Here is a 115,343-nt window from a genome sequence, read left to right as displayed (position 1 = left end):
TGGTTAAGCAGCAATAAGGACAGTACGCATGGCAAAGATGACCGAATCCGATATTGAAGTAATGGCGATTGAGTACCTGCAAGGGCTGGGTTATGAATACGTTTACGGCCCGGACATTGAACCCAGTGGAATCAATCCGTTACGTAGCTATCAGCAGGTTATCCTTGAAGATAAAGTGCGTACAGCATTGCAACGAATTAACCCGCACCTTAGTGAGCATAAGTGTGAGGAAGCGCTAAAACAGGTGATGCAGATAAGCACACCTGATCTGATGGCAAACAATCTGGCCTTTCATCGCCTGTTGACCGAAGGAATCAATATCGAAGTCAGCAAGGATGGTAATACACAAGGAGAGCTGGCCTGCCTGATCGACTTTAACGATCCCACGAATAATGAATTTTTGGTTGTGAACCAGATAACCATTAAAGAAGGCAATCATACCCGCCGACCAGACCTTATTTTATTCATCAACGGTCTGCCGTTAGTCGTTATCGAACTTAAAAATGCCGCTGACGAAAATGCAACGGTTGCAGGTGCTTATAACCAGATAAAAACGTATCAGAACCAAATCCCCAGCCTGTTTACCTACAATGCCTTTAATGTTGTTTCAGACGGACTGGAAGCCAAAACGGGAACGGTTTCCGCCGATTTCAGTCGTTATATGACATGGAAAACCGCTAATGGTAAAACACAAGCTACCAGTACCCAACCACAGCTCGAAGTTTTATTACAGGGGTTGCTTAATCCTGTAACGCTGTTGGATGTGATCCGCCACTTTATCGTGTTTGAAGCCAGCAAACATGAAGACAGCAAAGGGATTATCAGTATCCGTACCGTTAAAAAAATGGCTGCTTATCACCAGTACTACGCGGTTAATGCAGCAGTACTTTCCACTATTCGTGCCTCAGGTGTAAATGCAGATTCCCCCTCTGCCGAAGTAGCACTGCGCCAGCAGGGACGTAACAGTAAAGTTCTTGTTAATGCGCAAAAAACCGGAGATCGTAAAGCGGGGGTCGTGTGGCATACCCAGGGTTCCGGTAAATCGCTTTCGATGGTGTTTTATACCGGGAAGATTGTACTGGCGCTGAATAATCCAACAGTGGTAGTGATCACTGACCGTAACGATTTGGATGATCAGCTATTCGGTACGTTTTCTTCTGCCACTCAGCTACTTCGTCAGACACCAAAACAGGCCAACAACCGGGAAGAACTCAAAGAATATTTGCGTGTCGCCTCTGGCGGTGTGGTGTTTACTACTATTCAAAAATTCCAGCCTGATGGTGGCAGCAATATCTATGAGTTGCTGTCCGACAGAACTAATATTGTCGTTATCGCTGATGAAGCACACCGTTCCCAGTACGGTTTCAGCGCCAAAGAAGTTGACGTGAAAGACAGCGAAGGCAACGTAACAGGTAAACGCACCGTTTACGGCTTTGCCAAATATATGCGTGATGCCTTGCCCAATGCTACCTATCTTGGCTTTACCGGAACCCCCATAGAAAAAACGGACGTAAACACACCTGCTGTTTTTGGTAACTACGTTGATATCTACGATATCTCACAGGCCGTAGAAGACGGTGCAACCGTGCGTATCTTCTATGAAAGCCGTCTTGCCAAAATTGCCATCAGTGACGAAGGTCGCCAGCTAATTGAAGACTTCGACGATGAGTTTAACGAAGACGAGCTGACGCTTACCCAGAAAGAACGGTCTAAATGGGCCAGAATCGAAGGTTTGATTGGCAGTTCAAAACGTATTAAAGCTATTGCGGCGGATATGGTTCAGCACTTTGAACAGCGCTTAAAATCTAATGCCGATCATGGCAAGGGCATGATTGTCACCATGTCCCGTCGTATTGCTGCTGAACTTTATAAAGAAATCATAGAGTTAAAACCTGAATGGCACAGCGATAATCTAAATGATGGCGTGATTAAAGTCGTCATGACCTCTTCTGCTGCTGACGGACCAGAAATCGCTAAACACCACACCACAAAAAAAGAACGTCAGGTTTTGGCTAATCGTATGAAGGATGACGACGACAAGCTGAAACTGGTGATAGTGCGTGATATGTGGTTAACCGGCTTCGACGCTCCCAGCATGCATACGCTGTATATCGACAAACCAATGAAAGGCCACAACCTCATGCAGGCAATTGCCCGTGTGAACCGTGTGTATAAAGATAAGATAGGCGGTCTGGTTGTTGACTATCTGGGCATTGCCTCTGATTTAAAAGAAGCCCTCTCCTTTTACTCTGATGCAGGTGGACGTGGAGATCCTGCTGAGGTTCAGGAAGAAGCTGTAACGCTCATGCAGGAAAAGCTGGAAATCCTGGAAGGCATGATGCATGGCTACGATTACAAAGCTTACTTTGCCGCAACTACTTCACAACGCCTGACAATTATTCTTGAATCAGAAAACCATATTTTAGGGCTGGATAACGGTAAAGGTAAAATGCGTTTCCTGGCTGCGGTTGCAGCCTTGTCGCAGGCATTTGCATTGGCGACACCGCACGATAAAGCAATGGAAGCGGCACCCGAAGTAGCATTCTTCCAGGCAGTAAAAGCCAGACTGAATAAATTTACTGAAAACTCAGACGGATCAGAAGAAGAACACAATGACAGTCTGGAAGTTCGGGTAAAACAGACTATCGATCAGGCTCTGGTTACCGATAAAGTTGTTGATATTTTTGACGCTGCTGGGATACAAAAGCCAGATATTTCCGTTCTTTCTGAAGAATTCCTTCAGGAAATGAAGGATTACCAACACAGAAATATTGCTTTGGAAACGCTTAAAAAACTGCTTTCTGACGAGATTAAGGTTCGCTCGAATCAAAGTATCACCCAAGGCAAAAAACTGATTGATATGCTGACCTCTGCAATCAATGGCTACCAGAACAAGGTACTGACCGCAGCGGAGGTAATTGATGAGCTAATCAAGCTTGCCAAGACTATCCAGGAATCTGACAGCCTTGCCACCCAGTTAAACCTCAGCGCTTATGAATATGCCTTCTATTCTGCTGTTGCAGATAACGACAGTGCTCGCGAGTTAATGGAAAAGGAAAAACTACGAGAACTGGCAGTCGTACTTACGGAGGCTATCCGCAACAATGTCAGTCTTGACTGGACAGTGAAAGAAGCAGCAAGAGCAAAAATTCGCGTGGTGGTAAAACGTCTGCTCAAAAAATATGGTTATCCGCCTGATATGTCATTGCTCGCCACAGAGACAGTTTTGAAGCAGGCTGAACTTTTAGCTGGAGAATTAGGAAAATGATTCCCTAAATTTTTAGCATATAAACTATTTGGTAATGGCCCCAACTTATTGATAGTGTTTTATGTTCAGATAATGCCCGATGACTTTGTCATGCAGTTCCACCGATTTTGAGAACGACAGCGACTTCCGTCCCAGCCGTGCCAGATGCTGCCTCAGATTCAGGTTATGCCGCTCAATTCGCTGCGTATATCGCTTGCTGATTACATGCAGCTTTCCCTTCAGGTGGGATTCATACAGCGGCCAGCCATCCGTCATCCATACCACGACCTCAAAGGCCGACAGCAGGCTCAGAAGACGCTCCAGTGTGGCCAGAGTGCGTTCACCGAATACGTGCGCCACAACCGTTCTCCGGAGCCTGTCATACGCGTAAAACAGCCAGCGCTGACGTGATTTAGCACCGACGTAGCCCCACTGTTCGTCCATTTCAGCGCAGACAATCACATCACTGCCCGGCTGTATGCGCGAGGTTACCGACTGCGGCCTGAGTTTTTTAAGTGACGTAAAATCGTGTTGAGGCCAACGCCCATAATGCGGGCGGTTGCCCGGCATCCAACACCATTCATGGCCATATCAATGATTTTCTGGTGTGTACCGGGTTGAGAAGCGGTGTAAGTGAACTGCAGTTGCCATGTTTTACGGCAGTGAGAGCAGAGATAGCGCTGATGTCCGGCAGTACTTTTACCGTTACGCACCACCCCGTCAGTAGCTGAACAGGAGGGACAGCTGATATAAACAGAAGCCACTGGAGCACCTCAAAAACACCATCATACACTAAATCAGTAAGTTGGCAGCATCACCCCTTCCTGGCTGTTGAAAAAGACTACGCTGCTTAAATTTTAAATGAGCATCCTCAAGCCGAATAACTTAAAGGATGCTCTTCAAATTTTAATAAGAATTATCAACAGCAAAAAACCTCATAAAAAACACTACTCATTTAATTTCCAAAATTAAGATGAACATTAATAACCACCATTATATTACATGATCTTTTCCATATCCTATAGCATTACTCTCTATAGTATTAATATCTGAGCCTCTAATTATCTCCTTTATACAGATTAGCTCCAATATGGATAAATATTCTTGTGAAAATGGTTAATCCACATCACATAGGATAACCTTAACGCCCCTATGTTCCATTAAGTTAAGAATAACCTTAAGCAAACCAAATCAGATACCCCCTAATAAAACAAAAATAAATTTGAATACCGTAAAATCTGGTGTCATTAATATCTTGAAAACAACAAAAAAGGAGATAAACAATGATATCAAGAGAAAATAATAAAAATAACCTATTCCGTGTAAAGTCTAAAAATGGTGTCCTTCGTTGCCTTAAGGCTGGCATGGATATAAATATGTGCAATAGTAAAGGTCAAACTGCTCTTTTTACCTGTAATGTACCTGAAGCTATACAGGCAATGATTGACGCTGACATTGACATTCACCACTTGGATAATGACGGTAATAATGCATTATTCTATGCTCAAAATGTTGAAACAGTGGAACTTCTTGTCAGCAATGGTATTAATGTTAACCACCGGAATAAGTCAGGCACCCTTGCGATTCAACATATTGATGTTTCACCAGGGTTAGTAAAATATCTTATCAAAGCAGGACTAGATATCCATACCAAAGATAGCTATGGCAATTCCTTTCTTTTCATTCCATTTGAAGGATATGTGTACGATGCACTAATTGAGGCAGGTTGCGACATTAATCATAAAAATATAAGTGGACAGACAGCATTCGATCACTGGCAGTCAGAAAATAATAGCATAGTTGGTAAATATACGCACTGGGAATCTAAAAATGATAACTACATGCGCTTCCTTATCCGTAATATTCACCTTACAAATAGTTCAAAAATTGTATTCAAGAACATTACATTTAAATCAATTGAGCTGTTGTCATTGCTTATAAAACAAAAAAATGAATTTGAGATAAGTGATAAATGTATCATAACACCAACAAATGCCGACGCTAAAAAATTAATTTTACAACTAAAGAAGCTGACAGACATTAGTCATGTTTGGTTTTACATAAGCAGTACATATCTACTGACGCACTATGCAGGAAGACTGCTAAGGAAGGTGCGAATAAGCGGGGAAATTCTTCTCGGCTGACTCAGTCATTTCATTTCTTCATGTTTGAGCCGATTTTTTCTCCCGTAAATGCCTTGAATCAGCCTATTTAGACCGTTTCTTCGCCATTTAAGGCGTTATCCCCAGTTTTTAGTGAGATCTCTCCCACTGACGTATCATTTGGTCCGCCCGAAACAGGTTGGCCAGCGTGAATAACATCGCCAGTTGGTTATCGTTTTTCAGCAACCCCTTGTATCTGGCTTTCACGAAGCCGAACTGTCGCTTGATGATGCGAAATGGGTGCTCCACCTTGGCCCGGATGCTGGCTTTCATGTATTCGATGTTGATGGCCGTTTTGTTCTTGCGTGGATGCTGTTTCAAGGTTCTTACCTTGCCGGGGCGCTCGGCGATCAGCCAGTCCACATCCACCTCGGCCAGCTCCTCGCGCTGTGGCGCCCCTTGGTAGCCGGCATCGGCTGAGACAAATTGCTCCTCTCCATGCAGCAGATTACCCAGCTGATTGAGGTCATGCTCGTTGGCCGCGGTGGTGACTAGGCTGTGGGTCAGGCCACTCTTGGCATCGACACCAATGTGGGCCTTCATGCCAAAGTGCCACTGATTGCCTTTCTTGGTCTGATGCATCTCCGGATCGCGTTGCTGCTCTTTGTTCTTGGTCGAGCTGGGTGCCTCAATGATGGTGGCATCGACCAAGGTGCCTTGAGTCATCATGACGCCTGCTTCGGCCAGCCAGCGATTGATGGTCTTGAACAATTGGCGGGCCAGTTGATGCTGCTCCAGCAGGTGGCGGAAATTCATGATGGTGGTGCGGTCAGGCAAGGCGCTATCCAGGGATAACCGGGCAAACCGACGCATGGAGGCGATTTCGTACAGAGCATCTTCCATCGCGCCATCGCTCAGGTTGTACCAATGCTGCATGCAGTGAATGCGTAGCATGGTTTCCAGCGGATAAGGTCGCCGGCCATTACCAGCCTTGGGGTAAAACGGCTCGATGACTTCCACCATGTTTTGCCATGGCAGAATCTGCTCCATACGGGACAAGAAAATCTCTTTTCTGGTCTGACGGCGCTTACTGCTGAATTCACTGTCGGCGAAGGTAAGTTGATGACTCATGATGAACCCTGTTCCATGGCTCCAGATGACAAACATGATCTCATATCAGGGACTTGTTCGCACCTTCCCTAATTAAATGGTTAATACGTAATGATATAAAAGTTGATATAGAATCGCTAAAAGAACGCTACTTTTATGAAGAAATCCTCCAGGACAAATTACAGAGAGAGCAAAAGGTTTTACGAACAACGCTTCAACCAGTTACCTGTAAAGCAATTACAAAAAAAAGATTATGAATTGAATCTGCCTGAACACTCTCCCCTTGGCTTTAACCTTTAGTTAGATAGCCAAGGGGCGCGAACATCATTAATTTAATACAAAGCCCCACATTGCACCTTTGCACTTTGATAAATTTATTTTTTAAAACACCCTCATCGCCAATTCATACTATATCAATCACTACTCTCAAACCAAATCAATCAAATAAAACACAGCACTTTTTGATAAAAATAAAATAACAATAAAAAACAACACCTTATATGAAATATAATAAAAATATAACTATTTAATTAAATAAATATAAAAATATATTTGCATTTTGTTTATTTAATAATATATATTTCCTTTGTTAATTAAATAAAGGAGAACTAAAATGAATAAAACAAAATATCCAAGCCTGACTAACTATCTCGCCAAAACAAAAAAGAACGCAGATCTTTATAGATTATATAATCCACAATTTTCTTTTTTCTGCAAAAGTGACACTCAGGAGCAAAGATTTTATTTCGATTATTTCTCAAGACATATGGTCTCGAAGAGAAATATTTTAACCGTATTCTCTATCTATACATTCACCTCTTATAACATGAACAAAAAAGAGACAATAAAAAATTTCATTCGATTTCTCAAAACGACGAATGAAAGTACATTCCATAATGCTTTTTCATTTCGCGGTGGTAACATTTTGTATGTAAGCAACAAAAACATGTTGAAAGAGATCTCATGGTTTTCACTCGCTCGAATTTACGAAGACATTAAAAAAATAGAGGAATATAAAACCAACCATGACAACTATATCAGATTAGTCGCTTAACAGAGGAGAAAAATTATGAATAACAACGCAATAAATACATTACTCTCTTGTAAAACTCCAAAAGACATTCAGGCTTGCATTAATGCAGGCTCCGATATTAATACACTGGATTCGTTTGGAAGAAATTTACTGTTTTACTGTAAAAACCCAAGAATGATTGACACTCTGGTTAAAGCAGGAATAGATTTTAACCATGCTGACAACTATGGTCACAATGTTTTGTTTAACCAGCGAAATCCTCACATACTGAAAAAATTGATTGATTCCGGCGTAGATATACACCATAAAAATGGTCTCGGCCAAACCTGTTTATGCTCGTTAGCTGATAATATATCCTGTTGCAAAACCCTGATCAATGCTGGAATTAATGTCAACAATGTGGATAAATGCGGAAGAACAATACTTTTTTACGTAAAAAATCACTCTATCTTTGATTTGATGGTACAGGCCGGTTGCGATATAAACCACAGAGATAACCAGGGTCACGGTATTTTTGAAATTTGCTATTCATTAGGCGATTTCAAAGCCAAAATGCTCATTCGTCATATTAGTATGAAGGATAGCAGTCCAGTAATTTTCAACTACCTCAACAGCGAAAGTCTGCAGATAATGGATTTGCTTCAGAAGAAAAACCTTAACTTTACTATCTCTGATAACTGCCAGGTTTATCTAAGTGCCAATGAAAATGAAATGAGCTCTTTCTTCAGTGAACTAAAGAAGAAGACAGATATCAGCAACACACATTTTCGCCATATTGTACTGCGAGGTTATGATTTACGCGGGGACATTGAAACCATTAAATGGTTTATCCGCAATGACATCAAAATGGATAAAAAACAACTGGAACAGCATATTCGACATGATGAGATTTGTAAATATATAGCAGAACATGAGAAAAAGAAACTTAGCGAAATTATGAAACAAACAATCTCTTTAATGCCAGTAAAACGTAGATTGTAACCTCCGCCCCTCCTCACTGTCATAATGAATTTAATATGAACCCTATTTTTACCCAGAGCAGATTACCTAATTAGCAATCTGCTCCACCTATCTTATTTATAAATTTCGACACTGCCTTGACTTATTTTACCAATGCGCTAACTGTAGATCATGAACACATTTTAAAAAAGGTTAGATATGCATAAAAATGAAAGTAAAGAAGATCTATCAAGAAGCTCAAGAAGAGGTAAATTCCATACAGCAAAATATTCACCTAATGAAGTTCGAACTCACTGCGTCAGCGTTCGGTTAAACGAAGAAGAATTATCTATTCTCGATAGTAAAAGAGGCCCTTATAAAAAAGGGGAATGGCTAAGAATGGCATCCCTCAACAAACTCCCACCGGTATTACCTGAAATCAATCGTGAAGCATGGATTAAACTCGGCAACCTTTCACAGGATTTAAACCGCCTGCTGAATCATCTCGACAGCAAAAGCCCTGACAGCGAACTGACCCGTACAGAACTCTTCGCCCTGCGCAGACAAATCAAAACTCTCAGGGATCACCTTATTCCATCAACCTTTCTGGAGCCAACTCAATGAAAGGTATGCAGAAAATAAAGCGGGGTAAACAGTTCGCAGGTGTTGTTCTCTATAGCCTTAAGTCAGGATCTCACCACAAAATCACGCCTTATATTATCGGTGGCAACATGACGGGAAGCACTGCTGCTGAACTTATCAGTGAATTTGAAGGCACAAGACTACTGCGCCCCGGTGTCGCCAAACCTGTCTGGCATAATTCGCTTCGCCTGCCAAAGGGAGAAACACTGTCAGTCAGACAATGGGCGGCATTCGCTGACGATTATATGACCCGGATGGGATTCACTGAAACCCATCTTCGCTGCTATATCATGCACGATGATTCGGACGGGCAGCATATCCATATAATAGCTAACAGAATTAACATGGTCGGTGGGAAGCTGTACCTTGGGAAAAATGAAAATCTTATCAGTACCCGGATTATCAGCGAGCTGGAGAAAGTCCACAAACTCACTCAAACCACATCTGCAATCAGTAGTCATAGTCAGGAGAAAAGAAAACCCTCCCGCAACGAGCTGATGATGGCTGAAAGAACGACAACTCCCTGCCCCAGGTCCACTCTGCAGAGCCTGATTGATAATGCGTTAACCGGCCGCCCTGATTTGCTGACTTTTATCACTATGCTGGAAAAGGAAGGCGTGAACTGTAAACCTAATATCGCCTCAACGGGAAAAATGAACGGCTTTTCATTTCAGTACCAGGGCATTGCCTTTAAAGCGTCTCAGCTTGGAAAAAAGTATGGCTGGTCTTCTCTGCAAACACAGATTGATTTTACACCAGAGCACCTGGCTTTACTGAAAAAAGAGCAACAGCAGACTGTGCCAGTGCCAGTGCCAGTGCCAGTGCCATCATGCGAGCCTGAAGAACAGGCTGCAAACCGGGAAACGATTCTGGAGAAAATCCTTCAGCTTGAAGAAAAAATTCGTCTGGAAAGACAACAGGAAACAGTGGGTGTCATTCAGCTCAGGAGCAAGCTGCACAATACAACCCGTCAGATACCCCGCCAGCGTCGCCTGAAGGCGTGGCTTTTACTACTCAGCCAAATTGTTGTACTTCTAAGGCGCAAGGGACTGTCACTGCTGCATGCCACAATACATCATTTCCGCAAGATTCTTCATCTGCACCTATTAGAACCCATTCCTTTCACAGCTGGTCATTCCCTTCAGGAACAATCAGTTAGTAATAACCAGCACCTCACACCATAAGAATCCTTAGTTTATAATGTAATGATAGTCAATAAATTATTGATCGTTTATATAGATCGATAATTTGATTACGATAGCTAAAATCTATCGCAAAGCAATCATCGATCGGTACAAGCAATTTTACTAAAGCGGGTCATTCATCGAAAATGTTCAAAAATACATCACCTTAAATCAGGCCATGGAGTCATGATGGATAATAAAACGATTAGCTGCCCCTTCTGCTTTACACAAAGCCCGCACGGCGTGCGGATTTGCAAAGGCTGCCATGCAAAAGTGGCCTATGGTGAAAGTCCGCTCAGTGTGGCATTCCTTTTTCAATTCGTGGCATTAGCTCTCGCCTGGTTAGTATTTTCATTGACTGGCAGCACTCCTGTCTCAGTCATTACGTTTTTTGCCAGCGTCATTATTCTTATCTGCATTATTAAACAGAAATATGCAGACAGAGTTGTTTTTATACGGTGATATTAATTTCATACCACCGCAAACATAAAAAATTAATATAAGAGAACTTATGAACAGATTCATGATTTCTGTGTTTTTTATTTCTTCTTTACTTATTTCTGGCTGTTCAACATCAGGCAACCAGCATCTAAAAAAAGAAACATCACAAAGTCTGCTGTCGAAAATCATCAAAAATAAAACAACGAAATCAGAAATCATTACCGCATTCGGTCAGCCCGAAACCAAAACTACACTTGATAGTGGCAATGAAGAATGGACTTACTCGATGGACAACAATCAGTTTGATGCCACCACATTCATTCCCGTGATTGGACTGCTGACAGGGGGTTCACAGACGCAGGCCAAAACGCTGGAAATCGAATTTAAAGGCGAAACGGTCAGCAATTGGACGTTCTCTGAAAACAACAGCAAGATGAAAACCGGTCTTATTCAATAATGTACTCTACAGTCTGGGATTATTTTATGAAAACATATGCATTTACCACACTCATTGCGTCCATTTTTTTGCTGAGTGGCTGTACCGGTGAACCGTCTGAGCAGGATATTTACACTGCGATGAATAAGGTCGTGGAGCAGACGAATGCCATCGTTAAATCCATAGCAGGTAAAGATGTCCCGAAAGACGCACTGCGGGAATTAAAATCTGTCAAAAAGCATGACTGCGTGAAAGTATCGGATAAAAGCTATAAATGCAATGTAACAGCTGTTGTCGATAACGAAAAACGCACAGCGGCTGTCACGCTGGTCAAAACGGATGATGGCTGGCAGGTCGTTGATAAGTAAACCCACCTTAAAGCCATCACGACAGGCGGGACGCCAACTGGGTGGCTCCTGCCTTTTTAATACTCGATTATGACCTGCCGGAAACGCCAGCTCCATTTCTCTCCACCATTCAGCATCCCATTCCTTGTACACGCTGCTGCCGCTATCAAAGTCTTTTCCTGATCACTGAGCCTGGCGGAGTATAAGCCAGAGAGCCTGCAATGCGTTTCTTTTCATACTGAGCCAGCAAATCAGCATAAATATGCTCTGCTTCGTCCAGATTGCCTGAAATATAATTCACAAGTGAATTCAGGCAATGCAGCAATGTATTGCTGTTTGCAAGCTTCCTGAGCAGAGTTGTGTTCAGGGTTGAAACGACTCCTGTAAACATCTGCATAATATTATCAACGTGATAACATGAATTGCGATACTGCGCCCGTGAATAAAAATACTTCAGATGATACCCGGCGAAGAGAACATAAAGTTTTTTGTAAAAGACATTGTTATTAACGCTGTTGTGATGATGGGTTATAAATTTATCAACAACATGTATAAACTTTTCCTCCTGAGATAAAACATCAATAGCACTCATAATTTTCTCCATTTTTTGTTTTTATAATTAAGTACTATCATCTTCAAAAATAAAATCAATAGTAATTTAAAAATATTTTTATAAAGCAATATTTATTCTATTCTCACTTAAAACAGCTTTCACTGTGGAGATATTGAGTCCTCCAGATTACATTACTATTTCATATTTCAATTATCTGAGTCATTTCCATATTTCAGATAAAAAAACCACAGGAATTTTTTTGAGAGCGTGCTACGCACTGGCTTACGCCCCGACTACCGATAAATGTTAATTATTTTTACCAAACCGGTGAAAACCATAATTTTGTTTCCCTGGCAGCGCCGCTGAGTGCCCACAGCACTCACTCGCTGAAGCAGAAAGGGTTTTTCCGAAGGGTCCCGGCGTGAGCCGTACTCAGCAAATGGGCAAATCATGTATCTGTGTTCGCTTTCCCGATCAACTCAGCCTCCTGATTTTTTGCGCGAAGCGTATTTGTAATGACAGTTAACCTCAGGTCTATGAACTCGTGCGCGAAGCGTATTTATACTTACAGAAAATACTGTAGTAATGTTCTGAAGCCCAATGGCGCAACACACAGTTGCGCAGGCTTCACTTAAGAAATGATATTATGTAAGAAAAACAATAATAAAAGTGTTTTCATCAGGTACACCAAGGCCTTGAGTATCGTTCTAATGCAAAACTGTGGTTTCTTATTTCTTTATCACTCTTTTATCTTGCAGAACACAATTGAAAATTAACCAATAAAATCAAATAATTAAACAAACCCTGCCGTTATTAATTTCAGAACCAAAAATCATTAATTACATAACAGGTGATGGTGAAATTTAGCACCCCTTGTTTTAAATTTGATAACCAACCATCTCCCACTAAATAACAACCGTAAAATCTCAAAAGTAAATACAATTAAATAATGCTACCAATCAAGTTGACAAATAAATTAAATGTGCCATATATGTAATCACAACAATAAAAAAGGAGCCATCATGTCAATCACAAGCGTTGTATTAACTAAAGAACAAAAGTCCATTATTGCAGAAGCATTAGAGGTTATGCCCGAAGATCTGGAAGAAATAAAAATTAAAGCAAATAGCTATAAAAAAACGTCATTCAGAGACGATTTCTCAATGATATTCAAAGGCAATATGGCCACACTCGCCAGGATGGATTTGACGCCCACAGCGTTTAGAATTGTGCTTTATCTCTTCTCAGTAATTGATTATGGAAATATTATCCCTGATTTTTCACAGTCACGTATAGCCAAAGATCTTGGGCTGAATAAATCAAATGTCTCACGCGCATTCAAAGAGTTATTTGAGAGAAAAATACTTATTCGTGACGCCATAGATAACCAAGTATACCTTAATTCAAACTTGTGTGTTAAAGGAATCCCTCGTCGTTTCAATGAAGATCTGATGGATAAATTTAGAAAGTCCAGACTGGAGACAGAAGACTTTGCCAATTCGTTTAACTTTTATCGTGCAGGGAGTAAAACAAAGCCGGTTAAAAATCCCAAAAGAAGATATCCTACAGACGGCATTCCATTTGATTAAAATAATAAATAATGCTGTTGAACAATTTATACTTCCGCAAATGACTATTTCCCAACATAAATTCAATTTTATATTGGGAATGAAATTAATCATAAAATATCATTAAGTATATGACGTTCTTGTTCAATTTCACATGATTTAACCATCCCACTTAGTACACTAACAAAAACGTCATTCCATTTCTGGCGCTCTCTCGAAGCATGCCAGTTCTCAAACAACACTTTCTCAAGAGAGATCCAAATAACTTCTGCGCGAGAGGTATTTAATAGCTCCTTGAATACTTCGTCAGATACAGTAAGGGCATGAGAATAAATTTTATTATCAATAGTCCAGAAAGGCTCTGGCTTGGTAAAATCAGCCAAAGAAGCAAAAGCCAACCCACGGACCTGTGCTGCTTCCATTGTGCTGTTCACTTTATGATTATCCCGCCAGGTTTTTAAATCACCCAACAGATAATTTACGCGTTGATTTCTTGCTTTGCTATCTTCAGCTTGGTATTGGATATAAGCAGGGCCATTACCAGTCTGGCGATAACGAGCCAATGTTTTGACACTTACACCAAGGTAAAGGGCCGAAACTTCAGCACTCAGGGTTGCATCATCTGGCATACTACCAAATAGCCGCCATACTTCAGCATATTCTCTTAAAGTATCGATTGCACTCATTCCCTGTCCCCCTAATTTGTTGGCAATGGTTGATATTTCGCCGAAGCCAAAAGTGTATTATACAACTCAGGTACTGTCATCAGCATATGAAGCTCAATCCGTTGAAGTGCCTCAAAAACTCGCTCGTTATCAGGCTCAGCATATCTTTCAGTAGGGTCCGTGGTATTACGGTGGTTAAGCAATCTTTTCACCACTGCATACGAAGTTAGTTCTTCTGCAACACGGCCAAAAGTTCTTCGCAGATCGTGCATTCCCAGCTTCATTATTCCAGCTTCCTGACAGATATACTCGCGCAAGCTTTTACTGTCAGAATAATGTCCAACCTTGCTTCGTGATGAACGAGCCGGAAAAACCCATTTGCGTTTATCTGCCCGTATTTCGGTATCGTTGACGATATCTCGTCGGTCTTCCAGAATTCGCTTTGTAGCATCACAGATTGGAAGCTCATGGTCGTTACGATTTTTCGTGTCGTAAAAGCGAATAACCCGGTTTTCGAGATCGACATAGCTTGTCGTTCTGACTTCCTCTTCTGTCAGGGCCTCTCGCCAGCACAGTGTTGCTGTCTCTTCTTTCCTGGCTCCTGTCAAAATGGTCAGCAACAGATAATCACAACCCAAACGATTAAAACCTCTCTTATTGTGTAATGCAGCTAGAAACCGTCCCAAAGTATCTTTGGGGGACAATGGATTTCGTACGCCCTTGGCACGATAGCTATCTTCCAGCTCAGATCGTGTTCTGAACTTCTTCTGTACCTTTAAAATTGAAAAAGGATTATAGGACAACGAAGGTTGTCGTTGCTGGGTCTGAGCATTCCCAGCTTCAATCTCGATTGCGTGTTTTACAGCAACATTGGCCCACCTAAAAGTCTGTTCTGCTGCTGTTCTGGCTCTTGAAGCAATCTCGTCAAACTTTCGAAGGATTTCATTACCAGTAAGATCCTTGATTCGAAGGTTTTGCCATTCTTTCAACCGATTCTCAGCTTTGTCTAACACATTGAGAGTGTTTGGTTTAGCAGGTTTGGTTCTGCCAAGTAAGTGACTCCTGTATTGGGCAAAAGCTTCACTCACGGTCAATTCAGCCAGATCGAGTTCCCTTTTAATCTTGTTGGGATTTCTCTTTGTTGCAATCATTGTCTGAACCAACTGCCGAGCTGCCTCACGGGCTTGATCGATACTCGGAAAATCGGACACATTCCCAACCTTTACTTTCAAGACAGAGCTTGGCTTCTTACCCTCACTGACATTACGATCTGAAGAGGCTACTCTTCGCTGGATTACATAGGTTTTTTTCGTCAAACTGACCTTCACACCGAAGCCAACGGGTGAATCTCGATGATCGTCAAAAACTATGTAAGGTTTTTGGTCAGGGTTGGCTTCGAAAACGACTTTTCCAGAGCTACTGAGCTCAGGCTTAACATTAATACTTAACTTGTTGATAATAAAAGCCTGATTGAGAGTTGTTTTCAAAGTATCACCACCATTTGTAACCCAAAGAAGGAGTACAACCAATCTATCACGCTTTGGGCTACAAGTGAGCTACAAATTTATGGGTTTATGTGGGTTTAAAGGGGTTTTACCTGGGGCCATATGAGCACTTGAAAGAATTAAAAAATGAGTAAAATCAATATGAATGAAGACATTGATAAGGACTTCTCTAGCCATACCCCCATGATGCAGCAGTATCTCAAGCTGAAGGCTCAGCACCCGGAAATACTGCTGTTTTACCGCATGGGCGACTTTTACGAACTGTTTTATGACGATGCGAAACGCGCGTCTCAGTTGCTTGATATCTCCCTGACCAAACGCGGCGCATCTGCGGGCGAGCCAATCCCGATGGCAGGCATTCCTCATCATGCGGTAGAAAACTACCTCGCCAAGCTGGTCAATCAGGGTGAGTCCGTTGCTATTTGTGAACAGATTGGCGATCCGGCGACCAGCAAAGGCCCGGTTGAGCGCAAAGTGGTACGTATTGTCACACCAGGCACCATCAGTGATGAAGCGTTGTTGCAGGAACGCCAGGACAACCTGCTGGCCGCCATCTGGCAAGACAGTAAAGTGTACGGCTACGCTACGCTGGATATCAGCTCCGGGCGTTTTCGTGTCAGTGAACCCGCTGACCGCGAAACCATGGCCGCGGAATTGCAGCGCACCAACCCTGCTGAATTGCTGTATGCCGAGGATTTTGCCGAAACCTCGCTGATAGAGGGACGTCGCGGCCTGCGTCGTCGTCCGCTGTGGGAATTTGAAATTGATACCGCCCGTCAGCAGTTAAATCTGCAGTTCGGCACGCGGGATCTGATTGGCTTTGGCGTGGAAAACGCCCCACGCGGGTTATGCGCTGCCGGCTGTCTGCTGCAATACGTAAAAGATACCCAACGCACCTCGCTGCCGCATATTCGTTCCATCACCATGGAGCGTCAGCAGGACAGCATCATTATGGACGCCGCCACACGCCGCAATCTGGAAATCACCCAGAACCTGGCGGGCGGGGTGGAAAACACGCTGGCTTCAGTACTCGACTGCACCGTGACACCGATGGGTAGCCGTATGCTCAAGCGCTGGCTGCATATGCCGGTCCGCGACACCAAAATCCTCACCGAGCGCCAACAGACTATCGGCGCGCTGCAGGATACCACCAGCGAATTACAACCCGTGCTGCGTCAGGTAGGCGATCTGGAACGTATTCTGGCGCGTCTGGCCCTGCGTACTGCGCGCCCGCGCGATCTGGCTCGTATGCGTCATGCCTTCCAGCAATTACCCGAACTGCGCGCACAACTGGAAAACGTAGACAGTGCCCCCGTGCAGATGCTGCGCGAGAAAATGGGTGAGTTTACTGAGCTGCGTGAACTGTTGGAGCGTGCCGTCGTGGAAGCTCCGCCAGTGCTCGTACGTGACGGCGGCGTCATTGCCCCAGGCTACAATGAAGAGCTTGATGAATGGCGAGCGCTGGCTGATGGCGCCACGGACTACCTCGACAGACTGGAAATCCGCGAACGCGAACGCACCGGTCTGGACACGCTGAAAGTAGGATTTAACGCCGTGCACGGCTACTACATTCAGATCAGCCGTGGGCAAAGTCATCTGGCGCCAATTAACTACGTACGTCGCCAGACATTGAAAAACGCCGAACGCTACATTATTCCGGAACTGAAAGAGTACGAAGACAAAGTTCTGACCTCAAAAGGCAAAGCGCTGGCGCTGGAAAAACAGCTGTATGACGAACTGTTCGACATGCTGCTGCCACACCTGGCTGATTTGCAACAGAGCGCCAGCGCGCTGGCGGAGTTGGACGTGCTGGTCAACCTCGCGGAGCGTGCTTATACCCTGAATTACACCTGCCCGATCTTCACCGATAAACCCGGCATTCGTATTACCGAGGGCCGTCATCCGGTGGTTGAACAGGTGCTGACCGAGCCGTTTATCGCCAACCCGCTTAACCTCTCGCCTCAGCGACGGATGCTGATCATCACCGGCCCAAACATGGGGGGTAAAAGTACCTATATGCGCCAGACTGCGTTGATTGCGCTACTGGCCTATATCGGCAGCTACGTTCCGGCACAGAAAGTCGAGATCGGGCCTATCGATCGTATCTTTACCCGCGTGGGCGCGGCGGATGATCTGGCATCAGGTCGTTCCACATTCATGGTAGAAATGACCGAAACCGCCAACATTCTGCATAACGCCACCGAGAACAGTCTGGTGCTGATGGATGAGATTGGACGCGGCACCTCCACCTACGACGGCCTGTCGCTGGCATGGGCATGCGCAGAAAATCTGGCGAATAAAATCAAAGCATTAACTTTATTTGCGACCCACTACTTCGAACTGACGCAGTTACCGGAGAAGATGGAGGGCGTCGCTAATGTGCATCTGGATGCGTTAGAGCACGGCGATACCATCGCCTTCATGCACAGCGTGCAGGATGGCGCGGCGAGCAAGAGCTATGGTCTGGCAGTCGCTGCCCTGGCTGGCGTACCGAAAGAGGTGATCAAACGCGCGCGGCAAAAACTGCGCGAACTGGAAAGCATCGCGCCAAATGTTGCCGCAACCCAGGTCGACGGTACGCAAATGTCGCTGCTGTCAGTACCGGAAGAAACGTCACCCGCCGTTGATGCGCTGGAAAACCTCGACCCGGATTCGCTAACGCCTCGCCAGGCGCTGGAGTGGATCTACCGGTTGAAAAGTCTGGTGTAGTAAAAAGAGCCCGATAGCGTTAGCCCTAAAGAAAAAGGCCAGTCTCAATGAGACTGGCCTTTCTTGATAGAACTTGTGCTTACTCGCGGAAAAGCGCTTCGATATTCAGTCCCTGAGTCTGCAGAATTTCACGCAGACGACGCAGACCTTCAACCTGAATCTGGCGAACACGTTCACGAGTGAGACCAATTTCACGGCCCACATCTTCCAGTGTCGCAGCTTCGTACCCCAGCAGACCAAAACGACGTGCCAGCACTTCACGCTGTTTGGCGTTCAGTTCGAACAGCCATTTGACGATGCTCTGTTTCATATCATCGTCTTGCGTGGTGTCTTCCGGACCGTTTTCCTTTTCATCGGCCAGAATATCCAGCAACGCTTTTTCGGAATCGCCACCCAGCGGGGTGTCTACCGAGGTAATACGCTCGTTGAGTCGGAGCATACGGCTGACGTCATCAACCGGTTTATCCAGTTGTTCAGCAATCTCTTCTGCACTCGGTTCGTGGTCCAGTTTATGCGACAACTCACGCGCGGTACGCAGATAGACGTTCAGCTCTTTTACAATGTGAATCGGCAGCCGGATCGTACGGGTTTGGTTCATAATCGCCCGTTCGATCGTCTGGCGGATCCACCAGGTTGCGTATGTTGAGAAGCGGAACCCACGTTCCGGGTCAAACTTCTCGACGGCACGGATAAGCCCTAAATTGCCCTCTTCAATCAGGTCCAGCAATGCCAGACCACGATTGCCATAACGACGAGCAATTTTCACCACCAGACGCAGGTTACTTTCAATCATGCGACGGCGAGATGCGACATCTCCACGCAGTGCGCGACGCGCAAAATAAACTTCTTCTTCGGCTGTTAACAGTGGTGAATAACCAATCTCACCAAGGTAAAGCTGAGTCGCGTCCAACACACGCTGTGTGGCCCCCTGCGATAACAGCTCTTCTTCAGCCAGGTCGTTATCACTGGGTTCCTCTTCACTCAAGGCTTTTTCATCAAAAGCCTCTACTCCGTTCTCATCAAATTCCGCATCTTCATTTAAATCATGAACTTTCAGCGTATTCTGACTCATAAAGGTGGCTCCTACCCGTGATCCCTAACGGAACTAGCACGTGAAAGCCTGGTTCCGCCTAATTATCGCTGCGGTAAATAGCGCAGCGGGTTTACGGATTTCCCCTTGTAACGAATTTCAAAATGCAAGCGTGTTGAACTGGTTCCGGTGCTACCCATGGTAGCTATTTTCTGCCCCGCCTTGATTTCTTGTTGTTCCCGGACCAGCATTGTATCGTTATGGGCGTAGGCGCTCAGGTAATCATCGTTATGTTTGATGATAATAAGATTACCGTAACCACGCAGCGCATTACCGGCATAGACGACGCGTCCATCTGCGGTCGCGACAATAGCCTGTCCTTTGCTGCCTGCAATGTCGATCCCTTTATTGCCACCTTCGGTAGCCGCAAAGTTTTCGATCACTTTGCCGTCAGTCGGCCAGCGCCAGGTAGAGATTGGCGAGCTAGTCGACGTTGAGCTTGCAGTTGATTCGGTTGTGCTAACTGCTGGAGCCGTTACAGGCGCTGTGACCACAGTCCCAGCAGGCTTGTTGTTCGGCAACATTTTGTTAGCACTTTGTTCACCTGAATCCTCAGAATACGTAATTGTTGGTTTCGAAGCAACAGCAACGGTGGAATTTTGTGCAGGGTTGGTCACAACTCCTTGCTGTGCTGCATCCGCCTGGGTGATGGCATTGCCACCGGTAATCGGTGCGCCAGACGCGTTGCCCACTTGCAGAGTTTGACCGACATTCAGGCCATACGGGGCCGGAACGTTATTGCGTTGTGCGAGGTCACGGAAATCGTTCCCGGTGATCCAGGCAATATAGAAAAGGGTATCGCCTTTCTTAACAGTATAGGTACTGCCGCCCGTGTAGCTACCTTTCGGAATATTCCCATACTTACGATTGTATACAATACGACCGTTTTCCATCTGCACAGGCTGTTGAGCAACAGGCTGGATTTGCGTTGGCTGTGTGGTTGGTTGCTGCACCGACTGGATCTGTGGCGTCTGCTGTACGGTCGACGTCGAGCCCATTTTGGGTGGAGGCGTAATCAGCATGCCAGAACTGGTGTTCGTTGATGCACTACCGTTAACCGAGCTGACCGGCGCTGGTGGATTCGAGGTGTTTGAACAACCTGCCAGCCATAGTGAAACCAGTGACAATGCCGCAATGCGGCGAACGGTAAATTTGTGGCTTCCCGCGCTCATTTATCCCCCAGGAAAATTGGTTAAAACCAGTGACGTAATCACCGTGCAAGGCCCCGTCACAATACGCTTACTCTTTCGAGAATAACCAGGAAAACTCCAGGTATTCAGCAGCGCTATCTACGCAAGCTCCCCTTTCACTAAGGGAACGAAACGTACGGCCTCCACGGTATCGATAATAAATTCGCCTCCCCGACGACGCACCCGCTTCAGAAACTGGTGCTCATCGCCCACGGGTAAGACGAGAATGCCGCCCTCATCCAGCTGCATCATCAATGCGGTTGGGATCTCGGGCGGCGCTGCCGTTACAATGATAGCGTCAAACGGAGCTCGCGCCTGCCAGCCTTGCCATCCATCACCATGACGGGTCGAAACATTATGTAAATCAAGCTGCTTCAGGCGGCGACGCGCCTGCCATTGCAAACCTTTAATGCGCTCAACGGAGCACACATGATGCACCAGGTGCGCCAGAATCGCCGTCTGGTAGCCAGAGCCAGTACCAATTTCCAGCACCCGAGACTGCGGCGTTAGCTCAAGCAGTTCGGTCATTCGCGCAACCATATAAGGCTGCGAAATCGTCTGCCCCTGACCAATAGGCAGGGCAATATTGTCCCAGGCCTTATGTTCAAACGCCTCATCAATGAATTTTTCACGCGGCACGGCGGCGAGCGCATCGAGGACAAGCTCATCTCTGATGCCCTGCGCACGTAATTGTTCAAGAAGAGTGTGTACGCGTCTGCTTACCATTGCGTGTCGACTCCCACGCTGTCTAACCAGTCAGAAACCACTTCATGCGCGCCGTATGCGGTTAAATCGACATGCAGCGGCGTGATAGAAACATAGCCTTCATCGACGGCGGCAAAATCCGTATCCGGCCCGGCGTCGCACTTTTCACCCGGTGGCCCGATCCAGTACAGCGTATTACCGCGTGGGTCCTGCTGTGGAATAACCTGATCCGCCGGATGGCGACTGCCGCAGCGCGTGACGCGAATACCTTTAATCTGATCCAGTGGTAAATCCGGCACGTTGATATTCAAAATGCGACCGGTGCGCAGCGGTTCACGACTCAGCGCCCGTAAGATACGACAGGTTACTGCGGCAGCAGTCTCGTAGTGTTTATGGCCATCAAGTGAGACAGCCAGCGCCGGGAACCCCAGATGACGACCTTCCATTGCCGCCGCAACGGTACCGGAATAGATAACATCATCACCCAGATTAGGACCCGCATTAATACCAGAAACGACAATGTCCGGACGCGGACGCATTAATGCGTTCACGCCCAGATAAACGCAGTCGGTGGGCGTACCCATTTGTACGGCGATATCGCCGTTATCATAGGTAAAGGTGCGAAGTGAGGATTCCAGCGTCAGCGAGTTAGACGCGCCACTGCGGTTACGATCCGGGGCAACCACCTGTACGTCAGCAAACTCACGCAGCGCTTTCGCCAGCGTTTGTATACCGGGTGCGTGGACCCCATCATCGTTACTCAGCAATATACGCATAATCACCCATTGTGTTAATAAGTTCCCTTACAACACTGGTGGCGAAGCTACCTGCCGGTAGCCAGAAGCGTAACTCGACGGTTACGTCATCCCACCAGTTCCAGCTTAATTGTTGTGGATACAGCAACATAGCGCGACGCGACGCGTCGACTTTCTCGCGCAATAACAGAGACTGCAGCGCGGTTTCATCAGCAACAGCGGCTTTTTCAAACGCCAGTGCGTCGCGCTGAGTTCCCCACTCACCGCTGCCCGGTAATGCCGCTGTGATCATCAATTCTTTCTCATCGACGCGACGCTGTAATTCAGTGTGTTCTTCCTGTGTGGCGACAAACCAGCTTCCGCGTCCGGATAATTGTAGCGCATCGCCGTCAACAACTTGATTAAAGTCTGTTTTTTTCAAGCGTTCACTGACTATCTGATTAAACAACGCGCTACGGGCCGCCGACAACCAAAAACTGCGTTTATTGCGATCGCGCACCGGCGCATCGCTTTGCGCCCAGCGCAGCGCCCCTTGCAGGTTGCTACCGCCGATACCAAAACGCTGAGCGCCAAAATAGTTCGGTACGCCGCGTTCGCTAATCGCCTGCAAACGCGCTTCAACGTCATTTCGCTCGCTCACTTCACGCAACACCAGCGTAAATTCGTTGCCTTTCAGCGCCCCTAAACGCAGCTTACGCTTGTGGCGCGCGTACTCCAGAACTTTACAGCCTTCGAGCTCAAATTTGCTTAGATCAGGCATTGCATTGCCCGGTACGCGCGCGCACAGCCACTGTTCCGTGACCGCATGCTTATCTTTCTGCCCGGCAAAGCTCACTTCACGGGCGTGAATTTTCAGGAATTTCGCCAGCGCGTCAGCCACAAAACGGGTGTTACAACCGTTCTTCAGGATGCGCACCAAAACATGCTCGCCTTCGCCATCCGGTTCGAAGCCTAAATCTTCGACGACAACAAAGTCTTCCGGATTCGCTTTCAGGACGCCATGGCCCAGTGGTTTGCCATGGAGATACGTCAGATCGTCAAACACAGTCATTTCGGTGCCTTAATGAGTAACGCCACCGCTTCACAGGCAATCCCTTCCCCACGCCCGGTAAAACCGAGTTTTTCCGTGGTGGTCGCTTTCACGTTAACATCATCCATATGGCAGCCGAGATCTTCGGCAATAAACACGCGCATTTGCGGAATGTGCGGCAGCATCTTCGGCGCCTGAGCAATAATTGTCACATCCACATTACCAAGCGTATAGCCTTTGGCCTGAATACGCCGCCAGGCTTCTCGCAATAATTCACGACTATCGGCACCTTTAAAGGTCGGGTCGGTGTCAGGGAAGAGTTTACCGATATCCCCCAGCGCAGCCGCGCCCAGCAGAGCATCGGTTAGCGCGTGTAACGCCACATCGCCATCAGAATGCGCCAGCAATCCTTTTTCATACGGGATGCGCACACCACCAATGATAATTGGGCCTTCTCCGCCAAAAGCGTGTACGTCGAAACCGTGTCCAATTCGCATTATGTCTTCTCCTGGTGGGTAGTCCGGGTCAGATAAAATTCGGCCAACGCCAAATCCTCTGGACGCGTTACTTTAATATTATCAGCCCGTCCTTCAACGAGCTGAGGGTGTAAGCCGCAATATTCCAGCGCCGAGGCCTCATCCGTAATGGTTGCGCCTTCGTGGAGCGCACGGGTCAGGCAGTCGTGCAACAGCTCGCGAGGGAAAAACTGCGGCGTCAACGCGTGCCATAAATCGGTGCGATCGACCGTATGGGCAATGTCTGTTCGGCCCGGCTCCGCGCGCTTCATCGTGTCGCGTACTGGTGCCGCCAGGATCCCGCCGGTGCGGCTGGTCTCACTGATTGCCAGCAAACGGGCTAAATCATCCTGGTGCAGACACGGACGCGCGGCGTCATGCACCAGAACCCAACTGGCCTCACCTGCGGCTTGCAAACCGGCAAGGACAGAATCGGCACGCTCGTTGCCGCCATCCACTACGGTAATTTGCGGATGCGCGGCGAGTGGCAGTTGGGCAAAGCGGCTGTCGCCTGGGCTGATAGCGATAACGACTCGCGTCACCCGGGGATGAGCCAGCAACGCATCAACCGAGTGTTCAAGAATGGTTTTATTGCCAATAGAGAGGTACTGCTTAGGACACTCTGTTTGCATTCGGCGGCCAAACCCGGCAGCCGGCACCACGGCGCAAACGTCCAATAAAGTGGCTGCCATGTTAAATCCCTGGACGGTTTATCGATTATTTTGCCCTGCAGTCTGAGCGCGTTTAGACGCGTCAGGCACCAGACGATAAAAGGTTTCGCCCGGCTTAGTCATGCTGAGTTCGTTGCGCGCGCGCTCCTCAATAGCCTCCTGTCCGCCATTGAGATCGTCAATTTCGGCAAAGAGCTGATCGTTACGTGCTTTAAGTTTCGCGTTCGTAGCTTGCTGCGCAGCAACATCATCGTTGACGCGACTATAGTCATGTATGCCGTTCTTACCGAACCACAGCGAATACTGCAGCCAGACCAATAAAGCCAGCAACAGCAGCGTTAGTTTACCCATCCTGCCCCCTGAAAAACGGCATTAACATCCCATAACTTCCGCAGACAACTTTACATCAACGGTCGGGAATGCCGCGACAACGCGGGCAAATGTACCACATTTACCCGTTGTTACGTATACCCCGTGTAAGGAGAACATAATCTCATTGTTGGTTACGGTTTGAATTATGACCAGAGAGTGAACAACATCAGCGATTGTTAAAAAAAGGCGTTTGCCTAACCCAACAACCACAGAAATAGCGCGCCAAACATCGCCCCAACCACCAGCAGGGTGCAGGTAATGCTCAACAGCAACAGCCCCTTCAATAGGGAGTGCAGCGCAATACCCGCGACAATCGCCACGGGCAGCAATGCGAGGAAAAAGGGCCAGGTATAAATGAAGAAAAAGAGTGTGTTAGGGCCATAAATCAGAAACGGAATCCCAAGCGCCAACAGCCACGCGATAAAACCGACCACGGCACCCGGTAGTGACCAGGTGGTTTCATCGTCGGCGGCGAAGGTATCTGACTCTGTAATAGTAATGTTATGGCTGTTACGCATATCTAATCCTGTGACCGTGACTGACCGGGCATACAAGCTCGGGTGTCTCAGGATCTGATAATATCTTCCTGCCTCAGCAGGTCTAATAATTGGGGTACCAAATTTGTTACCAATTGTTCACCATCAAGGTGAATCTCTGGCGATTCAGGCGCTTCGTATACCGAATCAATTCCGGTGAAATTGCGCAACTCACCCGCCCGCGCTTTTTTATACAGCCCTTTTGGATCGCGTAATTCGCACGTTGCCAGCGGCGTGTCGACAAAAACCTCAATAAAACGCCCTTCGCCAACGCGTTCACGGACCATTTTGCGTTCGGCGCGATGTGGAGAGATAAAGGCGGTCAACACCACAAGACCCGCATCCACCATCAGGTTAGCCACCTCGCCAACCCGACGAATATTCTCCTTACGATCGGCATCGCTAAACCCAAGATCGCTGCACAGGCCGTGGCGCACGTTATCGCCATCCAACAAATAGGTACTCACTCCCAGCTTGTGCAACGCCTCTTCCAGCGCCCCCGCTACCGTGGATTTACCGGAACCAGACAGCCCGGTAAACCACAGCACAACACCACGATGACCGTGGCGTTGTTCCCGCTGTTGCGGTGTAACAGGATGGGCATGCCAGACGACGTTTTCGTCATGCTGCGCCATTATTTTCCTCCCAGCAGATCGCGCGCGCCCCAGTGCGGGAAATGGCGACGCACTAACGCATTAAGCTCCAGCTCAAACGCGCTGAACTGAGAAGCCGCGGCGTGATCCTGGACGATTGGCTCACGTACCAGCCCCGCGCCAACGGTAACGTTGGTCAGGCGGTCAATGATAATCAGCCCGCCCGTAACCGGATTCTGCTGATAGGTATCCAGCACCAGCGGCTCATCAAAGGTCAGATTAACCAGACCGATGCCGTTTAGCGGCAACGCTTCAACATCACGTTGGGTCAGGTTATTAATATCAATCTGGTACTGCACGTTATCAACGCGTGCGCGGGTCTTCTTACCGGCGACTTTGATGTCGTAGCTCTGCCCAGGCGACAACGGTTGTTCCGCCATCCACACCACATCAACGGCAGCGCTTTGTACCGCAGGTAACGCTTCACCGGCATCAAGTAGCAGGTCGCCCCGGCTGATATCGATCTCATCTTTCAATACCAGGGTGATCGCTTCACCCGCATGCGCTTCCTGTAAATCGCCATCAAAGGTTACGATCCGCGCCACGCTCGACTCAACGCCGGATGGCAGCACTTTGACGCGTTGCCCTACCTTCACACTACCGGAGGCCAGCGTCCCGGCATAACCACGAAAATCCAGATTCGGTCGGTTCACATACTGCACCGGGAAGCGCATCGGCTGAGTATCAACTATGCGTTGGATCTCAACGGTTTCCAGCACTTCCAGTAGCGTCGGACCGCTGTACCACGACATGCTGGCGCTTTGTGAAGCCACGTTGTCGCCTTCCAGCGCAGAGAGCGGCACAAACCGGATATCCAGGTTGCCCGGCAACTGTTCAGCAAAAGTAAGATAGTCTTCGCGAATGCGGTTAAATGTCTCTTCGCTAAAGTTCACCAGATCCATTTTGTTGATCGCCACCACCAGGTGTTTGATCCCAAGTAGCGTGGAGATAAAGCTGTGACGACGGGTCTGATCCAGCACGCCTTTACGCGCATCGATCAGCAGGATCGCCAGGTCGCAGGTCGACGCACCGGTCGCCATGTTGCGAGTGTACTGCTCATGGCCGGGAGTATCCGCAATAATAAATTTACGCTTCTCGGTAGAGAAATAACGGTAAGCCACGTCGATGGTGATGCCCTGCTCGCGCTCGGCTTGCAAGCCGTCAACCAATAACGCCAAATCGAGCTTTTCGCCCTGAGTACCGTGACGTTTACTGTCGTTGTGCAGCGATGAAAGCTGGTCTTCATAAATCTGACGCGTGTCGTGCAGCAGGCGACCAATCAGGGTGCTTTTCCCGTCATCCACGCTACCGCAGGTTAAAAAACGCAGCAGGCTTTTGTGTTGCTGGGCGACCATCCAGGCTTCAACGCCGCCTTCATTAGCAATTTGTTGTGCAAGTGTCGTGTTCATGGCGGCTCCTTAGAAATACCCCTGACGTTTCTTCAGCTCCATGGAGCCCGCCTGGTCGCGGTCAATCACGCGGCCCTGACGTTCACTGGTGGTTGAGACCAGCATCTCTTCGATGATTTCCGGCAGCGTCTGCGCATTCGACTCCACCGCGCCTGTTAACGGCCAGCAGCCGAGCGTACGGAAACGCACCATGCGTTTTTTAATCACTTCACCCGGTTGCAGATCGATTCTGTCGTCATCAATCATCATCAGCATGCCGTCGCGTTCCAGCACCGGACGCTCCGCCGCCAGGTACAGCGGCACGATGTCGATATTTTCCAGCCAGATGTACTGCCAGATATCCTGTTCAGTCCAGTTGGAGAGCGGGAAAACGCGAATGCTTTCGCCTTTGTTAATCTGTCCGTTGTAGTTATGCCACAGTTCCGGACGCTGATTTTTAGGGTCCCAGCGATGAAAACGATCGCGGAAAGAATAAATGCGCTCCTTGGCACGCGATTTCTCTTCGTCACGACGAGCGCCACCGAACGCGGCGTCGAAACCGTATTTGTTCAACGCCTGCTTCAACCCTTCGGTTTTCATAATATCGGTATGCTTGGCGCTACCGTGAACAAACGGGTTGATGCCCATCGCCACCCCTTCCGGGTTTTTATGCACCAGCAGTTCACAACCGTAGGCTTTCGCCGTGCGGTCACGAAACTCGTACATCTCGCTGAATTTCCAGCCGGTATCAACGTGCAGCAGAGGGAACGGCAACGTGCCAGGATAAAACGCTTTACGCGCCAGATGCAGCATTACGCTGGAATCTTTGCCGATGGAATACATCATCACCGGATTCGAAAACTCGGCGGCCACCTCACGAATAATATGGATGCTTTCCGCTTCCAGTTGCCGCAGGTGGGTAAGTCGTTTTTGATCCATAACCGTTCCTATGTAATGCCGTTATTTTGCTAACGATGCTCAGATAACCTGACTATAGGGAGGGCAAGAGGGCGAATGAAATTACGAATTGGAATGAGTAGTTCCTCAAAGGAATAACGATCCGGAAAAGCAAATATCAAAAAGTGCTTAAGCTACCGAATTTAGGGCATTTAGGAGCAAATGAAATTGTTTTACCTCGATCACGGTTTCATACTAGCGGCTAAAAATTTCTGCTTGGTATTTAAGGACTCATTATGTTTTCCGCAACGCGCCCCCTTCTTGCAATCCTGGCGCTCGGCGCGTGCTTTATCCTTCCCGCACAGGCAACATCTTCCAAACCTGGAGATATCGCAAATACCCAGGCTCGATATATCGCAACGTTTTTCCCAGGCCGCGTAACGGGCTCTCCGGCAGAAATGTTGTCTGCTGATTATATTCGTCAGCAATTTCAGCAGATGGGCTACAGCAGTGATATTCGAACGTTTAATAGCCGTTATGTTTATACCGCCAAAAATAACCGTAAAAACTGGCATAACGTCACGGGAAGTACCGTTATTGCCGAACATGAGGGTAAAGCGCCACAGCAGATTATTATCATGGCGCACCTCGACACCTACGCCGCACAGAGCGACGCCGATTCCGATGCCAATCTGGGTGGATTGACCCTGCAAGGTATTGATGACAACGCCGCAGGACTTGGCGTGATGCTGGAACTGGCGGAAAAACTCAAAGACGTGCCGACGCAGTACGGCATTCGATTTATCGCCACCAGCGGCGAGGAAGAAGGCAAACTGGGCGCGGAGAACATCCTGAAGCGAATGAGCGCCGCCGAGAAGAAAAATACGCTGCTGGTTATCAACCTCGATAACCTGATCGTCGGCGATAAGCTCTATTTCAATAGCGGTAAGAAAACCCCGGAAGCGGTGCGAAAATTGACGCGTGACCGGGCGCTGGCCATCGCGCACAGCCGCGGTATCGTAGCCAGCACCAATCCGGGACTGAACAAAAACTATCCGAAAGGTACTGGATGTTGTAACGACGCAGAGGTCTTCGACGATGCGGGCATTGCCGTGCTCTCCGTTGAAGCAACCAACTGGAGTCTGGGCAAGAAAGATGGCTATCAACAGCGCGCCAAAAGCGCCTCGTTCCCGGCAGGCAACAGCTGGCACGATGTGCGACTGGATAACCAGCAGCATATCGATAAAGCCTTACCGGGCAGGATAGAGCACCGTAGCCGCGACGTGGTACGCATTATGCTCCCGCTGGTAAAAGAACTGGCAAAGGCGGGTAAATCCTCGTAACCCATCCAGCTCCATAATATTTCTGCTTTCAAAGTGGATTATCCCCGCTGGCGCGGGGAACACATTATTACGAGCAATTTTGGCCGCGTCCTCCGCGGTTTATCCCCGCTGGCGCGGGGAACACTTAAACGCCTCTTTCGTCTGGTTGTACTTTTCCGGTTTATCCCCGCTGGCGCGGGGAACACGGGTGCGGGAAAGTCCGGCGTCACGCAGGATTCGGTTTATCCCCGCTGGCGCGGGGAACACGGTTGTGTCAATCTCATGCTTAATACTATGAGCGGTTTATCCCCGCTGGCGCGGGGAACACCTCTAACGGTCGCAGTAGCCGTTTCTGAGCCGCGGTTTATCCCCGCTGGCGCGGGGAACACCCTGGAACTACCGGCGCTGGCGCACCGTCAGCCGGTTTATCCCCGCTGGCGCGGGGAACACATACAGGATCCATGTTGGCGTACATTGTAATGCGGTTTATCCCCGCTGGCGCGGGGAACACGTATGCATGCGCCGGTTCTCTGAGGTCCGGCGCGGTTTATCCCCGCTGGCGCGGGGAACACCCGACACCGGCGAGGCGTTCGACAGCGTGGTTCGGTTTATCCCCGCTGGCGCGGGGAACACAGAAACGATTATGAGGGGTTTTCTCGTTTGCCCGGTTTATCCCCGCTGGCGCGGGGAACACTTTCCATGTTTTTATTAATATCGAATAATTTACGGTTTATCCCCGCTGGCGCGGGGAACACTACATCCTGAATTATGAACATGATGTCCCAGCCGGTTTATCCCCGCTGGCGCGGGGAACACCCGATTCGCGCCCAGCAACTTCGACCCCGAAACGGTTTATCCCCGCTGGCGCGGGGAACACCCATCATGATCGAATGGATTCAATCCATTAATCGGTTTATCCCCGCTGGCGCGGGGAACACCATATCTACAATCCAGCACGATTCCCCCTCGCCGGTTTATCCCCGCTGGCGCGGGGAACACCTGCTATTACTGGCCTGCCCATCTCACTCCCCCGGTTTATCCCCGCTGGCGCGGGGAACACACGAGAATCTGGTAGTAGATGTTCTTCCATTGCGGTTTATCCCCGCTGGCGCGGGGAACACCTACGCCGGCAGAACTTAGCCCTTGTACCGGGCGGTTTATCCCCGCTGGCGCGGGGAACACCGCAGGGAATATAGCGGCCGGTGAAACTCTCTCGGTTTATCCCCGCTGGCGCGGGGAACACGTTTCAAACGTCATCGTCGCTATCGCCTCGGCCGGTTTATCCCCGCTGGCGCGGGGAACACTGTAACGCGAAAGAGCTGCCGCAGTGGCAGCTCGGTTTATCCCCGCTGGCGCGGGGAACACTCTCGCTGCACGTTTGAAGGCCAGAATTCAGCCGGTTTATCCCCGCTGGCGCGGGGAACACCCGGAACCGTAAACATCAACGGTCTGAAAATTCGGTTTATCCCCGCTGGCGCGGGGAACACGCGATCTTCAGAACCTGAAGGAATCAAGAAGACGGTTTATCCCCGCTGGCGCGGGGAACACACTAACATGCAGGGGATCAGGATGAACCAGTGCGGTTTATCCCCGCTGGCGCGGGGAACACTTCTAAAGTATGGGATTTAACAACATGTGAGACGGTTTATCCCCGCTGGCGCGGGGAACACAGGACCGCCAAGTTGCAGAACGCACGTTGAAACGGTTTATCCCCGCTGGCGCGGGGAACACCATGTTTAATGAAATCCTCTGCATGTTTTTTTCGGTTTATCCCCGCTGGCGCGGGGAACACGCAATCCTGATTTACATGAATTTGCTGTTGGGCGGTTTATCCCCGCTGGCGCGGGGAACACATCGAACCTCGGATTGGGTAACCGACGTACCCCGGTTTATCCCCGCTGGCGCGGGGAACACTCTGGAATCCTCCAGTCCCGGTTACTCCCTGACGGTTTATCCCCGCTGGCGCGGGGAACACTCTAAAATCCTAAATAGTTCAGGACGCTCAAGCGGTTTATCCCCGCTGGCGCGGGGAACACTCAGAGAACGCGATCAGGTTTAGGACGGGAAACGGTTTATCCCCGCTGGCGCGGGGAACACGTCATTCCCGCACCATTCGCGCGGGTCGTTTCCGGTTTATCCCCGCTGGCGCGGGGAACACTACTGCGTTGACGTGGCGATCACGTGATACAGCGGTTTATCCCCGCTGGCGCGGGGAACACCAAAACGTCCGCCATCAGCCGGGCGGCTCATGCGGTTTATCCCCGCTGGCGCGGGGAACACAGTTAAAGGCCATCATAACCGGGGTGGATAAGCGGTTTATCCCCGCTGGCGCGGGGAACACAGGAAACGACTGAAATCACCGCAATAAATAAACGGTTTATCCCCGCTGGCGCGGGGAACACCTCGCCAATTGTCGCAAGTTGTCCGGTTCGGACGGTTTATCCCCGCTGGCGCGGGGAACACCCGATCCTGCCCGCCCGACGCAGACGGGGCAGCGGTTTATCCCCGCTGGCGCGGGGAACACTCGGCAAGCAATGGGAGAGCAAGTTTAACGAGCGGTTTATCCCCGCTGGCGCGGGGAACACGACGTGAATAAGATGTTTGGTATGCGTCGCGGCGGTTTATCCCCGCTGGCGCGGGGAACACTGGGTGCGCGTACCGGGCTGAACATCAATAACCGGTTTATCCCCGCTGGCGCGGGGAACACTAGTTTCCGTTGCTGTATAGGGAATACCCAGCCGGTTTATCCCCGCTGGCGCGGGGAACACACTCCTGATCGCGTCAAGGTCGAACACTCCTGCGGTTTATCCCCGCTGGCGCGGGGAACACACCGTAGTGATATTTACTACAACTTCGCCAACCGGTTTATCCCCGCTGGCGCGGGGAACACAGCGCACACCGTTGCGCGATGCCGTGAATATGCGGTTTATCCCCGCTGGCGCGGGGAACACACGTCTGCGTATTTGTCTGAGGTGATGATGCGCGGTTTATCCCCGCTGGCGCGGGGAACACATAGTTACCGGCTTGGCTGGGCAATACATATCCGGTTTATCCCCGCTGGCGCGGGGAACACCTAAGAGACAAGCCGCCGAAGTTATATGCCGCCGGTTTATCCCCGCTGGCGCGGGGAACACTGTCTCGCCGGAGATAGCGCCAACTCACCCGGCGGTTTATCCCCGCTGGCGCGGGGAACACCCCAGCGTAAGCTGCAGGCCTACTTCCGCGTACGGTTTATCCCCGCTGGCGCGGGGAACACTCTAAAACTATATCACTGATCTAAAAGGGGTTATAGCCGTAGAAAAAATTCACCAAATTTTCCACATTATTAAAGAACTATAACCCATTGATTTTACGAAGGATGGAATGACACTAACCTTAATCCATCCAGTTCCACCGCCATGCGCCTGTTTTCACCCCATGTTTGAAAATCAAAACCAGACTCATTATTCACCGCCCAAGCCATAACAACATTCCCTTCGTCTGCCAGGGTAGTGACCTGATGCCAGATCATTTCTCGCACCTTACGTGAGGTATCGCCAACGTAAACACCTGCGCGAACTTCTAATAACCAGACAGCCAGACGACCGCGCAAACGAGCAGGAACATTTTCGGTGACAACAACAAGCATACTCATGCGCTACCCCCTGTGCCCTGCATCGCCCAATGAAACAGGCTCAGGGATCGCCGGAGGTTGGGCATCTGCAAAAGGTTTAGGGATTTCAATTTCCCCGGCAGCCAGTACTTCTTCAATCAATGGGATGATCCGCGCCAGCGTTTTCTGGCTGCGGAATATATCCCGACAGGCCAGACGAACCTCTTTATCTGGACTGACTGGCGCACGGGCGGCAATCTCGAAAGCAACCGGAACAACACCATCAAATTTGACGATATCAGCAATGTCATACACAAAAGAGAGCGGCTTACCGGAATGAACAAAACCAATAGCAGGTGCATAACCTGCGGCTAATACCGCCGCTTCGGTAATACCATAAAGGCAGGATGTGGCAGCACTAATACACTGATTAACCGTGTCGCCCTTTTTCCAGTCTTTAGGATCGTAACGTCGACCATGCCACTTCACACCGTAGCGCTCTGCCAGCAGAGCATAGCTCTGGCGTACCCGCGCACCTTCGATGCCGCGGAGTTGTTCAACGGAGCGACGGCTGGGAGCAGGCTCACCAAAACGCAATTCGAACATTTTACGCACCACTTTCAGCCGGAGTTCTTCATCCAGCGCCAGCTTTGCCTGATACAACAGTCTGTCTGAACGCGCGCCTCCCGGCTGTCCGCAGGCGTACAATCGTACACCTGCTTCACCAACCCATACCAGTAAGGTGCCCGTGGTTGCCGCCAGTCGCACCGCGGCATGAGAAACGCGCGTGCCTGGCTCCAGCATAATGCAGGCTATCGATCCCACCGGAATATGCGTTCGTATTCCCGTTTTGTCGATCAGCACGAACGCACCGTCGATCACATCAATTTGCCCGTATTGCAGAAAGATCATTGAGGTACGATCTTTCATTGGGATGGGGCTCAGCGGTAGCCAATTCATTGTTCCCCTCGCCGAATCAACATCAGACCGCAGCCCAGCGCTTTGCTTTTACCAAACCCATTCCTGAGAGCGTGAGAGAAACGCGTCACATCGTCTACCCGTAACAGTCCCGCAAAATCAACGCTGCCAAAACTGATAGGACGTTCCCCGGTTAGTCGACTGAAACGTTGTTGCTGGTAACTCACCACGTAATCCTGCTTATCAGGCAGCATGAAACCATGCTGTTCCCCCTGACGGCGTAGCCAGTTATTCGCCGCGATGATTTGCAGTGGCCAGTGTTGTTCAGCAGGTATCCCTTTCTGCTTTGCCTGGTATTTGGCATCCATCATCACGTCGCTACGCTTACCGGATCGGGTGATAACGGGATTCGCGCGTAGCGAAAAATACAGAAACATGCCTTTTGTCAGATGTGGCTGAAACGGTTTGCTCTCTACGGCAAAAATATTATGCCCATCCAGAGGTGGAACATCCGACTGCACATAAAAACGCTCGCCCCGTTCCGCAGACTCATGGCGAAACAGAAAACGGCGTTCATCCTGATGAGAAAAAAGCTGCCAGAGCCATTGATGACTGGCATAGGGGCTGGCGCTCTGCCACTTCTGCATCATTTCAGGCGTTAGCTTGCCGAGGTCCAGCGTTACGCGTGACAGAAACATTATTTTTCCTCCCTGAGCTGGCCTGCAAACTGAGTACGTGTAGTAAACTGCCAGCGTACTTTACTGAGTGGCTGATCGCTTCTCTGAACGGAAATAGCAGGCACAACGCCCTGCGGCTCGCCTTCCCAATAGCAAAGATCGGACGCGGTAGTGATTGCCGACAGTTCCGGGCAAATCAACGCCTGCTCTGCCTGGTAAAAAACCTGGGCCAACGTTCCTTCCAGTATCAGCGGCGCCAGCGGCAAGGCTGGAGGGCAAGATTTTCGCCCCAGATACAGAGGAAATACAGGCTCCTCCAGCGCAGCTGCCAGTTTTTCCAGAACTATCGGTGCCCCTTCAGTTTCCTGAACAGCAATATGGAACAGCGCATCGCACCTATATTCGCGGGTGGTGATCATCGTGTTGAGATCTTCCGGCGCCAGAACCAGCTCATCACGCCGGGTGAAATAAATGCGCTTTCTGTTCTCTTTTGGTACTTCGACAGTGTGATAGTCACGCAGCCATTGCTCGCGGGAAGAAAACGGTCGTATGGCAAAATGGTAGTGTCGGTTAAACTCATCCAGATGAGCAGCCTCACGCCGGATACCACAGGCGGCAGCAAGCAACCCCAATAATGCTGAACGACTGGGCACAGCGTTGCTGTGCCTCACCTCGCCCACGGCGGCTTCGCCCCAGGACATCAACGGTGCGTAAAGTTGAAAAACAAGATAGCGGGACATTGCAACTCCTTACTGGCTGACAAACTCCAGCAGTTCCTGGAGCGAACCTTCGCCCGATTCCACATTCATCTCGTAGTGGCGCTCCCCCTCACGTGACCCGTAAGCGCGTTCAAACTTCTGCCGCTGCTCTTTCAGGCGTTGAATGGCCTGTGTCTGCTGATCTTCTCCACGAACAGGATTAAAGAAAGCGACTGAAAGCGCACGAGGTTGCTGGCGTCCCATTTCCACCAGTGCGTAAGATGCGTAAGCACGCGAGGCAAAGCTGTTCTGATTTCCGGTTGGCGAGACGGTGAGCGCCGTTTCGGCCAGCGCCTTAAGGGTTCGCGCGACCAGGGCTTCATCCCCATTGAGGTTTTCCAGTAACAGGTCGCGACTGATGCAAATATAAGAATAGAATAACGCAGAGGCGAAGCCCTTCTCACCCATATGCGCCGACCCGGCGTCATCCTCTTTACGGTTCAGATCGTCCACTGCCGTAAAGAAATCCTCTTCAACCGTAACGGCGCTGACGCCAAGAGCATGAGCCACCTGGCAAGCGGCTTCAACGTTAAACGCCGGGCTGGACGCCAGCATGCGACCAAACAGCGCGATATCAACGCCGCTGGCAGTTTCACGTAACAGCTTCAGCTCGCTCTCTTCCGGTTCACGTTTATCCGCAATCAGCGTTTCAACCAGTTGGTTTATATGCCGGTATTCATCCGGACTGATATGCACCAGTTGTTCGATATTCAGGTTCTCTTCCGCCCTCGCATTTTTATCGGCTTTTAATTTGCCGAACTGGCTGGCTATTTTTCCAGCGGCGGAAAGCGCCATCTTTTCTGCAACTCCACCAGCCAGCAGATGTTTATAAATCTCACTGCCCAGACGGCGAGTACGGGTGCCAATATGTCCACTAAGCGCGCTTTCAAAAACTTCCGAGGTACGCCATGCGCGCTTGAGACTTTGTGAGGAGACCCGAAGGCGTTCTACTCCGCCCATAATGGCGGTTTTCGGACGTCCGGTATCATCACGGTTCAGGTTAGCGGGGGCGTAAGCCGTCAGAATATGCAATTGAATAAATGTCGTCATGAGTGAAATCCTTTTTATTTGTTCCTGGGAGATTTTTCGCCAGCCTGCAAATATTCACTGGCCCAGCGTACGGAGAGGCGCTTAAAAGGGTTACTTTCAGCCGCCAGATGTGCTTCTTTCGCCTGCCATTCACGCATCCATAAGAAAACCCCGTCAGCCAGCGACACAAGGTTAACGCCCTGGTCACCACGCAGTTTTACCGCACGAATCAGTTGACTGGAGAGTTCCGCCGGGGTTCTGACCGCCAACAGGCGATCGAAACGCTGACGTGAAAGGCAGGGGCCGCTTTTAATCTCTTCACCAAGCTGGCGGGCGAAAGAGCCGGTGGCGTTGTCGTGATGGGCATGGGCCGCAATGCCTGTAAAAATGGCTAATGCCAGTTTGTCGCTGGCCTGCTTTTCTACGTCCGTCAGCGCACGGTTCAGATGATGAAAAGCCTGGCTGGTGAGCGCCCCATACGGTAAAACCGCATGACGCAGCTCTGCTCGCCAGGCTCGACCATTGCCTGTAAAAGCAGCATCGACGCTATTGCGTTCCTGCAAACTCCGAAACCAACGGCGAATAATGCCGGGCGCACCGTCGATGATAATCAGCTCTTTTCCGGTGTTAGTTTCAAACATTCGCCTGCTCCTTATATTCCATAGCGAGCTCCTTCAGTGTTTTCAGGCTGTTGAGTTTATTGATATTCTTGATGAGGCTGAGCCGGGCAGACAAAATTCGTTGCAAATCAGCCGTATTATCGGGGTTAGTAAAAGCGCTCTGGTCGAATATTTGTAACAACCCGCGTTGCAGGCTCTCTCCCCACGCCCGCAGCGCGGCGCGCGCCTGAGGCTGAAGAGAAGAAGGATGTTGGCTTAACGTCTGCCATAGCTGACGAAATCCTGGCTCGGTCTGCTGCCAGAAGGCGATATCCACTATACTGAAATCCCCCTTCGCCTCTTTAGGACTCCCGAACCAGGCCTGTTTAAGCGCCTGAACGAGGAGAGGTCGAACGGAGATCGCCAGTTCGAGTGCAATTGAAAGCAGGTCTTTAAAGCTTTCCGCTTCATCGGCAGATAGCGCGATCAGAGGTAAACGATGCTCATACCAACAACGCGCCTTGGCGTTATCCATATCAAAACCGAAACACCATAATCCGGTAGCTCCCGGCTCTGGATTCCCGAGCACAACGCGTGCAGGGATCGTGCAATTCAATTTATCTTCCGTCGTCATCGCCAGCCCCAGCCAGTCTTTATAGACCAGACCACCGGGTTGTCCCTTGAGCGCCAGCATCGGTGACACCGCGTCTTTCAGCGCTTTTCGATACGGAGAAAGCGGGTGAATCCAGCCGTCATACTGCACGCCGTAGTTTTTGCTGCGGATCTGGCTGAGCAACACAGGATGATGCTCACCGCACAAATCACACTCGCCGCTTTGCGTATGGCTGAAATCAATCTCCAGCCGTCGCGGCATGCCCCAATAGGCCTGGAGCGGATGTGCATTTTCGGGCGTCACCCTATTTTTTGCTGTTTCACTACTGCGGGTTTCGGCCAGCCACGGGAAAATCAGAGGCAGTTGTTCATCCCGCCATTGCTGCTGCCCTGGCATAACATTCAGCCAAAGTTTGCGCCACAGCGGCTCATTTGGCTGAACTGGCATTAACAGTGTCGTCAGCGGTCCGCCGCCACGCATGCTGGTACGAAACCCGGCGCCGCCCGCTGGGGAGTTGGTCTGAACGGTATAAAGCGCCATCACCGCACAGTGCGGGCAAAAATGCCGATAAATGCGACGTTTTACGAAGTGATCTTTATTTAACTTAACGGCGTTGCCGCCGGGAGCATCAATAAGCAGCCCGGCGATTGCGCTGTTTTCAACATCCAGCCCGGAAAAATCCTGCAAAAAAGCGGGTTTCTGCGGGCCAAACTGCATGGCAACCGCCACGCGTTCCAGCGCTTTTTGCCAGCGGTCCGGATCGATACCATCTTCCCAGATATCCTCCCACTGTTCTTCATCCTCCGGCGCGAATACCGTTTGTAGCAGGCCAATCAATAACTGATATGCCGCCCCCTGAAAATCTGCGCGCGGCCACGCCAGTTCGATAATGTCATTATCAGCCAGCTCGCCTGGCGAAATTTTTCGCCGCTGCCCCTGCCTGTCGATAACCGGTAGCCAGGGCTCCGTGATAAGTGAAAACATGATTCCTCCTGAAATAAATTACTGCAAATGCTGGCTCGATAACCCCCACGCCTTGCTATAAACTGCCGACGCATCCCCCTCTGTAAGCAACAGCACCTGTGCCTTCGGGTTGTGAATTTCGTGGCGAAAATGTTCGAGTTCTTCCCCCTGCAAACACGGCGCGTTAGCAGCAATTTTCTGCCAGAGCGTTTCCCGCAACGAGAGGCGACTTTGTTGCCAGGAAAACGGTTCCAGCCGGGCATAGGGTTGCAGCGATCCTCCCTCTGCCCGCCAGGCAAGAAACAAATCGACGGTGGGCTCGCTTAATCGGGTGGAAAGTTCCACGTCGTCACTCCATCCCGCCATGCTTGCGGTACGGTGATAGCCTGTTTCCCAATCCAGGATGTTTTGCTTTGCGGCAGCCTTCACACTGAGATCTTTGCCGTAAACGTTATCCTCCTGAGCTTGCAGGCCAACGGGCGCGGCTATCCATGCTTCGTATACGCTTTCCACCAGTTCGCGCGCATCTTCCGGCATGCGAATCTCCCCTTTGTCGCGCAATATTGCCTGTGTCCGCCACAGGCAAGCGTGGTCTTCGTAGACATAGCCTGTACCTTTGAGATGTTCACCCAGCCAGCCACTTTCCGCTTCCGGTTGCCACTCCGGCGCCAGAATGTGCAACGCTGGAGACAGACGACCATCTGGCATCTGCCCGGTTAGCGCCCCGTGTCGATCGCGAATATGGCGCTGTAAACGTCCTGCGCGCTGAATCAATAAATCGACCGGGGCCAGGTCGCTAATCATGACGTCGATATCCAGATCCAAACTCTGTTCCACCACCTGTGTTGCGATCAGCACTTTGCCGCGCCGCAACGTTGGTGTGCTTGATTTTCCGAACCATTCCAGCGCCCGATTTTCTATTGCCATACGATCGATAAATGCAAAACGACTGTGGAACAACAGCAGGTTTTCTGGTGGAACAAGCCCGCTATCCAGCAACTGGCGATAGACGGTAATCGCGTCGTCCACCGTGTTACGGATCCAGCAGATGCATTGCCCGCTTTCAACGGTGCGGAGGATCAGTTCGCGGGCGCTGTCCGGATCGTTGAGCCACTGCACCGCAACGCGACGAGCCACTTCAGGACGCGTGGGAATATAGCGTTCAGATACCCCCTGCGAACTGAGATGCGAAAGCCAGGGATAGCCTGCATTTTGATCGGCAATAACGGGAGCACCGTTAATACCGCGCTGGAAAGCATTCAGTAACGTATGGCGTAAAGACGAGGGCAGCGTGGCGCTCAGGATGATGACACTACCGCCCTGAGCCGCATGAAAGGTCAGTAGCCCTTCCAGCAGACGCACCATATAGCTGTCATAAGCATGCACTTCGTCCAAAAGCAGGATCTTGCGATACAGCCCGAGCAAACGTAGAGACTGATGACGAAATGGCATGGCGGCCATTAATGCCTGATCGAGAGTTCCGACCCCCACCTCAGCCAGCAGCGATTTCTTGCGTGAATCAGCAAACCAGATATTGCAGGCACTGCTGGCAGCCTGTTCATCCGGTATATAGGCAGATTGTCCGGCATTCCGCGATGACCACAGGGAATGCGTGAAGGCCTCCGACATGTCGCTTGAGCCATGCGCCAGCACCAGCGACGGGCGTTGCTCTGCTACAAATAACGCGCGATAAGCCGTTGCCAGCCGTTGAAACATGGCGTTTGAGGTTGCCATAGTCGGCAGTCCAACGTACAGGCTGTCACCTTTCCCCTGAGCCATTAACCGCTGGGTGAGGATCAGCGCCGCTTCCGTTTTGCCTGCACCGGTCACATCCTCCAGTACAAAAAGTTGTGGGCCTTCGGCTGAAATCGCTATGTCCATAGCGCTTTGCTGAAGCGGCGTTAAGTGCTGAATAAACGGGAACAGATCGGCCGGATTACGGTGGGTATCTACCGAAGAAAGCTGAGGAAGTTGCGCCAGCGCGTGCGTGGCCTGTGCTAAGGCCCTCTGCCAGTACGCGCTATCTGGCATAACGGTACTGACCAGTGGAAAATCATGTTGGTTCGATCCCATCCAGTCCGCAAGCGTTGTCAGTCCAGCCAGCAGCCAGCTTTGTTGACAGAGTTTTTTACGCCAGATTTTGTCGCAAAACCGGTCGGGGAAATCAGTGACATTGAGGAGAGAAGAGAGCGCCGCCATCCATTCTTCGGCAGCCACTTTGTCTTCGGGGGTAAAAGCAACGCTTCCTTTGACATCCTTTAATGGCGGAACACCATGATGACCGGTGACGACGTTGAGCCAGATATCCAGCGTTCTTTCACTTTCGCGTGTTAACGCAGGTAACGCATTGGGCCATGCTTTTCTCAACCCCTGCCAGAACCAGTATCCCAGCGAGTCGTGTCGTTCAGGATAGCCAATCCCGCTGATACCGGGCACCAAATCCGGGTAAGACGTCTTATTGAGCTGCTGAAAACCCCGCGCGAATTTCCCTATATCGTGGAGCCCCAGTATCCAGGCAAACCAGCGCGCAGCCTCTTCCCGGGAGAAACCTAATTCGGCAAAGATATCTGCCGCATGAAAGCGATTGCGCATCACCATTTGCCAACCGCAGGCCGCCACATCCAGACAGTGATAGGGCAGCAAATGGTATGCATCCCCCTGGTCGTGAATATTTTCCTTTTTACTGGTTTTTCCCCAGTAAGCAAAATAAGGTGCGTAATTAGCCATTTATTAATAACAAGTCCGAATCCAAATATATTAAGAGAATTACAGACTAAGAAATAATATCGGTGATCAGAATCACACCTTAAGGCGCAAAATAAAGTATTTATGCAAGATAATAATAAATATGAATAAGATGAATTATATAAATAAGCACCAGAAATATTTCCCTCTATTTTCCGGTGCTGATGAGACGATCACCCTTCGTGCAATCCGCACTCGCGCTTCAATCCGAAGAACCGCGTCTCTTCTTCCGCCATACCCGGCTCCCATTTGCGGGTGGTATGGGTATCACCCACTGACAGATAGCCCTGATCCCACAGTGGATGGTATTTCAGGCCGTGCTTTTGCAGGTACTGGTAAACGGTACGGTTGTCCCAGTCGATGATCGGCAGCACTTTAAACACGCCGCGCTGGATAGCCAGCACCGGCAAATGCGCCCGGCTGCCGGACTGCTCGCGGCGCAGACCGGCAAACCAGGTTTGCGCATTGAGTTCTTTAAGCGCGCGGTTCATCGGCTCGACTTTGTTGATCTCATTGTATTTCTCAATGCCTTCAACGCCCTGCTCCCACAGTTTGCCGTAGCGCGCTTCCTGCCAGGCCGCGCTCTCCTTCGCCCGGTAGACTTGCAGATTAAGCTTGAGCTTGTCCGTTAACTCATCAATAAACTGGTAGGTTTCCGGGAACAAATAGCCCGTATCGGTGAGGATCACCGGGATATCCGGGTGAATCTGATTCACCAGGTGCAGGCTTACTGCCGCCTGGATACCAAAGCTTGACGACAGTACATATTCACCAGGCAGGTTTTCCAGCGCCCACGCCACGCGCCCTTCGGCGTCCAGCTTTTCGAGCTGTGCGTTGGTTTCCGCCAGCGCCAGAATGCGGTCGACTTTTGGCAGGTCATTAAGGGCGTTTAGATCGAGTACGGACATAATTACCTCTCGTGGTTACTCCCAGAAATCCCGGGCGGGATCGAGCACCGGGCGAATGATGCCCGCACGCACCGTAAAATCACCGAAGCCTTCACCCGCTTCGCGCTCTTTCGCCCAGCGACCAACCAGTTCGTCAACGGAGTCGAGAATTTCCGATTCCGTAATATTTTCGCGATACATACGCGGAATGCGCGTGCCCATGCGGTTACCGCCAAGGTGTACGTTGTAGCGCCCCGGGGCTTTACCCACCAGGCCCAGTTCCGCCAGCATCGCGCGGCCGCAGCCGTTCGGGCAGCCTGTAACGCGCATCACGATATGCTCGTCAGGAATGCCGTGTTTTTCGAGAATAGCTTCCACTTTATCAGTGAACGATGGCAGGAAACGTTCGGCCTCCGCCATCGCCAGCGGACAGGTCGGGAACGACACGCAGGCCATCGAGTTTTCACGCTGCGGCTTCACCGCATTCATCAATCCGTGATCGCGCGCCAGCTTCTCGATCTTCGCTTTTTGGCTTTCCGGCACACCAGCAATGATCAGGTTCTGGTTGGCTGTGATGCGGAAATCCCCTTTGTGGATCTTCGCGATCTCCAGCAGGCCGGTTTTCAGCGGACGGCCCGGATAATCCAGGATACGGCCGTTTTCAATAAACAGCGTCAGGTGCCAGTTATTGTCGATCCCTTTTACCCAACCAATACGATCGCCGCGACCGGTGAACTCGTACGGGCGGATCGGCTCAAATTTAATACCCGCACGACGCTCCACTTCCTTTTTGAACGTGTCGATACCAACGCGTTCAAGCGTGTATTTGGTTTTGGCGTTTTTACGATCAGTACGATTACCCCAGTCGCGCTGCGTTGTCACCACAGCTTCTGCTACCGCCAGGGTGTGCTCCAGCGGCAGATAGCCGAACTCGCTCGCGGTGCGGGCGTAGGTTTTCTTATTGCCGTGCTCAATCGACAAACCACCGCCGACCAGCAGGTTAAAGCCCACCAGCTTGCCGTTTTCGGCAATCGCCACGAAGTTCATGTCGTTGGCGTGCAGATCTATATCGTTCTGCGGTGGGATTACGACCGTGGTTTTAAACTTACGCGGCAGATAGGTTTGACCGAGGATCGGCTCTTCGTCGGTGGTCGCTACCTTCTCCTGATCCAGCCAAATTTCTGCATAGGCGCGAGTACGCGGCAGCAGATGTTCGGAGATCTTCTTCGCCCATTCATAGGCTTGGGCGTGCAGCTCGGACTCGTACGGGTTAGAGGTACACAAAACGTTACGGTTCATGTCGTTGGCGGTCGCCAGCGCGTCCAGCCCGACCGAATGCAGCATCTGGTGTACCGGCTTAACGTTCTTCTTCAGAATGCCGTGAAACTGGAAGGTCTGACGGTTGGTCAGACGAATGCTGCCATAAATCGTGTTGTCATGGGCGAACGTGTCGATCGCCTGCCACTGTTTGGTGGTGATCACCCCACCCGGCAGACGGCAGCGCAGCAGCATCGCATGACGCGGCTCCAGCTTTTGCTCGGCTCGTTCGGCGCGGATATCGCGGTCATCCTGTTGGTACATTCCGTGAAAACGGATCAGCAGGAAGTTGTCGCCTTTGAAGCCGCCGGTCAGGCCGTCGTTTAAATCTTCGGCAATCGTACCGCGCAGATAGTTGCTTTCCAGCTTCATACGCTCAGCGTCGGACAGCTTGCCTTCGACCACCAATGGTCCTGGGTATTTTTCGCTCATTAGTAGACATCTCGCTGATAACGGCGCTCAATGCGCAGCTCACTTAAAAATTCATCCGCCGCTTCGATATCCATAGAACCGAATTCGGCAATCACTTCCAACAAAGCCTGCTCAACGTCTTTCGCCATGCGATTGGCGTCGCCGCAGACATAAATGTGGGCACCGTCGTTTATCCAGCGCCACAGTTCCGCACCTTGTTGGCGCAGTTTATCTTGTACGTAGACTTTTTCTTTTTGATCGCGCGACCAGGCGAGATCGATGCGGCTCAGTACGCCCTCTTTGACGTAACGCTGCCATTCCACCTGGTACAGGAAATCTTCGGTAAAGTGTGGGTTGCCAAAAAACAGCCAGTTTTTGCCTTCGGCTCCGTCAGCCGCACGCTGCTGCATGAATGCACGGAACGGCGCAATCCCCGTGCCCGGTCCAATCATAATCACCGGTGTCTGCGGGTTAGCCGGCAGGCGGAAGTTATCGTTGTGTTCGATGAACACGCGCACTTCACCCTCTTCTTCCACGCGATCGGCGAGGAAACTGGACGCGCCACCAGCACGGGCACGACCTTCAATGTTATAACGCACCACGCCCACGGTGACGTGCACTTCGCTTTCCACTTCCGCCTGGGAAGAGGCAATAGAGTACAGGCGCGGCGTGAGTGGACGCAGAAGATCAACCAACGTTTGGGCATCCAGCTGCGCCGGAGAGAAACGCACCATATCGACGATTGGCGTGGTTGCGGCGTAATGCTGCAATTGCGCTTTGTCGCCCACCAGCGGCAGCAGAGAGTCGCTACGGGTTAAAGTGGCGTAGTTCTCGACGATATTGCCGGTGTTAACCGTCAGCTCGAAATGCCACTGCAGCGCTTCGGTGAGCGACAGGGTTTTGCCGTCAACCGTGACCGGCTCATCTCCTTTCAGCCACAGCAATTCAACCAGCTCTTTGACCAGTGCCGGATCGTTCTGATACCAGACTCCTAAGGCATCGCCCGGCTGGTAGCGCAGACCGGAGTCGCCGAGATCGATTTCAATATGGCGCACATCTTTTTCCGAGTCGCGACCAGTGATTTTCTGATTCACCGCAAGCGACGCCGTCAGTGGTGTTTCTTTGGTGTACGGGCTGGTGTGTACTTCGTTTACCGCACCGCTCGCAGCAACTTGCACAGACGATGCCGCAGGCGCACGCGCTTTCAGGACATCAACCAGACGGGCACGCCATTCGGCTGCCGCGCCCTGGTATTCGACGTCGGCATCCACGCGGTCAAGCAAACGTTCTCCGCCCAGCTCAGCCAGTTTTGCATCGAAGTCTTTTCCTGACTGACAGAAAAACTCGTAAGAAGTGTCACCAAGACCAAACACAGCAAAAGCGGTGTTATCAAGTTTCGGCGCTTTTTTCGAGAACAGGAATTTATGCAACGCTACGGCTTCTTCCGCCGGTTCACCTTCCCCTTGCGTTGACGCCACTACGATCAGCAATTTCTCATTGGCGATTTGTTTGAATTTATAGTCGCCAGCATTGGTGAGAGTGACGTTGAGCTTTGCAGCGATCAGATCATCGCGCAGGGCTTCCGCCACACGACGCGCATTACCGGTTTGCGAGGCGGAGATAAGCGTAATGCCAGGCATTTCAGCAGCAGGCGCAGGAGTCGCCGCATTGCTGCCTGGCTGCTGATTCAGCACGCCCCAAAAATAGCCAGAAACCCACGCAAGCTGTGCGGGAGTGAAATCGGTCGTGGCCGCCTGAAGGCGTGCCAGTTGCTCCGGGTTTAGCGGTAGCAGAGCGGAAGGTGGGGCCTGTGTCGTCATGCGTTGTCATGTTCCAGTAAGCAAAGCGGATTTCAGCAATAAAACCCAAACTGAAGATAAGGTTAACGGCGGGGATAGTAACAATTAAAGAAGGGATAGAAATAACAAATAACCAAATGAACTAACCTGTTTTAGTTATAGTTATTAACAGCAAAACAGATTGGATAACTATATGATATATCAATAATTATTAAATACTACCATCATGAATAGGTCGTTCTGATACTCAGCGCCCTTTTAACTAATGATAAAATTCGCTCTTTACGGTACCCTACGGCGGTTTTTCGCATTCTTGAGAGTAAAAAATGTCCACCACCTTGTTTAAAGATTTCACCTTCGAAGCCGCTCACCGCCTGCCGCATGTACCGGAAGGGCATAAGTGTGGCCGCCTGCATGGTCACTCATTTATGGTGCGTCTTGAAATTACCGGTGAAGTCGATCCGCATACCGGTTGGATCATGGATTTTTCTGAGTTAAAAGCCGCGTTTAAGCCAACTTACAACAGACTCGATCACTACTATCTGAACGATATTCCTGGCTTAGAAAACCCAACCAGTGAAGTACTGGCCAAATGGATTTGGGATCAGGTTAAACCGGTTGTCCCTCTGCTGAGTGCCGTAATGGTGAAAGAGACCTGCACAGCAGGCTGCGTGTATCGCGGGGAATGATTGTATCGTCTGTGGCAACGGTCAATTTTCCTTAACTAACACTCTGTTAGGGTTATGTGCTCTGGATATCTGGAGCACAACATGTCTGACGATTTCGATATTATTATTATCGGTGCAGGGATAGCGGGCACCGCTTGTGCTTTACGCTGCGTGCCCGCTATGTGGTACTGGCGGAAGGGGCAACAACCTGCTGGCCGAGCGTTATGGATTCCTGCCTCGTCCCTCGACAACCGCAATGGCATTAAAGAGACTTTGGCGCTGGATAAAGGGATTTTCCGCGATTTAACCCAGCACACCGATGTGATCCTGAAAAAGTCGTATGAAGTGTTGCATGGCGGCCTGGATAACGTTAATTCGATTCAGAGCTGGTCTAACGCATAAGGTTGTCCGGCCTGCATGTAGCACTCAATGCAGGCCGATAAACCCATTATCATCAGGCAATATTCAGATATTTATGGGTCTGCATCGACAGACGCCAGTTCCGCGCGATACAGGTATCAATACACAAACGCGTGGCATCTTCTTTCTGGCTGATTGGCTGTAAGGCGATGATACGCGGTTTGTCGTCGCTCAACGTAGCCAGCAGTTCATCCAGCGCTTCAATATCGCGAACGCGACCAACCGGATGTTTGATTTCATTCGCACGCTCCAGCGCCTGCGACAGCACATCATAACCGCCGCGCATATTCACCTTCGGCGATACGGTCACCCAGGTATTCGGCGTACAGCGCACTTCGTGGGTACCGCTGGTTTCAATCTGGCAGCTAAAGCCGTTCTTTTCCAGCAGGTCTGTCAGCGGCATCAGGTCGTGAATGCAGGGCTCGCCACCGGTTATCACCACGTGACGGGCGGTATAGCCCTGACGCAAAATGACCGCCAGCAGATCCTCGCTGCTCGCCGCGCCCCATTTATCGCTCTCTTTGGTCTTAGCCAGGATGCTGTACAGGGAGACTTCCCGATCCTCAAGCTTATCCCAGGTGTGTTTGGTATCGCACCAGGCACAGCCAACCGGGCATCCCTGTAAACGAATAAAAATGGCGGGGACGCCGGTAAAGTAACCCTCACCTTGCAGGGTCTGGAACATCTCGTTAATCGGGTACTGCATAGTCATCTCTGTGAGGGGGATAAAGCATAAGTATCGCAGATTTCAGTCATCAGGTCATGTACGGGAGCCGCCGCGCCTCTGTGGCTTCAGGTGCTGTCGCCAGCGGTGATGATTTAATATTTTGAAGGTATGTTATTTATCGCTCTGAGCAGGCCTTTTTCAGTCTCGATATAATTTCCGGTCTTCAGCTGAGCCAGTATCTTCATGATGCTGCTGCGCGACAGAAAGGTACGGCTTAAAATATAAGAAACAATGCTGACATTATTTCTCACCTCTTCTGTTTCATCCATCAGTTCATAGAGCTGATAGCATATAATCTCATAAGAAGATAATGCCGAGATCTTCGTGCAGTGATCGAACATTCTTGTCGCACTATAAATTAATAGCGCGGCTACGCCTTTCCACAGGTTACTCCTGTCGATAATCCGGTTGGCATCGGCAATAGAAAGAACGCTAATATCAGAAGTCTCATTCGTTCTGATATAGAAATAATCATGCTCCAGCAACTGCGTACTTAAGCCAAATATGTAGGGAGCTGATTCTGAATTTAAGGCAATACCGTCGGCATGGCGATAAAGCGTAATGTTACCGTGATGAAGTAAAAAACATTTATGCTCCCCTTCCACTCTAAAGTTAAGTGACTGCTTATTGGCGAGCGTCAACTTATTGGCTGAAGGTGTAAGGATGCTTATCAGTTGATTGATATCAGCCAGAGGCTTTTTGTGTCTGATGCTGTAACTTATTGAGGTGGCTCTTTTTTTATTATTCACAAATAAATCCCTCCATAGGCTTATGAACATCCCCCTAACGCACTCCCCTCACATAAACGATAATTATGATAATTGTTTTAGATTTTTAAAAGTTGTTTATGGGTGTAAAATTACACCCATAAACAACTTGCATAAATATCCATAATACTATTATGGGTACTGAATTCATTCATCTTAAAAATCATCCAATTTGATATTACAGCCATTTTAGTAAAAGGAAATAAGTAATAAAACCATAAATTACTTATCAGAATTATTTTGTTATATAAACAAGATTAAATATTACTTTGAAGATATTGATTTAAAAAGAAATAAGATTAAGATCTATCGGATAATTCTGAGTCAAATTTTAAGTGAGCGTCAATCAACATGAGGAGTATGTTATGGATACCGAACATCCGGATCGCAGTCTGATCCTCTCCGCTACCGCCGAACTGCTGGAAAGCCTGGCTCCTCTGGCGACTTTTGCTATGTATCCTCCCAACACCCGGTTATATCTTTATAATAATGGCGTTGCGTACTGCTATCTGGTACGAAGCGGCGTGTGCAACGTCTATCATCAGACGAGTGAAATTCTGCTGGGCACGCTGTATGTGCCAGGGATCATGGGTCTCAGTGGAACACTTTACGCCGAGGCGGGGATGTTTATTCAGACCCACAGTACCTCTGAGATCGCCATTACCCGTACCGATAAGGTCAACCAGTTCGTCACCGAGCACAATCTCTGGAGGCTGCTGGCCTGCCATAGCCTCAGAGTCACCTCACGACTGTATACGATAAATACCAGGCTCATGGCCACCTGTGCCTATGAAATTGTCCGCGTTCAGTTACAGGAGTTGATGAGTGAACCAGCGGAATACAGACATGATGTTTCTGCCGCGCAGTATATCCAGCAGAAAACCAGCCTTTCACGTAGCAGCATTATGAAAATCCTCGCACAGCTTAAAAAGGGGGGCTATATCAGCATTGAAAACGGCATCCTTTTGACAATCGAGCATCTTCCGTTAAAGTACTAACCTATTGTATCAACGAAGAAAAATAACGTACTCTCTTCGATGAAATGTTTACCCTTATAATATGTTCTTGTTTTGTTAACTGACAGTCGCTATTTTCCCAAGACTTACCACCCCTCTGGCATAACCCTTTTATCGCGGAAAACACACAGGGTGTAAAATTACACCCAAAAAAGTGTTGCCGGATATTTTGAAATGTACAAGAATAATCTCATACAAATTATAACGTTTGACAAACCCGTTTTAAATATAAAAGCAGGGAACTGTCATTCTTATTAATATTATCATTAGAGATCTGTGAGCCTGGAAACGGGACGATATTCTATTGATAAATTTCAAAAAGCTGCCGTTTGCCTGGCAATACATTAATACTAATAAATTGAATATACTCAAGGAATAGATCATGAAAAGCAAATTACTGCCACTGGGAGTGCTGATTTCGTCTCTGGCTGGAGTTTCAGCGATGGCAGCTGATGGGGAGGTGAATTTTAACGGCGAGATTATTGATGCCGCCTGTAAAGTCACCAATAGTCCGGCCAGTCCGCTGACGGTGACACTAGGTCAGGTCAGTAAGAGCGCCTTTACCAACGCAGGCTCTACTGCTGCACCGACCAAATTCACGTTGCAGCTCACGGATTGCCCGATAAGCGCAACCAAGGCGGCCGTGAAGTTTGACGGCTCCCCGGTGACAGGGAGTCCTGGCGTGCTGGCCCTGACCGCAGAAACTGGCGTGGCAGGCGGCGTGGGGATTCAATTATACGACGATGCCAATACCGCGATTCCGCTGTATAACGCATCCAAACAATACCCTCTGACGTCAGGTACCGGCGTGGTGAATAATCTGGATTTTATTGCGCGCTATATCGCCACATCGACAACAGTTACCGCAGGCAAGGCTAATTCAATGGCAAGTTTCACCATTGTTTATAATTAATAGCCCGTCATTCCTGCATAGCGAAATTGTTATTCGGACCGATGGATTATTATCGGTCCGTCCTTACTCTTTTAATGAATGATTAATGATGAAACTTATTCCTCTCACTTTGCTGACTGCACTAATAATAACCTCAGGTTTAGCCCAGGCTGGCCTGATTGTGGGTGGCACCCGCTTAATTTACGATGGGAGTAAGAAAGAGTCTTCAATTAATGTAAGCAACCCGGACCAGGCACCTTATCTGGTGCAAAGCTGGGTCGAGCCCGAAATTAATCGCGCAGAGAAAACGCCGTTTGTGATCACCCCGCCGTTATTTCGTCTGGACGGCGGGCAGGAAAATGTCCTGCGCGTCGTGCGGGCGGGCGGGAATCTACCGCAGGATAGGGAATCGCTGTACTGGCTGAATATTAAGAGTATCCCCTCGATAGAAAAAGATCAGGGTAAAAACCTGCTGCAGATCGCGGTCAAGACGCGCATCAAACTGATCTATCGCCCTGAAGGTTTAACAGGCTCCGCGGAAGTGTTAACCCATAAGCTTTCCTGGCAGCGCCGCGGCAACCGGCTGGAGGTGAGTAACCCGACTTCATTTTATATGAATTTCCAAAGCGTTACCGTTGCAGGTAAAGAGCTGGAAGATGCCCGGTATATTGCGCCGCAGAGTAGCGCCATTTTTGAATTACCCAGCGGTGCGGGTAATAGCGTGAGCTGGAAAATTATTAATGATTACGGCGGAATCGGCGAGCTTCATCGTGCTTCGTTCTGATAAATAACAGCACAGGAATCCGGCGTTAATTATTTACCCTTCAGGGAAGGACTACACAGATGGGGAGCCCAAAAAACCTGCGCGAATATCCACAAACCAATAATATCCGCAGGCTGATTTATCTTTTTTCGACACCCTTTTTACTATTAAATTTAACGACTTTTGCCTCACACGCCAGGGAATATTTTAATCCGCTGATGCTGGAAATTGACAATCCGCATCAGGAAAAAACCGATCTTAGCGTATTTGAAGAGGAAAACGGCCAGGCACCGGGCATTTACCGGGTCGATATCTCTGTCAACAACCAGTTTCAGGAAACCCGGGAAGTGGAATTCAGCATGCAGCCCGGCCCGGACGGGAAAGCGCTTCTGTCGCCATGCCTGAGCGTGAGCCAGCTTAACGCGATGGGAGTCAAAACCGACCTGTTCCCGGATCTGGGCGATGCCGCCGCGTCGTGTGCCAGGCTGGACGCGATCCCCCATGCTCGCGCAGAGTTTCGCTTTAGCGCGCAGCAACTGCTGTTGAGCATTCCGCAGGCCGCCATTGTGATAAATCCACGCGATTACGTTCCTGAAACGCAGTGGGATGATGGGATCACCGCCCTGCTGCTTAATTACAGCGTGAACGGCGCCAGTACCCGGGCACGGGATCGTAGCGGCACGGACAGTACGACCCAGTACGCCAACCTGCGTCCCGGCATGAATATCGGTCCCTGGCGGCTGCGTAATTACACGACTTTTCAGCGGGATAATAACGGTCGCGACAGCTGGGACACCGTCTATACCTATTTGTCCCGTGATATTCGCGTCCTGAAGAGCCAGCTGGTGCTGGGAGACAGTGCCTCCCCGTCCGATATTTTCGACAGCGTTCCTTTTCGCGGCGCGCAGTTGGCGTCCGACGAGGAGATGATCCCCGACAGCATGAAGGGCTATGCACCGGCGATCAAAGGCATTGCGCGAACCAACGCGCAGGTGATTATCCGGCAGAACGGGTATGTTATTTATCAGAGCTATGTGGCACCGGGCGCATTTGAAATCAACGACATGTACGCCACCGGCGGCAGCGGGGATCTCTATGTGACGATTAAAGAAGATAACGGCAGCGAGCAGAATCTCGTCGTACCGTTTGCCTCACTGCCGGTGCTCCAGCGTGAACAGCGGCTGAAATATTCATTGACCAGCGGCCAGTATCGTTCGTATGACCGCAGCGTGGAAAAGACGCCGTTTAGCCAAGCGACGCTGATCTACGGCCTGCCCCGGGGTTTTACCCTCTATGGCGGCGGCCAGTTCTCGGATCACTATCAGTCGCTGGCGCTGGGCGTCGGTAAAAATCTGGGGGAAATTGGCGCGCTTTCGCTGGATGTCACCCAGGGCTGGTCGAAGATACAGAACCAGCCGAAGGAGAAAGGCCAGTCATGGCGGATCCGCTACAGCAAAAATATTGTCGAAACCGGGACTAACTTCGCCATTGCCGGTTATCGCTACTCGACCGATGGCTATTACACGCTGGCAGAAGTCATGGATACCTGGCGCGGCGGGAACACCCCGACGTTTTTCGAGCGCAGGCGTAACCGTACTGAACTGTCGCTGAGCCAGAATTTGTGGGAAAGAGCGGGCTCGCTGTCGCTTAGCCTGATAAACGAAGACTACTGGAACAGCGGCCGGACCCTGCGGTCGATCGGCGCCGGTTACAACAATAGCTGGAACGGCATCAGTTACGGGTTTAATTACAGCTATAACATTAACTCGACGTCGCGCAGCGGGGGCTCCGGCAAAGAAAAGGTCTATGAGCGCGACCAGGTGTTCTCACTGAACATCAGCATTCCACTGAATCGCTGGTTGAGTAATACCCACGCGTCGTGGAACGTCAGCAGCAGCCAGAAAGGGAGCACCAATCACACCGTGGGTCTCAATGGTACGACGCTTGAGGGCAATAACCTGAGCTGGAGCATCCAGCAGGGTTACGGCAGCCAGGGAACGGGCAACGGCGGCAATCTGAACGCCGACTATCGCGGAACCTATGCTGAAGTCACTGCTGGATATGCTTACGACAAAAACAGCCAGCGGCTGAACTACGGGCTACAGGGCGGGATAGTCGCGCACGCCAGCGGCGTCACCTTCGGCCAACCGCTGGGTGAAACCATGGCGCTGGTTCAGGCACCGGGAGCCTCCGGGGTTGGCGTGAGCAATCAGAGCGGGGTGAAAACCGACTGGCGCGGCTATGCCATCGTGCCTTATACCTCGCCCTACCGTAAAAACCAGGTGCAGTTGAATACGCTGACACTGCCCGATAACGTAGAGCTGATGCAGACCACCCGCAACGTGGTGCCGACGCGGGGAGCCGTGGTGCAGGCCAGCTTTAACGCCAGCGTGGGCCAGCGCGTGATGATGACGCTATTGCTGCAAGGTGGAATGCCAGTGCCATTTGGCGCGACGGTCAGCGATACCGCGCAGAAAAGCGCCCAGGCGTTTATCGTTGGCGATGGCGGACAGGTGTATCTGACCGGTCTGGCCGACAGCGGTGAACTAAGAGTGAAATGGGGGAACGGCGCAGAGCAGCAGTGTCAGGTGAATTATTCCCTGGATAAAGCGCCGCCGGAAAATAGCGGTATTCAGATCATTAGCGAGCGGTGTCATTAAGTAAATAACTTAGCTGTTCAAAGAAACTAAATTTTTATCTGATACCTGTTGCGTATTGAGGTATAGCAATGAGCAAAATGAAATTTCTGAAAATCATCTGGAGCGCTGCTTTTCTAATGTGCAGCTCATTTCCTGCGCTTGCAACCTGCAGTATCGAACAACAAAAGGGGGTTATGCCCTGGATAATATAGATATTGGTACAATCTATGCGCAACGTGATATTCCTGTGGGTCAGAAGATCGGTACGATAGAATTACTTCCGCCCTTTACTGGCAAATGGCTCGGTTGTCAGGGGGGAGAATTAATTTCAGTATCCATGTTTCGCGATGCAATCAGCGGTTTTCCCCATATCTATAATACAGGCATCCCCGGTGTCGGGATAAAGGTCTATTATACGGCGTACACGCAAAGTACATTTGATAACCCACCCAGGACAGGAATAATGGGACAGGGTGCGGTCAATATCGATAGTGGTGTAACGGTGGATCTTTATAAGACCGGACCGATAACATCCAAAAATATTGATAGAGGATTGTATTTTCAAAAAACCTACGGTGACCTTGAGGTTATCAGGGGAAGTATCGTCGCAGGTCAGGTTATTCAGTTAGCCTGTTCGCTGAATAGTTCAACGATTACCGTACCGTTGCCTGATGCATTAGGCAGTGCGTTTACAGGAAGAGGTACAACTAAAGGCGATACTGCCTTTACCATCAATCTTAACTGTGATGCGGGCACCCGGATTAACGCATCGTTAAGTGGGACGCAAAGTGCAGAGACCTCCAATAACAGTATTCTGGCGTTATCAGGGGCCGGAACGTCAGGGGTTGCGAGAGGAATCGGGATCCAATTGCTGTATGACAATACGCCCCTGAAGCTGAATAACAACATCGTGCTGAAAACCTCAGCAGGCGGTCAGGAATTCCCTCCGGGAGCCTTTACCGCACGCTATTTTCAGACGAAAGACAACGTGACCGCGGGCAGCGCTAACGCCACTGCGACGCTCAATATTACTTATCAGTAGGCGGCTCCGCCATCAGAGTTATACAAGGAGAGGAATAAAATGAATATTCATAAAAGATTCATTCATCTGGCGCTGACGGGGCTGTATTTAGCGGCAACAATCAATATTGCCGGGGCCAATCCGGTCAATATTAATATTACCGGCAAAGTCGTCGCCTCACCTTGTACCGTTGACACCACCCAATCACAGCTCAATGTTAATTTGGGTGATGATATTCAGGCCACCGCCCTGGCACAGCCTGGTAACGTCACAACATTCAAAATCTTTTATTTAATCTTAAAAGATTGTCCTTTTGGCACAACATCGGTAACGGCGGCCTTTTCCGGAACGCCAGCAGCGAACAGCCCCGGGGATTATGCCAATACCGGGACGGCAACCAACGTTAACGTACAGCTTAAAGAGAGTCTGGGTTCCGGTAACGGTAAGTTTTTAGGTCCGGGAACCACATTAAAGCGTAATGTTGCAACCGACCGCACTGTCTCCTTCCCGATAGGCGCACGTGCCATTGCTGCAGCAGCAGACGTTATGCCCGGCACGATAGTGAGCGTTTCACAAGTCACCTTCACTTATCAGTAAACCTGACTTCTCTGCTCTACGGGTGTTTATTATGCAGCAACAAATGAAATATGTTCTCCCCGCGCTTTGTCTGGCGTGCTCTGCATATGCTGCGGAGATCAATATCGGTGGTCATGTTGTGGCGTCTCCCTGCGTGGTCGAGATCGCCTCGCAAAACCAGAGCGTTAATTTCGGCCAGCTCCGCTTAAATGAAATGCGCGCCGACGGAAATGCTTCCGCGTGGAAATCCTTTGAGGTGAGGCTTTTCAAATGCCCGGCAGGAACGACATCGGTGGACGTGACGTTCAACGGACAGCCGGCCGTAGAAGATCCCACGCTGTATGCCAGTACGGGGACCGCCGCCAACGCCGCCGTGCAAATGGCCCAGGACACAAACAAGGCGCAGGTGCAGGGAAACGGCAGCAGCATGAACGTCCTGGTTGACGCTCAGCGCAAGGCGACCTTTTTACTGGCTGGTCGGGTGATTGTCTCTGACACTACACTCCCCGGTACGTTTAACTCCCTGGTACAAATGAATTTTACTTACCGATAAAAAACCACCCTGCTTAGAGCCAGGCTCTGAATGGGTTGCTGAGAATAGTCACCTGAAATAGCGGCGAGGGTAGGCGTTATGTTACAGAAAAAGAAAAATTATATATTCCCCCTGGTACTTGGGTTAACCGGTGCGTTTACAGCCTCTGTTGAAGCGGCCAGCTGTGTAAATTCCGGCGGGTATTATACGTTCTCAGGAGCGTTAAATTATCAACGTGACGACGCCACCATGAATGTTTTCAGTAATAAATTTGGATCTATTGGCAGCGAAGTATGGGGGCTGGGTTGCTTCGGGGATCCTGACGCCGACAGAGATGTGTACTTGCGTTTACAGGTTAATTCAGCCCCCGTTGCAGGTTATACCGATGTCTATCCCACGAATGTTGACGGAATTGGCGTTCGTTATAATTTTGCCCTGAATACAGGCTCATTGTCTTTTTGCCCGGTGCAATTTGACGATCATATTTCAAACTCAACCCGGACTTATACCTGCCATATACTTAAAAAGGACACGCAGGGTTTATCCATGGGTGCATCATTGCAATTTGTGAAAACCAGGCCCAATGTCTCCTCAGGAGCAATAACGACAATACCGTCTGTAACCTCAAGCTATTCGTTAAATAATCAAAGCGGACAGTGGGATTTAAATCCCATCTGGTCAGGTGCGGGGTCAGTGGTGGTGACGGTCCAGGCATGCGCAATAAATAACTCGAGTATCGCTGTCCCCCTGGATCCGGTATTAGCGGATAGTTTTAGCGGTGCAGGATCCACCAAAGGCGATCGGACTTTCACAATAGACCTTAACTGTGATGCGGGCACCCGGATTAACGCATCGTTAAGCGGGACGCAAAGTACTGAAACCGCCAATGACAGTATCCTGGCATTATCAGGAGCTGGGATGTCAGGGGTTGCGAGCGGAATCGGGATCCAGCTGCTTTATGGGGGCGCGCCCCTGAAGCTGAATAACAACATCGTGCTGAAAACCTCAGCAGGCGGGCAGGAATTTCCTCCGGGAGCCTTCACCGCACGCTATTTTCAGACGAAAGACAACGTGACCGCAGGCAGCGCTAACGCCACTGCGACGCTCAATATTACTTATCAGTAGGCGGCTCCGCCATCAAAGTTATACAAGGAGAGGCATAAAATGAATATTCATAAAAGATTCATTCATCTGGCGCTGGCGGGGCTGTATCTGGGAGCGACAATCCATATTGCCGGGGCCGAACCGGTCAATATTAATATTACCGGGAAAGTTATTGCGTCCCCGTGTGTCGTAGCCAGTGGCAGCAATATCAATGTTAATTTGGGAGACATCCCGGCTGCAGATATTGCAGCGGCAGGTACAACCTCTACCCCGGTAAATTTTACCATTAACCTTGCCAGTTGCCCGGTGGGAACCACCAGCGTGGTCGTGACATTTACCGGAACGGAAGATCCCGACTTTCCGGTACGCTATAAAAATACCGGAACGGCGAACGTTGCGATAGAACTGATCCAGGTCAGCACCGGTTACCTGAAAGGAAATAATACGAATATTACTCAATCAGTCTTGGTCGATCGTACCGTTACATACAATTTACGTGCCCGGGCCTATTCCAAAGGCAATGTGATGCCGGGGACGATCGCTGGTATCGTTCAGGCCAACTTTACTTACAATTAAGTTACTATTTTGCAATTCACAATGACTTATCAGTAAACCGAACTATTTCTGTGTAAAGGATATTTATCATGGTGCAACAAATGAATTATTCTATCCTGGCGCTTTGTCCCCTGTATCCAGCGATCTTTTTACTGACTGGTATCTGCCCCCTTCCCAATACGTTTAATTCTTTGGTGCAAATGAATTTGAATTACTAAAAAAACCACCCTAATTATTATTAATAAATGCCTCTACTGGCTCTGGTATATTTAATATGAAAATACTCATACAGGACCCTTACGAATTTTATCGCGATGGATTGAAACATTTTTTTATAGAGATATTCCTTGGAAGAACCGCCAATAAAATTGGCTTTTTAACATCCTACTCCCAACAAAACTTTGATAAGGCAGATATCGTCGTTATTTCTCTGGCTCCGGGAGAGCATCTCATGTGTTTTCCTGAACTGCAGAACAGGACAACAGGCATTATTATTGGCTTAACCGATGAAGTGATTGACTCCCCTTCCGATCTGCCCTTTTGCATTGCCCGGATCATTTTTATTCACCGACAGGACTCACTGTCGACAGTCAAAGAGAAAGTATTAACTGCCTGGCGGGAATCAAGAAAAAAGCAAATACAGCCAGGGAAAACATTATGTTTTCATTGTCCACATAAAGTCCTGACCAGACAGCAAAGGCGCATTATGTCCTTTATCTGTCAGGGCATAACGACATCTGAGATTGCCCGCAACATGTCAATCTCAGAGAAAACGCTCTATGTGCATAAATACATCATCCGCAAAAAGTTTAATCTGCGAACGAATCATGCGCTATTTTGCTTCCTTCAGAAACTTGCAGGTAAAAACAGCCAGCAGATTTATCTGCGTCAAATTCCGCTGAACGCATAAAAAAACCCGCCGCAGCGGGTTTTTACGTTAAGAGTTAAAGAACAGGATTACGCCTGACCTTTGATCTCTTTACGACCGTTGTACGGCGCTTGTTCACCCAGAGCTTCTTCGATACGAATCAGCTGGTTGTACTTAGCAACGCGGTCAGAACGGCTCATAGAACCGGTTTTGATCTGGCCTGCAGCGGTACCAACAGCCAGGTCAGCGATGGTAGCGTCTTCAGTTTCGCCAGAACGGTGAGAGATGACAGCGGTGTAGCCAGCGTCTTTCGCCATTTTGATCGCAGCCAGAGTTTCGGTCAGAGAACCGATCTGGTTGAATTTGATCAGGATGGAGTTAACGATGCCTTTTTCGATGCCTTCTTTCAGGATCTTGGTGTTGGTTACGAACAGATCGTCACCAACCAGCTGGATTTTGTCGCCCAGAACTTTAGTCTGGTATGCGAAACCGTCCCAGTCAGACTCGTCCAGACCATCTTCGATGGACACGATCGGGTACTGTTTGGTCAGTTCTTCCAGGAAGTGGGTGAATTCTTCGGAGGTGAATGCTTTGTTGCCTTCGCCAGCCAGAACGTATTTACCGTCTTTGTAGAATTCAGAAGCTGCACAGTCCATCGCCAGGGTGATGTCTTTGCCCAGCTCGTAGCCAGCTGCTTTAACCGCTTCAGCGATTACAGCCAGAGCTTCAGCGTTGGAACCCAGGTTCGGCGCGTAGCCGCCTTCGTCACCCACTGCAGTGTTCATACCTTTAGCTTTCAGAACTTTAGCCAGGTTATGGAACACTTCAGAACCCATACGTACGGCTTCTTTCAGGGTTTTAGCGCCAACCGGCTGAATCATGAACTCCTGGATGTCAACGTTGTTGTCAGCGTGCTCACCACCGTTGATGATGTTCATCATCGGAACCGGCATGGAGTATTTGCCCGGAGTACCGTTCAGTTCAGCGATGTGTGCATACAGCGGCAGGCCTTTAGCAGCAGCTGCTGCTTTGGCGTTCGCCAGGGACACAGCCAGGATGGCGTTTGCACCGAAGTTGGATTTGTTTTCAGTACCGTCCAGATCGATCATGATCTTGTCGATGCCAGCCTGATCTTTAGCATCTTTACCCAGCAGAGCCTGAGCAATTGGGCCGTTAACAGCTGCAACAGCTTTCAGTACGCCTTTACCCATGAAACGGGATTTGTCGCCGTCGCGCAGTTCCAGTGCTTCGCGGGAACCAGTAGAAGCACCTGACGGAGCTGCTGCCATACCAACGAAACCACCTTCCAGGTGTACTTCGGCTTCAACAGTCGGGTTACCACGGGAGTCGATGATTTCACGACCGATGATTTTAACGATTTTGGACATTAGATTTTCCTCAGTACAAGTTAAACTAAAACTCCAGACAAACAATGCACCCGGATGGGTGCATTGCCGTTCTAACTTTTTTACTTCTTACTTCGCCTGACGCTTCTGATGTTCACTGGCGGCTTTCACAAAGCCGGCAAACAGCGGGTGCCCATCACGTGGCGTGGAAGTAAATTCCGGGTGGAACTGACAGGCCACGAACCACGGATGATTCGGTACCTCAATGATCTCGACCAACTGATCATCACCGGAACGGCCTGCAATACGCAGACCCGCAGCTTCAATCTGTTTCAACAGCATATTGTTGACTTCGTAACGGTGGCGATGGCGTTCAACAATTGTCGGCGCGCCGTACAGCTGACGAACCAGGCTATCGTCGCTCAACTGACACTGCTGGGCGCCAAGGCGCATTGTGCCGCCCAGATCGCTCTTCTCGGTACGGACTTCAACGTTGCCGTCTTCATCGCGCCATTCGGTAATCAGGGCCACCACCGGGTACTTACAGTCTGGCACAAATTCCGTGGAGTTGGCGTTATCCATACCCACTACGTTACGTGCAAACTCAATCAACGCAACCTGCATACCCAGGCAAATACCCAGATAAGGAACATTGTTTTCACGCGCAAAGCGCGCTGTCGCGATCTTACCTTCAACACCACGGTAGCCGAAGCCGCCAGGGATCAGGATTGCATCAAGACCTTTCAGGATCTCAACGCCGCGCGTTTCGACATCTTGCGAATCGATCAGCTTAATGTTGACGGTGACACGATTCTTCAGACCACCGTGCTTCAATGCTTCGATAACTGACTTATAGGCATCCGGCAGTTCAATATACTTGCCAACCATACCGATAGTCACTTCGCCTGCCGGATTCGCTTCTTCGTAGATAACCTGTTCCCATTCTGACAGATTAGCTTCCGGACAGTTCAAGCTGAATCGTTTACAAATATAATCGTCAAGGCCCTGGGATTTCAACAGGCCTGGAATTTTATAGATGGAATCGACATCTTTCATTGAAATAACGGCTTTTTCTGGCACGTTACAGAACAATGCAATTTTTGCACGTTCGTTGGCCGGAACCGCGCGATCGGAACGACAGATCAGAATGTCAGGCTGGATACCGATAGACAGCAACTCTTTTACCGAGTGCTGAGTCGGTTTAGTTTTGACTTCACCGGCAGCGGCCAGGTAAGGAACCAGAGTCAGGTGCATAAACAGCGCGTGTTCACGACCGATATCTACCGCTAATTGGCGAATCGCTTCCAGGAATGGCAGGGATTCGATATCACCGACCGTACCGCCGATTTCAACCAGAACGACGTCATGACCTTCGCCACCGGCAAGGACACGCTCTTTAATCGCGTTGGTGATGTGCGGGATAACCTGTACGGTTGCACCCAGATAGTCGCCACGGCGCTCTTTGCGCAGGACATCGGAGTAAATTCGACCGGTAGTGAAGTTATTGCGGCGAGTCATTTTGGTACGAATGAAACGCTCATAGTGACCCAGGTCCAGGTCGGTTTCAGCGCCGTCTTCAGTAACGAACACTTCCCCGTGTTGGATTGGACTCATAGTACCTGGATCGACGTTGATATACGGATCCAGTTTCATCATGGTCACGTTGAGGCCACGAGCCTCAAGAATGGCTGCCAGGGAGGCTGCGGCAATGCCTTTACCCAGAGAGGATACGACCCCGCCGGTCACAAAAATATAGTTCGTTGTCATGCTGGACCTGAGAAGTTAGGGTGAAACGATGGAATTACCAAGACGGGAAAGTAGTATACCCGAACATGACGAGCGCCACAAACTTTCATTATTCCTCCTCTTCACCAGGCTCACATAAACATCGGGAGTGAGAAAATAGCCCCTTTGGGGTAAATGTTTTTGACGTAAATCAAGCGCTTGTTATTTAAAAAATCACACAAATCGCCCTTGACCGACGAAATCCCTTAGAGATCAATTTCCTGCCGTTTTACCTGTTGCCAGACTTCTTCCATAGTTTCCAGATCAACACCAGTCATTTCCAGACCCCGGGCCGCTACAATTCGCTCAACCTCACGAAAACGGCGCTCAAATTTCTCGTTCGCTTTTTGCAATGCGGTCTCTGCTTTAGTGCCCAAATGCCGAGCCATATTGACCGTCGCAAACAGCAGGTCGCCCATTTCCTCCTCCAGTTTAGCCTGGTCGACAACAGCCTGCTTCGCCTCAAACATGACTTCATCGATCTCTTCGTAAACCTTGTCGACAACCGGTCCTAATGTTTTCCAGTCGAAGCCAACATTAGAGCAGCGTTTCTGGATTTTTTGGGCGCGCATTAACGCCGGTAAACTACGGGGAATATCGTCGAGCGCGGAATGCTGCGCCTTCTGGGCGCGTTCTTCGCTTTTGATTTGCTCCCAGCGGGTCAACACCTCAGTGCTGTTACTGGCAGAAACATCAGCAAAAACATGTGGGTGGCGACGCTCAAGCTTATCGCTGATGGCGGCGCAAATATCATTGAAATCGAAACGTCCTTCTTCCTGCGCCATCTGGGCGTAAAACACCACCTGGAACAGCAAGTCACCCAGCTCTCCACGCAGGTCGTCGAAGTCTTCCCGCGCAATTGCGTCCAGCACTTCATAGGTTTCTTCGAGGGTGTAAGGGGCAATAGTGGCGAATGTCTGCTCTTTGTCCCAGGGACAACCGTTTTCCGGGTCGCGCAGGCGCTGCATAATACCGAGCAGTCGGTCGATTTGGTTCATTGGAATATCCTGAAATTTCAATACGCGAAGCCCGATAAGACGACAGCCGATATCCGGCAACATGGCAATGCCTGATGGCAACGCTAACGCGCCTCACCAGGCATGCAAACTTATCTGGCCTATTAAATAATTAATTACCGTGCAGACGACGTGCGTCGATCACATCCGGCACCTGGTTCAGCTTGCCAAGCACGCGCCCGAGCACCTGCAGGTTATAGATTTCGATGGTCATATCGATGGTAGCCAGTTGCTGTTTGGTATCACTCCGGCTGGCAACCCCCAGCACGTTCACCTTCTCGTTGGCAAGAATCGTGGTGATATCACGTAATAAGCCGCTGCGATCGTTAGCCTGGACGCGAACCACCAGCGAATATCCTGCCGAGTAGCTTTCGCCCCAAACCGCATCAACAATACGTTCCGGCGCATGGGAGCGCAGCTCGGTCAGCTGTTCGCAATCCGCCCGGTGCACGGAAATACCGCGGCCCTGAGTGATAAACCCGACAATTTCATCGCCTGGAATCGGCTGGCAGCAGCGCGCGATGTGGTGCATCAGGTTACCCACCCCTTCCACCACCACGCGACCGTCGTCTTTACGGCGACTCTGCGGCGCCTGCGTTTTCTGCTGAAGCTGTTTCAGCGCGGCGGCATCTTGTTCGGCTGCGCTTGGCTTATTAAACTGCGCCTGCAGGAAGTTCACCATCTGGTTGAGGCGAATGTCCCCCCCACCAATCGCCGCCAGCAGCTCATCCAGCTCATTGAAGCTGTAGCGCGGCAGCAGGTGCTTTTCCGCTTCTTTCAGGCTAATGCCTAAATGCGCCAGCTCATCGTCGAGGATCTGGCGGCCAGCAAGGATATTTTTGTCGCGGTCCTGTTTACGGAACCAGGCGTGGATCTTCGAACGCCCACGACTGGTGGTGACATAGCCGAGGTTAGGGTTCAGCCAGTCGCGGCTTGGGTTAGGCTGTTTCTGGGTGATAATTTCAATTTGATCGCCCATCTGCAGCTGGTAGGTAAACGGTACGATGCGCCCGCCAATTTTCGCGCCAATGCAACGATGCCCCACATCACTGTGAATATGATAAGCAAAATCGAGCGGTGTGGAGCCCGCAGGTAAGTCCACAACGTCGCCTTTTGGCGTAAAGACGTACACTCGGTCATCAAAGACCTGGCTACGGACTTCATCCAGCATTTCGCCAGAGTCCGCCATCTCTTCCTGCCAGGCGATCAGCTTACGCAGCCATGCAATACGATCTTCATGACCAGAACGCGCCACGCCGGAAGCGGTGCCCTCTTTGTACTTCCAGTGTGCCGCAACGCCCAGTTCGGCATCTTCGTGCATCTGTTTCGTACGGATCTGAATTTCAATGGTTTTCCCGCCCGGTCCCAGCACAACCGTATGAATTGACTGATAGCCGTTGGGTTTCGGGTTAGCAACATAGTCATCGAACTCATCCGGCAGATGGCGATAGTGAGTATGCACTATCCCGAGCGCGGCATAGCAGTCCTGTAAACGCTCCGCCACGATACGCACTGCGCGCACGTCGAAAAGTTCATCGAAGGCCAGCTGCTTTTTCTGCATTTTGCGCCAGATGCTGTAGATGTGTTTCGGACGTCCGTACACTTCGGCTTTGACGCCTTCCGTTTTCATCTCTGAGCGCAAATGACCGACGAACTCATCAATGTAATGCTCGCGATCGATGCGACGTTCGTGCAGCAGCTTGGCAATACGTTTGTATTCAGCCGGGTGCAGGTAACGGAAGCAGTAATCTTCCAGTTCCCATTTTAATTGCCCAATGCCCAAACGGTTGGCCAGCGGCGCATAGATATTGGTGCACTCTTTTGCCGCCAGAACGCGTTCATCTTCCGGTGCATCCTTCACTTCACGCAGATGTGCAATCCGCTCCGCCAGCTTGATGACCACACAGCGGAAATCATCCACCATAGCCAGCAGCATGCGGCGAACGTTATCGACCTGTTCGGATGAGACTGAATCGGTATGAGTGGCCTTAAGCTGGCGTATTGCCGCCATATCCCGCACGCCGTGGATAAGATGAACAATGGATTTGCCCACGCTCTCGCGCAGGATGTCTTCACTGACCACGTTGGCATCTGCCAGAGGGAACAGCATTGCTGCGCGCAGCGTGTCGATATCCATGCTCAACATGGAGAGTATTTCAACCATCTCCACGCCACGCCACAACAGCAGATCCGCATCCGGATGCCCCTGCGTCTGCTGCTGGCAGTACGCCCAGGTTTCGGCTAAGCGTTCACACGACTGCTGGCTGGAGATCCCCAGACTCGCGATCCATTTCTTTGGATCAAACTCACCAGCTTTATTTATATGTGCACTTCTTACCGCAACCATTGTCCTCTCCTTAAGGGGCCTGGCCTGTCGAAGTCGACAAGCCATACCCATTGTCTTTCACGCTGCATTACCACCCGAAATCCAATGGGTACAAAATTTATTACATACGCTCAAACAGGACCATTGATTCCAGGTGTCCAGTGTGCGGGAACATATCAAGCATCGCCAGTCGCCGTATGGCATATCCCGCGTTGAGCAAAGCGTCGCTGTCACGAGCCAGCGTTGCCGGGTTACAGGATACATAAACAACGCGTATAGGTTCTAATTTTATAATATGTTGCATCACACCTGCAGCCCCCGCACGCGCAGGATCGAGCAATACTTTGTCGAATCCGTTTTTCGCCCACGGCTGCCGGGTAACATCTTCCTCAAGGTTTTCATGAAAGAATGTCACATTGTGTAATCCGTTATTCAGCGCGTTTTCCCGGCCTTTTTCCACCAGCGCCGGTACCCCTTCCACCCCCACCACGTTTGCAGCCCGGGTTGCCAACGGCAGGGTAAAATTACCCATTCCACAGAACAGATCGAGTACGCGATCTTCAGGTTGCACATCAAGCCATTCGAGCGCACGGGCCACCATTTGTTGGTTTACCCCTTCATTGACCTGAATAAAATCACGCGGGCTGAAGGTTAACCGTAGTCCATTTGAGTCATACCAGGGCGACTCTTCTGATATTGATTCCAGTATCTCGCTTTGCGGGGCCAGAAACAAAGACAGCCCCTGAGAATGCGAAAAGCATTCCAGTTTTTCTTTATCCTGAACACTTAATGGTGCCGTGTGGCGCAAAATCATCAGGGTTCCGCTCCCCGCCTGCACCAGCTCGACATGACCAAGATGGCGTAACCCTTGCAGACTTTCCAGACACGCCCGGATGTGGGGCAAGAGCACTTCAAGCTGGGGCACCAAAATAGGGCATTGTTTAACATCGATAATGTCGCTGGATGCGGATTTGCGAAACCCCATCTGCAATTTTTGTTCTTTTGGCCGATAGTTCAGGCTCAACCTGGCGCGACGACGATAGCCCCACGGGGTATCAGCTATAACATCCGACACTTCACATTTCATTAAACGCGACAACGCCGCGCTTTTGCTACGCTGCTGCAACGAGATGCTGGCATGCTGCTGCTGGCAGCCGCCGCACACGCCAAAATGCGGGCAACGTGGCACTTCACGCTGCGGACTGTCGTTTAAACGTCGTTTTACTTGCGCGCGGGCGAACTGTTTTTTATCTTCGGTAATCACCACCTCGGCGCTTTCCTGAGGTAGCAATTCCGGTATAAACAACGCCTTTCCGTTATGGCGAGCAACGCCCTGGCCGAAAGGATCAAGGTCATTGACGGTAACGGTTATGATCTGACGCGTCGTCACGCGTCGTTTTGCAGAGTAGAATTGCGCCATCGACGAGATATATCTCTATTTAACAGTGTGACCCTAATTGTCCCATAACGGAACTCCATGACCAACTACAGCCTGCGCGCACGCATGATGATTCTGATCCTGGCCCCGACCGTCCTGATTGGTTTGCTGCTCAGTATCTTTTTTGTTGTGCATCGCTATAACGACTTGCAGCGTCAACTGGAAGATGCTGGCGCCAGCATCATTGAGCCACTCGCGGTCTCCAGCGAATATGGCATGAATCTGCAAAACAGAGAATCCATCGGCCAACTTATCAGCGTGCTGCATCGTCGCCATTCCGATATCGTGCGGGCAATTTCTGTCTATGACGAGAATAATCGGCTGTTTGTCACATCCAATTTTCATCTCGATCCGTCTGAAATGCAGCTGGCAACCGGCTCACCATTTCCCCGTAAGCTGAGCGTCACCCGGCTCGGGGATATCATGATCCTGCGAACGCCAATTATATCGGAAAGCTATTCGCCGGATGAATCTGCCGTCAGCGACGCCAAAAATACGGAAAATATGCTGGGGTATGTGGCGCTTGAGCTGGACCTTAAGTCAGTACGATTGCAGCAGTATAAAGAGATCTTTATCTCCAGCGTAATGATGCTGTTTTGTATCGGTATTGCGTTAATTTTTGGCTGGCGTCTGATGCGCGACGTGACTGGCCCGATTCGCAATATGGTAAATACCGTTGACCGAATACGTAGAGGACAGCTCGACAGCCGCGTCGAAGGTTTCATGTTGGGCGAGCTGGATATGCTCAAAAATGGCATCAACTCGATGGCGATGTCACTTGCGGCCTACCATGAAGAGATGCAGCACAACATCGACCAGGCCACCTCTGACCTGCGCGAAACGTTGGAGCAGATGGAAATCCAGAACGTCGAACTGGATCTGGCGAAGAAACGCGCCCAGGAAGCGGCGCGTATTAAGTCTGAGTTTCTGGCTAACATGTCGCATGAGCTGCGTACGCCGCTGAATGGCGTGATTGGCTTCACCCGCCTGACGCTTAAAACCGAGCTCAACACGACGCAGCGCGATCACCTGAATACGATTGAACGCTCGGCCAACAATCTGTTGGCCATCATCAATGATGTGCTCGACTTCTCCAAACTTGAGGCGGGCAAACTGATTCTGGAAAGCATCCCATTCCCGCTGCGTAGCACGCTGGATGACGTCGTCACGCTGTTAGCGCACTCATCCCATGATAAAGGGCTTGAGCTGACGCTAAATATTAAGAATGACGTGCCGGACAACGTCATTGGGGACCCGCTGCGCTTACAGCAGGTAATCACTAATCTGGTTGGCAATGCCATCAAATTTACCGAAGGCGGCAATATCGACATTCTGGTCGAGAAACGCGCCCTCAGTAACACGAAAGTGCAAATTGAAGTGCAAATCCGCGATACCGGAATTGGCATCCCTGAGCGCGATCAGTCACGCCTGTTCCAGGCCTTCCGCCAGGCCGATGCCAGTATTTCCCGCCGCCACGGCGGGACCGGACTGGGCCTGGTCATTACGCAAAAGCTGGTCAATGAAATGGGCGGGGATATCTCCTTCCACAGCCAGCCGAACCGGGGCTCCACGTTCTGGTTCCATATCAGCCTCGATCTCAACCCTAACGTTCTCGTGGATCGCTCAACCACGCACTGTCTGGCCGGTAAGCGACTGGCCTACGTTGAACCTAACGCCACAGCGGCGCAATGCACGTTAGATATCTTGAGTGAAACGCCGCTGGAAGTGATTTACAGCCCTTCATTCTCCGGGCTGCCGAAGGATCACTACGATATTCTGCTGCTTGGCATACCGGTCACTTTACGCGAACCGCTCACCATGCAGCATGAGCGGCTGGCAAGCGCAGCGGCGATGACCGACTTTTTGTTACTGGCTCTGCCTTGCCATGCGCAGATTAACGCCGAGAAATTAAAGCAGGGCGGCGCGGCGGCGTGCCTGTTGAAACCTCTAACCTCAACCCGCTTACTGCCAGCGTTGACAGAGTATTGTCAACTGAACCACAGCGCGGCTCCGCTACTGTTAGACGAGAGCAAAATTGCGATGACCGTCATGGCAGTGGACGACAACCCGGCGAACCTCAAGCTGATTGGCGCACTGCTGGAAGATAAAGTGCAGCACGTCGTGCTCTGCGACAGCGGACATCAGGCAGTGGATCGCGCCAAACAGATGCAGTTTGATCTCATCCTGATGGATATTCAGATGCCAGACATGGACGGTATTCGCGCCTGCGAACTGATCCACCAGCTTCCTCATCAACAACAGACGCCGGTCATTGCGGTCACCGCGCATGCCATGGCCGGGCAAAAAGAGAAGCTGCTCAGCGCCGGGATGAACGATTACCTGGCGAAGCCTATCGAAGAAGATAAGCTGCATAATCTGCTGTTACGCTACAAACCCGGCGCGAGCTCATCGCTGAGGGCGCTCGCTGTTGAACCGGTCGTCAATCCGAATACCACACTCGACTGGCAACTGGCGTTAAGGCAAGCCGCCGGTAAAAACGATCTGGCGCGGGATATGCTGCAAATGCTGCTCGATTTTCTACCCGAAGTGCGTAACAAAATTGAAGAACAACTGGTAGGTGAAAACCCTGAAGGACTGGTGGATATGATCCATAAACTGCATGGCAGTTGCGGTTATAGCGGCGTTCCCCGCATGAAAAACCTGTGTCAGCTGATTGAGCAGCAATTACGTAGCGGGAGCAAAGAAGAAGAGCTGGAGCCTGAGTTTTTAGAGCTTCTGGATGAAATGGATAACGTTGCGCGCGAAGCGAAGAAGTTGTTAGGGTAAAGATCTGATTGCCGGATGACGACGCTCACGCGTCTTATCCGGCTTTCATGCCACATCATTCAACGTAATTGCTGACCCGCTTTCAGGGTCGCGGCCACGTTTCGCGCCGTCATTCGCACGTTCTCACTCGCGTTCTTCAGCGCCTCATCCAGTGTGCAAACGGTATAGATAACGCTAAAAACCGCATCCAGCCCATGCTCATGTACAACACCGACATCAGCCGTCAGGCTGCCAGCAATGCCGATAACCGGTTTGTTGTAACGCTTTGCCACCTTCGCCACGCCAACCGGAACCTTACCGTGAATGGTCTGGCTGTCGATACGTCCTTCACCCGTGACCACTAAATCCGCATCCGCAACGCAGTCGTCGAGGTGTAACGCATCCGTCACGACCTCAATACCGCAGCGTAACTGCGCACCGCAAAACGCATACAGTGCCGCCCCCATACCACCAGCCGCGCCACCACCCGCCAGTTCCAGCACGTTGACGTCCAGATCGCGGGCAATGAGTTGCGCATAATGCGTGAGCGCCCGATCAAGACGAAGAATCATCTCCGGCGTCGCCCCCTTTTGCGGACCGAAGACCGCAGAGGCCCCCTCTTCACCGGTCAACGGATTAGTCACATCGCAGGCCACTTCAATACGGCACGCGGCAAGGCGCGGGTCTAGCTGAGAAATATCAATCCGGGCGAGTGATTCAAGACCAGTCCCGCCATGAGCAATATCGTTATTTTGCGCATCCAGTAATTTTGCTCCCAGCGCTTGCACCATCCCGGCACCGCCATCATTGGTGGCGCTGCCGCCAATCCCGATAATGATATGTTCAACGCCCGCATCCAGCGCATGACGGATTAGCTCCCCGGTTCCCCAGGAGGTCGTTTTCAGCGGATCGCGTAAACCTGCGGGAACCTGCTCCAGTCCGCTGGCGGCCGCCATTTCGATAAACGCCGAACGCTCATCCCCGGATAAACCATAAAATGCCTGAATCGTTTTACCCAGAGGGCCGGTAACATCAACATGCACAAGGTGGCCTTGCGTTGCGGCAACCATCGCTTCGACCGTTCCCTCACCGCCATCCGCGACCGGGATCTTCACGTAATTCGCCTCAGGCCAGATCTCACGAAATCCCAGCTCAATAGCCGTTGCCACTTCAAGCGCACTCAAACTTTCCTTATAGGAATCCGGTGCGATTACTATTTTCATAAAGCATCCTTACGCATGTTGACTGTGTTAAGCATACACCAGGAGAAAAACCGCCCCTTTGTGGGAGCGGTCCCAGTTCGCTTAGCGTACCATGCACGGACGCTTATTATCAAACGTCCAGTTCGGGATCAGATACTGCATTCCCATGGCATCATCGCGCGCTCCCAGTCCATGTTGCTGATACAGCTCATGAGCTTTCATAACCTGATCCATATCCAGCTCCACGCCCAGACCCGGCTTCGCCGGTACCTGCACCATGCCGCCTTTGATTTCAAACGGCTCTTTGGTCAGGCGTTGATTGCCTTCCTGCCAGATCCAGTGGGTATCGATAGCGGTAATTTTGCCCGGCGCCGCCGCCGCAACATGAGTAAACATCGCCAGCGAAATATCAAAGTGGTTGTTAGAGTGCGAGCCCCAGGTCAGCCCAAACTCATGACACATCTGCGCAACGCGGACAGAACCCTGCATAGTCCAGAAGTGCGGATCCGCCAGCGGGATATCCACGGACTGCAACGACAGCGTATGTCCCATCTGACGCCAGTCGGTGGCGATCATATTAGTGGCGGTCGGCAGACCGGTAGCACGACGGAATTCCGCCATGACTTCACGGCCTGAGAACCCCTGCTCGGCACCGCACGGATCTTCCGCATAAGCCAGTGATCCTTTCAGGTATTTACCAATTTTAATCGCTTCATTCAGCGACCAAGCGCCATTGGGATCGAGCGTGACGCGTGCCTGTGGAAAGCGTTTCGCCAGTGCCACAATAGATTCCGCTTCTTCTTCCCCGGCCAACACCCCGCCTTTCAGTTTGAAATCGTTGAAACCATATTTCTCATATGCGGCTTCCGCCAGGCGCACCACTGCATCCGGGGTCATCGCCTCTTCATGACGCAGGCGATACCAGTCGCATTTCTCATCCGGCTGGCTCTGATACGGCAGCGGCGTCGCGTTACGGTTACCGACGAAGAACAGATAACCCAGCATTTCAACTTCGCTACGCTGCTGACCGTCGCCCAGCAGAGATGCGACGTTAACGCCCAGATGCTGACCCAGCAGATCCAACATGGCCGCTTCGATCCCGGTAACCACATGAATAGTGGTACGTAAATCGAAGGTCTGCAAACCACGGCCACCGGCATCACGATCGGCAAAGGTATTGCGGACCGCATTCAGTACGTTTTTGTATTCACCTAACGTTTTGCCCACCACCAGCGGAATGGCATCTTCCAGGGTCTGACGAATTTTTTCGCCGCCGGGAATCTCACCCACGCCGGTATGACCGGAGTTATCTTTGATAATCACAATATTACGCGTGAAGAACGGGGCATGTGCGCCGCTCAGATTCATCAGCATGCTGTCATGGCCCGCAACCGGGATCACCTGCATCGCGGTTACGACTGGGGTAGTAAATTGTGCGCTCATAATTAAGTCCTTATTCAAAATTAGTGGCGGCCGAAAACGGGACGTTTACGGTCAAAAGTCCATCCAGGGATCAGATACTGCATCGGGCCTGCGTCATTACGCGCGCCGCCGGGCAGCGCCTTATAGGCTTCATGCGCTTTCTGTACCTGATCCCAGTCCAGTTCCACGCCCAGGCCGGGCGCGTCGGGTACCGCAATTTTTCCGTGTGTAATCTCCAGCGGATTTTTGGTCAGGCGGCAATCGCCCTCCTGCCAGATCCAGTGGGTGTCGATCGCCGTTGGGTTGCCCGGCGCAGCGGCACCGACGTGGGTGAACATCGCCAGGGAAATATCAAAATGATTGTTAGAGTGGCAGCCCCAGGTCAGTCCCCAGTCATCGCATAACTGTGCCACGCGCACCGCGCCGGAAAGGGTCCAGAAGTGCGGATCGGCCAGTGGAATATCTACCGAGTTGAGCATCACCGCATGGCCCATCTCACGCCAGTTGGTGGCTATCATATTCGTTGCTACCGGCAGACCGGTTGCACGGCGGAACTCGGCCATCACTTCGCGGCCAGAAAAGCCCTGTTCTGCGCCGCACGGATCTTCGGCGTAGGTCAGAACATCGTTCAGCCCTTTACACAAGGAGATAGCTTCATCCAGCAGCCAGGCACCGTTAGGATCGACCGTAATACGCGCATCCGGGAAGCATTGTTTCAACGCGCGAGCGGTGTCGATTTCCTGCTCGCCAGGCAGCACACCGCCTTTGAGTTTGAAATCTTTAAAGCCGTAGCGATCCTGCGAAGCCTGAGCCAGACGCACCACCGCCTCACTGTTCATCGCCTGCTGGTGACGCAGGTGATACCACTCATGGTTGCCCGGCGTGCTATCCAGATACGGCAGATCGGTTTTGCTGCGATCTCCCACGTAGAACAGATAGCCGAGCACGGTGACCGCATCGCGCTGCTTGCCTGGCCCTAACAGTTCGCAGACCGGCACGTTCAGCGCCTTGCCCAGCAGGTCGAGCAGTGCGGCTTCCAGCGCGGCCACCGCATTTACCCGCAGTTCAAAGGTCCAGGCACCTTTGCCAAAGGTGTCAAAATCAGCGGCCTGGTTGCCTTTATGCACCTGCTGAACCACCTTATTCAGGCGCGCGACTTCCTGGCCCAACACTTGTGGAATCGCGTCCACCAGCGTCTGATAAATCACTTCGCCGCCCGGCGCTTCACCGACGCCGGTATTTCCGGCGTTATCGGTGAGCACGACGATATTGCGGGTAAAGTATGCGTTATGCGCCCCGCCAATATTGAGCAGCATGCTGTCATGACCGGCCACCGGAATGACCTTCATATCGGTAATAATGGGACTCGATTGTGTTGTCATCATCATTGCCCTGCGACAGGTTTCAGTTCGATACGTTTAATATCACCCACCAGCACCAGATAGCTCACTACAGCAATCAGCGCATGCACCCCGACGTAAATCAACGCACCGTTAAACGAGCCAGTGGTACCTACGATGTAGCCGATAGCAATTGGCGTAACGATACCGGAGATGTTGCCAAACATATTGAACAGACCGCCGCTCAAACCGCTGATCTCTTTTGGCGCAGTATCGGCCATCACCGCCCATCCCAACGCACCGATACCTTTGCCGAAGAAGGCCAGCGCCATAAAGCCGATGATCATCCACTCCACGTTGACGTAGTTACAGAACACCATCACCATCGACAACAGCATACCCAGTACGATTGGCGTTTTACGGGCGATATTCAGCGAACCGGTACGGCGCATCAGCCAGTCGGAAATAATGCCGCCGAGCACGCCGCCTGCGAATCCGCAAATGGCCGGGACCGAGGCAACAAAACCGGCTTTCAAAATCGACATACCGCGTGCCTGTACCAAATAAACCGGGAACCAGGTAATAAAGAAGTAGGTCAGCGCGTTTATGCAGTATTGGCCGATATAAATACCGATCATCATTCGTGAGCCCAGCAGTTGCTTGATCTGCCCCCACTTCACGCTGAACGGCACTTTGGCTTTGGCTGCCGCCTGATCCATATTGATCAGCGCTCCGCCTTCGGCAATGTAGTCCAGCTCTTTTTGGTTTACGCCCGGATGCTGGTTCGGTTCATGAATCACCTTCAGCCAGATAAAACTGATAACAATCCCGAGACCGCCCATAAAGAAGAACACATGCGACCAGCCCACTTCGTGGGTCAACCAGCCCATGATTGGCGCGAAGATTACGGTGGCAAAGTACTGCGCCGAGTTAAAAATAGCGACCGCCGTGCCCCTTTCCTGCGCCGGGAACCACGCCGCCACAATACGACTGTTGCCAGGGAAGGATGGCGCTTCGGCTAACCCCACGAGGAAGCGCAGGGTAAACAGCGCAACGATAATGCCGAAGCCGCTGAAGATATCGACGAAGCCCTGCAGCAGAGTAAACATCGACCAGATAAAAATGGACCAGAAGTAAACACGTTTTGAACCGAAGCGGTCGAGCAGCCAGCCGCCGGGGATCTGACCGATAACATAGGCCCATGAAAAAGCGGAGAATACATACCCCATCCCTACCGCATCCAGACCAATATCTTTGGCCATCTCCGAGCCGGCGATGGATAAGGTGGCGCGATCGCCGTAGTTGAAGGATGTGACGATAAACAGCATCACCACTATCCAGTAGCGAGCGTTAGTGCGTTTTTCCGCGCTGCTCGCCGCCTGACTTAATGAACTCATTGTTGCACTCCTGAATCTTGGCTTTCGCCAGTTCATTCTGTACAGCACCTGTAGGGTGATCAGAATGAGAGGTTAGTGTGTGGCAGTTTTGGTACAGCTCAGGGCCGTTTTATTCTGACTCGCTGCCTTTTCGGGAACTGACGGGAAAAGTATATGAAGGAGTGCCTCTTACCCTCACCGTGCAAAAACACAACATTGCGGGAGGTGAATGAGGTTGTTTATGGCATAAGCCTAAGGGAATGGAAGATGCTTCACGAAATTGGCGTTTGGTGGGCGATTTGTTGCCGTGTGGCGGCAACATCTAACCAGCGGTGCCCGTCTGGGTTTAAGGCGCTACTACTTATGACGACTAACAGTTTAGGAAGCTGATCTCTTAGATTGCGCACCAACTCCTAACGTGACTCAATTGTTTTTTAGTGGGGTTATTACCTGCCGCTAATTATGGTGAGATTGTTGATCAGGAATATGGGACATTGAAATAAAAATAAAAATAAAAATAAAAAAGGGACTCTAGTTTATTGGAGCCCCTATTAACATTCGATTTTTCAGAAAAAATAATAAAGGATCACCAAAAAAGCCAGAACAATAAACTCAACAAACCAGAACGCCGCTTCAACTTTAAACCCGGTGGTTAATTCTTTGGGTAAGGAACGAATAAAATGATATGCTTCAATACTCATATCATTATTAAAAACCCTGTTATAGGGAAAAATCAGACTAGACATAATGAAATCTATTTTTGCAAAGTAGATACCGGGAGTACCAATTAAGCTTGCTGTTCTCGCCAAACTTGCAGTGATAGGAAGACGACCAAACTCCTCCTCGTATAATATTACTATTTTTTTATACTTCTCAGCATTTATCACATAAGAAATAAGTATTAAAATCAAAGTGATAATAACCAGCATTATGCCAAGGCTCATATTAATGACATCTAGATTATCTGTTAAAAATCTTTTCATATATTAGAATGCCTGCTGCTTCATTAAATGAATCTGGGTCATACAGTTTAAGTTCTGGATTATCAATATCGTCATTCACTAATCCACCAAACCTATCACCTAGTTTCTCACCCATTTTTTCCAAAAATTTACCTCCTGCAATACTTGAAGCAATGCCACTTACCAAACATACACTTGCGCCAATACCTCCTGCTTCTGATGTAATCAATCCCAGAACCCATGTACACGCGGCTCTCCCCATAATTCCCCCGGCAGCTCCGCCAGCAAAACTTGCAGTTTGTTTGAAGCCGAATTTGCTGTACTCCGTTATCGCTGCTTTTCTACATTCGCTTTCACGTCCTTTTGCGCAAGCTTCATAAACGTTAGTTGTATAACTCGCAAAATCAAGACCAACACCTACATAGCCTGTTGTTCTCATTATTTTTATCAGTTTGGCTGACTTTTCTATGTAGCTTGCATATCCCTCAATATCCTTTACTCCTGTTTGATCCCACTTATGCATAATCGATTTGGTTGATAAACCTAATGCCTGCTTTATATCTTCATATTGTTTTAAATTTAGCCGTTCTTTTGAGAATTTATTCAAAATACCGTCTAATTTTTTAAGTAGTCGTTCTCGTTGACCAAAAAACTCCTCTCCAGAAATACGACCAGAATTACTACTATATGTTTTCTTATAAAGCGCCTGTATTTCATTGAGTGTTTTATTTATTTCTTCATAATACCCCCCACCGGTATCTTTTATGTAACCTAAGATATCCCCGCTTTGTCCTAAAGCATCGCTGTATAATTGTGAAGAAAAAATATCTACGGAAGCTCTGTTTTCGTGTAACACACGGGCTTCTGGCAGTGTTAATGGCGCAAGCGCGTTATCAATTCGATCACGCGCTTTTTGCAATGTTTCAATCTGTTGCTGATCTTGCTTTTCAGGATCAACGACAAGCAGAATTGAACCCGGTTGTTTTTTTATATCTGGATTGAGCTTGTGATATAACTCACGTGTACCATCCGGAGGATTAATAAAAAACCTGGATTCGAAAGATGACGGTGTGGCACCATAGGGCAGTACACAAAATCCTGCATCTACAGGTTCGCGAGACGGTTTATCCTCTTCAACCGGACATGAATGCCTTGGGACTACGGTAAGAGGTTTTAGTGTGGGTTCAAGATAACCTGGTGCACCATACTCAATCTTTTGAGTGGGTCTGGGTTTTCTTTCCAGTCCCCTGTCGAGGGTTTCCTGATGAGCTCTCCTTACTCTCTCTGCGAAGATACTGTCGAATACATCAGGCATAAATGGTTCATAAACTAACTCCCCGTCCTGATCAAAATAAAAAGGATTTCTGTCCCAGGACCAATGCTCATCATAATCTATCGCTATTATCCAGCCCACGCTTAATTTGTGTTGTATCTCATCATAAATGCGATTACATCTACCAATAGGGGGCCTTTCATACGCACCAGAAGAATATCGGTTTACATTCCATTTTCTCTGTGGCAGGCCAAATATAGTTGAGCGCTGATTTTTATCATCATCAAGTTCATAATATATCCTTGCTAACCTAATACTTTCTTTAGGTGAAATTATTTTTTCAAAGTCTTCTAATCTGGCGCTTTGGCTAAAATCCCGTGAATTATACAAAGTAAACAAATTGCATCTCCTTAGCTTAATAATTTCCAATTATTATCATTCCATCTCATTTATTCACCTCATTAATTCATTCACAAAATCCAGATTTTGGGCCTGTTTTTATTAAAGCATGATAACTGGGTTATTTGTTTGTGCTTTTGATCTCATAAATAATAAAAAACCCGAATTTAATTTTTATAAATTCGGGTTACAAATAAAATTATGCGATTGTATTTATAATACAGATAAATTAAAGCAAATCTCCCTTAGTGATAATCAGATTGTTCTCTCCATGTCCATCATTTGTCACAGGCCCGTGCAAACAAAGTGCTGCCGGGCGAAAGGTTATTTAAGCAAGGTTCCCCAATTTTCTACCCACGGATTGGATTCGCTTTCCGGTTCAGGATGCTCGCTGGCGTCAATCAGCAGCATTTCCCCTACACGTTGGGCGCTTTGTTCCTGCAACAGTGCATCGAACTGCTTGCCGCCATTGCAGAAATTAACATAGCTACTGTCACCCAGCGCAATTACTCCGTAATGCAGATTTGGCTGGAAACCGAGATTATCTTTGATCCCCTGAAACAGCGGCACGATGCTATCCGGCAGATCGCCCTGCCCGGTCGTTGAGGTCACCACCAGCACATATTTTTCCTGATATGCCTGCCAGTCGCTGAGCTCGGGATCTTCGAACACCGTGGCTTTATGGCCCTGCGCCGTCAAAATAGCTTCGGCCTCTTCGGCAACCAGCAACGCGTTTCCGTACATCGTGCCGACAAAAATTCCAATTTCCGCCATAACCGTAATCTCCTGGGACTTAAGAATCTATCTGCTCATCCTGACCTGACAGCCCGCTGAACTCAACCCTTTCATTCTCAGGGAGAAGTCCACGCCAGCCAAACTGTGATAGCGCCTGCATCCAGACATCATCCAGCCCGGCGCGAATAACCAGCGGTTCGCCGGTAAAAGGATGAGTCAGCGCAAGCTGGCTGGCATGAAGCATCAAACGCTGACAGCCAAAGTGCTCAGCGGCGCTGCGGTTTTGCCGCAAATCACCGTGCTTACTGTCGCCGATAATCGGATGGCGTAAGTGCGCCAGATGGCGTCTGAGCTGGTGTTTTCGACCGGTTTTAGGATCCAGTTCCACCAATCCGTAACGGGTCGTCGGATAACGCCCGGTCGCTACCGGCATCTCAACCGTCGCCAAACCGCGATAATGGGTGACGGCAGGCTGCGGGCCTTTATCATCACGGGCAAATTTATCGGCGATCTTATCCAGTTCTTCGACCAGCGGGTAATCCAGCACGGCATCATCCATCAGCCAGCCACGCACAATCGCATGATAGCGTTTCTGAATTTGATGATGTTCAAATTGCTGGGACAGCAACCGCCCGGCTTCGCTGGACAGTCCCATCAGCAGTACCCCGGAAGTCGGTCTGTCGAGTCGGTGGGCGGTAAAAACGTGCTGACCAATCTGGTCGCGTACCGTTTGCATCACCACCACTTTCTCATCCCGGTCGAGCCAACTGCGGTGAACCAACCAGCCCGAAGGTTTGTTAACTGCGACCAGCCATTCGTCCTGATACAGAATCTCCAGCATCAGGCGTTATCACTTGTAAACAGAGCATCCAATTCCTGCAATGCCGTCAGCAGAATTTCGCGTTGCGGGTGATCGGCTGCCAACGCCATTTCGTAATACGGTGCGACGGCAAAAGCCTGCGGAAGCGGCTGAGCGTTATCAATCAGCGTATGCATGCGGGGAATCAATACCCATTGCAGCCACTCAACCGGCTCCATGGTATCCATACAAAAAGGCTGCGTGCTGGTAAACAGATGCTCTGCAGGCTCATCCAACCGCCAGTGATTATGTTCACGCAGTAGCGCTTCAAGCGCGTGTAACTGCTGGCGCACACGGTCATGAGTCGTCATGAAATTAACCTCAATGATGAAAAATCTGGCGCGAAGAATAGCACTAGTGAAGGGAAATAAAAAAAGGGAGCACTGTAAAAACAGTGCTCCCGGTTCGTTTCGCAGCGTTCCAGCTACTTTTAGTGCTCCCTGCTCATCCGTGACAACTTTTCCTGTGGTCTTGCGACCTTGTTCATCCTGAACTAGTGCATCCTGCTCACATCACCCCGATATGAAAACTTCATCCTGAAGTGTCCTGGCCATCCTGACCCGCCGAACATCCTGACCGGCTCTCATTCTCCATCCTGGAGGTGTCCCTTAACGCATCCAGCGCTTTCCGCTTCGCTTCATCCTGAAGCCTGTCCTTGTAACACCGTCCTGGTGTGTCCTGCCGAAGAGCCATCATCCTGATGTTCTCTTCGTTGTGCGACTCCTTGTCGACAGATATAGAATCGCCTGTTTCGCCTTGTCTTACAAGATGCTTACAGACACTCCCTTAAGATTATTTTCGTATGAAAGTTGACAATAAAAAATTAACTTTATGAATAATAAGGAATAATTATTTTATCCGTTCATTAAGTCTTTACTTATTACCTGGCAATGTCCTACAGGGTTTGTAAGAGATCTCTCACAAGGTTCAGGGCAATCTGGATTACAGAACCGGCTTAAGCTGAGTGAGAAATTCCGCAAGTGAGTCCGCCAGCACCGTTCGTTTACGGGTTCCCAGCGTTTCTTTGCACACTTCACCGGAGAGATTGCACACCGAAATGACGTCAAGCTCATTGTCCTGGGTGGCAATAAAAAGCGTAGGCGACAGCTTGAGGCGCTTTTGCGTAACCAGGTGACCAATCAGGTTTTCCTGAACGCGCCTGAAGTCGTCTTCGCTCCAGGTTTGCAGCAGCGTTAGTTTTTCATCCGCAAACTGCGTGTGCATGTCCCCGGCAAACTGGGTGGTGTAAAAAGCGTGAACGGCTGGTTGTATCACGATATCAAAGGCGCGTTCAACCGCATTGAGGTTTTTTTCGCCGACAAAAGGCTGAGGTTGCCAGAATACCGCATCGTCTGTGGAAGAAATGATGCACGGAGAAGGTACGCCATACAGCTCTTCGCTGAGGGGCCAACTGTTGTTTTTTTCGTACCATGCGTCGCAATAACGTGTCGTAAAGGCTGTCAACGCCTGCGCTGTCAATTCGTCCACTGATTTCTCTCTTCACAAAAGCCAGGATACACTTGTCGCATAGTGTATCTGGTTTATGACGGTGAAACATGTCCTCTTATGAAAATCATCAGGCGCTTGACGGCCTGACTCTCGGTAAATCAACAGATTACCGCGACAATTACGATGCCAGCCTGCTGCAGGGCGTTCCACGCAGCCTGAACCGCGACCCGCTGGATTTACAGGTCGATAATCTGCCTTTTCACGGTGCCGATATCTGGACGCTATATGAACTGTCTTGGCTGAATGCCAACGGTTTACCGCAGGTAGCGGTCGGTCATGTAGAACTGGATTACACCAGCGTAAATCTGATTGAATCGAAAAGCTTTAAGCTTTACCTGAACAGTTTTAACCAGACGCGTTTTGATTCCTGGGATGCGGTACGCCAGACGCTGGAAAACGATCTGCGCGCTTGTGCTCAGGGCGATGTCAGCGTAGCGCTGTACCGTCTTGACGAACTGGAAGGACAACCGATAGCCCACTTTAACGGCACCTGCATCGACAATCAGGATATCGTCATCGATAACTACCAGTTCAGCACAGAGTATCTGGAAAATGCCGTTGGCGGTGAAAAAGTGGTGGAAGAGACGCTGGTCAGCCATCTGCTGAAGTCTAACTGCTTGATCACCCACCAGCCGGACTGGGGCTCCATACAGATTCAGTATCGCGGACGAAAAATCGATCGCGAGAAGCTGCTGCGTTATCTGGTCTCCTTCCGTCACCATAATGAGTTTCACGAGCAGTGCGTGGAACGCATTTTCAATGACATTCTGCGCTTCTGCCAGCCGGAGAAACTGAGCGTTTACGCGCGCTACACGCGACGTGGCGGCCTGGACATTAACCCATGGCGCACCAACACCGATTTCACCCCAGCAACGGGGCGTCTGGTACGTCAGTAATCTTTTTTCTCAATTTTGCGTGCCGGATTCCGCGCGCAAGGTTGTGAAAGGTCATAAGCCAGGGCTATTGTAATCAACAGGGAATGACGTGTTGCGTCCCATAAGGAGTTTACTTGATTACACATATTAGCCCGCTTGGCTCAATGGACATGTTGTCGCAGCTGGAAGTCGATATGCTTAAACGCACGGCCAGCAGCGACCTGTATCAACTGTTTCGTAACTGTTCGCTTGCCGTTCTGAACTCCGGCAGTTTGACCGACAACAGCAAAGAGCTGCTGTCACGCTTTGAAAGTTTCGACATTAACGTGCTGCGCCGCGAACGGGGCGTAAAGCTGGAACTGATCAACCCGCCTGAAGATGCGTTTGTTGATGGACGCATTATTCGCGCACTGCAGGCCAACCTGTTTGCTGTGCTGCGCGATATTCTGTTCGTCAATGGCCAGATCCATAACGCCGGTCGCTTTCAGCATCTGGATCTCGAAAGCTCGGTGCATATTACCAACCTGGTATTCTCGATCCTGCGCAATGCCCGGGCGCTACACGTGGGTGAAGCGCCGAACATGGTCGTCTGCTGGGGGGGTCACTCAATCAACGAAAACGAGTACCTGTACGCCCGTCGCGTTGGTACCCAGTTGGGCCTGCGCGAACTGAACATCTGTACCGGCTGTGGTCCGGGGGCGATGGAAGCGCCAATGAAAGGCGCTGCGGTCGGTCACGCCCAGCAACGATACAAAGACAGCCGCTTTATCGGTATGACCGAACCGTCAATCATTGCCGCTGAGCCGCCTAACCCGCTGGTTAACGAACTGATAATCATGCCAGACATTGAAAAACGTCTGGAAGCGTTCGTGCGTATCGCCCACGGTATAATCATCTTCCCAGGCGGCGTAGGGACAGCAGAAGAGCTGCTGTATCTGCTGGGGATCCTGATGAACCCGGCCAACAAAGATCAGGTTTTACCGCTGATCCTGACTGGACCAAAAGAGAGCGCCGATTACTTCCGCGTGCTGGACGAATTTATCGTGCACACACTGGGGGAAGATGCGCGTCGCCACTATCGCATTATCATAGACGATGCAGCAGGAGTGGCTCGTCTGATGAAAAAAGCGATGCCGCTGGTGAAAGAGAACCGCCGTGACACCGGTGATGCCTACAGCTTTAACTGGTCGATTCGTATCGCGCCTGATTTGCAGATGCCGTTCGAGCCGTCCCATGAAAACATGGCTAACCTGAAGCTGTACCCGGATCAACCCGTGGAAGTACTGGCGGCAGACCTGCGCCGTGCGTTCTCGGGGATTGTAGCCGGTAACGTGAAGGAAGTCGGGATCCGCGCCATCGAAGAGTTTGGCCCGTACAAAATCCACGGTGACCGCGAAATGATGCGCCGCATGGACGATCTCCTGCAGGGCTTTGTTGCACAGCATCGTATGAAGTTACCAGGCTCCGCGTATATCCCTTGCTACGAGATTTGCGCCTAACCTCCAACAGCCGCCAGCAGACGCTATCGCGGTGACAGTTTTGTCCATATCAAAGCCGGGTTTGGCGCATCAGCCTCCCGGCTTTTTTTAGTGATACCAGTCACATAGCTCAGACGATCATATAAATACCGATGATGTTTCATTAAAAATAACGCGCTACGCAAACGATTACCTTTAAAACCCAACCGTGATTTATATTAGGAAATTATTATTAGTCGCCAAAATCCTCTAAAAACAACAGTTTTTACAGCGTAACGCTCGTATCTTCGCGCCTTCGCTTTCATGATATATGTCGTTAATGTTAGCCTTCGCGCCCGTAAATTCGCTTTGACTATTTTTTAACAGATTAATGGTCCAAATTTATCCACATAAAAGGTGGATTATTGCATTTGGGATCGCGATCACTGATACATTCATTACTAAAATGTATCTTTCCGCCCGCAAATTATTACGGCGAAAAATTATATAAAAAATCGCTCAACGAATTTCGATTTACAGTCGGGTATTTTCTCATTGGATTGATCCCAAACCCGACTTTTTAAGCTTCCTCCAGGAGAAATAGATGGAAAACACTCAAACCAGCACTATCGTTACGGGCCAGACCCGCAGCGCATGGCGCAAGACAGATACCATGTGGATGCTGGGCCTTTACGGCACGGCGATTGGCGCGGGTGTATTGTTCCTGCCGATTAACGCAGGCGTAGGCGGTATGATTCCGCTGATCATCATGGCGATCCTTGCTTTCCCAATGACCTTCTTTGCACACCGCGGCCTGACTCGCTTCGTGCTGTCCGGTAAAAATCCGGGTGAAGACATTACTGAAGTTGTAGAAGAACACTTTGGTGTAGGCGCAGGAAAACTGATTACCCTGCTCTACTTCTTCGCTATCTACCCAATTCTGTTGGTCTACAGCGTAGCAATCACCAACACCGTCGAAAGCTTCCTGACCCACCAGTTGGCAATTACGCCGCCGCCGCGCGCAATCCTGTCTCTGATCCTGATTGTCGGCATGATGACCATCGTGCGTTTCGGTGAGCAGATGATCGTGAAGGCGATGAGCATCCTGGTATTCCCATTTGTTGCCGCCCTGATGCTGCTGGCGCTGTACCTGATCCCTCAGTGGAGCGGTGCCGTTCTGGAAACCCTGTCCTTTGACTCTGCAGCAACCACCGGCAACGGACTGCTGTTGACCCTGTGGCTGGCAATTCCGGTAATGGTATTCTCCTTCAACCACTCACCAATCATCTCCTCCTTCGCCGTGGCGAAGCGTGAAGAATACGGTGATGAAGCTGAGAAGAAATGCTCTAAGATTCTGGCATTCGCTCACATCATGATGGTGCTGACCGTTATGTTCTTCGTCTTCAGTTGCGTATTTAGCCTGACCCCAGCGGATCTGGCCGCAGCGAAAGAGCAGAACATCTCTATCCTGTCTTACCTGGCAAACCACTTTAACGCGCCGATCATTGCCTGGATGGCACCGATTATCGCGATTATCGCTATCACCAAATCCTTCCTCGGCCACTACCTGGGCGCACGTGAAGGTTTCAACGGTATGGTGATTAAGTCTCTGCGCGGCAAAGGCAAAACCATCGAAATCAACAAACTGAACAAAATCACTGCGCTGTTCATGCTGGTAACCACCTGGATTGTGGCGACGCTGAACCCAAGTATCCTCGGTATGATTGAAACCCTGGGTGGCCCAATCATCGCGATGATTCTGTTCCTGATGCCGATGTATGCAATTCAGAAAGTACCGGCAATGCGTAAATACAGCGGCCATATCAGCAACGTCTTCGTTGTGATTATGGGCCTGATCGCTATCTCCGCTATTTTCTACTCTCTGTTCAGTTAATTCCCCTGCGCCGCTCCTCGGGAGCGGCGCACCTCGATACACAATGGACGCCTCATGATTAGCGTATTCGATATTTTCAAAATCGGCATTGGCCCTTCCAGCTCCCACACTGTTGGCCCGATGAAAGCAGGCAAACAATTCACGGATGACCTGATTGCACGCGGAATTCTCACTGACGTAACCCGCGTAGTGGTTGATGTCTATGGCTCCTTGTCTCTGACGGGGAAAGGTCACCATACCGACATCGCGATTATTATGGGCCTGGCGGGTAATCTGCCGGATACCGTAGACATTGATGCCATCCCGGCCTTTATCCAGGATGTGAATACTCATGGACGTTTGCTGCTGGCGGACGGTCAACATGAGGTCGAGTTCCCGGTCGACAAGTGCATGAATTTCCATGCGGACAATCTGTCCCTGCACGAAAACGGGATGCGTATTACCGCACTGGCGGGCGAAAAAGCCATTTACAGCCAGACTTACTATTCCATTGGCGGTGGGTTCATCGTTGATGAAGAACATTTTGGTTTACCGAACAACTCTCCGGTAAACGTGCCGTATCCGTATAAATCTGCGGCTGATTTGCAACGTCATTGCCAGGAAACCGGCCTGTCACTTTCCGGTCTGATGATGCAAAACGAACTGGCGCTGCACAGCAAAGAAGAGCTGGAACAACACTTCGCCAACGTCTGGGACGTCATGCGCAGCGGGATTGAGCGCGGCATCACCACCGAAGGTGTATTGCCGGGCAAACTGCGCGTTCCACGTCGCGCGGCGGCGCTGCGTCGTATGCTGGTCAGCAGCGACAAAACCACCACTGATCCGATGGCGGTTGTTGACTGGATCAACATGTTCGCGCTGGCCGTGAACGAAGAAAACGCTGCCGGTGGACGCGTGGTTACGGCGCCAACTAATGGCGCATGCGGGATTGTTCCTGCCGTGCTGGCGTACTACGACAAGTTTATCCGCGAAGTGAACGCTAACTCGCTGGCACGCTACATGCTGGTCGCGAGCGCCATTGGTTCACTGTACAAGATGAACGCCTCCATCTCTGGCGCCGAAGTGGGCTGTCAGGGTGAAGTCGGCGTTGCCTGCTCCATGGCTGCGGCCGGTCTGGCTGAACTGCTGGGCGGTAGCCCAATGCAGGTGTGCATCGCGGCGGAAATCGGTATGGAACATAACCTGGGTCTGACCTGCGATCCGGTTGCCGGCCAGGTGCAGGTACCGTGCATTGAGCGTAACGCCATTGCTTCGGTTAAAGCAGTGAACGCCGCACGTATGGCGCTGCGCCGTACCAGCGAACCGCGCGTGTGCCTTGATAAAGTCATCGAGACCATGTACGAAACCGGTAAAGACATGAACGCCAAATACCGTGAAACATCTCGCGGCGGTCTGGCGATGAAGATTGTCACCTGCGATTAAGTCCCACCACGTTTCAGGGTCTGTAGGCCGGGTAAGGCGCTCGCCGCCATCCGGTCTACGGATAACGCTATTTCGCAACACTCGCCTCCCCTCGCCGTGAATGTTACCCTACAAACTTATTTGTTAGGGAGAACACTGTGGCCGTCCACCTGCTCATTGTCGATGCACTGAACCTTATCCGCCGCATTCACGCCGTACAGGGCTCACCCTGCGTAGAGACGTGCCAGCACGCGCTCGATCAGTTGATTGTGCACAGTCAGCCTACGCACGCCGTGGCGGTATTCGATGATGAAGCGCGCAACAGCGGCTGGCGTCACCAACGGTTGCCTGACTACAAATCCGGTCGCCCACCGATGCCTGATGAATTGCACCAGGAAATGCCCGCCTTACGCGCCGCTTTTGAACAGCGCGGCGTCTGCTGTTGGGTCTCCAGCGGGAATGAAGCCGATGATTTAGCCGCAACCCTGGCGGTTAAAGTGAGCCAGGCGGGACATCAGGCTACCATCGTCTCAACCGATAAAGGCTATTGTCAGTTGCTCTCCCCGACGCTACGTATTCGTGACTACTTCCAGAAGCGCTGGCTGGATGCACCGTTTATTGAGAAAGAGTTTGGCGTGCTGCCGCAGCAGTTGCCTGATTACTGGGGACTGGCCGGGATCAGCAGTTCGAAAGTACCGGGGGTTGCAGGTATTGGTCCCAAAAGCGCCACGCAGCTGCTCGTACAGTTTCAACATCTGGAAGGCATTTACGCGCATCTTGATGAAGTACCGGACAAGTGGCGCAAGAAACTAGAGATGCACCAGGAGATGGCGTTTCTGTGTCGCGATATCGCACGGCTGCAAACGGACTTACATATCGACGGAAACCTGCAGCAATTACGGTTGGTGCGATAGCTCTGTTGCCGAATGGCGCTGTGCTTATCTGGCCTACACGTCGAACACCCCGGTAGGCCGGATAAGGCTTTCACGCCGTCACGCTGAAAAATTACCAGGCGGTGTGGTACAGCTCAACGATATCCCCAAGATTCGCTTCACGGGGATTTCCCCCGGTACAAACATCGTCAAATGCCGCCTGCGCCAGCGCAGGAATATCCTCTTTACGTACGCCAACATCGCGTAAATGCAGCGGGATCCCTACATCGCGGTTAAGGGCGAAGACGGCATCTACTGCCGCTTTACGTGCCTCTGCCAGCGTCAGTTCTTCAACCTTAACTCCCATCACCCGGGCGATATCGCGAAATTTTTCCCCGGTGAATTCGGCGTTATAGCGCATCACGTGCGGCAGCAAAATGGCATTTGCTACGCCGTGCGGCGTGTTATAAAACGCGCCTAACGGGTGTGCCATTCCATGCACTAATCCCAGACCAACGTTGGAAAAGCCCATCCCGGCCACGTACTGGCCCAGCGCCATCGCTTCCCCGGCCTGGGTATCGCCCGCAACGGAACCACGTAATGCCCCGGCTATCATTTCAATGGCTTTAATGTGCAGCGCATCGGTAAGCGCCCACGCCGCCCGCGTGATGTAGCCCTCAATAGCATGGGTCAGGGCATCCACTCCGGTGGCGGCTTTTAGCGCCGCTGGCATGCCGTCCATCATGTCAGCATCAATGAACGCTACCTGTGGGATGTCATGGGGATCGACACAAACAAACTTACGCCGATTTTCTTCGTCAGTGATCACGTAGTTAATGGTCACTTCCGCTGCCGTTCCCGCGGTGGTGGGGATAGCCATAACCGGCACGCTCGGGTTGCGCGTTGGCGATAACCCTTCAAGGCTACGTACATCCGCAAACTCAGGGTTATTATTGATAATGCCAATCGCTTTACAGGTATCCTGAGGGGAGCCTCCGCCGATGGCGATCAGATAGTCTGCGCCGCTTTGCTGAAAGACACCCAATCCTTCCTGCACCACCGCAATGGTTGGGTTAGGAATAACGCCTGAATAGATTTCCCATGCCAGACCTGCAGCATCCATTCGGGAAGTCACCTTATCGACAACGCCGCACTGCACCAGATTTTTATCAGTCACAATCAACGCCTTGCGATAACCACGACGGATGACTTCATCGGTTAATGCACCAACAGCTCCCCGGCCAAACCATGCCGTTTCGTTCAGAATCATTCTGTTCGCCATCGTATTTCTCCTTTTCGCTATGCGAAATTACTCTTCAATGCGTAATCCGTAAGATTTGAATTTCTCCAGCACAATAGCGATCTCCTCGTCATCCAGCACCGGCACCGGGTCAACAATCGCCAGCGTGCTCAGATAAAGGCGGGCCAGAACTTCCACTTCATGCGCCAACCACAGTGCTTTTTCCAAATTCGCTTCACAAGCAATCAACCCATGGTGCTGTAAAAGCGTTGCCTTACGGTTTTTCAGGGCGACGCTCACATGCTCTGACAGCTCTCGTGTACCAAACGTCGCATAAGGCGCACACGGAATAGAGTTCCCCCCTGCCGCCGCAATCATGTAGTGAATTGCCGGGATAGGGCGATTAAGAATAGAAACGGCCGTGCAATGTACGGCATGGTTATGGACAACCGCATTGGCATCCGGACGCGTCTGATATGCCGCCAGGTGAAAACGCCATTCACTGGAGGGTAATTGTCCTTTATCATATTTCCCGTCGTTATCTACATACACGATCATATTTTCAGTAAGTCTTTCGTAAGGAATACCGCTGGGCGTGATCAGCATCCCATTTTCATAACGCGCACTCACATTTCCCGCCGTCCCCTGATTCAATCCAAGGCTGGTCATTTCAAGGCAGGTTTCAATGATTTCTCGCGACAAACGCATTCTTTCCATAATGATTCTCCGGGTACAGTTTCCCCTCGTCTTTATTGCGAAAAATGCAGCCGCAGAGTAAGACGGGTCAGGTTTCAGATACAGGCAGCCACTGAACGTATATATTCAGGTTCAGTAGGCCGATTTATTTATAGCGGCGTATTAAGGTTGTCTTACGCGCTTAATAAGCTTCATCTCAACTTTTACAGTTTCTTTAATTGGCTGGTCATCAATAGCACTCATCATCATATCGAACGCTTTTTCCGCCCAAACATTTTCATCCTGCTGCATTGACCAGACATTATTGGCGAGGAATCCCAGCATTGGGTGTTCATCGAATGTCCCAATATTAATTTCAGGTGGAATTGTGCCAAAACGATTACGAATAGCGTTAATGGCCCCCTCCAGTACGGGTAATGATGAGGCAATAAATGCCTGTGGACAGCCCTGTTCGCCGATCAACTCATCCATCAGTCGATAACCACCCTCGGGCGTGTTGTCCGGCCCTTCGCGCACCCAATCGCTATGCAAAATACCATTATTGCTCAATGCATTAAGATAACCTTGCAAACGGTCGCCGATGCTGGGTAATCCGGTATCTCCCACCAAAAACCAGATCGGCGACTTTCCAGCGTCAAACAAACTTTGCGTCAATTTTTCGCCGCCCAAAATGTTATGGCTTTCTACCAGAGCGTTATCGGTATACTTAAAATCACGGTCAAGTAACACCATCGGTTTTCTGACCTGACGTAAATGGTGCTGCTGATTCTCTAATGTTGAGGGAACAATAAAAAGGCCATCGACATTGCGAGCTATTAACGCTTTAGTCAGTTTATTTTCGTAATCAACATCGTCATAGGTACAGCTAATCGTTAGCTGATAACCGGAACGACGACAGCGTTGCTCAAGTTTTTCTGCGAGTGTGGCAAAAAACACGTTGGAAATATTGGGCACAATCAATCCCAACGTATCCGTTTTATTCAATTTCAGGCTGCGTGCTGAATGGTTAATGACGTAACCATAGCGCTCGACATATTCATTAATACGCGTTTGGGTTTTGACACTGATTCGATATTGCTCTGCTTTCCCGTTCAGCACCAGTCGTACGGTCGTAACCGATAAATTCAGATCGCTGGCTATCTGTTCTACTGTTTTAGCCATTTATATGCCCCAGTTCACATCCAAAAACGTCAATCTACAATCATAAAAGTATTTTAAACTTTTGTCTTACTGCATAAGTTGGTTAATCGCCTGCTGCTGATCCCACATCATCAGATAAGCCTGATATTTGCGGTCATAGAAGTTGCGCCGTGCCGGGTTAGCCTTAATCACCTCGCCTGATCGAACCATCGCCTGGCATGCAGATGGAATATTTTCCCACGCGCCGCAGGCAACCGCGCCGGTGATGGCTGCACCTAACGTCACCGCATCCTCTTCCTGCATCAGATGAATATCGCATCCGGTGGCATCGGCATATTCTCGCAACCATAGTGGGTTATGCGTTGCGCCGCCGCACAGCGTCAGTCGGGAAATGGTGTGACCGTTTTCGCGCATCACTTCCATAATATGCCGCGTACCGCAGGCGATCGCCTGTAATGTCGCCAGGTACAGACGAGCAACCTGCATCTCGCCTCGCTCAAGAGTCAAACCGCAAACACTCCCCCGGGCATCGGGTCGCGCGCGCGGTGAACGATTACCGTGATGATCGGCCAGCACATGCAAATAACGACCAGGCTCTGACTCCTGCGCCTCAAGTGCGGCAACCCATTCATTAACTAAAACGATGGGATGGCAACCCCGCGCCTCAGCCTTGTAAAATAGCGCCGCGCTGGCTCCTGACTCCTGAAGCGTCCAGTCGACTAACGCCCCAGCGGCACTTTGCCCCCCTTCTGTCAGCCAGTAGCCTGGCAGCATGGCTGACCAGTACGGCCCCCATACACCAGGTGTATGAATTTCCTGCTCGCTGCACAGCATATGGCAATTTGACGTTCCGCTGATCAACGCCAACGTCCCCTCAGGCTCAACACCGGCAAGCGCTACTCCGCCCGCATGGGCATCAATCATTCCGCTGGCGACGACCACTGCAGTCGTCAGCCCCAGCGCCTGGGCCGCATCGGTGCTAAGCGTTCCAACGGCGGCGCCTGGCGGCAGGATCCGCGACGGGATTTTGCCCAACAAATCCGTTAGCTCAACAGCGTCAAGCAAAGAGTGGCTAAAGCGTTGTTCATGTGCCAGATAGTTCCATTTACAGGTCAGCGTGCACAGACCAGCAACATCACAGGCGGTAGCTTTAGAGACCAGAAAGTCCGCCAGATCGTAGAAGCGATGCGCACTCTGCCAGGTGGCTGGAAAATGGTTTTTCAACCACAGTACTTTAGGAAGCTCCATTTCGACGCTGACTTCACCGCCAACGTAGCGCAAAGCCGGATCCTGCGTGGCGTTTATACGTTGCGTCTCCTGCGCCGCACGATGATCCATCCACATGATGATGTTATGGTCTGATGGTTCGCCTGGTGAAACCGCCAGGCCCCGCCCCAGTTCATCCAGTGCCACCAATGAACAGGTGGCATCAAATCCCAATGCGCGAATCTCCTCAATGCGAACCCCGGATGACGACACCGCCTCCTTCACTGCATGGCAAACCTGCTGCCAGATTTCTGCAGATGACTGCTCAACCCGCTCAGGACCGGGTCGAAACTGCGAGATGGCGTGTGTCGCAAAAGCCAGCCGTTTGCCACTGGCATCAAAGACACCAGCCCTGACGCTGGCGGAACCGACATCCACACCGAGGAAATATCCACTGCCCATAGTAACTCCCTGACGCTGGCGAATGATGGGGCGAGCACTTCGCCCCAACGGTGTTATTTTTTACCGAATGGGTGTAACAGCTTGTCAATTTCCGGGGTGTCAATGTTCTTCGCATTAACGAATTTAACCGGAATATCAATTTCTTTCGGTACAGACTGACCCGATACCGCTGCATTTAGTGTCTTGATACCCTGGTAGCCAATCTGATAAGCGTCCTGCACGACAAAGCCCTGAATGACCCCAGACTTCAGGAAAGCAATGATTGCCTCGGTGCTATCAAAACCAATCACTTTCACTTTGCCTTTCAGGTTTTGACTATCAATGGCGTTTGCTACGCCCAGCGTTGAGCCTTCATTGGTGCCATAAATCCCTGCAATATCAGGGTTGGCCTGGATCATATCGATGGTTTTATCCATCGCTTTTTGCGGATCGCCATCGCTGTACTGGACCGGTAGCACCTGGATTTCCGGGTATTTCTCCTTCATGCGGGCAATAAATCCTTCCGAACGCTCAATCGCTGAGGAGGTCCCCGCTACGTGCGCAATAATGCCCACTTTACCTTTGCTGCCCACTTCCGCAGCCAGTGCATCCGCCGCTTCAGCACCGGCTTTACGGTTATTCGTGGCGACAAAGCTCACTGGAATATCGGAATTCACGCCGGAGTCAAACGTCACAACTTTAATGCCGCGTGAATTTGCGGTCTCAACTAATGGCGCCAGCGCATTGGCATCTAACGCTGCCAGCAATAGCCCATTGGGTTTTTGCGCCATCGCGTTTTCAACTAGCTGAATCTGCTCGGCAATCTGAGTTTCATCCGCCGGGCCAACATAGCTGGTTTTATCACCCGACTCTTTTGCTGCCGCTTCCGTCCCCATTTTTACGGTTTGCCAGAATTCATGCTGGAAACCTTTACTGACCACCGGAAGGTTCATATCTTTAGCCAATACGCTGGATGTCATACAGGCCAGCAGGGATAACGCATAGACAAAATTCCTGGTTCTCATTGTTTTACTCCGTTCTGAGTGAGTCACCCTAAACGTCAGGGTTATGATGCCCCGTGACTTCCGGGAGCGTAAATCAACGAATTTTTTTGCGTAATGTATCGAGATAAACCGCAGCAATGACCACCACGCCCATGGCCACCATTTGCCAGAACTGGGAAACCCCCATCAGGTTCAGACCATTTTTCAACACGCTCATAATGAATGCGCCGATGATAGTCCCGCCGATGGTGCCAATTCCCCCCATCAGGCTCGTCCCACCAATAACAACCGCCGCGATGGCTTCCAGTTCATAACCCACGCCAACCGTTGGCTGACCAGAGTTCAAACGTGAGGCCAGAATAACCCCGGCGATCCCGGTCAGCAGACCGCAAAAGGCGTAGACGAAAATTTTGACGCGTTGAACTTTAATTCCGGAAAGGTGTGCGGCCACCTCATTGCTACCCACAGCGTAAACATAGCGACCAATCACCGTTTTCTTCAGGATGTAGGCGGCGATTAGCGCCACCACCACCAGGTAAAAAACGGGATAAGGCAACACATCGAACAAACGTCCCTGGGCTAGCATTTTGAAGGTGGGGTAATCAGCGAAATAAATCGCACGACCATCTGTCATCACCATATTGATGCCTCTGACGGACATCATCAGGCCCAGCGTGGCGATAAAAGGCGGGATAGTCATTTTGGTGACCAGCAGACCATTGATATAGCCGCATAATCCACCGGCCAGCACCCCGGCCAGAATACATACGGGCAGAGGCAATCCCAGCGTGGCGCTGATGCCTACCGCAACACCCGAAAAGGCCACCACCGAGCCAAGAGAAAGGTCGATTCCTGACGTGATAATGACGAAGGTAACGCCAATCGCCATAATGCCAATCACTGAAGTTTGCAGGGCGATTGTCATGATGTTTTCAGTGTTAAAGAAAAATGGCGAACCAAAGCTAAAAAATATTACTAAAATAATCAGACTCAAAAGCGGCGCAAGGCGCATTAAAAGTTCTTTGTTAATTTTTATTTTCTTATTATTGCTGTCTGAAGAGGTTACAGAGATAGTCATAAATTAGTCCTCTAACGTCGCATATTGCATGATTTTTTCTTGTGTGGCGTCATCAGAAGCTAACTCCCCGGTAATACGTCCATTACGCATCACTAAAATGCGATCGCACATACCCAGCACTTCCGGTAATTCAGAGGAGATCATGATAATTGACTTCCCTTTTGCCACCAGTCGATTCATTAATTCATAAATCTCAAGTTTGGCACCCACATCAATACCGCGAGTGGGTTCATCAAAGATGAGAATATCGGTGTCTTTACACACCCATCTGGCAATAATAATTTTCTGCTGATTACCACCACTTAAATTCAGAGCAGCCTGTTCTAAATGTGGTGTTTTAATGCGTAGGGCTTTCACCTGTTCTTCGCTGGTTTTCTGACAACGTTTGCTGTCCACGTTGCCATAACGATCGGAATACTCAGGATAATTGCCCAACATAATATTGCGCTCAACGGACAGTCCTAATGCCAGCCCCTCTTTTTTCCTGTCCTCGGTTAAATAGCTGATACCCTGTTTGATAGCATCAGGAATATCTTTAATTACCGTCACGCTACCGTTCAGCTTGAGGGTTCCGCCATCAATGGGATCCGCACCAAAAATTGCCCGCGCCAGCTCAGTACGTCCTGCCCCCATCAGACCGGCGAAGCCCAAAATTTCGCCCTGATACAGAGTGAAATCAATATTGTTCAATACGCCATTGCGCGTCAGACCGCTTACTTCCAACACCGGCTTGTGTTGAGCCAAAGGTTCGCGGCGAGGATAGATATTGCCAAGATCGCGCCCAACCATCATGGCAATCAGATCGCTAATTTTAACCGCATCATAATCCACAGTGGCAATAAACTGACCATCCCGCATCACCGTCGCGCGATCGGCGATCAGCGCCAGTTCCTCTAATCTGTGCGAGATATAAACAATGCCCGTTCCCTGTTCTTTCAGCAAACGAGTTACCTGAAATAAGCTGTCAATTTCCGTTTCGGTCAGCGCTGCCGTCGGTTCATCCATAATAAGAATCTTGGCATTTACCGATATCGCTTTAGCAATCTCAACCATTTGTTGTTGCGCGACGGTCAGATCGGCCACCAGCGTTTCTGGAGAGATATTCAGGTTTAATTTTTGCAAAATATCGATAGCTGCCTGTCGCTGTTGTTTATCATCCAGACGCCAGCGATTATTTTTGCAAAACTCCCTGCCAATAAATATATTATCTTCCACCGTGAGTTCAGGGAAAAGGTTAAACTCCTGGTGAATGATAGTGATACCTGCGCTTTGTGCACTCAACGGGTTCGCAAAAGTAACAGGTTGTCCCTCAAAAATAATATCCCCTTCATCAGGCTGATAAACACCGGATAAAATCTTCATCAACGTAGACTTTCCTGCGCCATTCTCACCCAGCAGCGCATGAACCTCTCCTTTGCGTAAAGCAAAATCCACATTACTCAACGCTAATACGCCGGGAAAACGTTTCGTAATATGACTCATCTGTAAAAATGTTTCAGACATTGCTGCTTTCCTCAATATACAGAAACTGCAATCAGTGAATCAGGCGCAAAACGTTGCCAGGAAGCCATCGTCACCGTTAATGCGAATACTACCTATAAGTTCATATGCGTTTTATCAATTATGCTAACTCGAGTTAGCGAAGTGCCTTTTAAAGCTATTTTAGCTACTCAAAATAGCCAAATCATTTGGTTTAAAACTGTGACGCTGAACAGACAATTTATTATAAGCAATTAATTCAAAAAGGATTTATTGAAAATACCCGTCCTGGTTTATTTGACGCAGATCGAATTTTAACCACTTCTCGTGAAGCCTCTCACAGTTCCACAACAAAAAAGTTGTGCAAAAAACTCTCTAATACCTAAGCTAACTCGAGTTAGCAAAAATGGGTTATTCAGCCAACTGCGACAGTGGTGTTCAACATCCGCTTTTGCAGCACGGCATAAAGTGAGATGAGGAACCTCGAATGAACAAAAATAGCTTACCGAAAATTGGAATTCGTCCGGTGATTGATGGGCGCCGTATGGGTGTTCGTGAATCGCTCGAAGAGCAAACCATGAATATGGCCAAAGCCACTGCTGCGCTGATCACAGAGAAACTTCGTCACGCCTGTGGTGCACAAATTGAATGTGTGATTGCCGACACTTGCATTGCCGGGATGGCTGAATCTGCCGCCTGTGAAGAAAAATTCAGCAGCCTGAACGTAGGCGTGACGATTACTGTTACCCCATGCTGGTGCTACGGTAGCGAAACCATCGACATGGATCCGATGCGCCCGAAAGCTATCTGGGGCTTTAACGGAACAGAACGTCCCGGCGCAGTTTATCTGGCCGCAGCATTGGCTGCGCATAATCAAAAAGGACTTCCCGCCTTCTCTATTTACGGCCATGACGTACAGGATGCCGGCGATACCACGATCCCTGCCGATGTTGAAGAAAAATTGCTGCGCTTTGCCCGTGCGGGCCTGGCGGTTGCCAGTATGAAAGGCAAAAGCTACCTGTCCGTAGGCGGCGTTTCAATGGGCATTGCTGGCTCGATTGTCGATCATAACTTCTTTGAATCCTGGCTGGGAATGAAGGTTCAACCCGTTGATATGACCGAACTGCGTCGTCGCATCGACCAAAAAATCTATGACGAAGCTGAGCTGGAAATGGCGCTGGCGTGGGCGGATAAAAACTTCCGCTACGGTGAAGATCAGAACGCACAGCAATATAAGCGTAACGCAGAGCAGAGCCGTGCGGTGCTGAAAGAGAGCCTGCTGATGGCCATGTGCATTCGCGACATGATGCAGGGTAACCAGAAACTGGCAGACAAAGGTCGGGTTGAAGAGTCGCTGGGGTACAACGCGATTGCCGCAGGCTTCCAGGGCCAGCGTCACTGGACCGATCAATACCCGAATGGCGATACCGCCGAAGCACTGCTCAACAGCTCCTTTGACTGGAACGGCATTCGCGAACCGTTCGTTGTCGCCACCGAAAACGACAGCCTGAACGGCGTGGCGATGCTGTTTGGTCATCAACTCACCGGCACAGCGCAGGTCTTTGCCGATGTGCGCACCTACTGGTCGCCAGAGGCGGTTGAACGCGTCACGGGTAAACCGCTAACCGGCCTTGCTGAGCACGGTATTATTCACCTGATTAACTCCGGCTCGGCAGCGCTGGATGGCTCCTGCAAACAGCGCGACGGCGAAGGGAAACCGACCATGAAGCCGCACTGGGAGATCTCACAGAAAGAGGCGGATGATTGCCTGGCGGCTACCGAATGGTGTCCGGCTATTCACGAATACTTCCGCGGCGGCGGCTATTCTTCTCGCTTCCTGACCGAGGGCGGCGTGCCCTTCACCATGACCCGCATCAACATCATCAAAGGCCTGGGCCCGGTGCTGCAAATCGCGGAAGGCTGGAGCGTGGAATTGCCGAAAGAGATGCACGACCAGCTTGATGCGCGCACCAACTCCACCTGGCCAACCACCTGGTTTGCCCCGCGCTTAACCGGTAAAGGCCCGTTCAGCGATGTCTATTCCGTCATGGCTAACTGGGGCGCAAACCACGGCGTACTGACGATAGGTCACGTGGGCGCGGACTTTATTACGCTCGCCGCCATGCTGCGTATCCCGGTTTGTATGCACAACGTGGAAGACGAAAAAATTTACCGCCCTTCAGCCTGGGCAGCCCATGGTATGGATATGGAAGGCCAGGATTATCGCGCCTGCCAGAACTACGGCCCGCTGTATAAGCGTTAATGCGACTCTGGCCCGGTGGCGCAAGCTTACCGGGCCTGCGCGGTGAATTTTGTAAGCCGGGTAAGCGCTGCGCCATCCGGCTACGTTTGGGGAGCGATTATGAAACAAGACGTTATCCTGGTTCTCGACTGTGGCGCGACCAACGTGCGGGCTATCGCCGTTGACCGACAGGGAAAGATTGTCGCCCGCGCAGCGACCCCGAACGCCAGTGACATCGCAACAGAAAACAGTACCTGGCATCAGTGGTCGCTGGAGGCCATTCTGCAACGCTTCGCCGATTGCTGTCAGCGCCTCTGCACGCAACTGGCCGCCTGCCATGTCCGCGGGATCGCCGTCACCACTTTTGGCGTAGACGGCGCGCTGGTTGATAAGAACGGCAAGCAGCTGTATCCGGTGATTAGCTGGAAATGCCCACGCACCGCAGCGGTGATGGAGAATATTCACCGCTACATATCACCGCAGCAATTGCAGGAAATTTCCGGCGTCGGCGCATTTAGTTTCAACACGCTGTATAAACTGGTGTGGCTGCAAGAAAACCATCCGCAATTTCTGGAGCAGGCGCACGCCTGGTTGTTTATCTCGTCGCTTATCAACCACCGTTTAACCGGCGAGTTCACTACAGATATCACCATGGCGGGCACCAGTCAGCTGCTGGACATCCGGCAGCGCGATTTTAGTCATGACATTTTGCAGGCTACGGGCATACCGCGCCGTCTGTTCCCGCGCCTGGTTGAAGCAGGCGAACAGATTGGGGCTTTGCAACCAGAGGCTGCCAGCCTGCTCGGGCTTACGGCGGGAATTCCGGTCATCTCTGCCGGACACGACACGCAGTTTGCGCTATTTGGCGCTGGAGCCCAGCCAGACGAACCAGTGCTCTCTTCCGGCACATGGGAAATTCTGATGGTGCGCAGTGCGCAGGTGGATACCTCCCAGCTCAGCCAATATGCGGGTTCCACTTGTGAGCTGGATAGCCAGGCTGGACTGAATAACCCCGGCATGCAGTGGCTGGCTTCCGGTGTACTTGAGTGGGTGCGTAAGCTGTTGTGGACTGCCGACACCCCCTGGCAGACGCTGATTGACGAAGCCAGGGTCATCCCGGCAGGCGCCGAAGGCGTGAAGATGCACTGCGACCTGCTGGCCTGTCAGAATGCGGGCTGGCAAGGGGTTACGCTCAATACCACCCGTGGTCACTTTTATCGCGCCGCGCTGGAAGGACTGACAGAACAGCTGCAGCGAAACCTCCATACGCTGGAAAAAATCGGTCATTTCCAGGCCACAGAACTGCTATTGGTTGGTGGGGGAAGCCGCAACGCGTTGTGGAATCAGATCAAAGCGAATGTTCTCGGGATACCTGTCAAAGTGCTGGATGACGCCGAAACCACCGTGGCAGGTGCCGCAATGTTTGCGTGGTCAGGCATTGGGGAATTTGCCTCACCGGAACAGGCACGCGGGCAGGTACGCTACCAGTACCGTTACTTCTATCCGCAAACCGAATCCGAACTAACAGGAGTCGAGTAACATGCTCAAAACAATATCTCCCTTAATTTCGCCCGACCTGCTGAAGGTACTGGCTGAAATGGGGCACGGCGATGAGATTATATTTTCCGATGCCCACTTCCCGGCCCACAGCATGGGACCGCAGGTTATCCGCGCCGACGGTCTATTGGTCAGCGACCTGCTACAGGCAATTATTCCGCTCTTTGAACTGGACAGCTATGCCCCACCGCTGGTGATGATGGCGGCTGTTGAAGGCGATGCCCTCGATCCTGACGTCGAGGCCCGCTATCGTCAGGCGCTTTCACTGCAATCCCCCTGCCCGGACATCACGCGTATTGACCGCTATGCCTTCTATGAACGCGCGCAACAGGCGTTTGCGATCGTTATCACAGGAGAGCGGGCAAAGTACGGGAATATTCTATTAAAAAAAGGAGTAACCCCGTAATCTCTGGTCTGAATGCCCGTCAGCTACGGGCATTCATCATAAGATGAGGATCAGAACATGAAAGCGGCGCGCCAGCAGGCGATCGTAGATCTGCTTACCAACCACAAAAATCTGACAACCGAAACCCTTGCTTTGCAACTTAAGGTCAGCAAAGAGACCATCCGCCGCGATCTCAGCGAGCTACAAGCCCAGGGAAAAGTGCTGCGCAATCACGGACGGGCCAAAGTGATTCATCGGCAAAATCAGGACAGCGGCGACCCGTTTCATATGCGACTCAAAAGCCACTATGCCCACAAAGCGAATATTGCCCGCGAAGCGCTGGCATGGATCGAAGAAGGTATGGTGATAGCCCTGGACGCCAGCTCAACGTGCTGGTACCTGGCGCGACAGTTACCGGACATCAACATTCACGTCTTTACCAACAGCCAGCCCATTTGCCAGGAATTGGCTAAACGCGAACACCTTCAGCTCATCAGCTCCGGCGGTCGCCTTGAGCGTAAATACGGTTGCTATGTTAACCCCTCGCTCATCTCGCAGCTCAAACCACTCGAGATCGATCTGTTTATTTTTTCCTGCGTAGGGATCGACAGCGACGGCGCACTCTGGGACTCTAACGCGACCAATGCCGACTTCAAGTCCATTCTGCTTAAGCGCGCAGCGCAGTCATTATTGCTGATCGATAAAAGTAAATTTAATCGTTCGGGAGAGGCCCGGATTGGGCATCTGGATGATGTGACGCATATTATTTCAGATACGCCGCTGATTGAAACAATGCAGGCCGGATGAGGCATTTACGCCTTCATCCGGCCTGCAATTTTACCTTATCGCTCGTCGCGACGGCCACCAACAGCAGCCCACAGGCGACGGACGTGCACGGTGACTTCTTCACGGTCATGATACAGCTGACGCGCCTGAATCTGGGCATTTACGCCATGCTCGTCAAGCTGTGCCTGAATATAAGCCAGGTTTTGCGACACCTCTTCGTAGCGTTTTTTCATCGGCAGCTTGAGGTTGAAGATAGTCTCTCGACACCAGCCGTTGACCAGCCACTGCGCCATCAGGGCGGCAACCTTCGCGGGCTTTTCCACCATGTCGCAAACCATCCACGAAATGTTATTGCGATTTGGCCGGTACTTAAATCCGTCTTCGCGCAGCCAGGTAACTTGTCCGGTATCCATCAGACTTTGCGCCATCGGACCATTATCCACGGAGTAAACCCACATGTTGCGTTTAACCAGTTGATAGGTCCAACCGCCCGGGCATGCCCCTAAATCCACCGCATACATTCCGTTAGCCAGACGTTCATCCCACTCATCGGCAGGAATAAACACGTGCAGCGCTTCTTCCAGCTTCAGTGTTGAACGGCTCGGCGCATCGGCCGGGAACTTCAGACGCGGAATGCCCATGTAGAACGGGGAGTTATTGTCAGGCCAGGAATAGCCGGTATAGCAACAGCCTGGTGCGATAAAGAACACATGAACCACCGGACGTTTTGGCGTTTCATATTTTGCCAGCACGCCCGCTTCCCGCAGCGCCGCGCGCAGTGGTACGGTAAATTTACGGCAAAATTTAACCAACTCTTTGCTTTCATTGGTATCAGCAACTTCAACGCGCAGATCGCCGCCTTTCTCTACCACGCCCTGCAACATGCCGACAATCGGCGTAATGCGGTCTTCCGGCGGTAAATATTGCAGCAGTTCGCCCACCACAAACATTTGACGGGCAAAAATCAGCGAGCTAAACGGCAACTCTTTCACTAACTTTTCGGCATCGTCCTGCTGATAGCATTCGAAGATGACGTAACCCGCATTGTCTTTCACGCGGGCAAAACCGAAGATTTCCCGGCGTCCTGCTTTATCCGTAATTTCTGCGGCGCACTCTTTTTCAAAACCTGGGCGACACAACAATACAACCTTATTCATGGCTAACGCCCTTACGTTTCAATCGAATAGCGCCCACTAACATCAGCGCCCAGCCCACAAGGAAGCTGAAACCGCCGACGGGGGTAACAAACGCCCACAGGCGTAAATGCGAGAGCGCGAGGCAATACAGGCTGCCGCTAAACAGCACCGTTCCTAATGCCAAAAACACGCTACTCCAGTAAAACCAAATGCTAATGCGCCGCTGCATGGCGACGGCCAGGCCAAATATAGCCAGCGTATGGAACGCCTGATACTCGAGGCCAGTCTGGATCCACCCCATCTCAACGACACCGAGGGTTTTACTCAGAACATGTGCCCCAAAGGCGCCCAACGCCACAAAGATAAAGCCACTTACGGCGGCAAAAATCAGCATAAAACGGCTGGTCATGTGAATACCCTACGTAAATTATTGTTCATAACGAAAGCGGAATTTTTCTTGTTCCGTGGCCGCTTTCGCCAGAATCCACTGACGGAAGGCGGCTATTTTACCCAGTTCTGCCTGACTGTCATGACAAACCAGATAAAATGCGTTTTTGCTGACCAGAACATCATTAAACGGACAGACCAGACGTCCGGCTTCTATTTCGGATTGCGCCATGACGTTATTAGCCAACGCAATTCCCTGTCCATGGATAGCAGCCTGGAGCACCATGGCGCTATGGCTGAAGATGGGTCCCTGCTGTACGTTGATATGATTCAGGCCAAGCTGGCGCGTATAGGCTTGCCAGTCACGGCGTGACGCATCGTGCAATAATGTGTGTTTCGCCAGATCTTCGGGCGTCTTTAGCGGTTTATCACCGGTGAGTAATAGCGGCGAGCAGACCGGCAATAAATATTCTGCGTACAATTTTTCAACACGCAGACCCGGCCAGTTGCCACGTCCGTAGAAAATCGCCACATCAACATCGTCAGCCAGTTTGTCTTCCTGACGGTCCACCGCCTGGATCCTGACATCGATTCCCGGATAAGCTGAGTTAAAGCTAGAGAGTCTGGGAACCATCCATTGGATTGCAAAACTGGGCAATAAACTCACAGTGAGCGCACCTTTTGCACTGCGTGCCTGAAGTTTACGCGTCGCGTCGGTTAATTGCGAAAAAATCTCTTTGATGTCGAGAAAGTAGCTTTGGCCTTCTTCCGTTAACAGCAAAGATCGATTGCGTCGACGAAACAGCTTCAGCCCCAGGAAATCCTCAAGTGACTTGATTTGATGACTTACTGCGGCCTGCGTCACAAAAAGCTCTTCTGCTGCGCGAGTAAAGCTCAAATGACGCGCTGCAGCATCAAAAACACGCAACGCATTTAGGGGTGGTAATCGTTTTGACATGACTTTTAGGCTTTGATGTTAAATGAATTTAACAATTAACCAACAGGTTGTAACCTATTAGTTTTTTTTATCTGAGCCATTATAAATTGTCCGTTGAGGTTCTACCAGCAAATACCTATAGTGGCGGCACTTCCTGAAGCCGGAACGAAAAGTTTTATCGGAATGCGTGTTCTGGTGGGCTTTTGGCTTACGGTTGTGATGTTGTGTTGTTGTGTTTGCAATTGGTCTGCGATTCAGACCATGGTAGCAAAGCTACCCTTTTTCACTTCCTGTACATTTACCCTGTCTGTCCATAGTGATTAATGTAGCACCGCCAAATTGCGGTGCTTTTTTTTGTCCGACTCTTTGTCGATGGACGACCGGTTAGTTATCCAGTTCTACCATCTCTTTCACATCGGTACGGTTAATCTGCTGTTTGTTGCCGTTAGCGTCTTTATACGAAATCATCCCCGTTTCATTGTCGGTCTGTGGCTTACCATCAGATACGATTGATCGACCATCATTGGTGTGCATCACATAATTCGAACCAGAACAGGCGCTCAGGGCAAAAGTCAGCATACAAGCAGAGATAATTGCGGCAGTCTTTTTCATCTTTTTCTCCTTAAAGCGATTTATGCTATTAAAAACACACTCCGTAACAGGCTAAATTGCTCGCCTAACGGTATATAGCATAAGACACTGCGTGGACTTTGCCAGGATATCCAGAGTATTCCGATGGTTAGCACCCCCCTTGTATCAGCGCCCTTTTTGCGCCACGATCGGTTTACTGAACTGAGGAATACCATGAACGCTTTTAACCCCGCGCAGTTTCGCGCGCAATTTCCCGCACTCAACGATGCTGGCGTCTATCTCGACAGCGCTGCTACCGCACTGAAGCCGCAGGCAGTGATTGAGGCCACCCATCAGTTTTATAGCCTGAGCGCCGGGAACGTCCATCGCAGCCAGTTTGCCGAAGCACAGCGCCTGACCGCACGCTATGAAGCCGCGCGGGAAAAAGTCGCAAGCCTGATTAATGCGCCGGATGACAAAACAATCGTCTGGACCCGCGGTACGACGGAAGCGATCAACATGGTTGCCCAAAGCTATGCGCGACCGCGCTTACAACCGGGTGATGAGATTATCGTTAGCGCAGCAGAACACCATGCCAACCTCGTGCCCTGGCTGATGGTGGCGGAGCAAACGGGGGCGAAGGTCGTCAGGCTGCCGCTTAACGCCCATTTATTGCCAGACGTTGAAAGCCTCGCGCAACTCATCACTCCACGCAGCCGCATTCTGGCGCTTGGGCAGATGTCGAACGTTACCGGCGGTTGCCCGGACCTGGCCCGCGCCATTACGCTCGCCCATACAGCAGGCATGGTGGTGATGGTGGACGGCGCCCAGGGGATTGTCCATTTCCCCGCCGACGTACAGCAATTAGACATTGATTTCTATGCGTTCTCGGGCCACAAGCTGTATGGCCCCACCGGCATTGGCGTGCTGTACGGTAAACCGGAACTGCTGGATGCCATGTCTCCCTGGCTCGGTGGCGGTAAAATGATTAGCGAAGTCAGTTTTGACGGTTTTACCACCCAGGCTGCTCCATGGAAGCTGGAGGCCGGTACGCCTAACGTTGCTGGCGTTATCGGACTAAGCGCGGCGCTCGAATGGCTGGCGGACGTTGACGTGGTGCAGGCCGAAAACTGGAGCCGGGGTCTGGCGACGCTGGCAGAAAATGCGCTGGCGAAACGCCCCGGCTTTCGCTCCTTCCGCTGCCAGGACTCCAGTCTGTTAGCCTTTGATTTCGCAGGGGTTCATCACAGCGACATGGTGACGTTGCTGGCCGAATATGGCATTGCACTGCGTGCAGGACAACACTGTGCGCAACCGCTGCTGGCAGAACTGGGCGTATCCGGGACGCTACGCGCCTCATTTGCACCTTATAATACGCAAAGTGATGTAGATGCGTTGGTCGCAGCCGTTGACCGCGCGCTGGAAATATTGGTGGATTAATGACAAGCCCTCTGTTCGCCGGACACCCGTTTGGCACAACCGTAACGGAAGAGACGTTACGCAATACCTTTACCCCGCTCACCCAGTGGGAAGATAAATATCGCCAGCTGATTCTGCTGGGTAAGCAGTTGCCAGCGCTTCCGGATTCGCTAAAGGCACAGGCCAAAGAGATCGCGGGCTGCGAAAACCGCGTTTGGCTGGGGCATACCCTTCATGAGAATGGTACTTTGCATTTCTTCGGCGACAGCGAAGGTCGCATTGTACGCGGGCTGCTGGCGGTATTACTCACGGCGGTCGAAGGTAAAACTGCAGCCGAGTTACTGGCGCATTCGCCTATGGCATTATTTGACGAGCTAGGTTTACGCGCGCAGCTCAGCGCCTCGCGTACCCAGGGGCTGCATGCTCTGAACGAGGCGATTCTTGAGGCTGCCCGACAGGTTTGATGGTTGCCGGATGGCGACGCGAACGCGCCTTATCCGGCACAACACACTCAACTCTGGCGCGACGCTTTCGCCATCATCTTCTTCAGCGCGTGTGAGACGGCAACAAAGCCAAAGGTGGCGGTCACCATAGTGGCCGCGCCAAAACCGGATGCGCAATCCATGCGCTTCGGCCCTTCCGCCGTCGCCTTCATCGCACATACCGAGCCATCTGCCTGCGGGTAAACCAGCGCTTCGGTCGAGAACACACAGTCCACGCCCAGCTTGCCTTTGCTGTTTTTCACCACGCCAAAATCGCTTTTCAGTCGCTCGCGTAGCTTGGCTGCCAGCGGATCCTGGATAGTTTTTGCCAAATCAACGACCTGTATCTGCGTCGGGTCGATCTGCCCTCCCGCACCACCGGTGGTCACCAGCGGAATTTTGTTACGCCGACACCAGGCGATCAGTGCCGCTTTTGGGCGCACGCTATCAATCGCATCAATGACATACGAATAACCCGCACTCATATACTCAGCAACATTATCCGGCGTGACAAAATCATCGACCACGTTCACCCGGCACTCCGGGTTAATCTGGCGGATACGTTCAGCCATCACTTCAGCTTTTGCCAGACCGACGTTATCGCACAGAGCATGGATCTGGCGGTTAGTATTGGTGACGCACACATCATCCATATCGATGAGCGTGATGGCGCCAATACCGGTACGCGCCAGCGCTTCCGCCGCCCACGACCCTACCCCGCCAATCCCGACCACACAAACGTGCGATTGGGCAAACAACTGCAGCGCATTTTCGCCATACAGACGCGCCGTACCGCCAAAACGCTGGCGCCAGGCATCACTGATAACCACAGACATAACACCTCAAATTCATTAATATCGAGCGCCATCCGGCTATTAACCGCTGAACACGTTACCCGTACCCGGCGCTGTTTTCAGTACCCACACGCGACCGTAGTGATTATACCACCCCGCACGGTGTCCGGCGTCAGCACCAATGCCTTGATAGATATCGAAGTGTTGCCCTTTAATAGCGCCACCCACATCTAACGCCACCATCAGACGCAGTTCGTACTGGCCGGTAAACTTGCCGTTATTGTCCAGTAACGGGACTTCCGCCAGCAATGTTGTGCCCGCAGGAATGATACTGCGGTCAGAAGCCACAGATGCGCGACCAATCAACGGTACCGCGCTGGCCCCTTTGACCGGTGCAAAAGATTGCGGTTTAAAGAAGACAAACGATGGGTTCTGCTCCAACAGCTCACGCACTTCGGCTTCGCTGTGCGTTTCACCCCAATGGCGAATAGCCTGCATCGACATATCTTCTTTTTTCACTTCGCCACGGTCGATAAGCACTTTACCGATGCTGCGATAGGCGTGGCCGTTTTTCCCGGAATAGCTAAAGAAGTTAAGCGGACTGCCATCGCCAAAATCGATGTAACCACTGCCCTGCACATCCATAATGAAGTTATCCATTAGGGAGTTGCTGTACGCCAGAATGTAGTTGTCGCTCAGCGCGCCCGCGTAAATCTCGGCACGGCTTGGTAAGCGGCCACGTTTTGGCGGCATGCGATAGATAGGATACTGAAACTCGCCCTGGCGCGTATGGCGCGCCTGAATAACCGGCGTGTAGTAACCGGTAAACTGGACGTTACCGTAGTTGTCCGCCCCTTCCATTTGCCAGGCATCAATACCAAACTGGCGCATACTGCGCGTATCACCGCCCGCACGTAACCACTGCTGGATAGCGTTGTAAACGTTGCTCTGGTTGCCGTACAAACGTGGCGAAGCGCTGCGAATTTGATTAACCTGCTCGGCGAAATCACCGGCATTGATTGGTGCGCCAACCGCATCAGGCTGGTTCACCAGTGAGAAAGGCTGGGTAAATTTCCCGTCTTTATACTGCTGCCCACGATCGGTGGGTTTTGAGGAACACGCGGCGAGCATCGCGACGACAGCTCCCGCAAGAAGATATTTTGCCCAACGTCCTTTCATTGTTCTCGTCTTATGTTGCCTGAATGCGAGACGAAGATAACAAACCCCCGAACCTAATGAAATGCGTATACATACCCGAACGCAAATTTTGAGCAAAAAACAATCCAGAATGCGTTGTTTTTGTTCATTTTCACCTTAAAAACGTGATCAAGGTGAAAAAAGGGTTGCATGAAAATGCGAGCAGAGTATAGTGCGCATCCACGGACGCGGGGTGGAGCAGCTTGGTAGCTCGTCGGGCTCATAACCCGAAGGTCGTCAGTTCAAATCTGGCCCCCGCAACCAATTAAAATTTGATGAAATAAAAGCAGTACGGTGACGCGGGGTGGAGCAGCCTGGTAGCTCGTCGGGCTCATAACCCGAAGGTCGTCGGTTCAAATCCGGCCCCCGCAACCAATCAAATTTGATAAAATATAAAGCAGTACGGTGACGCGGGGTGGAGCAGCCTGGTAGCTCGTCGGGCTCATAACCCGAAGGTCGTCGGTTCAAATCCGGCCCCCGCAACCAACATTATAAACACCCTAAAGGGTGTTTTTTTGTATCTGCGGTCCATAAAAAAAGCGCTTTTCAGCGCTTTTTTGTTATCCCCTTCTCGCCAGCGTCGCGCCATCGGCAAAGTAGGCTTTGATCCCCGCCAGAATCGACTCTGCAACTTCCTGCTGGAAGGTCGCAGTTTTGAGCTTACGCTCTTCCTCAACGTTACTGATAAATGCGGTTTCCACCAGAATAGACGGAATATCCGGCGCTTTAAGTACCGCAAACCCGGCTTGTTCAACCTGGTTCTTATGCAGATTGTTAACTTTACCGAGCTTATTCAATACCGCTTTACCAAACTTCAGGCTGTCGGCGATGGTCAGCGATTGCACCATGTCGAACATGGTATGGTCGACGTAGCGATCGCCGCTCTTGCTGACGCCGCCAATCAAATCCGAGGCGTTCTGAGTTTGCGCCAGATATTTCGCGGCGGTGCTGGTCGCCCCTTTAGTCGAGAGCGCAAATACCGACGAACCTCTGGGCTGTCGACTGGTAAATGCATCAGCGTGAATAGAGACAAACAGGTCTGCACGCTGCTTCTGCGCTTTCGCCACGCGGACTTTAAGCGGAATGAAGATATCTTCATTTCGCGTCATAAAGACCTTCATGTTGCCCTCTTTCTCTATGAGGGCTCGCAGGCGTCGGGCAATCTGCAGCACCACATCTTTTTCACGCGTCTTGTATTTCCCCACCGCACCGGAGTCCTCTCCGCCATGTCCTGGGTCGAGCATAATGACAATGGGACGATCGCGCCCCGCTTTACCCGGCTGCGGGCCACTTTGCGCAGGCGGCACCTGTTTGTCCAGATCGCCCTTGTTGTATTCTTCCAGCAACGCCAGCAGCGGATCCTGAACATCCTGGGCATTCGCGGGATAGAGATCCATCACCAGACGTTCTTTAAAGCCGGCCACCGGAGCCAGCGCAAAAAGTTGCGGCTTCACATTCTGTTTCAGCTCGAACACCATCCGCACGGTCTGTGGGTCAAACTGCCCGACGCGCGCCGATTTAATATACGGATCGTCAGGACGGATCTGCGCCCCCATGCCCTTGAGCACCGAGTTCAAATTAACGCCTTCAATATCCACAACCACACGCTCAGGATTACTCAGGGCAAACTGTTTGTATTTCAGCAGACGGTTAGATTCTACCGTGACGCGGGTGTAGCTGGACGCTGGCCAGACACGTACGGCAACGACCTGACTCATGGCAGCCAGACCAACCTGGCTGACGCTCAAAAGCCACATAGCACCCGCACCTTTCAGTAAACGGCGGCGACTGATTGCTGAATTGGATCCCGACATGCTTCTCCCGAGCAAAAAGAAATCTTTATTGAGGTAATACGTAAAACGTCTGAATTGACCGGAAACTTTAGCGAATGACGCATAATCTGTCATCTATAAAAGGGTAAACATTCTTTTTATATTCACGGCATTACTGAGAAAAATCTTCGGCATGGGTAAAAATTACGCTTGCGCACAGCGCCAAAACAGAATAAAAATACACAAATTACGAATAATCATGCAATGAGGGTGTGCCGTGGTGAAGGAGCGTAGAACCGAACTGGTACAGGGATTCCGCCATTCTGTTCCCTATATCAATACCCATCGGGGAAAGACGTTTGTCATTATGCTGGGCGGCGAAGCCATCGAGCATGAAAACTTTTCCAGTATCGTCAATGACATTGGCCTTCTTCATAGTCTCGGCATCCGCCTTGTCGTGGTCTATGGCGCACGACCGCAGATTGATGCCAATCTTGCGGCACATCATCATGAACCGGTGTACCACAAGAATACGCGCGTTACCGACGCTAAAACCCTGGAGCTGGTCAAACAGGCGGCAGGGTTACTTCAGCTTGATATTACCGCCCGTCTGTCAATGAGCCTGAATAATACGCCATTGCAGGGGGCGCACATCAATGTGGTCAGCGGTAATTTTATTATCTCCCAGCCGCTGGGCGTTGATGACGGCGTGGATTACTGCCATAGCGGACGTATTCGTCGTATTGATGAAGATGCCATTCACCGCCAGTTAGACAGTGGCGCGATTGTGCTGATGGGCCCGGTCGCCGTTTCCGTCACCGGTGAGAGCTTTAACCTGACTTCAGAAGAGGTCGCCACGCAGTTGGCTATCAAACTGAAGGCAGAGAAAATGATCGGCTTTTGCTCCTCTCAGGGCGTCACCAACGATGATGGCGATATTATTTCCGAGCTGTTTCCTAACGAAGCCCAGGCGCGCGTTGAGTTGCAGGAAGAGAAAGGCGATTACAGCTCCGGCACAGTGCGCTTCCTGCGTGGGGCAGTGAAAGCCTGTCGCAGTGGGGTACGGCGCTGCCATCTGATCAGCTATCAGGAAGATGGCGCATTGCTGCAGGAACTGTTCTCCCGTGACGGGATCGGTACGCAGATCGTAATGGAAAGCGCCGAGCAGATCCGCCGCGCTACCATTAACGATATCGGCGGGATTCTGGAGCTGATCCGCCCGCTGGAGCAGCAAGGCATTCTGGTACGTCGCTCCCGCGAACAACTGGAAATGGAGATCGACAAATTCACGATTATTCAGCGCGATAACCTGACCATCGCCTGCGCCGCTCTGTACCCTTTCCCGGAGGAGAGAATTGGCGAAATGGCGTGCGTGGCGGTGCATCCGGACTACCGTAGCTCATCGCGCGGGGAAGTATTGCTGGAGCGGATCGCCGCGCAGGCCCGGCAAATGGGACTGAGCAAACTGTTCGTGCTGACCACGCGCAGCATTCACTGGTTCCAGGAACGTGGTTTCACGCCGGTGGATATCGACCTGCTGCCGGAAAGCAAGAAAGAGATGTACAACTATCAGCGGCGGTCAAAGGTGCTGATGGCGGATTTGGGGTAGTAGTCGTTGCCGGATGCGGTATAAATGCCTTATCCGGCAACGAATTTTATTGATTAAACAACGCCGACAATCCGCTGCGACGTTCGGTGCGGGTGGCAATGGCGTTACTTAATATCCGCTCATCGGCATACAGTGACAGACGCCGGCGCGCGCGGGTGACGGCGGTATAGACCAGCTCGCGGGTAACCACGGGTGAATGCTGGCTGGGTAAAATCAACGCCGCATGGTCAAACTCAGATCCCTGCGATTTGTGCACGGTCATCGCCCAAGTGGTTTCATGTTCAGGTAAGCGACTGGGCTGGACTGATTTGATAGAACCGTCCGGCAGCGCAAACCACACCCTCAGGCCCTGTCCACGATCGAGGGCAATGCCGATATCACCGTTAAATAATCCCAGCGAACTGTCATTGCGCGCGATCATCACCGGCCTTCCCTCATACCAGCGGCTATGCGTCGAACGATGAATTTTACGTTTTTGCGCCATCACCTGCTCAAGGCGTTCATTCAAACCACCCACGCCAAACGGACCTTCACGCAGGGCGCACAACAGCTGATACTCATTGAAGGCCTGAATGACAGCATCCGGCTCAGCGCCCTCGCGCAGTAAATCCAGATAGTGCCCATAACCCGCCAGCGCCTCATCCAACATCGCGGCGTAATCTTCGCTGCTATGTAGCGTGCGTTTTTCAATGTCGCTAAACCCCTGCTGGAAGACCGTTTTGAGCGCGGCTTTGTCACCACGATTAATCGCAGCAGCCAACTGACCGATTCCGGAATCGCTACCGAAACGGTAACTCTTTTGCAGCAGACACAAACTGTCGCGCAAAGCGGCGGCCTGAGTTCCCAAACCTGCCGGAATAGCGCTTCCGGTCAGACGACTGAGCTGGCGGGCGCGTTCCGGGGTAAACCCGTCACCGACGAAAGCACAGATATCCCCCAGCACCGCCCCCGCTTCGACGGAAGCGAGCTGGTCACGATCGCCAAGAAAAATCACCCGCCCGTGCGGCGGCAGCGCATCGATAAGGCGCGACATCATCGGCAAATCAATCATCGAGGCTTCATCCACCACCAGCACATCCAGATGCAGCGGGTTTCCCGCATGATGGCGCAGGCGCTGACTGCCTGGCTGAGCGCCTAATAATCGATGCAACGTACTGGCGTCATCGGGAATGCGTTTCTTTTGCTCTTCGGTTAACGGCAGTTCTCGTAGCGCTGCGCCCAGCGAGGCAGTCAGGCGCGCTGCCGCCTTTCCAGTAGGAGCCGCCAGGCGAATACGGCAGCGTTCCCCCTCCGCCATCTGAATCAACGCCGCCAAAAGCCTCACAACTGTTGTCGTTTTTCCGGTCCCCGGCCCGCCGGAGATCACCGATATACGACGGGTCAACGCCACCGCAGCGGCCACTTTTTGCCAGTTAACACCTTCCGCTGGTGGAAACAACGCCGCAAGCGTGTGGGTAAGCCGTTGTTCATCCACCTCAATGGCGTGGTTAACTTCACTGAAAAAGCGAGCCACCGCCCGTTCGTTATGCCACATCCGGTTCAGATACAAGCGATCGCCGTGCAGCACCAGCGGCGTGGGTTGCTCACCACGGCTTACCGCCCCGGAGGCCAGCAGACATTCCGTCCAGTCTTCTGGCTCCCCCACTTCAGCGAGCCAGGCGCTTAAAAGGGGATGGGCATCCTCGCTCAGGGATAACCGCGAAAGTGGTAAGCAGACGTGCCCTTCTCCTGCTTCACGACTGAGCAACGCCGCCGCCAGCGCAACGGCAGGGTTGTCATTTCCGGCAACCGCCAGCGCAAACTGGGCATCCAGAGGCCGGAGCTGTTTTTGCTCCACAGCTTCCAGTAATCGTTTCTGGATTGTCATGACATCTCCTCCAGTGGCGCACCGACAAACATCTCGTCCATCAAGGCGATTAACTCCCCGTCAGGTCGGGTCGCGTAAATTCCCTGTTGCGGATTTTCACTGTCAATGCCACGCAAGAAGAGATAGATAACACCGCCAAAATGGCGTTCATAATCGTAATCAGCAATGCGATGGCGCAAGTAGCGATGCAGCGCCAGGGTATAAAGTTGATACTGCAGGTCGTAGCGATGCGCCTGCATGGCAGAGGCCATCGCCTGCTGCGTATACGCTGAGCTGTCTTCCCCCAGCCAGTTCGATTTGTAATCGAGAAGGTAATAACGCCCCTGGTGGCGGAAAACCAGGTCAATAAATCCTTTCAGCATGCCGCGTACCTGCATAAATTCCAACGCAGGGCACCCCGCGGAGAGCGGATCGTATTGGCGAATTAACGCATCAAGTTGGCTGGCCATCAGCGGCTGCGAAATCGGCAGGTAAAACTCCATCTCCACCTGTTTTTCACCCGCGGAAAGATGGCTCAAACTCACGCCCGTCTCGTTGAGAGGCGCCTGCAAAATGGCATCCAGCCATTCGGTCAAAACCGGCGTCCAGTGCGCGTCATAACCGCCCAACGCCAGTTTTTCCTCGACCCAACTCGGATCTACCGGTTGAGTAAAGTCGAGATCTTCAAACAGGCTATGCAAGAATGTACCTGGCGAAGCGCCGCGCGGGAACTGATGCGGTGTAAGCCCTGACTCTTCAATAACCTCACCAACGCCTGCGGCATCAATATCCAGTCGCGGGATCAGATCCTGCGCGATTCCATGCCCACGCTGCTGCAGACCGGAATAACTGGTCACGCGCCAGCTATCGCCGGGCGTACGCTGCAGTATTTTCGCACTCAGTTCGCAGCTAACAGCCTGCGCAACTTGCCAGCGTTCACCGTCAGGCTGCGCAGGCGTCTGGCAGGCAATATCGTCGCTACACAGCGCTTCAATCGCACTACGCAGACCCGCGGCATCCATCGGCTCACCTTTTTGCAACAGGCGACCAAGGGCGCTGTGATGTACATCGGTATCCCCTTTTTTATCGCCCCGACGTCGCACCAACGGCGCCACGCCAAGGCTGCAGTGCCATACCGAACGGGTTAGCGCGACATAGAGCAAACGCAGGTCTTCCGCCAGACGTTCCGCTTCAGCCAGCTCAACGCTCTCCTCGGCATCGCTGAGATCCAGCACGGCTTCAAAAGAGCTGCGATCGTGGTAGAAAGCCTGATCCTGGACGCGGAAATTCGTGATAAACGGCAGCCAGACCAGCGGATACTCCAGCCCTTTAGATTTATGGATAGTGACGATTTTGACCAGATGCTTGTCGCTTTCCAGCCTGAGCTGCTGGCTGGACGCGTTGCTGTCGGGTTCAAGAATATGCTGGGACAGCCAGCGCACCAGCGCATGCTCGCTTTCCAGCTGCGAGCCCGCTTCCTGCAACAGTTCGCTGATATGTAAAATATCGGTCAGGCGGCGTTCGCCCCCCGCCGTCGCCAGCAGGTTTTCCGCAATCTGGCGGGTTGTCATCAGCGCGCGCAGCATCGGCATCACGCCGCGTTTATGCCAGATCTGACGATAGCCATCAAACTCTTCGACCACCGCATCCCAGGCATTTTCGTCGTTATTTAAGGCTTCAAGATCCTGCGCATTCAGCCCCATCATTGAGGTCGCCAGCGCGCTACGCAGCGTGTTCTCACGCTCCGGCGTCATCACCGCCTGCAGCACCCACAGCAACTCCCGCGCTTCCAGCGTTTCAAATACGCTGTCACGGTTGGAAAGGTAGACGGAGGGAATTGCCAGCTGCGTCAGCGCATCACGGACCAGTGCCGCCTCCTGGCGGCTACGAACCAGTACGCTGATGTCCGACGCGCGTACCGGACTGGATGTTTTACCACTGACCAGTTGCGCAGCGCCAGACTGCCCGGCCTTAAGCCAGTCGCGAATTTGCGTGGCGCACACCTGGGCCATGTAGTTCTGATAATCGCCTACGCCGCAGCTTTCCCCTTCCATCAGCCACATGCTCATGGCTGGCTGTGTCTCACCGTGTAAAACAAACCGAAACGACTGGTTTTTTTCTGCAAATTTTACCGGGCTAAAGGGGATTTCGCGGAACATAAAGGCGTCATCCATCTGGCTGAAAAGCGTATTTACGCTATTGACCATGCCGGGGGCCGAACGCCAGTTGGTATCGAGCGTATAGTGTGCGCTGACCTCGCTGCGCGCCTTCATATAGGTGAAGATATCCGCGCCGCGAAACGCGTAAATCGCCTGTTTTGGGTCGCCAATCAGCAGCAGTGCGGTATCCGGCTGATGCTGCCAGATCCGGCGAAAAATACGGTACTGCTGCGGATCGGTATCCTGAAATTCATCGATCATCGCGACCGGAAAACGGGTACGGATAGCCGTCGCCAGCGCATCGCCGCTTTCACTGCGCAACGCCGCATCCAGACGGCTGAGCATATCGTCAAAGCCTAGCTCACCGCGGCGTCGTTTCTCCTCGGCAACCGCTGAACGGATCTCCGCCAGCGCCCGGGTGAACACCAGATCGCGGAGAGATAACGGTTCGCTAAGCAGTTCATCAATAGCGACAAACAGCGGGTGCTGAGGAGTTATTCCGCCCGCTTTAGTGCGCTCTTCCAGAAAACGCTGAGAGAATTTCTCCAGCGCGTCAGGAAGCTGATAACTTTGGGTTTCTTCTTGCGCCCATGCACCGATCTTTTCGATCCACTTGCCCTGGTTACCACGATTAAATTTACGCCGGTCGATCCCGGAGGCTTCCAGCAGGCCATCCAGCTCATCAACGGAATCACGCCATTGCTGCTTGATCTGGTTAATGCGCGTGAGAATTTGTTCGTGCCGGGAAGCCAGCGTTTCGTCATCAGACGGCGGAGCCTTGATGACCGGCGCTTCCCCCTGCAGATAGCGATCGATGTCTCTCAGCAGAGCCTGCGGTCCTTTCCACGTTTCAAAAATCACCTGCGCAATGTCGCGGGGTAGCGGATAGCAGTGCCGACGCCAGAAGTCCGCACAGGCCTGATAGCGCAGCAGCGATTCATCTTCTATCAGTTGCTGTTCGAACAGCATGCCTGATTCAAAGGCGTTGAGACTGAGCATACGCTGACAAAAGCCGTGGATGGTAAACACAGCCGCTTCATCCATCTGTCTTTCAGCCAATAGCAGCC

Annotated in this window: 98 protein-coding genes, 3 tRNA genes, 2 pseudogenes and 1 CRISPR repeat array (1 of these 104 cut by a window edge); of the genes and pseudogenes, 42 read left to right on the top strand and 61 right to left on the bottom strand. The window is 51.0% G+C overall.

Features of this window, described 5'->3' with window-relative positions:
* The first annotated feature begins 28 nt into the window (after nt 1-28).
* The gene (locus tag HV302_RS05415) at nt 29-3,268 is read left to right on the top strand and encodes a type I restriction endonuclease subunit R (RefSeq protein ID WP_159140931.1); all 3,240 of its coding nucleotides are present in this window, start codon (nt 29-31) and stop codon (nt 3,266-3,268) included.
* A 45-nt stretch (nt 3,269-3,313) separates the two neighbouring features.
* Here the strand turns inward: HV302_RS05415 and HV302_RS05410 are convergent.
* A protein-coding gene (locus HV302_RS05410) for an IS1 family transposase (protein WP_250884416.1) occupies nt 3,314-4,011 on the bottom strand; the annotation gives its coding sequence in 2 pieces (ribosomal slippage) (nt 3,314-3,762 and nt 3,762-4,011; 699 coding nt in all).
* Nucleotides 4,012-4,530: 519 nt separating this feature from the next.
* On the opposite strand from HV302_RS05410, the gene HV302_RS05405 reads away from it, so the two are divergent.
* Complete coding sequence (locus HV302_RS05405; RefSeq protein WP_181627012.1) at nt 4,531-5,391, top strand: ankyrin repeat domain-containing protein; 861 nt, start codon at nt 4,531-4,533, stop codon at nt 5,389-5,391.
* Between the two features lie 108 nt (nt 5,392-5,499).
* On the opposite strand, the gene HV302_RS05400 is transcribed toward HV302_RS05405, so the two are convergent.
* Nucleotides 5,500-6,480 carry an IS5-like element IS5 family transposase gene (locus HV302_RS05400; protein ID WP_042934497.1) on the bottom strand — a complete coding sequence of 327 codons (981 nt, stop codon included), beginning with the start codon at nt 6,478-6,480 and terminating at the stop codon, nt 5,500-5,502.
* 592 nt (nt 6,481-7,072) lie between these two features.
* Here HV302_RS05400 and HV302_RS05395 point away from each other — a divergent pair.
* From HV302_RS05395 to HV302_RS05365, 7 genes are all read left to right on the top strand, one after another.
* The gene (locus tag HV302_RS05395) at nt 7,073-7,513 is read left to right on the top strand and encodes a hypothetical protein (RefSeq protein ID WP_159140893.1); all 441 of its coding nucleotides are present in this window, start codon (nt 7,073-7,075) and stop codon (nt 7,511-7,513) included.
* A 15-nt stretch (nt 7,514-7,528) separates the two neighbouring features.
* Nucleotides 7,529-8,473, top strand: coding sequence for an ankyrin repeat domain-containing protein (locus HV302_RS05390; protein WP_181627011.1), 945 nt, complete (start codon nt 7,529-7,531; stop codon nt 8,471-8,473).
* A 177-nt stretch (nt 8,474-8,650) separates the two neighbouring features.
* The gene (locus HV302_RS05385) at nt 8,651-9,055 is read left to right on the top strand and encodes a hypothetical protein (protein WP_032186624.1); all 405 of its coding nucleotides are present in this window, start codon (nt 8,651-8,653) and stop codon (nt 9,053-9,055) included.
* Nucleotides 9,052-10,257 (top strand): relaxase/mobilization nuclease domain-containing protein, encoded by a 1,206-nt coding sequence (locus HV302_RS05380; RefSeq protein WP_089518305.1) that lies wholly within the window; start codon nt 9,052-9,054, stop codon nt 10,255-10,257. Before HV302_RS05385 ends, HV302_RS05380 begins: the two co-directional genes overlap by 4 nt.
* A gap of 189 nt (nt 10,258-10,446) precedes the next feature.
* A complete protein-coding gene (locus HV302_RS05375) occupies nt 10,447-10,719 on the top strand; it encodes a hypothetical protein (protein WP_032186627.1) in 273 nt (90 codons plus the stop codon).
* Between the two features lie 49 nt (nt 10,720-10,768).
* Complete coding sequence (locus HV302_RS05370; protein ID WP_023294354.1) at nt 10,769-11,155, top strand: hypothetical protein; 387 nt, start codon at nt 10,769-10,771, stop codon at nt 11,153-11,155.
* Between the two features lie 26 nt (nt 11,156-11,181).
* Nucleotides 11,182-11,502 carry a hypothetical protein gene (locus HV302_RS05365; RefSeq protein WP_016239768.1) on the top strand — a complete coding sequence of 107 codons (321 nt, stop codon included), beginning with the start codon at nt 11,182-11,184 and terminating at the stop codon, nt 11,500-11,502.
* Between the two features lie 145 nt (nt 11,503-11,647).
* Here the strand turns inward: HV302_RS05365 and HV302_RS05360 are convergent, their stop codons facing one another.
* A complete protein-coding gene (locus tag HV302_RS05360) occupies nt 11,648-12,073 on the bottom strand; it encodes a hypothetical protein (protein WP_004114857.1) in 426 nt (141 codons plus the stop codon).
* Between the two features lie 983 nt (nt 12,074-13,056).
* On the opposite strand from HV302_RS05360, the gene HV302_RS05355 reads away from it, so the two are divergent.
* Nucleotides 13,057-13,623 carry a helix-turn-helix domain-containing protein gene (locus tag HV302_RS05355; RefSeq protein ID WP_016239675.1) on the top strand — a complete coding sequence of 189 codons (567 nt, stop codon included), beginning with the start codon at nt 13,057-13,059 and terminating at the stop codon, nt 13,621-13,623.
* A gap of 89 nt (nt 13,624-13,712) precedes the next feature.
* Here HV302_RS05355 and HV302_RS05350 read toward each other — a convergent pair whose 3' ends face one another.
* Both HV302_RS05350 and HV302_RS05345 read right to left on the bottom strand, forming a co-directional pair.
* Complete coding sequence (locus HV302_RS05350; protein ID WP_004114867.1) at nt 13,713-14,288, bottom strand: hypothetical protein; 576 nt, start codon at nt 14,286-14,288, stop codon at nt 13,713-13,715.
* A gap of 11 nt (nt 14,289-14,299) precedes the next feature.
* A complete protein-coding gene (locus tag HV302_RS05345; RefSeq protein WP_001530776.1) occupies nt 14,300-15,754 on the bottom strand; it encodes a tyrosine-type recombinase/integrase in 1,455 nt (484 codons plus the stop codon).
* A 159-nt stretch (nt 15,755-15,913) separates the two neighbouring features.
* Between HV302_RS05345 and mutS the strand changes: the two genes are divergently transcribed.
* The gene (mutS, locus tag HV302_RS05340; protein ID WP_181627441.1) at nt 15,914-18,481 is read left to right on the top strand and encodes a DNA mismatch repair protein MutS; all 2,568 of its coding nucleotides are present in this window, start codon (nt 15,914-15,916) and stop codon (nt 18,479-18,481) included.
* Nucleotides 18,482-18,560: 79 nt separating this feature from the next.
* Here the strand turns inward: mutS and rpoS are convergent, their stop codons facing one another.
* Both rpoS and nlpD read right to left on the bottom strand, forming a co-directional pair.
* Nucleotides 18,561-19,553, bottom strand: coding sequence for an RNA polymerase sigma factor RpoS (gene rpoS / locus HV302_RS05335; RefSeq protein ID WP_000081498.1), 993 nt, complete (start codon nt 19,551-19,553; stop codon nt 18,561-18,563).
* A gap of 62 nt (nt 19,554-19,615) precedes the next feature.
* Nucleotides 19,616-20,698: a murein hydrolase activator NlpD gene (nlpD, locus tag HV302_RS05330; protein WP_230330220.1), complete on the bottom strand. Its 1,083-nt coding sequence runs from the start codon at nt 20,696-20,698 to the stop codon at nt 19,616-19,618.
* Between nlpD and HV302_RS28170 the strand changes: the two genes are divergently transcribed.
* The gene (locus HV302_RS28170; protein WP_223870215.1) at nt 20,601-20,828 is read left to right on the top strand and encodes a hypothetical protein; all 228 of its coding nucleotides are present in this window, start codon (nt 20,601-20,603) and stop codon (nt 20,826-20,828) included. The genes nlpD and HV302_RS28170 overlap by 98 nt on opposite strands.
* Before the next feature lie 32 nt (nt 20,829-20,860).
* Here HV302_RS28170 and HV302_RS05325 read toward each other — a convergent pair whose 3' ends face one another.
* The 10 genes from HV302_RS05325 to cysD form a co-directional block, all read right to left on the bottom strand.
* Nucleotides 20,861-21,487, bottom strand: a complete 627-nt coding sequence (locus tag HV302_RS05325; RefSeq protein WP_003034172.1) for a protein-L-isoaspartate(D-aspartate) O-methyltransferase — start codon at nt 21,485-21,487, stop codon at nt 20,861-20,863.
* Nucleotides 21,481-22,242, bottom strand: coding sequence for a 5'/3'-nucleotidase SurE (gene surE, locus HV302_RS05320; protein ID WP_016157332.1), 762 nt, complete (start codon nt 22,240-22,242; stop codon nt 21,481-21,483). The genes HV302_RS05325 and surE overlap by 7 nt, the downstream gene beginning before the upstream one ends.
* Nucleotides 22,223-23,272 (bottom strand): tRNA pseudouridine(13) synthase TruD, encoded by a 1,050-nt coding sequence (gene truD, locus HV302_RS05315; protein WP_016154208.1) that lies wholly within the window; start codon nt 23,270-23,272, stop codon nt 22,223-22,225. The genes surE and truD overlap by 20 nt, the downstream gene beginning before the upstream one ends.
* A complete protein-coding gene (ispF, locus tag HV302_RS05310; protein WP_016154209.1) occupies nt 23,269-23,748 on the bottom strand; it encodes a 2-C-methyl-D-erythritol 2,4-cyclodiphosphate synthase in 480 nt (159 codons plus the stop codon). The genes truD and ispF overlap by 4 nt, the downstream gene beginning before the upstream one ends.
* Nucleotides 23,748-24,458, bottom strand: a complete 711-nt coding sequence (gene ispD / locus HV302_RS05305) for a 2-C-methyl-D-erythritol 4-phosphate cytidylyltransferase (RefSeq protein WP_016154210.1) — start codon at nt 24,456-24,458, stop codon at nt 23,748-23,750. The genes ispF and ispD overlap by 1 nt, the downstream gene beginning before the upstream one ends.
* A gap of 18 nt (nt 24,459-24,476) precedes the next feature.
* Nucleotides 24,477-24,788, bottom strand: a complete 312-nt coding sequence (ftsB, locus tag HV302_RS05300) for a cell division protein FtsB (protein WP_003034163.1) — start codon at nt 24,786-24,788, stop codon at nt 24,477-24,479.
* Between the two features lie 215 nt (nt 24,789-25,003).
* Nucleotides 25,004-25,327 (bottom strand): DUF3561 family protein, encoded by a 324-nt coding sequence (locus HV302_RS05295; protein ID WP_016154211.1) that lies wholly within the window; start codon nt 25,325-25,327, stop codon nt 25,004-25,006.
* A 47-nt stretch (nt 25,328-25,374) separates the two neighbouring features.
* Nucleotides 25,375-25,980: an adenylyl-sulfate kinase gene (gene cysC, locus HV302_RS05290; RefSeq protein WP_046274806.1), complete on the bottom strand. Its 606-nt coding sequence runs from the start codon at nt 25,978-25,980 to the stop codon at nt 25,375-25,377.
* The gene (gene cysN / locus HV302_RS05285) at nt 25,980-27,407 is read right to left on the bottom strand and encodes a sulfate adenylyltransferase subunit CysN (protein ID WP_049040376.1); all 1,428 of its coding nucleotides are present in this window, start codon (nt 27,405-27,407) and stop codon (nt 25,980-25,982) included. The genes cysC and cysN overlap by 1 nt, the downstream gene beginning before the upstream one ends.
* 9 nt (nt 27,408-27,416) lie before the next feature.
* The gene (cysD, locus tag HV302_RS05280; RefSeq protein WP_003034152.1) at nt 27,417-28,325 is read right to left on the bottom strand and encodes a sulfate adenylyltransferase subunit CysD; all 909 of its coding nucleotides are present in this window, start codon (nt 28,323-28,325) and stop codon (nt 27,417-27,419) included.
* Nucleotides 28,326-28,579: 254 nt separating this feature from the next.
* Here cysD and HV302_RS05275 point away from each other — a divergent pair, with 254 nt between their 5' ends.
* Nucleotides 28,580-29,626, top strand: a complete 1,047-nt coding sequence (locus tag HV302_RS05275) for an aminopeptidase (RefSeq protein WP_181627010.1) — start codon at nt 28,580-28,582, stop codon at nt 29,624-29,626.
* A 34-nt stretch (nt 29,627-29,660) separates the two neighbouring features.
* A CRISPR array of direct repeats spans nt 29,661-32,861; the repeat unit is 29 nt; unit sequence CGGTTTATCCCCGCTGGCGCGGGGAACAC.
* 93 nt (nt 32,862-32,954) lie between these two features.
* On the opposite strand, the gene cas2e is transcribed toward HV302_RS05275, so the two are convergent.
* The 11 genes from cas2e to cysJ form a co-directional block, all read right to left on the bottom strand.
* Nucleotides 32,955-33,239 carry a type I-E CRISPR-associated endoribonuclease Cas2e gene (cas2e, locus tag HV302_RS05270; protein ID WP_046274804.1) on the bottom strand — a complete coding sequence of 95 codons (285 nt, stop codon included), beginning with the start codon at nt 33,237-33,239 and terminating at the stop codon, nt 32,955-32,957.
* A 3-nt stretch (nt 33,240-33,242) separates the two neighbouring features.
* Nucleotides 33,243-34,157 carry a type I-E CRISPR-associated endonuclease Cas1e gene (gene cas1e, locus HV302_RS05265; RefSeq protein ID WP_181547544.1) on the bottom strand — a complete coding sequence of 305 codons (915 nt, stop codon included), beginning with the start codon at nt 34,155-34,157 and terminating at the stop codon, nt 33,243-33,245.
* Nucleotides 34,154-34,813, bottom strand: coding sequence for a type I-E CRISPR-associated protein Cas6/Cse3/CasE (gene cas6e, locus HV302_RS05260; protein ID WP_049268523.1), 660 nt, complete (start codon nt 34,811-34,813; stop codon nt 34,154-34,156). Before cas6e ends, cas1e begins: the two co-directional genes overlap by 4 nt.
* The gene (gene cas5e / locus HV302_RS05255) at nt 34,813-35,532 is read right to left on the bottom strand and encodes a type I-E CRISPR-associated protein Cas5/CasD (RefSeq protein ID WP_181627009.1); all 720 of its coding nucleotides are present in this window, start codon (nt 35,530-35,532) and stop codon (nt 34,813-34,815) included. Before cas5e ends, cas6e begins: the two co-directional genes overlap by 1 nt.
* 9 nt (nt 35,533-35,541) lie before the next feature.
* Nucleotides 35,542-36,600 carry a type I-E CRISPR-associated protein Cas7/Cse4/CasC gene (gene cas7e / locus HV302_RS05250; RefSeq protein ID WP_181627008.1) on the bottom strand — a complete coding sequence of 353 codons (1,059 nt, stop codon included), beginning with the start codon at nt 36,598-36,600 and terminating at the stop codon, nt 35,542-35,544.
* A 14-nt stretch (nt 36,601-36,614) separates the two neighbouring features.
* On the bottom strand, nt 36,615-37,220 hold the full coding sequence (gene casB / locus HV302_RS05245; RefSeq protein ID WP_053090388.1) for a type I-E CRISPR-associated protein Cse2/CasB: 606 nt from the start codon (nt 37,218-37,220) through the stop codon (nt 36,615-36,617).
* Nucleotides 37,213-38,775 carry a type I-E CRISPR-associated protein Cse1/CasA gene (gene casA, locus HV302_RS05240; protein WP_181627007.1) on the bottom strand — a complete coding sequence of 521 codons (1,563 nt, stop codon included), beginning with the start codon at nt 38,773-38,775 and terminating at the stop codon, nt 37,213-37,215. The genes casB and casA overlap by 8 nt, the downstream gene beginning before the upstream one ends.
* Before the next feature lie 18 nt (nt 38,776-38,793).
* Nucleotides 38,794-41,481, bottom strand: a complete 2,688-nt coding sequence (gene cas3, locus HV302_RS05235; protein ID WP_181627006.1) for a CRISPR-associated helicase Cas3' — start codon at nt 41,479-41,481, stop codon at nt 38,794-38,796.
* Between the two features lie 191 nt (nt 41,482-41,672).
* A complete protein-coding gene (cysH, locus tag HV302_RS05230) occupies nt 41,673-42,407 on the bottom strand; it encodes a phosphoadenosine phosphosulfate reductase (RefSeq protein ID WP_019077568.1) in 735 nt (244 codons plus the stop codon).
* A 15-nt stretch (nt 42,408-42,422) separates the two neighbouring features.
* On the bottom strand, nt 42,423-44,135 hold the full coding sequence (gene cysI, locus HV302_RS05225) for an assimilatory sulfite reductase (NADPH) hemoprotein subunit (RefSeq protein ID WP_046274900.1): 1,713 nt from the start codon (nt 44,133-44,135) through the stop codon (nt 42,423-42,425).
* A complete protein-coding gene (cysJ, locus tag HV302_RS05220) occupies nt 44,135-45,934 on the bottom strand; it encodes an NADPH-dependent assimilatory sulfite reductase flavoprotein subunit (protein ID WP_181627005.1) in 1,800 nt (599 codons plus the stop codon). Before cysJ ends, cysI begins: the two co-directional genes overlap by 1 nt.
* Nucleotides 45,935-46,239: 305 nt before the next feature.
* Between cysJ and queD the strand changes: the two genes are divergently transcribed.
* The 3 genes and pseudogenes from queD to HV302_RS28165 all read left to right on the top strand — a co-directional run.
* The gene (queD, locus tag HV302_RS05215; protein WP_016154218.1) at nt 46,240-46,602 is read left to right on the top strand and encodes a 6-carboxytetrahydropterin synthase QueD; all 363 of its coding nucleotides are present in this window, start codon (nt 46,240-46,242) and stop codon (nt 46,600-46,602) included.
* A gap of 81 nt (nt 46,603-46,683) precedes the next feature.
* Nucleotides 46,684-46,761: pseudogene (locus HV302_RS05210) on the top strand (hypothetical protein); the annotation flags it as partial.
* A 96-nt stretch (nt 46,762-46,857) separates the two neighbouring features.
* A pseudogene (locus tag HV302_RS28165) lies at nt 46,858-46,983 on the top strand (hypothetical protein); the annotation flags it as partial.
* A 52-nt stretch (nt 46,984-47,035) separates the two neighbouring features.
* Here HV302_RS28165 and queE read toward each other — a convergent pair.
* Nucleotides 47,036-47,707 (bottom strand): 7-carboxy-7-deazaguanine synthase QueE, encoded by a 672-nt coding sequence (gene queE, locus HV302_RS05205; protein WP_043017395.1) that lies wholly within the window; start codon nt 47,705-47,707, stop codon nt 47,036-47,038.
* A gap of 113 nt (nt 47,708-47,820) precedes the next feature.
* Complete coding sequence (locus HV302_RS05200) at nt 47,821-48,477, bottom strand: winged helix-turn-helix transcriptional regulator (RefSeq protein WP_046276166.1); 657 nt, start codon at nt 48,475-48,477, stop codon at nt 47,821-47,823.
* A 383-nt stretch (nt 48,478-48,860) separates the two neighbouring features.
* Here HV302_RS05200 and HV302_RS05195 point away from each other — a divergent pair, with 383 nt between their 5' ends.
* The 10 genes from HV302_RS05195 to HV302_RS05150 all read left to right on the top strand — a co-directional run bounded on the left by HV302_RS05195 (nt 48,861) and on the right by HV302_RS05150 (nt 58,503).
* Nucleotides 48,861-49,493: a winged helix-turn-helix transcriptional regulator gene (locus HV302_RS05195; protein ID WP_047499398.1), complete on the top strand. Its 633-nt coding sequence runs from the start codon at nt 48,861-48,863 to the stop codon at nt 49,491-49,493.
* A 400-nt stretch (nt 49,494-49,893) separates the two neighbouring features.
* A complete protein-coding gene (locus HV302_RS05190; protein WP_181627004.1) occupies nt 49,894-50,424 on the top strand; it encodes a fimbrial protein in 531 nt (176 codons plus the stop codon).
* Between the two features lie 88 nt (nt 50,425-50,512).
* Nucleotides 50,513-51,187 carry a fimbrial biogenesis chaperone gene (locus tag HV302_RS05185; RefSeq protein ID WP_047502253.1) on the top strand — a complete coding sequence of 225 codons (675 nt, stop codon included), beginning with the start codon at nt 50,513-50,515 and terminating at the stop codon, nt 51,185-51,187.
* A gap of 197 nt (nt 51,188-51,384) precedes the next feature.
* On the top strand, nt 51,385-53,826 hold the full coding sequence (locus HV302_RS05180) for a fimbria/pilus outer membrane usher protein (RefSeq protein ID WP_326928798.1): 2,442 nt from the start codon (nt 51,385-51,387) through the stop codon (nt 53,824-53,826).
* Between the two features lie 55 nt (nt 53,827-53,881).
* A complete protein-coding gene (locus HV302_RS05175; RefSeq protein ID WP_181627002.1) occupies nt 53,882-54,847 on the top strand; it encodes a fimbrial protein in 966 nt (321 codons plus the stop codon).
* A gap of 39 nt (nt 54,848-54,886) precedes the next feature.
* Nucleotides 54,887-55,423 carry a fimbrial protein gene (locus HV302_RS05170; protein ID WP_181627001.1) on the top strand — a complete coding sequence of 179 codons (537 nt, stop codon included), beginning with the start codon at nt 54,887-54,889 and terminating at the stop codon, nt 55,421-55,423.
* Between the two features lie 31 nt (nt 55,424-55,454).
* Entirely contained in the window at nt 55,455-55,955 is a 501-nt protein-coding gene (locus tag HV302_RS05165; protein ID WP_046276149.1) for a fimbrial protein, read from the top strand.
* A 78-nt stretch (nt 55,956-56,033) separates the two neighbouring features.
* Complete coding sequence (locus HV302_RS05160; RefSeq protein WP_131405298.1) at nt 56,034-57,059, top strand: fimbrial protein; 1,026 nt, start codon at nt 56,034-56,036, stop codon at nt 57,057-57,059.
* 39 nt (nt 57,060-57,098) lie between these two features.
* On the top strand, nt 57,099-57,614 hold the full coding sequence (locus tag HV302_RS05155; RefSeq protein ID WP_181627000.1) for a fimbrial protein: 516 nt from the start codon (nt 57,099-57,101) through the stop codon (nt 57,612-57,614).
* 253 nt (nt 57,615-57,867) lie between these two features.
* Nucleotides 57,868-58,503, top strand: a complete 636-nt coding sequence (locus tag HV302_RS05150; RefSeq protein ID WP_137352539.1) for a helix-turn-helix transcriptional regulator — start codon at nt 57,868-57,870, stop codon at nt 58,501-58,503.
* A gap of 47 nt (nt 58,504-58,550) precedes the next feature.
* Here the strand turns inward: HV302_RS05150 and eno are convergent, their stop codons facing one another.
* The 5 genes from eno to rlmD all read right to left on the bottom strand — a co-directional run bounded on the left by eno (nt 58,551) and on the right by rlmD (nt 66,354).
* Entirely contained in the window at nt 58,551-59,849 is a 1,299-nt protein-coding gene (gene eno / locus HV302_RS05145; protein WP_003034129.1) for a phosphopyruvate hydratase, read from the bottom strand.
* Between the two features lie 87 nt (nt 59,850-59,936).
* Nucleotides 59,937-61,574, bottom strand: a complete 1,638-nt coding sequence (gene pyrG, locus HV302_RS05140; RefSeq protein ID WP_016154233.1) for a glutamine hydrolyzing CTP synthase — start codon at nt 61,572-61,574, stop codon at nt 59,937-59,939.
* 224 nt (nt 61,575-61,798) lie between these two features.
* The gene (mazG, locus tag HV302_RS05135) at nt 61,799-62,590 is read right to left on the bottom strand and encodes a nucleoside triphosphate pyrophosphohydrolase (protein WP_016154234.1); all 792 of its coding nucleotides are present in this window, start codon (nt 62,588-62,590) and stop codon (nt 61,799-61,801) included.
* A gap of 130 nt (nt 62,591-62,720) precedes the next feature.
* Nucleotides 62,721-64,955 (bottom strand): GTP diphosphokinase, encoded by a 2,235-nt coding sequence (relA, locus tag HV302_RS05130; RefSeq protein ID WP_016154235.1) that lies wholly within the window; start codon nt 64,953-64,955, stop codon nt 62,721-62,723.
* Between the two features lie 100 nt (nt 64,956-65,055).
* The gene (rlmD, locus tag HV302_RS05125; protein ID WP_181626999.1) at nt 65,056-66,354 is read right to left on the bottom strand and encodes a 23S rRNA (uracil(1939)-C(5))-methyltransferase RlmD; all 1,299 of its coding nucleotides are present in this window, start codon (nt 66,352-66,354) and stop codon (nt 65,056-65,058) included.
* A 57-nt stretch (nt 66,355-66,411) separates the two neighbouring features.
* Here rlmD and barA point away from each other — a divergent pair, with 57 nt between their 5' ends.
* Entirely contained in the window at nt 66,412-69,159 is a 2,748-nt protein-coding gene (gene barA, locus HV302_RS05120; RefSeq protein WP_047357900.1) for a two-component sensor histidine kinase BarA, read from the top strand.
* A gap of 59 nt (nt 69,160-69,218) precedes the next feature.
* On the opposite strand, the gene HV302_RS05115 is transcribed toward barA, so the two are convergent.
* From HV302_RS05115 to syd, 10 genes are all read right to left on the bottom strand, one after another.
* Nucleotides 69,219-70,361: a glycerate kinase gene (locus HV302_RS05115; protein WP_016154238.1), complete on the bottom strand. Its 1,143-nt coding sequence runs from the start codon at nt 70,359-70,361 to the stop codon at nt 69,219-69,221.
* Between the two features lie 81 nt (nt 70,362-70,442).
* The gene (gene gudD, locus HV302_RS05110) at nt 70,443-71,783 is read right to left on the bottom strand and encodes a glucarate dehydratase (protein WP_016154239.1); all 1,341 of its coding nucleotides are present in this window, start codon (nt 71,781-71,783) and stop codon (nt 70,443-70,445) included.
* A gap of 20 nt (nt 71,784-71,803) precedes the next feature.
* On the bottom strand, nt 71,804-73,144 hold the full coding sequence (locus HV302_RS05105; RefSeq protein WP_181627440.1) for an enolase C-terminal domain-like protein: 1,341 nt from the start codon (nt 73,142-73,144) through the stop codon (nt 71,804-71,806).
* A gap of 2 nt (nt 73,145-73,146) precedes the next feature.
* Nucleotides 73,147-74,499: a galactarate/glucarate/glycerate transporter GudP gene (gene gudP, locus HV302_RS05100; protein WP_016154241.1), complete on the bottom strand. Its 1,353-nt coding sequence runs from the start codon at nt 74,497-74,499 to the stop codon at nt 73,147-73,149.
* Between the two features lie 545 nt (nt 74,500-75,044).
* Nucleotides 75,045-75,461, bottom strand: a complete 417-nt coding sequence (locus HV302_RS05095; protein WP_181626998.1) for a hypothetical protein — start codon at nt 75,459-75,461, stop codon at nt 75,045-75,047.
* A complete protein-coding gene (locus HV302_RS28160; RefSeq protein WP_326928752.1) occupies nt 75,439-77,112 on the bottom strand; it encodes a hypothetical protein in 1,674 nt (557 codons plus the stop codon). Before HV302_RS28160 ends, HV302_RS05095 begins: the two co-directional genes overlap by 23 nt.
* Before the next feature lie 324 nt (nt 77,113-77,436).
* Entirely contained in the window at nt 77,437-77,886 is a 450-nt protein-coding gene (locus tag HV302_RS05085; protein ID WP_016154242.1) for a flavodoxin, read from the bottom strand.
* 19 nt (nt 77,887-77,905) lie between these two features.
* Complete coding sequence (gene truC / locus HV302_RS05080; RefSeq protein ID WP_003825671.1) at nt 77,906-78,688, bottom strand: tRNA pseudouridine(65) synthase TruC; 783 nt, start codon at nt 78,686-78,688, stop codon at nt 77,906-77,908.
* Nucleotides 78,688-79,017, bottom strand: coding sequence for a YqcC family protein (locus tag HV302_RS05075; RefSeq protein ID WP_016154244.1), 330 nt, complete (start codon nt 79,015-79,017; stop codon nt 78,688-78,690). Before HV302_RS05075 ends, truC begins: the two co-directional genes overlap by 1 nt.
* Nucleotides 79,018-79,648: 631 nt before the next feature.
* On the bottom strand, nt 79,649-80,194 hold the full coding sequence (syd, locus tag HV302_RS05070; RefSeq protein WP_094760831.1) for a SecY-interacting protein: 546 nt from the start codon (nt 80,192-80,194) through the stop codon (nt 79,649-79,651).
* 68 nt (nt 80,195-80,262) lie between these two features.
* On the opposite strand from syd, the gene queF reads away from it, so the two are divergent.
* The 5 genes from queF (at nt 80,263) to xni (ending at nt 86,756) form a co-directional block, all read left to right on the top strand.
* Nucleotides 80,263-81,111: an NADPH-dependent 7-cyano-7-deazaguanine reductase QueF gene (queF, locus tag HV302_RS05065; RefSeq protein WP_181626997.1), complete on the top strand. Its 849-nt coding sequence runs from the start codon at nt 80,263-80,265 to the stop codon at nt 81,109-81,111.
* A 113-nt stretch (nt 81,112-81,224) separates the two neighbouring features.
* Entirely contained in the window at nt 81,225-82,589 is a 1,365-nt protein-coding gene (gene ppnN, locus HV302_RS05060) for a nucleotide 5'-monophosphate nucleosidase PpnN (RefSeq protein ID WP_181626996.1), read from the top strand.
* A 562-nt stretch (nt 82,590-83,151) separates the two neighbouring features.
* Complete coding sequence (locus tag HV302_RS05055) at nt 83,152-84,441, top strand: HAAAP family serine/threonine permease (RefSeq protein ID WP_016154247.1); 1,290 nt, start codon at nt 83,152-83,154, stop codon at nt 84,439-84,441.
* Between the two features lie 54 nt (nt 84,442-84,495).
* Nucleotides 84,496-85,863, top strand: a complete 1,368-nt coding sequence (locus tag HV302_RS05050) for an L-serine ammonia-lyase (protein WP_016154248.1) — start codon at nt 84,496-84,498, stop codon at nt 85,861-85,863.
* 137 nt (nt 85,864-86,000) lie between these two features.
* On the top strand, nt 86,001-86,756 hold the full coding sequence (gene xni / locus HV302_RS05045; protein WP_181626995.1) for a flap endonuclease Xni: 756 nt from the start codon (nt 86,001-86,003) through the stop codon (nt 86,754-86,756).
* 91 nt (nt 86,757-86,847) lie between these two features.
* On the opposite strand, the gene fucO is transcribed toward xni, so the two are convergent.
* From fucO to HV302_RS05010, 7 genes are all read right to left on the bottom strand, one after another.
* Nucleotides 86,848-87,996 (bottom strand): lactaldehyde reductase, encoded by a 1,149-nt coding sequence (gene fucO, locus HV302_RS05040; protein ID WP_046276144.1) that lies wholly within the window; start codon nt 87,994-87,996, stop codon nt 86,848-86,850.
* 27 nt (nt 87,997-88,023) lie between these two features.
* On the bottom strand, nt 88,024-88,671 hold the full coding sequence (gene fucA / locus HV302_RS05035) for an L-fuculose-phosphate aldolase (protein WP_003034062.1): 648 nt from the start codon (nt 88,669-88,671) through the stop codon (nt 88,024-88,026).
* Between the two features lie 141 nt (nt 88,672-88,812).
* On the bottom strand, nt 88,813-89,811 hold the full coding sequence (locus tag HV302_RS05030) for a LacI family DNA-binding transcriptional regulator (protein ID WP_131346702.1): 999 nt from the start codon (nt 89,809-89,811) through the stop codon (nt 88,813-88,815).
* A 66-nt stretch (nt 89,812-89,877) separates the two neighbouring features.
* Nucleotides 89,878-91,458, bottom strand: coding sequence for an FGGY-family carbohydrate kinase (locus HV302_RS05025; RefSeq protein WP_181626994.1), 1,581 nt, complete (start codon nt 91,456-91,458; stop codon nt 89,878-89,880).
* 53 nt (nt 91,459-91,511) lie between these two features.
* Nucleotides 91,512-92,462, bottom strand: coding sequence for an ABC transporter substrate-binding protein (locus tag HV302_RS05020; RefSeq protein WP_016157361.1), 951 nt, complete (start codon nt 92,460-92,462; stop codon nt 91,512-91,514).
* Between the two features lie 73 nt (nt 92,463-92,535).
* The gene (locus HV302_RS05015) at nt 92,536-93,519 is read right to left on the bottom strand and encodes an ABC transporter permease (RefSeq protein ID WP_003034055.1); all 984 of its coding nucleotides are present in this window, start codon (nt 93,517-93,519) and stop codon (nt 92,536-92,538) included.
* Nucleotides 93,520-93,522: 3 nt separating this feature from the next.
* Nucleotides 93,523-95,022 carry a sugar ABC transporter ATP-binding protein gene (locus HV302_RS05010; protein WP_181626993.1) on the bottom strand — a complete coding sequence of 500 codons (1,500 nt, stop codon included), beginning with the start codon at nt 95,020-95,022 and terminating at the stop codon, nt 93,523-93,525.
* Between the two features lie 463 nt (nt 95,023-95,485).
* Between HV302_RS05010 and fucI the strand changes: the two genes are divergently transcribed.
* The 4 genes from fucI (at nt 95,486) to fucR (ending at nt 99,989) form a co-directional block, all read left to right on the top strand.
* Entirely contained in the window at nt 95,486-97,261 is a 1,776-nt protein-coding gene (fucI, locus tag HV302_RS05005; protein ID WP_047357907.1) for an L-fucose isomerase, read from the top strand.
* 99 nt (nt 97,262-97,360) lie between these two features.
* Nucleotides 97,361-98,779: an L-fuculokinase gene (gene fucK, locus HV302_RS05000; protein ID WP_181626992.1), complete on the top strand. Its 1,419-nt coding sequence runs from the start codon at nt 97,361-97,363 to the stop codon at nt 98,777-98,779.
* Between the two features lies 1 nt (nt 98,780).
* Nucleotides 98,781-99,203, top strand: coding sequence for an L-fucose mutarotase (gene fucU, locus HV302_RS04995; protein ID WP_181626991.1), 423 nt, complete (start codon nt 98,781-98,783; stop codon nt 99,201-99,203).
* Nucleotides 99,204-99,260: 57 nt separating this feature from the next.
* Nucleotides 99,261-99,989, top strand: a complete 729-nt coding sequence (fucR, locus tag HV302_RS04990) for an L-fucose operon activator (RefSeq protein WP_016157366.1) — start codon at nt 99,261-99,263, stop codon at nt 99,987-99,989.
* 35 nt (nt 99,990-100,024) lie between these two features.
* On the opposite strand, the gene rlmM is transcribed toward fucR, so the two are convergent.
* The 4 genes from rlmM to HV302_RS04970 form a co-directional block, all read right to left on the bottom strand.
* Nucleotides 100,025-101,125, bottom strand: coding sequence for a 23S rRNA (cytidine(2498)-2'-O)-methyltransferase RlmM (gene rlmM, locus HV302_RS04985; RefSeq protein ID WP_003034040.1), 1,101 nt, complete (start codon nt 101,123-101,125; stop codon nt 100,025-100,027).
* On the bottom strand, nt 101,118-101,513 hold the full coding sequence (locus HV302_RS04980; protein ID WP_003034037.1) for a DUF423 domain-containing protein: 396 nt from the start codon (nt 101,511-101,513) through the stop codon (nt 101,118-101,120). The genes rlmM and HV302_RS04980 overlap by 8 nt, the downstream gene beginning before the upstream one ends.
* Before the next feature lie 18 nt (nt 101,514-101,531).
* Complete coding sequence (gcvA, locus tag HV302_RS04975) at nt 101,532-102,449, bottom strand: glycine cleavage system transcriptional regulator GcvA (RefSeq protein ID WP_016154260.1); 918 nt, start codon at nt 102,447-102,449, stop codon at nt 101,532-101,534.
* A 363-nt stretch (nt 102,450-102,812) separates the two neighbouring features.
* A complete protein-coding gene (locus tag HV302_RS04970) occupies nt 102,813-103,040 on the bottom strand; it encodes a YgdI/YgdR family lipoprotein (protein ID WP_016154261.1) in 228 nt (75 codons plus the stop codon).
* A gap of 192 nt (nt 103,041-103,232) precedes the next feature.
* Between HV302_RS04970 and csdA the strand changes: the two genes are divergently transcribed.
* On the top strand, nt 103,233-104,438 hold the full coding sequence (gene csdA, locus HV302_RS04965) for a cysteine desulfurase CsdA (RefSeq protein ID WP_181626990.1): 1,206 nt from the start codon (nt 103,233-103,235) through the stop codon (nt 104,436-104,438).
* A complete protein-coding gene (csdE, locus tag HV302_RS04960; RefSeq protein ID WP_016154263.1) occupies nt 104,438-104,881 on the top strand; it encodes a cysteine desulfurase sulfur acceptor subunit CsdE in 444 nt (147 codons plus the stop codon). The genes csdA and csdE overlap by 1 nt, the downstream gene beginning before the upstream one ends.
* A gap of 47 nt (nt 104,882-104,928) precedes the next feature.
* Here csdE and tcdA read toward each other — a convergent pair whose 3' ends face one another.
* On the bottom strand, nt 104,929-105,735 hold the full coding sequence (tcdA, locus tag HV302_RS04955; RefSeq protein ID WP_181626989.1) for a tRNA cyclic N6-threonylcarbamoyladenosine(37) synthase TcdA: 807 nt from the start codon (nt 105,733-105,735) through the stop codon (nt 104,929-104,931).
* Between the two features lie 39 nt (nt 105,736-105,774).
* Nucleotides 105,775-106,872, bottom strand: coding sequence for a murein transglycosylase A (mltA, locus tag HV302_RS04950; protein WP_019077597.1), 1,098 nt, complete (start codon nt 106,870-106,872; stop codon nt 105,775-105,777).
* Between the two features lie 205 nt (nt 106,873-107,077).
* Between mltA and HV302_RS04945 the strand changes: the two genes are divergently transcribed.
* From HV302_RS04945 to HV302_RS04935, 3 genes are all read left to right on the top strand, one after another.
* A tRNA-Met gene (locus HV302_RS04945) sits at nt 107,078-107,154 on the top strand.
* Nucleotides 107,155-107,188: 34 nt separating this feature from the next.
* Nucleotides 107,189-107,265: transfer RNA gene (locus HV302_RS04940), tRNA-Met, on the top strand.
* Nucleotides 107,266-107,299: 34 nt separating this feature from the next.
* Nucleotides 107,300-107,376: transfer RNA gene (locus HV302_RS04935), tRNA-Met, on the top strand.
* A 74-nt stretch (nt 107,377-107,450) separates the two neighbouring features.
* On the opposite strand, the gene amiC is transcribed toward HV302_RS04935, so the two are convergent.
* Nucleotides 107,451-108,704, bottom strand: coding sequence for an N-acetylmuramoyl-L-alanine amidase AmiC (gene amiC, locus HV302_RS04930; RefSeq protein ID WP_016154266.1), 1,254 nt, complete (start codon nt 108,702-108,704; stop codon nt 107,451-107,453).
* Nucleotides 108,705-108,939: 235 nt separating this feature from the next.
* Here amiC and argA point away from each other — a divergent pair, with 235 nt between their 5' ends.
* On the top strand, nt 108,940-110,271 hold the full coding sequence (gene argA / locus HV302_RS04925; RefSeq protein WP_008785703.1) for an amino-acid N-acetyltransferase: 1,332 nt from the start codon (nt 108,940-108,942) through the stop codon (nt 110,269-110,271).
* Between the two features lie 46 nt (nt 110,272-110,317).
* On the opposite strand, the gene recD is transcribed toward argA, so the two are convergent.
* Nucleotides 110,318-112,138, bottom strand: coding sequence for an exodeoxyribonuclease V subunit alpha (gene recD, locus HV302_RS04920; RefSeq protein WP_181626988.1), 1,821 nt, complete (start codon nt 112,136-112,138; stop codon nt 110,318-110,320).
* Nucleotides 112,135-115,343, bottom strand: the 3' portion of a protein-coding gene (gene recB / locus HV302_RS04915; protein WP_181626987.1) for an exodeoxyribonuclease V subunit beta. 337 nt of this gene lie beyond the right edge of the window; only the last 3,209 of its 3,546 coding nucleotides appear in the window; the start codon falls outside the window, past its right edge; it ends in the stop codon at nt 112,135-112,137. Before recB ends, recD begins: the two co-directional genes overlap by 4 nt.

Source organism: Citrobacter sp. RHBSTW-00859 (assembly GCF_013729795.1).
GTDB lineage: Bacteria > Pseudomonadota > Gammaproteobacteria > Enterobacterales > Enterobacteriaceae > Citrobacter > Citrobacter braakii.
Note: the sequence above shows the minus strand (reverse complement) of the source record. Positions and strands in the feature narration are given on the sequence as shown.

Coding starts and splice junctions, on each gene's coding strand:
- HV302_RS05415 (WP_159140931.1), top strand. CDS start 29: ATGGCAAAGATGACCGAATCCGATATTGAAGTAATGGCGATTGAGTAC.
- HV302_RS05405 (WP_181627012.1), top strand. CDS start 4,531: ATGATATCAAGAGAAAATAATAAAAATAACCTATTCCGTGTAAAGTCT.
- HV302_RS05400 (WP_042934497.1), bottom strand. CDS start 6,480: ATGAGTCATCAACTTACCTTCGCCGACAGTGAATTCAGCAGTAAGCGC.
- HV302_RS05395 (WP_159140893.1), top strand. CDS start 7,073: ATGAATAAAACAAAATATCCAAGCCTGACTAACTATCTCGCCAAAACA.
- HV302_RS05390 (WP_181627011.1), top strand. CDS start 7,529: ATGAATAACAACGCAATAAATACATTACTCTCTTGTAAAACTCCAAAA.
- HV302_RS05385 (WP_032186624.1), top strand. CDS start 8,651: ATGCATAAAAATGAAAGTAAAGAAGATCTATCAAGAAGCTCAAGAAGA.
- HV302_RS05380 (WP_089518305.1), top strand. CDS start 9,052: ATGAAAGGTATGCAGAAAATAAAGCGGGGTAAACAGTTCGCAGGTGTT.
- HV302_RS05375 (WP_032186627.1), top strand. CDS start 10,447: ATGGATAATAAAACGATTAGCTGCCCCTTCTGCTTTACACAAAGCCCG.
- HV302_RS05370 (WP_023294354.1), top strand. CDS start 10,769: ATGAACAGATTCATGATTTCTGTGTTTTTTATTTCTTCTTTACTTATT.
- HV302_RS05365 (WP_016239768.1), top strand. CDS start 11,182: ATGAAAACATATGCATTTACCACACTCATTGCGTCCATTTTTTTGCTG.
- HV302_RS05360 (WP_004114857.1), bottom strand. CDS start 12,073: ATGAGTGCTATTGATGTTTTATCTCAGGAGGAAAAGTTTATACATGTT.
- HV302_RS05355 (WP_016239675.1), top strand. CDS start 13,057: ATGTCAATCACAAGCGTTGTATTAACTAAAGAACAAAAGTCCATTATT.
- HV302_RS05350 (WP_004114867.1), bottom strand. CDS start 14,288: ATGAGTGCAATCGATACTTTAAGAGAATATGCTGAAGTATGGCGGCTA.
- mutS (WP_181627441.1), top strand. CDS start 15,914: ATGAATGAAGACATTGATAAGGACTTCTCTAGCCATACCCCCATGATG.
- rpoS (WP_000081498.1), bottom strand. CDS start 19,553: ATGAGTCAGAATACGCTGAAAGTTCATGATTTAAATGAAGATGCGGAA.
- HV302_RS05325 (WP_003034172.1), bottom strand. CDS start 21,487: ATGGTAAGCAGACGCGTACACACTCTTCTTGAACAATTACGTGCGCAG.
- surE (WP_016157332.1), bottom strand. CDS start 22,242: ATGCGTATATTGCTGAGTAACGATGATGGGGTCCACGCACCCGGTATA.
- truD (WP_016154208.1), bottom strand. CDS start 23,272: ATGACTGTGTTTGACGATCTGACGTATCTCCATGGCAAACCACTGGGC.
- ispF (WP_016154209.1), bottom strand. CDS start 23,748: ATGCGAATTGGACACGGTTTCGACGTACACGCTTTTGGCGGAGAAGGC.
- ispD (WP_016154210.1), bottom strand. CDS start 24,458: ATGGCAGCCACTTTATTGGACGTTTGCGCCGTGGTGCCGGCTGCCGGG.
- ftsB (WP_003034163.1), bottom strand. CDS start 24,788: ATGGGTAAACTAACGCTGCTGTTGCTGGCTTTATTGGTCTGGCTGCAG.
- HV302_RS05295 (WP_016154211.1), bottom strand. CDS start 25,327: ATGCGTAACAGCCATAACATTACTATTACAGAGTCAGATACCTTCGCC.
- cysC (WP_046274806.1), bottom strand. CDS start 25,980: ATGGCGCAGCATGACGAAAACGTCGTCTGGCATGCCCATCCTGTTACA.
- cysN (WP_049040376.1), bottom strand. CDS start 27,407: ATGAACACGACACTTGCACAACAAATTGCTAATGAAGGCGGCGTTGAA.
- cysD (WP_003034152.1), bottom strand. CDS start 28,325: ATGGATCAAAAACGACTTACCCACCTGCGGCAACTGGAAGCGGAAAGC.
- HV302_RS05275 (WP_181627010.1), top strand. CDS start 28,580: ATGTTTTCCGCAACGCGCCCCCTTCTTGCAATCCTGGCGCTCGGCGCG.
- cas2e (WP_046274804.1), bottom strand. CDS start 33,239: ATGAGTATGCTTGTTGTTGTCACCGAAAATGTTCCTGCTCGTTTGCGC.
- cas1e (WP_181547544.1), bottom strand. CDS start 34,157: ATGAATTGGCTACCGCTGAGCCCCATCCCAATGAAAGATCGTACCTCA.
- cas6e (WP_049268523.1), bottom strand. CDS start 34,813: ATGTTTCTGTCACGCGTAACGCTGGACCTCGGCAAGCTAACGCCTGAA.
- cas5e (WP_181627009.1), bottom strand. CDS start 35,532: ATGTCCCGCTATCTTGTTTTTCAACTTTACGCACCGTTGATGTCCTGG.
- cas7e (WP_181627008.1), bottom strand. CDS start 36,600: ATGACGACATTTATTCAATTGCATATTCTGACGGCTTACGCCCCCGCT.
- casB (WP_053090388.1), bottom strand. CDS start 37,220: ATGTTTGAAACTAACACCGGAAAAGAGCTGATTATCATCGACGGTGCG.
- casA (WP_181627007.1), bottom strand. CDS start 38,775: ATGTTTTCACTTATCACGGAGCCCTGGCTACCGGTTATCGACAGGCAG.
- cas3 (WP_181627006.1), bottom strand. CDS start 41,481: ATGGCTAATTACGCACCTTATTTTGCTTACTGGGGAAAAACCAGTAAA.
- cysH (WP_019077568.1), bottom strand. CDS start 42,407: ATGTCCGTACTCGATCTAAACGCCCTTAATGACCTGCCAAAAGTCGAC.
- cysI (WP_046274900.1), bottom strand. CDS start 44,135: ATGAGCGAAAAATACCCAGGACCATTGGTGGTCGAAGGCAAGCTGTCC.
- cysJ (WP_181627005.1), bottom strand. CDS start 45,934: ATGACGACACAGGCCCCACCTTCCGCTCTGCTACCGCTAAACCCGGAG.
- queD (WP_016154218.1), top strand. CDS start 46,240: ATGTCCACCACCTTGTTTAAAGATTTCACCTTCGAAGCCGCTCACCGC.
- queE (WP_043017395.1), bottom strand. CDS start 47,707: ATGCAGTACCCGATTAACGAGATGTTCCAGACCCTGCAAGGTGAGGGT.
- HV302_RS05195 (WP_047499398.1), top strand. CDS start 48,861: ATGGATACCGAACATCCGGATCGCAGTCTGATCCTCTCCGCTACCGCC.
- HV302_RS05190 (WP_181627004.1), top strand. CDS start 49,894: ATGAAAAGCAAATTACTGCCACTGGGAGTGCTGATTTCGTCTCTGGCT.
- HV302_RS05185 (WP_047502253.1), top strand. CDS start 50,513: ATGAAACTTATTCCTCTCACTTTGCTGACTGCACTAATAATAACCTCA.
- HV302_RS05180 (WP_326928798.1), top strand. CDS start 51,385: ATGCTGGAAATTGACAATCCGCATCAGGAAAAAACCGATCTTAGCGTA.
- HV302_RS05170 (WP_181627001.1), top strand. CDS start 54,887: ATGAATATTCATAAAAGATTCATTCATCTGGCGCTGACGGGGCTGTAT.
- HV302_RS05165 (WP_046276149.1), top strand. CDS start 55,455: ATGCAGCAACAAATGAAATATGTTCTCCCCGCGCTTTGTCTGGCGTGC.
- HV302_RS05160 (WP_131405298.1), top strand. CDS start 56,034: ATGTTACAGAAAAAGAAAAATTATATATTCCCCCTGGTACTTGGGTTA.
- HV302_RS05155 (WP_181627000.1), top strand. CDS start 57,099: ATGAATATTCATAAAAGATTCATTCATCTGGCGCTGGCGGGGCTGTAT.
- HV302_RS05150 (WP_137352539.1), top strand. CDS start 57,868: ATGAAAATACTCATACAGGACCCTTACGAATTTTATCGCGATGGATTG.
- eno (WP_003034129.1), bottom strand. CDS start 59,849: ATGTCCAAAATCGTTAAAATCATCGGTCGTGAAATCATCGACTCCCGT.
- pyrG (WP_016154233.1), bottom strand. CDS start 61,574: ATGACAACGAACTATATTTTTGTGACCGGCGGGGTCGTATCCTCTCTG.
- mazG (WP_016154234.1), bottom strand. CDS start 62,590: ATGAACCAAATCGACCGACTGCTCGGTATTATGCAGCGCCTGCGCGAC.
- relA (WP_016154235.1), bottom strand. CDS start 64,955: ATGGTTGCGGTAAGAAGTGCACATATAAATAAAGCTGGTGAGTTTGAT.
- rlmD (WP_181626999.1), bottom strand. CDS start 66,354: ATGGCGCAATTCTACTCTGCAAAACGACGCGTGACGACGCGTCAGATC.
- barA (WP_047357900.1), top strand. CDS start 66,412: ATGACCAACTACAGCCTGCGCGCACGCATGATGATTCTGATCCTGGCC.
- HV302_RS05115 (WP_016154238.1), bottom strand. CDS start 70,361: ATGAAAATAGTAATCGCACCGGATTCCTATAAGGAAAGTTTGAGTGCG.
- gudD (WP_016154239.1), bottom strand. CDS start 71,783: ATGAGCGCACAATTTACTACCCCAGTCGTAACCGCGATGCAGGTGATC.
- HV302_RS05105 (WP_181627440.1), bottom strand. CDS start 73,144: ATGACAACACAATCGAGTCCCATTATTACCGATATGAAGGTCATTCCG.
- gudP (WP_016154241.1), bottom strand. CDS start 74,499: ATGAGTTCATTAAGTCAGGCGGCGAGCAGCGCGGAAAAACGCACTAAC.
- HV302_RS05095 (WP_181626998.1), bottom strand. CDS start 75,461: ATGAAAAGATTTTTAACAGATAATCTAGATGTCATTAATATGAGCCTT.
- HV302_RS05085 (WP_016154242.1), bottom strand. CDS start 77,886: ATGGCGGAAATTGGAATTTTTGTCGGCACGATGTACGGAAACGCGTTG.
- truC (WP_003825671.1), bottom strand. CDS start 78,688: ATGCTGGAGATTCTGTATCAGGACGAATGGCTGGTCGCAGTTAACAAA.
- HV302_RS05075 (WP_016154244.1), bottom strand. CDS start 79,017: ATGACGACTCATGACCGTGTGCGCCAGCAGTTACACGCGCTTGAAGCG.
- queF (WP_181626997.1), top strand. CDS start 80,263: ATGTCCTCTTATGAAAATCATCAGGCGCTTGACGGCCTGACTCTCGGT.
- HV302_RS05055 (WP_016154247.1), top strand. CDS start 83,152: ATGGAAAACACTCAAACCAGCACTATCGTTACGGGCCAGACCCGCAGC.
- HV302_RS05050 (WP_016154248.1), top strand. CDS start 84,496: ATGATTAGCGTATTCGATATTTTCAAAATCGGCATTGGCCCTTCCAGC.
- fucO (WP_046276144.1), bottom strand. CDS start 87,996: ATGGCGAACAGAATGATTCTGAACGAAACGGCATGGTTTGGCCGGGGA.
- fucA (WP_003034062.1), bottom strand. CDS start 88,671: ATGGAAAGAATGCGTTTGTCGCGAGAAATCATTGAAACCTGCCTTGAA.
- HV302_RS05030 (WP_131346702.1), bottom strand. CDS start 89,811: ATGGCTAAAACAGTAGAACAGATAGCCAGCGATCTGAATTTATCGGTT.
- HV302_RS05025 (WP_181626994.1), bottom strand. CDS start 91,458: ATGGGCAGTGGATATTTCCTCGGTGTGGATGTCGGTTCCGCCAGCGTC.
- HV302_RS05020 (WP_016157361.1), bottom strand. CDS start 92,462: ATGAGAACCAGGAATTTTGTCTATGCGTTATCCCTGCTGGCCTGTATG.
- HV302_RS05015 (WP_003034055.1), bottom strand. CDS start 93,519: ATGACTATCTCTGTAACCTCTTCAGACAGCAATAATAAGAAAATAAAA.
- HV302_RS05010 (WP_181626993.1), bottom strand. CDS start 95,022: ATGTCTGAAACATTTTTACAGATGAGTCATATTACGAAACGTTTTCCC.
- fucI (WP_047357907.1), top strand. CDS start 95,486: ATGAACAAAAATAGCTTACCGAAAATTGGAATTCGTCCGGTGATTGAT.
- fucK (WP_181626992.1), top strand. CDS start 97,361: ATGAAACAAGACGTTATCCTGGTTCTCGACTGTGGCGCGACCAACGTG.
- fucU (WP_181626991.1), top strand. CDS start 98,781: ATGCTCAAAACAATATCTCCCTTAATTTCGCCCGACCTGCTGAAGGTA.
- fucR (WP_016157366.1), top strand. CDS start 99,261: ATGAAAGCGGCGCGCCAGCAGGCGATCGTAGATCTGCTTACCAACCAC.
- rlmM (WP_003034040.1), bottom strand. CDS start 101,125: ATGAATAAGGTTGTATTGTTGTGTCGCCCAGGTTTTGAAAAAGAGTGC.
- HV302_RS04980 (WP_003034037.1), bottom strand. CDS start 101,513: ATGACCAGCCGTTTTATGCTGATTTTTGCCGCCGTAAGTGGCTTTATC.
- gcvA (WP_016154260.1), bottom strand. CDS start 102,449: ATGTCAAAACGATTACCACCCCTAAATGCGTTGCGTGTTTTTGATGCT.
- HV302_RS04970 (WP_016154261.1), bottom strand. CDS start 103,040: ATGAAAAAGACTGCCGCAATTATCTCTGCTTGTATGCTGACTTTTGCC.
- csdA (WP_181626990.1), top strand. CDS start 103,233: ATGAACGCTTTTAACCCCGCGCAGTTTCGCGCGCAATTTCCCGCACTC.
- csdE (WP_016154263.1), top strand. CDS start 104,438: ATGACAAGCCCTCTGTTCGCCGGACACCCGTTTGGCACAACCGTAACG.
- tcdA (WP_181626989.1), bottom strand. CDS start 105,735: ATGTCTGTGGTTATCAGTGATGCCTGGCGCCAGCGTTTTGGCGGTACG.
- mltA (WP_019077597.1), bottom strand. CDS start 106,872: ATGAAAGGACGTTGGGCAAAATATCTTCTTGCGGGAGCTGTCGTCGCG.
- amiC (WP_016154266.1), bottom strand. CDS start 108,704: ATGTCGGGATCCAATTCAGCAATCAGTCGCCGCCGTTTACTGAAAGGT.
- recD (WP_181626988.1), bottom strand. CDS start 112,138: ATGACAATCCAGAAACGATTACTGGAAGCTGTGGAGCAAAAACAGCTC.